The organism is Aquabacterium sp. (assembly GCF_029946005.1).
In the GTDB taxonomy this organism is placed as follows: Bacteria; Pseudomonadota; Gammaproteobacteria; order Burkholderiales; family Burkholderiaceae_C; genus Aquabacterium.
In genome coordinates, this window is the sequence record NZ_JAQSDR010000027.1 from 57254 (window position 1) to 170295 (window position 113042).

The 113042-nt window shown below is 62.4% G+C and carries 107 protein-coding genes, 3 tRNA genes and 1 pseudogene (1 of these 111 cut by a window edge); 69 read left to right on the forward strand and 42 right to left on the reverse strand.

What is annotated here, in order from left to right; translation table 11 throughout:
• From PSV38_RS13485 to PSV38_RS13575, 19 genes and pseudogenes are all read left to right on the forward strand, one after another.
• Positions 1 to 2939, forward strand: the 3' portion of a protein-coding gene (locus PSV38_RS13485; RefSeq protein WP_300548229.1) for an efflux RND transporter permease subunit. It extends 172 nt beyond the left edge of the window; 2939 of the gene's 3111 nt are visible here — the last part of the coding sequence; its start codon lies off the left edge, out of view; the stop codon is at positions 2937 to 2939.
• A gap of 107 nt (positions 2940 to 3046) precedes the next feature.
• Positions 3047 to 3844, forward strand: a complete 798-nt coding sequence (locus PSV38_RS13490) for a hypothetical protein (protein WP_300548231.1) — start codon at positions 3047 to 3049, stop codon at positions 3842 to 3844.
• 139 nt (positions 3845 to 3983) lie between these two features.
• Positions 3984 to 4556: a hypothetical protein gene (locus tag PSV38_RS13495; protein WP_300548232.1), complete on the forward strand. Its 573-nt coding sequence runs from the start codon at positions 3984 to 3986 to the stop codon at positions 4554 to 4556.
• 161 nt (positions 4557 to 4717) lie between these two features.
• On the forward strand, positions 4718 to 4990 hold the full coding sequence (locus PSV38_RS13500) for a hypothetical protein (protein ID WP_300548234.1): 273 nt from the start codon (positions 4718 to 4720) through the stop codon (positions 4988 to 4990).
• Positions 4991 to 5070: 80 nt separating this feature from the next.
• The gene (locus PSV38_RS20460; RefSeq protein WP_366526660.1) at positions 5071 to 5295 is read left to right on the forward strand and encodes a DUF2845 domain-containing protein; all 225 of its coding nucleotides are present in this window, start codon (positions 5071 to 5073) and stop codon (positions 5293 to 5295) included.
• A gap of 439 nt (positions 5296 to 5734) precedes the next feature.
• Positions 5735 to 6136 (forward strand): PaaI family thioesterase, encoded by a 402-nt coding sequence (locus tag PSV38_RS13505; RefSeq protein WP_300548235.1) that lies wholly within the window; start codon positions 5735 to 5737, stop codon positions 6134 to 6136.
• Between the two features lie 6 nt (positions 6137 to 6142).
• Positions 6143 to 6559 carry a cold shock domain-containing protein gene (locus PSV38_RS13510; protein WP_300548237.1) on the forward strand — a complete coding sequence of 139 codons (417 nt, stop codon included), beginning with the start codon at positions 6143 to 6145 and terminating at the stop codon, positions 6557 to 6559.
• A gap of 1 nt (position 6560) precedes the next feature.
• Entirely contained in the window at positions 6561 to 6725 is a 165-nt protein-coding gene (locus PSV38_RS13515; RefSeq protein ID WP_300548445.1) for an excalibur calcium-binding domain-containing protein, read from the forward strand.
• 20 nt (positions 6726 to 6745) lie between these two features.
• Positions 6746 to 7082: pseudogene (locus PSV38_RS13520) on the forward strand (tRNA-binding protein).
• A 62-nt stretch (positions 7083 to 7144) separates the two neighbouring features.
• Positions 7145 to 8272, forward strand: coding sequence for a hypothetical protein (locus tag PSV38_RS13525; protein ID WP_300548239.1), 1128 nt, complete (start codon positions 7145 to 7147; stop codon positions 8270 to 8272).
• Entirely contained in the window at positions 8230 to 8802 is a 573-nt protein-coding gene (gene lepB, locus PSV38_RS13530) for a signal peptidase I (protein WP_300548242.1), read from the forward strand. The genes PSV38_RS13525 and lepB overlap by 43 nt, the downstream gene beginning before the upstream one ends.
• Before the next feature lie 236 nt (positions 8803 to 9038).
• Positions 9039 to 9476, forward strand: coding sequence for a hypothetical protein (locus PSV38_RS13540; RefSeq protein ID WP_300548245.1), 438 nt, complete (start codon positions 9039 to 9041; stop codon positions 9474 to 9476).
• A gap of 63 nt (positions 9477 to 9539) precedes the next feature.
• Entirely contained in the window at positions 9540 to 10277 is a 738-nt protein-coding gene (locus tag PSV38_RS13545) for a hypothetical protein (protein WP_300548247.1), read from the forward strand.
• On the forward strand, positions 10274 to 11311 hold the full coding sequence (locus tag PSV38_RS13550) for a dienelactone hydrolase (RefSeq protein ID WP_300548248.1): 1038 nt from the start codon (positions 10274 to 10276) through the stop codon (positions 11309 to 11311). The genes PSV38_RS13545 and PSV38_RS13550 overlap by 4 nt, the downstream gene beginning before the upstream one ends.
• Positions 11311 to 11634, forward strand: coding sequence for a cupin domain-containing protein (locus tag PSV38_RS13555; protein WP_300548250.1), 324 nt, complete (start codon positions 11311 to 11313; stop codon positions 11632 to 11634). The genes PSV38_RS13550 and PSV38_RS13555 overlap by 1 nt, the downstream gene beginning before the upstream one ends.
• 5 nt (positions 11635 to 11639) lie before the next feature.
• Entirely contained in the window at positions 11640 to 12059 is a 420-nt protein-coding gene (locus PSV38_RS13560) for a hypothetical protein (protein WP_300548252.1), read from the forward strand.
• Positions 12060 to 12156: 97 nt separating this feature from the next.
• A complete protein-coding gene (locus PSV38_RS13565; protein ID WP_300548255.1) occupies positions 12157 to 12606 on the forward strand; it encodes an SRPBCC family protein in 450 nt (149 codons plus the stop codon).
• Positions 12607 to 12608: 2 nt separating this feature from the next.
• A complete protein-coding gene (locus PSV38_RS13570; protein ID WP_300548257.1) occupies positions 12609 to 13136 on the forward strand; it encodes a hypothetical protein in 528 nt (175 codons plus the stop codon).
• A gap of 9 nt (positions 13137 to 13145) precedes the next feature.
• The gene (locus tag PSV38_RS13575; RefSeq protein ID WP_300548260.1) at positions 13146 to 13499 is read left to right on the forward strand and encodes a TfoX/Sxy family protein; all 354 of its coding nucleotides are present in this window, start codon (positions 13146 to 13148) and stop codon (positions 13497 to 13499) included.
• 69 nt (positions 13500 to 13568) lie between these two features.
• Here the strand turns inward: PSV38_RS13575 and PSV38_RS13580 are convergent, their stop codons facing one another.
• The gene (locus PSV38_RS13580) at positions 13569 to 14753 is read right to left on the reverse strand and encodes an acetyl-CoA C-acyltransferase family protein (RefSeq protein WP_300548262.1); all 1185 of its coding nucleotides are present in this window, start codon (positions 14751 to 14753) and stop codon (positions 13569 to 13571) included.
• A 52-nt stretch (positions 14754 to 14805) separates the two neighbouring features.
• Positions 14806 to 15747, reverse strand: a complete 942-nt coding sequence (locus tag PSV38_RS13585; protein WP_300548264.1) for a LysR family transcriptional regulator — start codon at positions 15745 to 15747, stop codon at positions 14806 to 14808.
• 121 nt (positions 15748 to 15868) lie between these two features.
• On the opposite strand from PSV38_RS13585, the gene PSV38_RS13590 reads away from it, so the two are divergent.
• From PSV38_RS13590 to PSV38_RS13620, 7 genes are read left to right on the forward strand one after another with little or no spacing between them, the layout of a single operon-like run.
• Positions 15869 to 17353, forward strand: a complete 1485-nt coding sequence (locus tag PSV38_RS13590) for a form I ribulose bisphosphate carboxylase large subunit (RefSeq protein ID WP_300548267.1) — start codon at positions 15869 to 15871, stop codon at positions 17351 to 17353.
• 23 nt (positions 17354 to 17376) lie between these two features.
• Positions 17377 to 17820: a ribulose bisphosphate carboxylase small subunit gene (locus tag PSV38_RS13595; RefSeq protein WP_300548270.1), complete on the forward strand. Its 444-nt coding sequence runs from the start codon at positions 17377 to 17379 to the stop codon at positions 17818 to 17820.
• A gap of 2 nt (positions 17821 to 17822) precedes the next feature.
• A complete protein-coding gene (gene cbbX / locus PSV38_RS13600) occupies positions 17823 to 18806 on the forward strand; it encodes a CbbX protein (protein ID WP_300548272.1) in 984 nt (327 codons plus the stop codon).
• Between the two features lie 54 nt (positions 18807 to 18860).
• Entirely contained in the window at positions 18861 to 19955 is a 1095-nt protein-coding gene (locus PSV38_RS13605; protein ID WP_300548274.1) for a class 1 fructose-bisphosphatase, read from the forward strand.
• A gap of 14 nt (positions 19956 to 19969) precedes the next feature.
• Positions 19970 to 20845 carry a phosphoribulokinase gene (locus PSV38_RS13610; RefSeq protein ID WP_300548276.1) on the forward strand — a complete coding sequence of 292 codons (876 nt, stop codon included), beginning with the start codon at positions 19970 to 19972 and terminating at the stop codon, positions 20843 to 20845.
• A gap of 23 nt (positions 20846 to 20868) precedes the next feature.
• A complete protein-coding gene (gene gph, locus PSV38_RS13615; protein WP_300548277.1) occupies positions 20869 to 21558 on the forward strand; it encodes a phosphoglycolate phosphatase in 690 nt (229 codons plus the stop codon).
• A gap of 29 nt (positions 21559 to 21587) precedes the next feature.
• Positions 21588 to 22184 (forward strand): thioredoxin family protein, encoded by a 597-nt coding sequence (locus tag PSV38_RS13620; protein ID WP_300548279.1) that lies wholly within the window; start codon positions 21588 to 21590, stop codon positions 22182 to 22184.
• A 3-nt stretch (positions 22185 to 22187) separates the two neighbouring features.
• On the opposite strand, the gene PSV38_RS13625 is transcribed toward PSV38_RS13620, so the two are convergent.
• Positions 22188 to 22469, reverse strand: a complete 282-nt coding sequence (locus PSV38_RS13625) for a DUF427 domain-containing protein (RefSeq protein ID WP_300548281.1) — start codon at positions 22467 to 22469, stop codon at positions 22188 to 22190.
• A gap of 83 nt (positions 22470 to 22552) precedes the next feature.
• Between PSV38_RS13625 and PSV38_RS13630 the strand changes: the two genes are divergently transcribed.
• Together PSV38_RS13630 and egtD are read left to right on the forward strand one after the other, a co-directional pair.
• Entirely contained in the window at positions 22553 to 23890 is a 1338-nt protein-coding gene (locus tag PSV38_RS13630) for an SUMF1/EgtB/PvdO family nonheme iron enzyme (protein WP_300548283.1), read from the forward strand.
• A 27-nt stretch (positions 23891 to 23917) separates the two neighbouring features.
• Positions 23918 to 24889, forward strand: a complete 972-nt coding sequence (gene egtD, locus PSV38_RS13635) for an L-histidine N(alpha)-methyltransferase (RefSeq protein WP_300548285.1) — start codon at positions 23918 to 23920, stop codon at positions 24887 to 24889.
• Positions 24890 to 24896: 7 nt separating this feature from the next.
• Here the strand turns inward: egtD and eda are convergent, their stop codons facing one another.
• Together eda and edd are read right to left on the reverse strand one after the other, a co-directional pair.
• The gene (gene eda, locus PSV38_RS13640) at positions 24897 to 25544 is read right to left on the reverse strand and encodes a bifunctional 4-hydroxy-2-oxoglutarate aldolase/2-dehydro-3-deoxy-phosphogluconate aldolase (protein WP_300548287.1); all 648 of its coding nucleotides are present in this window, start codon (positions 25542 to 25544) and stop codon (positions 24897 to 24899) included.
• The gene (gene edd / locus PSV38_RS13645) at positions 25541 to 27397 is read right to left on the reverse strand and encodes a phosphogluconate dehydratase (RefSeq protein ID WP_300548288.1); all 1857 of its coding nucleotides are present in this window, start codon (positions 27395 to 27397) and stop codon (positions 25541 to 25543) included. The genes eda and edd overlap by 4 nt, the downstream gene beginning before the upstream one ends.
• Positions 27398 to 27477: 80 nt before the next feature.
• On the opposite strand from edd, the gene PSV38_RS13650 reads away from it, so the two are divergent.
• The 3 genes from PSV38_RS13650 to PSV38_RS13660 are packed head-to-tail and all read left to right on the forward strand — an operon-like array spanning position 27478 to position 31200.
• Positions 27478 to 27696, forward strand: a complete 219-nt coding sequence (locus tag PSV38_RS13650; RefSeq protein ID WP_300548290.1) for a hypothetical protein — start codon at positions 27478 to 27480, stop codon at positions 27694 to 27696.
• Positions 27697 to 27722: 26 nt separating this feature from the next.
• Positions 27723 to 28535, forward strand: coding sequence for a fumarylacetoacetate hydrolase family protein (locus tag PSV38_RS13655; protein WP_300548292.1), 813 nt, complete (start codon positions 27723 to 27725; stop codon positions 28533 to 28535).
• A 55-nt stretch (positions 28536 to 28590) separates the two neighbouring features.
• Positions 28591 to 31200: a DEAD/DEAH box helicase gene (locus PSV38_RS13660; RefSeq protein WP_300548446.1), complete on the forward strand. Its 2610-nt coding sequence runs from the start codon at positions 28591 to 28593 to the stop codon at positions 31198 to 31200.
• Here the strand turns inward: PSV38_RS13660 and PSV38_RS13665 are convergent.
• Entirely contained in the window at positions 31170 to 32312 is a 1143-nt protein-coding gene (locus tag PSV38_RS13665) for a hypothetical protein (protein WP_300548294.1), read from the reverse strand. The two genes, PSV38_RS13660 and PSV38_RS13665, sit on opposite strands and share 31 nt — an antisense overlap.
• 143 nt (positions 32313 to 32455) lie before the next feature.
• Between PSV38_RS13665 and PSV38_RS13670 the strand changes: the two genes are divergently transcribed.
• The 3 genes from PSV38_RS13670 to PSV38_RS13680 all read left to right on the forward strand — a co-directional run bounded on the left by PSV38_RS13670 (position 32456) and on the right by PSV38_RS13680 (position 38269).
• Positions 32456 to 36556 carry a hypothetical protein gene (locus PSV38_RS13670; protein WP_300548296.1) on the forward strand — a complete coding sequence of 1367 codons (4101 nt, stop codon included), beginning with the start codon at positions 32456 to 32458 and terminating at the stop codon, positions 36554 to 36556.
• A gap of 20 nt (positions 36557 to 36576) precedes the next feature.
• Positions 36577 to 37482 (forward strand): recombination-associated protein RdgC, encoded by a 906-nt coding sequence (locus PSV38_RS13675; RefSeq protein WP_300548297.1) that lies wholly within the window; start codon positions 36577 to 36579, stop codon positions 37480 to 37482.
• A 100-nt stretch (positions 37483 to 37582) separates the two neighbouring features.
• On the forward strand, positions 37583 to 38269 hold the full coding sequence (locus PSV38_RS13680; RefSeq protein ID WP_300548299.1) for an OmpA family protein: 687 nt from the start codon (positions 37583 to 37585) through the stop codon (positions 38267 to 38269).
• Positions 38270 to 38276: 7 nt separating this feature from the next.
• Here the strand turns inward: PSV38_RS13680 and PSV38_RS13685 are convergent, their stop codons facing one another.
• Complete coding sequence (locus PSV38_RS13685; RefSeq protein ID WP_300548300.1) at positions 38277 to 38648, reverse strand: hypothetical protein; 372 nt, start codon at positions 38646 to 38648, stop codon at positions 38277 to 38279.
• Between the two features lie 88 nt (positions 38649 to 38736).
• A complete protein-coding gene (locus PSV38_RS13690; protein WP_300548302.1) occupies positions 38737 to 39618 on the reverse strand; it encodes a metal-dependent hydrolase in 882 nt (293 codons plus the stop codon).
• Positions 39619 to 39786: 168 nt separating this feature from the next.
• Between PSV38_RS13690 and PSV38_RS13695 the strand changes: the two genes are divergently transcribed.
• Positions 39787 to 40794 (forward strand): AraC family transcriptional regulator, encoded by a 1008-nt coding sequence (locus PSV38_RS13695; RefSeq protein ID WP_300548304.1) that lies wholly within the window; start codon positions 39787 to 39789, stop codon positions 40792 to 40794.
• Positions 40795 to 40883: 89 nt separating this feature from the next.
• Positions 40884 to 42014, forward strand: a complete 1131-nt coding sequence (locus PSV38_RS13700) for an HPP family protein (protein WP_300548306.1) — start codon at positions 40884 to 40886, stop codon at positions 42012 to 42014.
• A 14-nt stretch (positions 42015 to 42028) separates the two neighbouring features.
• Here PSV38_RS13700 and PSV38_RS13705 read toward each other — a convergent pair whose 3' ends face one another.
• Complete coding sequence (locus PSV38_RS13705; protein WP_300548308.1) at positions 42029 to 42916, reverse strand: GAF domain-containing protein; 888 nt, start codon at positions 42914 to 42916, stop codon at positions 42029 to 42031.
• Between the two features lie 74 nt (positions 42917 to 42990).
• Between PSV38_RS13705 and pgl the strand changes: the two genes are divergently transcribed.
• Both pgl and PSV38_RS13715 read left to right on the forward strand, forming a co-directional pair.
• Positions 42991 to 43707 (forward strand): 6-phosphogluconolactonase, encoded by a 717-nt coding sequence (gene pgl / locus PSV38_RS13710; protein ID WP_300548309.1) that lies wholly within the window; start codon positions 42991 to 42993, stop codon positions 43705 to 43707.
• 107 nt (positions 43708 to 43814) lie between these two features.
• On the forward strand, positions 43815 to 44417 hold the full coding sequence (locus tag PSV38_RS13715; RefSeq protein WP_300548311.1) for an isoprenylcysteine carboxylmethyltransferase family protein: 603 nt from the start codon (positions 43815 to 43817) through the stop codon (positions 44415 to 44417).
• Between the two features lie 72 nt (positions 44418 to 44489).
• On the opposite strand, the gene PSV38_RS13720 is transcribed toward PSV38_RS13715, so the two are convergent.
• Positions 44490 to 46277 carry a hypothetical protein gene (locus PSV38_RS13720; RefSeq protein WP_300548314.1) on the reverse strand — a complete coding sequence of 596 codons (1788 nt, stop codon included), beginning with the start codon at positions 46275 to 46277 and terminating at the stop codon, positions 44490 to 44492.
• A 122-nt stretch (positions 46278 to 46399) separates the two neighbouring features.
• On the opposite strand from PSV38_RS13720, the gene PSV38_RS13725 reads away from it, so the two are divergent.
• Together PSV38_RS13725 and PSV38_RS13730 are read left to right on the forward strand one after the other, a co-directional pair.
• Positions 46400 to 47725, forward strand: coding sequence for an acyltransferase (locus PSV38_RS13725; RefSeq protein ID WP_300548316.1), 1326 nt, complete (start codon positions 46400 to 46402; stop codon positions 47723 to 47725).
• Positions 47726 to 47730: 5 nt separating this feature from the next.
• Positions 47731 to 49053, forward strand: coding sequence for an acyltransferase (locus PSV38_RS13730; protein ID WP_300548318.1), 1323 nt, complete (start codon positions 47731 to 47733; stop codon positions 49051 to 49053).
• Positions 49054 to 49069: 16 nt separating this feature from the next.
• Here the strand turns inward: PSV38_RS13730 and PSV38_RS13735 are convergent, their stop codons facing one another.
• The 6 genes from PSV38_RS13735 to PSV38_RS13760 all read right to left on the reverse strand — a co-directional run bounded on the left by PSV38_RS13735 (position 49070) and on the right by PSV38_RS13760 (position 55339).
• On the reverse strand, positions 49070 to 50491 hold the full coding sequence (locus PSV38_RS13735) for an alpha/beta hydrolase domain-containing protein (protein ID WP_300548320.1): 1422 nt from the start codon (positions 50489 to 50491) through the stop codon (positions 49070 to 49072).
• Positions 50488 to 51657 (reverse strand): ABC transporter permease, encoded by a 1170-nt coding sequence (locus tag PSV38_RS13740; RefSeq protein WP_300548322.1) that lies wholly within the window; start codon positions 51655 to 51657, stop codon positions 50488 to 50490. The genes PSV38_RS13735 and PSV38_RS13740 overlap by 4 nt, the downstream gene beginning before the upstream one ends.
• Before the next feature lie 13 nt (positions 51658 to 51670).
• Complete coding sequence (locus PSV38_RS13745) at positions 51671 to 52831, reverse strand: FtsX-like permease family protein (protein WP_300548324.1); 1161 nt, start codon at positions 52829 to 52831, stop codon at positions 51671 to 51673.
• Between the two features lie 22 nt (positions 52832 to 52853).
• Entirely contained in the window at positions 52854 to 53570 is a 717-nt protein-coding gene (locus PSV38_RS13750) for an ABC transporter ATP-binding protein (RefSeq protein ID WP_300548326.1), read from the reverse strand.
• Between the two features lie 19 nt (positions 53571 to 53589).
• A complete protein-coding gene (locus PSV38_RS13755) occupies positions 53590 to 54822 on the reverse strand; it encodes an efflux RND transporter periplasmic adaptor subunit (RefSeq protein WP_300548328.1) in 1233 nt (410 codons plus the stop codon).
• A gap of 130 nt (positions 54823 to 54952) precedes the next feature.
• Entirely contained in the window at positions 54953 to 55339 is a 387-nt protein-coding gene (locus PSV38_RS13760) for a hypothetical protein (RefSeq protein ID WP_300548330.1), read from the reverse strand.
• A 247-nt stretch (positions 55340 to 55586) separates the two neighbouring features.
• Between PSV38_RS13760 and PSV38_RS13765 the strand changes: the two genes are divergently transcribed.
• The 6 genes from PSV38_RS13765 to PSV38_RS13790 all read left to right on the forward strand — a co-directional run bounded on the left by PSV38_RS13765 (position 55587) and on the right by PSV38_RS13790 (position 65931).
• Entirely contained in the window at positions 55587 to 59051 is a 3465-nt protein-coding gene (locus PSV38_RS13765) for a transglutaminase family protein (protein ID WP_300548332.1), read from the forward strand.
• 10 nt (positions 59052 to 59061) lie between these two features.
• Positions 59062 to 59640: an NnrU family protein gene (locus PSV38_RS13770; RefSeq protein WP_300548333.1), complete on the forward strand. Its 579-nt coding sequence runs from the start codon at positions 59062 to 59064 to the stop codon at positions 59638 to 59640.
• Between the two features lie 76 nt (positions 59641 to 59716).
• Positions 59717 to 62323, forward strand: coding sequence for a circularly permuted type 2 ATP-grasp protein (locus tag PSV38_RS13775; RefSeq protein ID WP_300548334.1), 2607 nt, complete (start codon positions 59717 to 59719; stop codon positions 62321 to 62323).
• Entirely contained in the window at positions 62320 to 63273 is a 954-nt protein-coding gene (locus PSV38_RS13780; RefSeq protein ID WP_300548336.1) for a transglutaminase family protein, read from the forward strand. The genes PSV38_RS13775 and PSV38_RS13780 overlap by 4 nt, the downstream gene beginning before the upstream one ends.
• Positions 63274 to 63410: 137 nt before the next feature.
• Positions 63411 to 64844 carry a circularly permuted type 2 ATP-grasp protein gene (locus PSV38_RS13785; RefSeq protein WP_300548338.1) on the forward strand — a complete coding sequence of 478 codons (1434 nt, stop codon included), beginning with the start codon at positions 63411 to 63413 and terminating at the stop codon, positions 64842 to 64844.
• A gap of 130 nt (positions 64845 to 64974) precedes the next feature.
• Positions 64975 to 65931: an alpha-E domain-containing protein gene (locus PSV38_RS13790; protein ID WP_300548340.1), complete on the forward strand. Its 957-nt coding sequence runs from the start codon at positions 64975 to 64977 to the stop codon at positions 65929 to 65931.
• A 7-nt stretch (positions 65932 to 65938) separates the two neighbouring features.
• Here PSV38_RS13790 and PSV38_RS13795 read toward each other — a convergent pair whose 3' ends face one another.
• Both PSV38_RS13795 and PSV38_RS13800 read right to left on the reverse strand, forming a co-directional pair.
• The gene (locus tag PSV38_RS13795) at positions 65939 to 67108 is read right to left on the reverse strand and encodes an SGNH/GDSL hydrolase family protein (protein ID WP_300548341.1); all 1170 of its coding nucleotides are present in this window, start codon (positions 67106 to 67108) and stop codon (positions 65939 to 65941) included.
• Positions 67109 to 67202: 94 nt separating this feature from the next.
• Positions 67203 to 67475 carry an oxidative damage protection protein gene (locus tag PSV38_RS13800; RefSeq protein ID WP_290659268.1) on the reverse strand — a complete coding sequence of 91 codons (273 nt, stop codon included), beginning with the start codon at positions 67473 to 67475 and terminating at the stop codon, positions 67203 to 67205.
• 178 nt (positions 67476 to 67653) lie between these two features.
• Between PSV38_RS13800 and PSV38_RS13805 the strand changes: the two genes are divergently transcribed.
• Positions 67654 to 68370 carry a hypothetical protein gene (locus PSV38_RS13805; RefSeq protein ID WP_300548345.1) on the forward strand — a complete coding sequence of 239 codons (717 nt, stop codon included), beginning with the start codon at positions 67654 to 67656 and terminating at the stop codon, positions 68368 to 68370.
• A 21-nt stretch (positions 68371 to 68391) separates the two neighbouring features.
• On the opposite strand, the gene argA is transcribed toward PSV38_RS13805, so the two are convergent.
• Positions 68392 to 69771, reverse strand: coding sequence for an amino-acid N-acetyltransferase (gene argA, locus PSV38_RS13810; RefSeq protein ID WP_300548346.1), 1380 nt, complete (start codon positions 69769 to 69771; stop codon positions 68392 to 68394).
• Between the two features lie 54 nt (positions 69772 to 69825).
• Between argA and hrpA the strand changes: the two genes are divergently transcribed.
• The 5 genes from hrpA to PSV38_RS13835 all read left to right on the forward strand — a co-directional run bounded on the left by hrpA (position 69826) and on the right by PSV38_RS13835 (position 75792).
• Positions 69826 to 73782, forward strand: coding sequence for an ATP-dependent RNA helicase HrpA (gene hrpA / locus PSV38_RS13815; protein ID WP_300548347.1), 3957 nt, complete (start codon positions 69826 to 69828; stop codon positions 73780 to 73782).
• A gap of 19 nt (positions 73783 to 73801) precedes the next feature.
• Positions 73802 to 74548 carry a DUF3617 family protein gene (locus PSV38_RS13820; protein ID WP_300548349.1) on the forward strand — a complete coding sequence of 249 codons (747 nt, stop codon included), beginning with the start codon at positions 73802 to 73804 and terminating at the stop codon, positions 74546 to 74548.
• A gap of 25 nt (positions 74549 to 74573) precedes the next feature.
• Positions 74574 to 74650: transfer RNA gene (locus PSV38_RS13825), tRNA-Pro, on the forward strand.
• 269 nt (positions 74651 to 74919) lie between these two features.
• Positions 74920 to 74996: transfer RNA gene (locus PSV38_RS13830), tRNA-Arg, on the forward strand.
• Positions 74997 to 75117: 121 nt separating this feature from the next.
• Positions 75118 to 75792 carry a hypothetical protein gene (locus PSV38_RS13835; RefSeq protein WP_300548351.1) on the forward strand — a complete coding sequence of 225 codons (675 nt, stop codon included), beginning with the start codon at positions 75118 to 75120 and terminating at the stop codon, positions 75790 to 75792.
• Between the two features lie 13 nt (positions 75793 to 75805).
• Here PSV38_RS13835 and PSV38_RS13840 read toward each other — a convergent pair whose 3' ends face one another.
• Positions 75806 to 76573 (reverse strand): oxepin-CoA hydrolase, alternative type, encoded by a 768-nt coding sequence (locus PSV38_RS13840; RefSeq protein ID WP_300548353.1) that lies wholly within the window; start codon positions 76571 to 76573, stop codon positions 75806 to 75808.
• Between the two features lie 238 nt (positions 76574 to 76811).
• Between PSV38_RS13840 and PSV38_RS13845 the strand changes: the two genes are divergently transcribed.
• On the forward strand, positions 76812 to 78842 hold the full coding sequence (locus PSV38_RS13845) for a hypothetical protein (protein ID WP_300548355.1): 2031 nt from the start codon (positions 76812 to 76814) through the stop codon (positions 78840 to 78842).
• A 28-nt stretch (positions 78843 to 78870) separates the two neighbouring features.
• On the opposite strand, the gene PSV38_RS13850 is transcribed toward PSV38_RS13845, so the two are convergent.
• Genes PSV38_RS13850 through lptF form a run of 4 tightly spaced genes read right to left on the reverse strand, consistent with a single transcriptional unit; the run spans position 78871 to position 82500 of the window.
• Positions 78871 to 79839, reverse strand: a complete 969-nt coding sequence (locus PSV38_RS13850) for a CysB family HTH-type transcriptional regulator (protein ID WP_300548357.1) — start codon at positions 79837 to 79839, stop codon at positions 78871 to 78873.
• 17 nt (positions 79840 to 79856) lie between these two features.
• Positions 79857 to 80243: a CbiX/SirB N-terminal domain-containing protein gene (locus PSV38_RS13855; protein WP_300548358.1), complete on the reverse strand. Its 387-nt coding sequence runs from the start codon at positions 80241 to 80243 to the stop codon at positions 79857 to 79859.
• Between the two features lie 17 nt (positions 80244 to 80260).
• Entirely contained in the window at positions 80261 to 81421 is a 1161-nt protein-coding gene (gene lptG / locus PSV38_RS13860; RefSeq protein WP_300548360.1) for an LPS export ABC transporter permease LptG, read from the reverse strand.
• Positions 81418 to 82500: an LPS export ABC transporter permease LptF gene (gene lptF, locus PSV38_RS13865; protein ID WP_300548362.1), complete on the reverse strand. Its 1083-nt coding sequence runs from the start codon at positions 82498 to 82500 to the stop codon at positions 81418 to 81420. Before lptF ends, lptG begins: the two co-directional genes overlap by 4 nt.
• Positions 82501 to 82542: 42 nt before the next feature.
• Between lptF and PSV38_RS13870 the strand changes: the two genes are divergently transcribed.
• The 7 genes from PSV38_RS13870 (at position 82543) to PSV38_RS13900 (ending at position 87655) form a co-directional block, all read left to right on the forward strand.
• Positions 82543 to 84072 carry a leucyl aminopeptidase gene (locus PSV38_RS13870; RefSeq protein WP_300548364.1) on the forward strand — a complete coding sequence of 510 codons (1530 nt, stop codon included), beginning with the start codon at positions 82543 to 82545 and terminating at the stop codon, positions 84070 to 84072.
• 19 nt (positions 84073 to 84091) lie between these two features.
• Positions 84092 to 84532 (forward strand): DNA polymerase III subunit chi, encoded by a 441-nt coding sequence (locus PSV38_RS13875; protein ID WP_300548365.1) that lies wholly within the window; start codon positions 84092 to 84094, stop codon positions 84530 to 84532.
• On the forward strand, positions 84529 to 84930 hold the full coding sequence (locus PSV38_RS13880; RefSeq protein WP_300548367.1) for a hypothetical protein: 402 nt from the start codon (positions 84529 to 84531) through the stop codon (positions 84928 to 84930). The genes PSV38_RS13875 and PSV38_RS13880 overlap by 4 nt, the downstream gene beginning before the upstream one ends.
• Positions 84931 to 84995: 65 nt before the next feature.
• The gene (locus PSV38_RS13885) at positions 84996 to 86114 is read left to right on the forward strand and encodes a branched-chain amino acid ABC transporter substrate-binding protein (RefSeq protein ID WP_300548448.1); all 1119 of its coding nucleotides are present in this window, start codon (positions 84996 to 84998) and stop codon (positions 86112 to 86114) included.
• 29 nt (positions 86115 to 86143) lie between these two features.
• Positions 86144 to 86233, forward strand: a tRNA-Ser gene (locus PSV38_RS13890).
• Between the two features lie 54 nt (positions 86234 to 86287).
• On the forward strand, positions 86288 to 86764 hold the full coding sequence (locus PSV38_RS13895; RefSeq protein ID WP_300548368.1) for a MarR family transcriptional regulator: 477 nt from the start codon (positions 86288 to 86290) through the stop codon (positions 86762 to 86764).
• A gap of 117 nt (positions 86765 to 86881) precedes the next feature.
• Positions 86882 to 87655, forward strand: a complete 774-nt coding sequence (locus PSV38_RS13900) for an alpha/beta fold hydrolase (RefSeq protein ID WP_300548370.1) — start codon at positions 86882 to 86884, stop codon at positions 87653 to 87655.
• Here PSV38_RS13900 and PSV38_RS13905 read toward each other — a convergent pair.
• From PSV38_RS13905 to PSV38_RS13925, 5 genes are all read right to left on the reverse strand, one after another.
• Positions 87573 to 88961 (reverse strand): SDR family oxidoreductase, encoded by a 1389-nt coding sequence (locus PSV38_RS13905; RefSeq protein ID WP_300548371.1) that lies wholly within the window; start codon positions 88959 to 88961, stop codon positions 87573 to 87575. The genes PSV38_RS13900 and PSV38_RS13905 overlap by 83 nt on opposite strands.
• A 10-nt stretch (positions 88962 to 88971) precedes the next feature.
• Positions 88972 to 89448 (reverse strand): thiol-disulfide oxidoreductase DCC family protein, encoded by a 477-nt coding sequence (locus tag PSV38_RS13910; protein WP_300548373.1) that lies wholly within the window; start codon positions 89446 to 89448, stop codon positions 88972 to 88974.
• Positions 89449 to 89510: 62 nt separating this feature from the next.
• On the reverse strand, positions 89511 to 90056 hold the full coding sequence (locus PSV38_RS13915) for a MarR family transcriptional regulator (RefSeq protein ID WP_300548374.1): 546 nt from the start codon (positions 90054 to 90056) through the stop codon (positions 89511 to 89513).
• A gap of 76 nt (positions 90057 to 90132) precedes the next feature.
• Complete coding sequence (locus tag PSV38_RS13920) at positions 90133 to 90369, reverse strand: hypothetical protein (protein ID WP_300548376.1); 237 nt, start codon at positions 90367 to 90369, stop codon at positions 90133 to 90135.
• A gap of 143 nt (positions 90370 to 90512) precedes the next feature.
• Positions 90513 to 90866 (reverse strand): hypothetical protein, encoded by a 354-nt coding sequence (locus PSV38_RS13925; protein ID WP_300548377.1) that lies wholly within the window; start codon positions 90864 to 90866, stop codon positions 90513 to 90515.
• A 201-nt stretch (positions 90867 to 91067) separates the two neighbouring features.
• Between PSV38_RS13925 and PSV38_RS13930 the strand changes: the two genes are divergently transcribed.
• The 5 genes from PSV38_RS13930 to PSV38_RS13950 all read left to right on the forward strand — a co-directional run bounded on the left by PSV38_RS13930 (position 91068) and on the right by PSV38_RS13950 (position 95526).
• Positions 91068 to 91376, forward strand: coding sequence for a hypothetical protein (locus PSV38_RS13930; protein ID WP_300548378.1), 309 nt, complete (start codon positions 91068 to 91070; stop codon positions 91374 to 91376).
• Positions 91377 to 91382: 6 nt separating this feature from the next.
• Positions 91383 to 92390, forward strand: coding sequence for an NAD(P)H-quinone oxidoreductase (locus tag PSV38_RS13935; protein WP_300548380.1), 1008 nt, complete (start codon positions 91383 to 91385; stop codon positions 92388 to 92390).
• 4 nt (positions 92391 to 92394) lie between these two features.
• Positions 92395 to 93486 carry a DUF748 domain-containing protein gene (locus PSV38_RS13940; RefSeq protein WP_300548382.1) on the forward strand — a complete coding sequence of 364 codons (1092 nt, stop codon included), beginning with the start codon at positions 92395 to 92397 and terminating at the stop codon, positions 93484 to 93486.
• 45 nt (positions 93487 to 93531) lie between these two features.
• Positions 93532 to 94029 (forward strand): ribonuclease E activity regulator RraA, encoded by a 498-nt coding sequence (gene rraA, locus PSV38_RS13945; RefSeq protein ID WP_300548384.1) that lies wholly within the window; start codon positions 93532 to 93534, stop codon positions 94027 to 94029.
• Positions 94030 to 94125: 96 nt separating this feature from the next.
• On the forward strand, positions 94126 to 95526 hold the full coding sequence (locus tag PSV38_RS13950) for an aminotransferase class I/II-fold pyridoxal phosphate-dependent enzyme (RefSeq protein WP_300548385.1): 1401 nt from the start codon (positions 94126 to 94128) through the stop codon (positions 95524 to 95526).
• Here PSV38_RS13950 and serB read toward each other — a convergent pair.
• The 3 genes from serB to mfd all read right to left on the reverse strand — a co-directional run bounded on the left by serB (position 95512) and on the right by mfd (position 100485).
• Positions 95512 to 96219: a phosphoserine phosphatase SerB gene (gene serB / locus PSV38_RS13955; protein ID WP_300548387.1), complete on the reverse strand. Its 708-nt coding sequence runs from the start codon at positions 96217 to 96219 to the stop codon at positions 95512 to 95514. The genes PSV38_RS13950 and serB overlap by 15 nt on opposite strands.
• A gap of 86 nt (positions 96220 to 96305) precedes the next feature.
• The gene (locus tag PSV38_RS13960; RefSeq protein WP_300548389.1) at positions 96306 to 96869 is read right to left on the reverse strand and encodes a PEP-CTERM sorting domain-containing protein; all 564 of its coding nucleotides are present in this window, start codon (positions 96867 to 96869) and stop codon (positions 96306 to 96308) included.
• Between the two features lie 130 nt (positions 96870 to 96999).
• Positions 97000 to 100485, reverse strand: coding sequence for a transcription-repair coupling factor (gene mfd / locus PSV38_RS13965; RefSeq protein ID WP_300548392.1), 3486 nt, complete (start codon positions 100483 to 100485; stop codon positions 97000 to 97002).
• Positions 100486 to 100577: 92 nt separating this feature from the next.
• On the opposite strand from mfd, the gene ispD reads away from it, so the two are divergent.
• Positions 100578 to 101360 (forward strand): 2-C-methyl-D-erythritol 4-phosphate cytidylyltransferase, encoded by a 783-nt coding sequence (gene ispD, locus PSV38_RS13970; RefSeq protein ID WP_300548393.1) that lies wholly within the window; start codon positions 100578 to 100580, stop codon positions 101358 to 101360.
• Here the strand turns inward: ispD and PSV38_RS13975 are convergent.
• The 4 genes from PSV38_RS13975 to PSV38_RS13990 all read right to left on the reverse strand — a co-directional run bounded on the left by PSV38_RS13975 (position 101296) and on the right by PSV38_RS13990 (position 104681).
• Positions 101296 to 102045 carry a zeta toxin family protein gene (locus PSV38_RS13975; protein ID WP_300548395.1) on the reverse strand — a complete coding sequence of 250 codons (750 nt, stop codon included), beginning with the start codon at positions 102043 to 102045 and terminating at the stop codon, positions 101296 to 101298. The genes ispD and PSV38_RS13975 overlap by 65 nt on opposite strands.
• 76 nt (positions 102046 to 102121) lie before the next feature.
• Positions 102122 to 102475, reverse strand: a complete 354-nt coding sequence (locus PSV38_RS13980) for a type II toxin-antitoxin system Phd/YefM family antitoxin (protein ID WP_300548397.1) — start codon at positions 102473 to 102475, stop codon at positions 102122 to 102124.
• A 56-nt stretch (positions 102476 to 102531) separates the two neighbouring features.
• Positions 102532 to 103356 (reverse strand): trypsin-like serine protease, encoded by an 825-nt coding sequence (locus PSV38_RS13985; RefSeq protein WP_300548399.1) that lies wholly within the window; start codon positions 103354 to 103356, stop codon positions 102532 to 102534.
• Positions 103357 to 103478: 122 nt separating this feature from the next.
• Positions 103479 to 104681 (reverse strand): ammonium transporter, encoded by a 1203-nt coding sequence (locus PSV38_RS13990; RefSeq protein ID WP_300548400.1) that lies wholly within the window; start codon positions 104679 to 104681, stop codon positions 103479 to 103481.
• Between the two features lie 312 nt (positions 104682 to 104993).
• Between PSV38_RS13990 and ispF the strand changes: the two genes are divergently transcribed.
• The gene (gene ispF / locus PSV38_RS13995; RefSeq protein ID WP_300548401.1) at positions 104994 to 105476 is read left to right on the forward strand and encodes a 2-C-methyl-D-erythritol 2,4-cyclodiphosphate synthase; all 483 of its coding nucleotides are present in this window, start codon (positions 104994 to 104996) and stop codon (positions 105474 to 105476) included.
• 5 nt (positions 105477 to 105481) lie between these two features.
• Here the strand turns inward: ispF and PSV38_RS14000 are convergent, their stop codons facing one another.
• Positions 105482 to 106810, reverse strand: a complete 1329-nt coding sequence (locus PSV38_RS14000; protein ID WP_300548403.1) for a sensor histidine kinase — start codon at positions 106808 to 106810, stop codon at positions 105482 to 105484.
• 9 nt (positions 106811 to 106819) lie between these two features.
• A complete protein-coding gene (gene ompR / locus PSV38_RS14005; protein ID WP_230182293.1) occupies positions 106820 to 107557 on the reverse strand; it encodes a two-component system response regulator OmpR in 738 nt (245 codons plus the stop codon).
• 245 nt (positions 107558 to 107802) lie between these two features.
• Between ompR and PSV38_RS14010 the strand changes: the two genes are divergently transcribed.
• Positions 107803 to 108516, forward strand: coding sequence for an SIMPL domain-containing protein (locus PSV38_RS14010; RefSeq protein WP_300548408.1), 714 nt, complete (start codon positions 107803 to 107805; stop codon positions 108514 to 108516).
• On the opposite strand, the gene PSV38_RS14015 is transcribed toward PSV38_RS14010, so the two are convergent.
• From PSV38_RS14015 to PSV38_RS14025, 3 genes are all read right to left on the reverse strand, one after another.
• Positions 108495 to 109277, reverse strand: coding sequence for an arginyltransferase (locus tag PSV38_RS14015; protein WP_300548411.1), 783 nt, complete (start codon positions 109275 to 109277; stop codon positions 108495 to 108497). The genes PSV38_RS14010 and PSV38_RS14015 overlap by 22 nt on opposite strands.
• Positions 109274 to 110011 (reverse strand): leucyl/phenylalanyl-tRNA--protein transferase, encoded by a 738-nt coding sequence (aat, locus tag PSV38_RS14020; RefSeq protein WP_300548414.1) that lies wholly within the window; start codon positions 110009 to 110011, stop codon positions 109274 to 109276. Before aat ends, PSV38_RS14015 begins: the two co-directional genes overlap by 4 nt.
• A gap of 203 nt (positions 110012 to 110214) precedes the next feature.
• Positions 110215 to 110769, reverse strand: a complete 555-nt coding sequence (locus PSV38_RS14025) for a phasin family protein (protein ID WP_300548417.1) — start codon at positions 110767 to 110769, stop codon at positions 110215 to 110217.
• Between the two features lie 232 nt (positions 110770 to 111001).
• On the opposite strand from PSV38_RS14025, the gene ppa reads away from it, so the two are divergent.
• Entirely contained in the window at positions 111002 to 111538 is a 537-nt protein-coding gene (gene ppa / locus PSV38_RS14030; RefSeq protein WP_300548419.1) for an inorganic diphosphatase, read from the forward strand.
• A gap of 78 nt (positions 111539 to 111616) precedes the next feature.
• Here ppa and PSV38_RS14035 read toward each other — a convergent pair whose 3' ends face one another.
• A complete protein-coding gene (locus PSV38_RS14035; RefSeq protein WP_300548421.1) occupies positions 111617 to 112927 on the reverse strand; it encodes an aspartate aminotransferase family protein in 1311 nt (436 codons plus the stop codon).
• Between the last annotated feature and the right edge of the window lie 115 nt (positions 112928 to 113042).

The window sequence follows — 113042 nt, forward strand, 5'->3', positions numbered from 1 at the left end:
AGTTGGAAACCGAGGTGGCGCGCAAGCTTGAGAATTCGATTGCCACGCTGCAAGGCATCAAGCACATCTACACCAAGGTGCAGGATGGCAGCGTGATCATCACGGTCGAGTTCCGCCTTGAAAAGCCCACCCAGGAAGCCGTGGACGATGTGCGCGACGCGGTCTCGCGCGTGCGCTCCGATCTGCCCGGTGATCTGCGCGACCCGGTCATCTCCAAGATGAACCTGTCGGGCGCGCCCATCCTGACCTACACGGTGGCTTCCAAGCGGATGGACGACGAGGCCCTGTCGTGGTTCGTGGACAACGACGTGACCAAGCGCATGCTGGCCGTCAAGGGCGTGGGCGCCGTGGCGCGTGTGGGCGGGGTGACCCGCGAAGTGCGCGTTGAGCTGGACCCGGCCCGCTTGCTGGCGCTCAATGTGTCTGCCGCCGATGTGTCGCGCCAGTTGCGCAGCATCCAGCAAGAAGCCTCTGGCGGCCGCGTGGACGTGGGAGGCGCCGAGCAATCGGTGCGCACCGTGGCCACGGTGCAATCGGCGACCGAGCTGGCCGCCATGGACATCACCTTGTCCGATGGCCGCCGTGTGCGCCTGGACCAGATCGCCAAAGTGAGCGACACCACGGCCGAGCAACGCTCGGCGGCGCTGCTCAATGGCGAGCGTGTGGTGGGCTTCGAGCTCACGCGTGCGCTCAAAGCGGGCGAAGTGGACGTGGCGCAAGGCATCCGTGCGGCGCTGGAAGAAGTCAAAGCCAAGAACCCCGACATCGTCATCACCGAGGCCTTCAACTTTGTGGACCCGGTGGAAGAGAACTACCACGGCTCGATGCTGCTGCTGTATGAAGGCGCCATCCTGGCCGTGATCGTGGTGTGGCTGTTCTTGCGCGACTGGCGCGCCACGCTGGTGGCTGCGACCGCCTTGCCCCTGTCGGTGATCCCGGCCTTCGGTGTGATGAACCTGCTGGGCTTCAGCGTCAACACCGTGTCGCTGCTGTCGCTGTCGCTGGTGGTGGGCATTTTGGTGGACGATGCCATCGTTGAAATCGAAAACATCATGCGGCACCTGCGCATGGGCAAGACGCCTTTGCAGGCGGCCACCGAAGCCGCTGACGAGATCGGCATGGCCGTGATCGCCACCACCTTCACGCTGATCGCGGTGTTCCTGCCCACGGCCTTCATGGGCGGCGTGCCCGGCAAGTTCTTTGTGCAGTTTGGCTGGACTGCGGCGATTGCCGTGTTCTTCTCATTGGTGGTGGCGCGCATGCTGACCCCCATGATGGCTGCCTATTTTTTGAAGGCGCCCCAAGGAGATCACCATGAACCCAAGTGGATGGGCGTGTACCTGGGCTGGGCGCGTTGGTGTCTGAAGCACCGCATCATGACCTTGCTGGTGGTGGCCGTCTTCATGGTGGGCTCGTTCATGCTGGCAGGGCGCTTGCCCACCGGCTTCATCCCGCCCGATGACCTGTCGCAAACGCAGGTGTCGCTGTCGTTGCCACCGGGCAGCAACTTTGAGCAGACCTACAAGCTGGCCGAAGAGGCGCGCAAGATTGTGGTCAAGAACGAGCACGTCAAGCTGGTCTACACGGCCGTGGGCGGCGGCGCTTCGGGCAGCGACCCTTTCATGCCACAAGCGGCGGCCGAAGTGCGCAAGGCCACGCTCACCATCAACATGACGCGGCGGCAAGACCGGCCCGGCATCAGCAAGCAAGACATCGAGCAGCAACTGCGCGCGTCTCTGGAAGCCCTGCCCGGCGCGCGTGTGAACGTGGGCTTTGGCGGTTCGGCCGAGAAGTACGTGTTGGTGCTGGCCGGTGAAGATGGCCGGGCCTTGTCCGAGCATGCCTCGGTGGTGGAGCGCCAATTGCGCACCATCCCTGGCATCGGCAACGTCACCTCCACCTCCAGCCTGGTGCGGCCCGAGTTGATCGTGCGGCCCGATGCGGCCAAAGCCGCTGACCTGGGCGTGAGCACCAGCGCCATCGCCGACACCTTGCGCATTGCCACCCTCGGCGACTACGACCAGGGCTTGCCTAAGCTGAACTTGTCGCAACGGCAAGTGCCCGTGGTGGTGCGCCTGCCAGACGGAGCCAAGGCCGACCTGGATTTGATCTCGCGCCTGCCCGTGCCCGGCGCGCGCGGCCCCGTGCCCTTGGGCAATGTGGCCACCCTGACCATGGCCAGCGGCCCCGCTCAGATCGACCGTTACGACCGCCAGCGCAACATCAACTTCGAGATCGAGCTGAACCAGCAACCGCTGGGCGACGTCGAGAAAAAAGCCCTGGCCTTGCCCAGCCTGCAGAACCTGCCGCCTGGCATCACGCAGACCACGGTGGGCGATGCCGAAGCCATGGCCGAGCTGTTCGCCAGCTTTGGCCTGGCCATGCTGACGGGCGTGCTGTGCATCTATGTGGTGCTGGTGCTGCTGTTCAAGGACTTTGTGCAGCCGATAACCATCCTGATGGCGCTCGTGCTGTCCATCCCCGGGGCCTTTGTGGCGCTGTTCATCACGCAGACAGCGCTGTCCATGCCGTCGATGATCGGCTTGATCATGCTGATGGGCATTGCCACCAAGAACTCGATCCTGCTGGTGGACTACGTGATGATCGCGCGCAACGAGCATGGCTTGTCGCGCTGGGAGGCGGTGGTGGACGCGTGCCGCAAGCGGGCTCAGCCCATCATCATGACCACCATCGCGATGGGCGCGGGCATGTTGCCAATTGCCTTGGGCATTGGCGTGGACCCGAGCTTCCGCGCACCGATGGCCATCGTGGTGATTGGGGGGTTGATCACCTCCACCTTCTTGAGCCTGCTGGTGATCCCGGTGGTGTTCACGCTGGTGGATGGCTTGATCCGGCGGAGCAAGGAGTGGATGCATCGGCGGCGTGGGACCACGTCACCATCAGCACCGCCTTTGAAGGCGATCGAGCGCCAGGTGTGAGCCTCAGGCGCCCGGCCGCATCACTTTGTCCAGCGACTTAGAATTCCGCCTCAACGAGGACGCCGGACGTTGTTGTCAGGATGGCGCCCCGTCAGGGAGGAATTCTGATGAAGCATGGACGATGGCCTGTTCAGGCCGCATTGAAGCGAAGCTGTTGCCTGGGCATGTCCCTGGCCACGCTCATGCTTGGTGGCTGCGCAACGATGGTCAAGCCCGAGGACCTGAGCCGGCCGGCGAAACTCAGCTGCTTCGAGGTGCCCCAAATTGTCGAGGCCCACGAGGTCAGGGGCCTGCTTGATATCCCTTGGGTGACCAAGTTGGCGCAGGGCCCGTACGTTGCAGAGCGAGAGAACGCCGAAGGCACCTACTACCGGGCGCCCCCTGGCGGTATCCACATCGCGCCAGCGGCAGTCAAGGCAGATGCGCCGCCCGCGCCTTTGATGCCCAGGGTCTTCGATGGCGGCATCTGGATTCCCAAGACGCCAGGCACGCCAGCACACCTCTACACTTATTTCTCGACCCAGGAAGCCGCCGTGGTTCCACTGCCCGAAGCGGCCAGCTGTCAGACCGCGCAATTGGTCAAGGATCCTGACGCCAAGGGTGTCAGCGCCGTGGCTTTTGCCACCGGGGGGCTGATCGGTGGCACGGCGGGCGGCCTGGTCGGCCGATCTGTCTCGTCGAACAGCTCAGTGAGCTACGGGCAGGCCGCTGGTGCCGGGGCTGTCGGGGGCGCTCTCGGAGGGCTGATCGTGGCAGGCCTGATCAACATGGACGTGGGCAAGATCGTGCACCACCCCCTGTCGAAGGACGCGAAGTTCCAGAGCGCGCTGCAGGACATGTCGGCCAAGGTGGTGCTGGTGGTTCCCTCGGCCCTGCCTGACGAGGCTGCTGCCACAAAGCCCTGATCTAAAAAGGAATCTTGTGAAAAAAGCCATTCATGTTTTCTCACGTGATGGTGTGTGTCTCTGACTTCAAACGCGCCTTGGCTTTCGTTAGGCTAACAATATCCGTCCCATCACCTCCAACATCCAAAAGAACCGCTTCATGAAACGAATCCTCTTTGCTTCATCACTTGCAGCCTCGCTCCTGATCACAGGCTGCGCCTCTTCGCCAACGAGTACAGACCGCACGCAGGCGGTGGACACAGCTAATACGCCTCGGATCACGGCTGCGGTTGCTGTGCCAGCCGCCGCGAAGCGCAAGGTCGTTCTTGCGCTGACCGGGCCCAAGGCCATCATCGAGTCCAAGGACTGGGGCGAATTCAAGCGCGAGTGGCGGGAGACATTCGCTGAGCACGCCAGTGACGCTTCAGTCGCATATAGCTTTTCCGATGCTGCGCCTAGCCCGACTGGCGAAGATGGAACGATCCTCCTTGCGGACATCACCGACTACCGCATTGTTGGCATCGGTGCCCGAATCTTCTTTGGTGCCATGACAGGAAACGCGTTCATTGATGCCAAGGTGAAGTTCTCCAGTCTTCGCGATGGCGTTGCGTTTGGCGAGCAGCGGTACAACACGTCGTCTAGCGCTTGGGGCGGCATCTTCGCGAAGATGACACCTCAACAGGTCGACTCCATCGCCTCGAACATCTTCATGGACCTTGGTGGGGCGAAGTAGCACTCGCAAATGAGCGATCTTCAAAGATCCTGGACGCGAGCTTGGTTTGATTTGGGCCTGCAATCGCCATCAGGCCTGCATGGCCAGCTGGTAGCGGCATACCAAGAGCCCCAAAGGCATTACCACTCGCTCCAACACTTGATCGAGTGCGGCAACTGATCATGGCCACCAAACACGATGCAGAGGCATCAGAGCCTGACCAGCCGCTACTGGTTGACATCGACTTGGCCATTCTCGGCGCGGCCCCCGAGCGCTTCGCCGAGTACGATCGGCAGGTTCGCGCTGAGTACAGTTGGGTGCCGGGCTTTGTGTCCAACATCAAGCGCAAGGCCGTCTTGAAGTCATTTTTGGCCCGCCAGTACATCTACAGCACCAAACACTTCAGAGAGCGCTATGAAGCACAAGCGCGCCGCAACCTGGCGCCCGTTGTCTAACCCTCTCGAAAGCCAAAAAATGTACTCACCAAGTATTAGGCTGGTTGCGCTCGTCGCATGCATGGCCTCTTCCCTTGCCGTTGGCCGTCTCCAAATGCGGTGAGCCTGTGTTCAAGGGTTTTTTTTGCAAGAAACCAGATTCTCAGGTTTCAACGCCTTCAGCACGATCAACCACCATCATCAATGCGGCATGCGAGTCGGTTGATGAATGGACTTACAACCCTGGAGTTGGCCAGTTCATGACAACGCTCAGGTTTGCATCCGGTGTTCTTATTTCAATAAAATACGGAGAACGGATCAAATAAATACCGGCATTACTCCATGAGAAAACTCTCAGGCCAATGCCTCTGCGGCCGTGCGCTACGAGGTGAACGACAACTTCAAGTACTCAGGCTTCTGCCACTGCGCTGACTGCAGACGCTTCTCGGGCGGGCATCCCGGGCGATGAGTTCCGCTTCACGGTGGGGCGGCCAAGACTCAGCGCGGCATGATCCACCTCCGCCTGGGCACCTTGGATGAAGCCCCATCCCTGCGCCCGCAGTTCCACTCCTATGTTGCCTCCAAAGCGGACTGGGATACCAGCTGGCCGATGGCCTGCCGCCATACCCCGCAGGGCGCGCGTGACACCGCCGCCGCCACTGTGCTGCCTGTAGGTAAACTTCCTCTTGCACGCGCCCCGTGGTCTGCCCGCCCAAAACAAACCGCTGGCCCCATCCCATCAACGTCACCCCTGCGAGTTGGCCCATGGACATCCCCCCGGACTTCAGTCCCTTGGCCCGCACCAGCCCCGTGCTCGACCTGATCGGCCCGATCCATGCCAAAGGCCAAGGCGCCGAGCTGGTCCTCGGCCTGCGCGTTGAGGCCAAGCATTGCAACGCCCGGGGCACCATCCACGGGGGCATCCTGGCCACCCTGGCTGACGTGGCACTGGGTTATGCCACCGCCTTCTCCGCCGACCCGCCCATCCCCCTGGTCACCGCCAGCCTCACGCTCGATTTCACTGGCAGCGCCAAAATCGGCGACTGGATTGAGACCACGGTGGACATCCAGAAGAAGGGCGCACGCCTGGCCTTCGCCAATGGCTTCGTCCACGTCGGTACGGAGCGCATTGCTCGTGCAAGTGCGGTGTTCGCCGTGAGCACTTGAGAGCTCATGCAACAGACAGGCACCCTGCGCTCCTGGCACGATGACAAAGGCTTTGGCTTCATCGCCCCCACGCAGGGCGGGCGTGAGTTGTTCGTCCACATCAGCGCCTTCCCCCGCGATGGCTCACGCCCCACTATTGGTGAATCTCTGACCTATGAGTTCGACGAGGGCCGTGATGGAAGGCCCCAGGCGGTTCGGGTTGTGCGCCAAGCTATCGGCACGCAGAGGCCGTCGACCAAACCGGCTGGCTCCGGCAGGCCGCACCGCCACACCAGTCGCCTGAGTTCCGTGGTGGCGGTGGTGCTCGTGATGGTTCTGGCAGCCTTTGGGTTCAAGCGCTACCAAGGCCACGCGCATCGCCAGGAGCTAACGGCCACGCCACTGCGGCAGGCTTCGCCAGCCCACTACCGTCATCCAATCTGAAATCCCAGGCAGCTTTCATTGCGACGGCCGCACGCATTGTTCGCAGATGACGTCCTGCAAGGAAGCGACTTGGTTCATCAACCATTGTCCAGCGACGGAGATGGACGGCAACCATGACGGCGTACCGTGTGAGGAGCAATTTTGCCGACGCTCTTCCTTCAATTGACCTCCGTTGAGCACGCGCCCATGGAAGAAATCACCTGGAACGACTTCACCACGGTCAGTTGCGCGTCGGCCGCATCGTCAGTGCCGACGCATTTCCTGAAGCGCGCAAGCCTGTCTACAAGCTGTACGTCGATTTCGGCCTCGAACTGGCATCAAGAAGTCGAGCGCCCAGATCACCAGCCTCTACGCGCCCGATGAACTGGTGGGCAAGCTGGTGGTGGCGGTCGTTAACTTCCCCAAGAAGCAGATCGGCCCACTGATGTCCGAGTGCCTGGTCACCGGCTTCCACAACGAGCATGGTGAGGTGGCGCTGTGCGTGCCCGACAAGCCCGTGCCGTTGGGCACGAAGCTTCTGTGATTTTCAGAACAGGCCCTACAATTTCTAAGCGCATTCAAAAATTCAATCACAGGGGATCTCCAATGAACACCAGTTCGTATAAGGCGGCATTAATTTCTGCGGCTTCTTTGCTTTGCAGCGCGTCCGCCATGGCAGCGGGCAACTACGCCGTTTCTTTTCTCGACACCCTGGGCGGCAGTAGAAGTGCAGTGACGGGCATCAACAACCTGGGGCAGGCCGTTGGATGGATCATCACCAGTGGTGGTGAACAACATGCTGTGCTTTGGGATTTGACTACCACGTCAGACCTTGGCACCTTGGGCGGTTCCAGCAGGAGGGCCACGGCCATCAACGACCTTGGGCAGGTTTCAGGCATCTCTGACACAAGTATCGATCAGCACTCGCACGCAGTACTTTGGAACAATAAACAGCCAAGCGACCTGGGCACTATCGGGGGGGCAAAAAGCGAAGGGCTTGCGATCAACAATGCGGGTCAGGTGGCAGGCGGGGCATACACCGCCAATTTCGAGGCGTATCACGCGGTGGTCTGGAGCCAAGGCGCGGTCATCGACCTCGGAACACTGCCGGGAGGCGGCGTCAGTGAGGCCCGGGCAATCAACGCGAGCGGTCAGGCAGCCGGCTATTCGTACACCGCCGATGGCATTGGCCATGCCACTCTATGGCGCGATTCGACCGTCATTGACCTGGGCACATTGGGCGGTCAGCAAAGCTACGCCTATGGGATCAATGACGCCGGGCAAGTGGTGGGTTGGGCAGAGATGTCAGGCACCCCGGGGTTGCACGCCACTTTGTGGGACAACGGCAAAATCAAAGACCTTGGTGCGCTTGGGGCCTCGGAAAACACTAGCTGGGCCAGTGCGATCAACAACGCCGGAATCATTGTGGGCGGCAGCCAACTGGGCGGCTTGAGCCACCACGCGGTCCTCTGGGACGGCGCAACGATGTTCGACCTCAACACCCTGCTCGACGCTGGATCGCAGGCGGAGGGGTGGGAGATTCAAGGGGCGAGCGACATCAATGACGCAGGTGTCATCGTTGCCAATGCATTCAATGCAAGGACACTTCAAAGCCGAGGGGTTTTGATCACCCCGTCCGTGCCGGAACCCGGTGCGCTCTTTTTGATGTTTTTTGGCTTGACGGTATTGGGGTGCTCTGCAAAATTTCGCTGCTTTGGGCGCAGCAAAGCATAGAAAAGAAGCTGACAGGAAGGTGCCTGTGCGGCGCGGTGCGCTACGAGGTCAACGACAACTTCAAGTACTCAGGCTTTTGCCATTGCTCGGATTGCCGTCGCTTCGCGGGCTCGGCATCGTCCGCCATGGCAGGCATCCCGAGCGATGAGTTCCGCTTCACCTCGGGGCTTGACGCGGTCAAGCAGTACACCAAGACCGAGAGCACCGTGCTGGCCTTTTGCAGCCAGTGTGGCGCCAGTCTGTACGCAGCCAAGCCGCAGCGCGGCATGGTCCACCTGCGACTGGGCACCTTGGACGAAGCGCCCTCCGTCCGCCCTCAGTTCCATTCCTGCGTTGCGTCGAAGGCGGGGTGGGACACCAGCGACGTGTCTTTGCTGAAGACCGGCGACCCGCAACGGGGTGACGTGATCGTGTTCATGTCGCCGCAGGATGGCACCCGGCTCATCAAACGCCTGGTCGGGCTGCCTGGCGACACCGTGGCCATGCGGGCCAAGGTGCTGTACGTCAATGGCACCGCCTTGGCCCCGTGACAACTGCGCCGACTCGCGCTATTTCGGCTTCGTGCCCCGGCACCTGCTGGTGGGCCGTGCGCACCCCACGTGCTGGTCTCTGCCGACATCAAGGGCCGGTGGCGTCCCCGCCTGGAGCAGGGCATACTTTGACGGTCACGCCATCGCGTGAAGGAGCCCCCCATGGCAGACAGCCCCGAGAAGCGCAAAAACCTGTGGGACAAGGTTGTCGTCCATCGCGCCCCAGGTCTTGGGCAATGAACATGAGCAATGCCGATCAATCAACCGAGCTGACCGCGTCGGAAGTGGTCCAGCTCGTGACCCACTACGGGAACATGCGATTTGCCATGTTCACCGTGTTCTCGGCGATCTTGGGTGCGCTGATCAGCTTTCCATTTTCCGCAGGCGGCCAGGTTTTCTTCAGGGACTATCCGCAGTTCAGGGCACTTCTGGGCATCAGCGGCCTGGTGTTGTCGCTCATGTTCACCTTGGCCGAAGGGCGCATCGCCTGCCTGCTGTACGTCTACCAGCATGATCTCTACACCCGTTCAGAGGCGCTCAAGCCAGGGTGGAATATCTTCTGGGCCTTCTTTGCATCGATCACGATGGCCGCGCCCCTCGTGCTGTCGGCACTGTTCTGGCTCAGCTACTGGTTGTCTGATCTGCAGATTCCCTTGGCGCCTGGGGTGAAGTGATTTTTGCGCGGGTCTTGGTGAACAATGCCGAGACCATGTCGTTCATTGCAGGGAGTTAGATTGATGGTTTCAAAGACTGTTCGCGCGTTCGCGTTCTGTCTGGCATTGCTGGGTTTACATGGCGCGGCCATGTCTCAGGTGGCCAAGTCCGTGGCCGAAGGGCTGATGCGAAAGTCCGGCCTGTGCGAGCAGCTGGGCTCCATCGGACCGCAAATGGAGGTGGGTCTGGCCGCCACCGCGGAAAGGTCGGCCGCGAAGATTTCACCGGACGAGTTGAAGAGCCTCGGCCAGGCGTTCGCCGCCGCTTACTCGCCCCTGCACCTGTGCTCTGCCTGCCTGGGCGTCATGGCCGATCCCCAGGCCCGGGTGCAAGCTGGCGCGATGGTGCTTTCAAGCGCCACGGCTGACAGGCTGGCGTTGTTGAAGCGCTTCACGGTTGCCACCCGTGCGGCAGAGGCCAGCGTTGACATCATCATCAACACGGCCATCGGGATGCAAGAGGGCTTGGCCAAGGTGTCGTCGGCCGGGCAGAAACCGCAAGTCAAGGCGATGCGCGCGGCGCTGGAACAGCCGCGACCAAAGCTGCAGGAGAGCTTTGAGGGGATGATGCTGGCCTTGTCGGCGAGCACGTACGAAAGCGTCAATGACGAGACCTTTGATCGCTACGTCGACTTTCTGCAAAGCCCAGCCGGGCGCCACTACAACGACGTGGCCCTTCGCGCGATCGACCGGGTCTTTGTCAAAGCCGCACGCTATGTGGGGCACGGCATGCCTGCAATCAAGTCCAAGGCCAATCTATGAAGAAAATGCGCCGGGTCATTACAGCTTTCTTGCTCCACGCCGTTTGCCTCGCGTCGAACGCCGAGGTGGGCCTGGTGGAGTGGCCGGAATCTGAAGCGGCCGGCCCTGTCACGGTTTTCTTCCCCACCGATGCCGCAGAGCAGGATGTCAAGCGTGGTGAGGTTTCCTTGCGGGTGGCGGTCGATGCCGCGCCCATCAAAGGCAATGGGGCCTTGGTTGTCATTTCGCACGGCTCGTCGGCATCGCCCTGGGTGTACTTGGACATTGCCCGGGCATTGGTGAGGGCCGGGTTTGTCGTGGCCCTGCCCGAACACTACCAGGACAACGACAAGAATGGCTGGGAGCCTGGGCCGGCCAGTTGGAAGCGTCGGCCGCTGGAGGTGTCCAAGGCCATTGATGCCGTGTCCAAGAACCCGACATTCTCGCCGTTGCTTCAGTTCGACCGCGTGGGCATGTATGGCATGTCGGCCGGTGGGCACACGGCGCTCTCACTGGCGGGTGGACGTTGGTCTCCGGCCAGGTTCAAGCAGCATTGCCAGGCCAACATGGTCGAGGACTTCCAGACTTGCGTGGGCCTCATCACCCGATTGACCAACGGTCCGCTCGACGGGATGAAGGTGGCCGTGGCAAGTTGGGTCATCGGCTTGAGGTTCTCGGACGAGACCTGGTACGAGCACAGTGATCCGCGCATCAAGGCGGTGGTGGCCGGGGTGCCGCTTGCGGCGGACTTTGATCTGGCGTCCTTGAGCCATCCCAAGGTGAAGCTGGGCATCATCTCAGTCCAGAAGGACCGTTGGTTGATCCCGAAGTTTCACAGCGATGCCGTCTTGAAAGCCTGCAGGAGTTGCGAGTCATTGGTGCACTTGGAAAATGCAGGCCATGGCGCGCTGCTGTCGCCTTTGCCGCACAATCTGAGTGGCCTGGCGGAGGATTTGATCTCTGATCCGCCGGGCTTTAACAGGGCGCAGACCACCCGCACAGTGAATGACCTGATTGTGGGTTTTCTCATCAAGAACCTGGAAGTGGCAAGGTGATGGTCGCGCCCGTTGACAACCTTTTCGCCGACGTAAGGCCACCGGCCGATGGCGAGCGGTTTGACACCATCCTGCGCCACAAGAACCTGCACGTGGAGCGGATCGTCAGCTCCTCCAGCATCACGCCGCAAACCTATGTTCAGACGCAGGACGAGTGGGTGCTGCTGCTTCAAGGCGAGGCCATGGTGACTGTGGCTGGCGAGTCCGTGTCACTCAAGGCGGGCGATCACCTGTTCCTGCCGGCCGGCGTGTCGCACACCGTTGAGCGCACTTCGGACGGGGCCCTGTGGCTTGCTGTGCACCTTCACCCATCTACCCTTTAGGGCCCATGACAGAGAATCCCTATTCCCCACCGCTCGCCGACGTTCAACTCAAGCCCGCGGAGCCGGTGGTGCCAGACAAGGTGCTCAAGAAGATCAAGAACGCGGTGTTCGCCGGGCTCCTGTCTGCCGCCGTCACCCTGGTTTTCACGGTGATCGCCATGAATGGCACCAGCCTGGCAGGTTTCACGCCTTGGCAGATGATCGACGTTGTTCTCATCCTTGGGCTGACTTTCGGCATCCATCGCCGCAGCCGGGTCTGTGCCGTGGCCATGCTCGGGTATTTCATTGTGTCCAAGATCGTGATCGTGGCCGAGACGGGAAAATTCAGCGGCGGCTTCCTGTCGGTGGTCTTTTTGTATTACTACGCTCAGGGCGCGATCGGGACCTTCGAATACCAGAAGCTGCGCAAGGCTCAGGCGTCATGATGGTTTGGGCGCGAGCGAGTCATGTCGATTTCGAGCAAGCTTCTTCGTCGTGCTTAAGAGGGCCGTCCTCGCTTTCAGATTTCAGGAGTGATTGACCATGTCCACCACCAACACCGTCCGTCTGCACCGCGTCATTCGCGCCACGCCCGAACGCCTCTACCGCGCCTTCCTGGATGCCAATGCCATGGCCAAGTGGTTGCCTCCGCATGGCTTCACTGGCAAGGTCCACGAGATGGATGCCAAGGTGGGCGGCGGCTACAAGATGTCGTTCACCAATTTCAGCTCGGGCAACAGCCACTCATTTGGCGGCAAGTACCTGGAGCTCGTGCCCAACGAGCGCCTGCGTTACACCGCCGTGTTCGACGACCCGAACTTGCCCGGCGAGATGCAGACCACGGTCACGCTGAAGGCCGTGTCTTGCGGCACCGAGATGAGCGTGGTGCAAGAAGGCATTCCCGCCATCATCCCCGCCGAGGGTTGCTACCTGGGGTGGCAAGAATCGCTGGCCTTGCTCATCCAGTTGGTCGAGCCCGAGATCCCTGGCTGACCATGATGGGTGCCGTCAGGCCAGGCCTTCTGCCCGCGAATGCGCTGCTGGCTTCTTACCAGCAGCAAGGCGTGTACACGGACTGCTTTTGCGTGGACGTGCCGCGTGCCGTGTCTCACGCCGAGTTTGTCGAAGCGTTCTATACCACCCCCTTGTTCAAGCTTGAGCGCTTCATCCTGTCGACCCTCGTTTCAAAGCCCTCGACAGACCAACAGGCCAGGCAATTGGCGGCCGGAGACACCCAATCCTTTGCGGCCTGGAGCGTGGAGGGGCGAAGCAAGAACCAGTTGCTGCTTTGCGATTTCCTGGGACGCACCCGGTCGTGGTTGATGAGCGACGCGGATGACGTCGCCCATCCCGGGGGAACGCGCTTGTATTTTGGCTCCGCCTTCTTGCCCAAGGTGGATCGAAGCTCTGGCGAAACGCGCTACGGCCTGGAGTTCCACGCGCTCAAGGGCTTTCATCGCTACTACTCTGAAGCACTCTTGCGGTCAGCGCAATCGCGCTTGCTGCGCCCACCATCACCCTGAGGCAAGTCCATGGCTACCGACCAAAGCTTCGTCGACTACATCTGCGAGCAATCGAACCTGGGCGGCCGCCTCTCGCACAAGAAAATGTTCGGCGAGTACGCCCTCTACCTGGACGGCAAGGTCATCGCGTTCGTGTGCGACAACCACCTGTTCGTCAAACCCACGGCCGAAGGCAAGGCCGTGCTGGGCACCGTGTCCGAGCACCCACCTTATCCAGGCGCCAAAATGTACTTTCGCCTTGGCGACGAGATCGACGATCAATACCTGTTGCAGCGCGTGTTCCAGGCCACAGCCGATGCCTTGCCATTGCCCAAGCCCAAAGCCGTCAAGCGCAAAACCCCCAAAAAAGCCAAGGCCCCATGAGAAAAGCCCGAGGGGCGGGGCGCACTCGGGCTTTTCAAAGCATGACTTCAGCGAGTCAAAGCGCCGTCATCAGATGCGCTCGATGATCATCGCAATGCCTTGGCCGCCGCCAATGCACATCGTGATCAGGGCATAGCGGCCCTTGATGCGTTGCAGCTCGTACAAAGCCTTGGTCACCAGGATGGCACCGGTGGCGCCCACGGGGTGGCCCAGCGAGATGCCTGAGCCATTGGGATTGGTCTTCTCGTTGGGGAAGCCCATTTCCTTGGACACGGCGCAGGCCTGGGCGGCGAAGGCTTCATTGGACTCGATCACGTCCAGGTCGGCCACGGTCAGGCCGGCCTTGGCCAGCGCAGCCTTGGAGGCGGGCACGGGGCCGATGCCCATGTACTCGGGCTCGACACCGGCGTGGCCATAGGACACCAGGCGGGCCAGGGGCTTGAGACCCAGTTGCTTGGCCTTCTCGGCCGAGGCCATCACCACGGCACCCGCGCCGTCGTTCAAGGTGGAGGCGTTGCCGGCGGTGACCGTGCCTTCTTCCTTCTTGAAGGCGGGTTTCATTTTGCCCAGCGCGTCGACGGTGGTGTCGGCCTTGACGCCTTCGTCGGTGTCGAACAGCACCACGCCCTTGCGGGTCTTGATCTCGACGGGAACGATCTGTTCCTTGAAGTAACCGGCGGCCTGTGCGTTGGCAGCGCGTTGCTGCGACTGCACCGCATAGGCGTCTTGCTGCTCGCGGGTGATGTCGTAGCGAGCGGCCACGTTTTCCGCGGTGATGCCCATGTGGATGTGCATGCGCGGGTCCTGCAGCGCACCCAGCACGAAGTCCAGCATCTTGACGTCGCCCATGCGCGCGCCCCAGCGGTTGCTGGTGACCAGGTAAGCGCCACGGCTCATGGATTCAGCACCAGCGCCAATGGCCACGTCGCAGTCACCCAGCAAGATGGACTGGGCGGCCGACACGATGGCCTGCAGACCCGAGCCGCACAGGCGGTTCACGTTGAAAGCGGGGGTTTCTTGCGGCACGCCGGCGTTCAGCGCGGCCACGCGGCTGATGTAGGCGTCTTGCGGCACGGTGGGGATCACATGACCTAGCACCACGTGGCCCACGTCCTTGGGCTGCACGCCAGCACGTTCCATCGCGGTCTTGATGACCAGCGCGCCCAGATCGGCCGGGGGCACGTCCTTGAGCGAGCCACCAAAGGTGCCGATGGCGGTGCGGGCGGCGCCCACAAAAACGACTTCACGAGTCATGGTGTTTTCCTTCAAGAGAGGTGGGTGGGATGTGATCGAAGCGATTGTCAGATTATGCCGCGTCGGGCGCTGGCGAGGTCGAATCCTGCGCGCCCATGATTTTTTCCGCGTGTTCCAGCACGAAGTAGCGAAAGGCCTCGGCGGCGGGCGAAAGCACCTTCGACACCTCGTGCACGATGTTCCAGGTGCGCCTCAGGGGCGTGCCTTCAAAGTCCACCAAGTGCAGCAGGCCGTTTCGCAACTCTGGTGCTACCGCGTGCAGCGACAAAAAGCCGATGCCCAATCCTGCTGTGACCGCCGCCTTGATGGTTTCGTTGCTGGCGATCTCCATGCCGATGCGCGGCGCCATCTGGTGGTGCTTCAAATAGGCGTCCAGCACCTCGCGAACCTCGGAGCCCACCTCGCGCGCGATGATCGGGTGGTTCATCAGCGTATTGAGCGGCGGGTGCCCCACCCCCAGCAAGGGGTGTCCAGGCGGGCAAACGAACACCATGGCATGGCCCGCAAAAGGCTCGGCGCGCATGGCGTATTCCTTGGGTGGGCGGCCCATCACCGCCAAGTCGATTTCATTGCTGTGCATGCGCGCCATCAGCTTGGTGATGTCGCGGGTCACGTCCAGTTTGACGTCGACCCCAGGATGTTCAGCGCGAAATCGCGCCAGCAACTGCGGCAGGAAATAACCCGCCGTGCTGATCAGACCAATGGTTAACACCCCCGTCTGCACCCCCTTGAACCGGGCCATGACGTTGTCCGCATCCTTCAAAGTTGAAAGCAAACGTTTGGCGTAGACCAGGAAGTACTCGCCCCCCATGGTCAGCTGGATGTTGCGGCCCTGGCGCTCAAACAGGGGCATGCCGACATGGCCTTCCAGCTCCTTGACCTGCATGGTCACCGCAGGGGGCGAGAGGTGCAAAACCTCGGCCGCACGGCTGAAGCTGAGCTGCCTGGCGACCTCCGTGAAGACCCTTAATTGCCTAAAAGTCACGCTTCTCATTAAGCAATTCCTTAAGTGAATTCAAAGAATAACTGAATTTACCTTATTTGAGGTGGGTCATACATTGAGTTCAACCCCTTTCGTTTTTTCGCTTTTTCTCCATTCCCACAGAGGATTCAACATGAACAAACCAGTGGAAGCCGGCGTCGTGAACGCCGATCAGATCACCGACCAGAAAAAGCGCTACAGCGCTGGCGTGCTCAAGTACCGCCAGATGGGTTACTGGGATTCGGACTACCAACCCAAGGACACCGACGTTCTCTGTCTGTTCCGCATCACCCCTCAAGAAGGCGTTGACGCCATCGAGGCCGCCGCTGCCGTGGCCGGTGAGTCGTCCACCGCCACCTGGACCGTGGTGTGGACCGACCGCCTGACCGCCTGCGACAGCTACCGTGCCAAGGCCTACAAGGTCGAGCCTGTGCCCAACAACCCGGGCCAGTACTTCGCCTACGTGGCCTACGACCTGATCCTGTTCGAAGAAGGCTCCATCGCTAACCTGACCGCCAGCCTGATCGGCAACGTGTTCAGCTTCAAGCCGCTAAAGGCCGCGCGCCTGGAAGACATCCGCCTGCCCGTGGCTTACGTGAAGACCTTCAAGGGCCCACCGACCGGCCTGGTCGTCGAGCGCGAACGCCTGGACAAGTTCGGCCGCCCGCTGCTGGGCGCCACCACCAAGCCCAAGCTGGGCCTGTCGGGCCGCAACTATGGCCGTGTGGTCTATGAAGGTCTGAAGGGCGGCCTCGATTTCATGAAGGACGACGAGAACATCAACTCGCAACCCTTCATGCATTGGCGTGACCGCTTCCTCTTCGTGATGGACGCCGTGAACAAAGCCAGCGCCGCCACCGGCGAGGTCAAGGGCAGCTACCTGAACGTGACGGCCGCCACCATGGAAGACATGTACGAGCGCGCCGAGTTCGCCAAGAACCTGGGCTCGGTCATCGTCATGGTTGACCTGGTGATCGGCTACACGGCCATCCAGTCCATGTCCAACTGGTGCCGCAAGAACGACATGATCCTGCACATGCACCGTGCCGGCCATGGCACCTACACGCGCCAGAAGAACCACGGCGTCAGCTTCCGTGTGATCGCCAAGTGGCTGCGCCTGGCCGGTTGCGACCACCTGCACACCGGCACCGCCGTGGGCAAGCTGGAAGGCGATCCGATGACCGTGCAGGGCTACTACAACGTCTGCCGCGACAGCTACACCCACACCGACCTGCCGCGCGGCCTGTTCTTCGACCAGGACTGGGCCGACATGAAGAAGGTCATGCCAGTTGCTTCGGGCGGCATCCATGCCGGCCAGATGCACCAGCTGATCCACCTGTTCGGTGATGACGTGGTTTTGCAGTTCGGCGGCGGCACCATCGGCCACCCCGCAGGCATCCAGGCTGGCGCGGTTGCCAACCGCGTGGCGTTGGAATGCATCGTCAAGGCGCGCAACGAAGGCCGCGACCTTCTGGGCGAAGGTCCGGACATCCTGCGCAAGGCCGCGCAGTTCTGCACCCCCCTCAAGCAGGCGCTCGACACCTGGGGTGACATCACCTTCAACTACGCCTCGACCGACACGTCCGACTACGCCGTGACGCCTGGCGTTTCCAACTAAAGCTGGGCAAGGAGAACCACACCATGATGACCAACCCCACCGGCCGCCTCACGCAAGGCCAGTTCAGCTTCCTGCCCGATTTGACCGACGAAGAGATCGCGCTGCAGATCGAATACGGCCTGCGCAAGGGCTACGCCTGGAGCGTGGAATACACCGACGATCCACACCCCCGCAACACCTACTGGGAGATGTACGGCAACCCCATGTTCGACCTGAAGGATGCCGCTGGCGTCATGACCGAACTGAAGGCCTGCCGCGACACCTTCGGGCGTGGCCACTACATCCGGCTGATGGCCTTTGACTCCACCCGTGGCGTTGAGACCATCGCCATGAGCTTCATCGTCAACCGCCCCAAGAAGGAACCTGGCTTCCGCCTGGAGCGCCATGAAGTCGATGGCCGCTCGGTGCGCTACACCATGAGCGCCTATGCGCTTGGTGAGCCCGAAGGCGAGCGCTACAGCGACTGACCATGAACGCGCCGCTCTACACCATCCCTGGCAGCACGGCCCGTGCTGCGGCTGAAGAGACCGTGGCTGCAACACCTGTGGCGGCCGTCAGCTCTGAAGCCATCCAGGCCCCTGTGCCACGCACCGTGGCCGAGGTGCTGGCCCAAAGCCGCATCGATGATGTGATGGACGAGCTGGAGCGCGACCTCGTGGGCCTGGCCCCGGTCAAGACCCGCATCCGCGACATCGCGGCCCTGCTGGTGATCGACAAGCTGCGCGCAGGCTTCGGCCTGTCGGCGCAGAGCCCGTCGTTGCACATGTGCTTCACGGGCAACCCTGGCACGGGCAAGACCACGGTGGCCTTGCGCATGGCCGAAATCCTGCACCGCCTCGGTTATGTGCGCAAAGGCCACCTCGTGGCCGTGACGCGTGACGACCTGGTCGGCCAGTACATCGGCCACACGGCGCCCAAGACCAAGGAAGTGCTCAAGAAGGCCATGGGTGGCGTGCTCTTCATCGACGAGGCCTACTACCTCTACAAACCCGAGAACGAGCGCGACTACGGGCAGGAGGCCATCGAGATCCTGCTGCAGGTGATGGAGAACCAGCGCGACGACCTGGTCGTGATCCTGGCGGGCTACAAGGACCGCATGGACAACTTCTTCCAGAGCAACCCGGGCATGTCATCCCGCATTGCGCACCACCTGGACTTTCCCGACTACGCCACGCCCGAGCTGCTCAGCATCGCTGACAAGATGCTGGGCCAGCAACACTACACCTTTGGCGAAGGCGCGCGTGAAGCCTTCGACGACTACCTGGGCCGCCGCCTGGAACAACCCCACTTTGCCAACGCCCGCAGCGTTCGCAATGCCCTGGACCGCGCCCGCCTGCGCCAGGCCAGCCGCCTGTTCGAAGACCGCAACCGCGTGCTGACCCGCGATGACTTGACCACCATCGAAGTGGCCGACATCCGATCCAGCCGCCTGTTCGCCGTGCCCACGACTTGATCGAACGATCTTTCGTTCGAGCCCCCACATAACAACTCACAGAGAACCCCCACCATGAACACCACGCCAGTTGTGGAACTGACCGAAGCCTTGGCCTTGAACCTGTCGGGCATGCCGCCCGATGTGGCCCAGGCTTTGAGCGAAACCTTGCTGACCATCGCGCAGGCTTGCGCGGCCATCAGCGAGGTTGCGGCGCAGGGTGCTTTGGCGGGGGCCCATGGCCTGGCGTCGTCCAGCAACTCGCAAGGTGAAGACCAGAAGAAGCTGGACGTGATGGCCGACGATGTGCTGTCGGCGGCGATGGCCGCTTGCCCGCACGTGGCCGGTTGGGCCAGTGAAGAGCACGAGATGCCTTTCGTGTCCGACGAGCATGGCAACCAGGGGCGCTACCTGGTGGTGTTTGATCCGCTGGATGGTTCGTCCAACATCGAAGCCAACATCTCGGTGGGCACGATCTTCTCGGTGCTGCCGCATCCTTACCGCGGCACCACCCCAGGTGAAATGGGCTTTCTGCAACCCGGGCAACAGCAAGTGGCCGCCGGTTATGTGCTGTATGGCCCGTGCACGGTGATGGTGTTGACCTGTCGCCAGGGCGTGCAGATGTTCACCCTCGACCGCACCACCCTGCACGGCGATGGCCCGGCCCGTTGGGTGCTGACCCAGTCCGAGGTGCGCATCCCCGTGACCACGCGCGAGTTCGCCATCAACGCGTCCAACCAGCGCTTCTGGGAAAAGCCCGTGCAACGCTACGTGGCCGAATGCATCGCCGGTGAATCCGGCCCGCGCCACAAGGACTTCAACATGCGCTGGGTGGCCAGCATGGTCGCCGAGGTGCACCGCATCATGACGCGCGGTGGTGTGTTCATGTACCCGCGCGATGAGCGCGAACCGCGCAAGGCAGGCCGCTTGCGCCACATGTACGAAGCCGCCCCCATGGCCTTGCTGGTGGAGCAGGCCGGTGGTCGTGCCGTCAATGGCACGCACGATCTGCTGGAGGTTGTGCCCGACACCTTGCACCAACGCGTGCCTGTCATCCTGGGTTCGAAGGAAGAGGTCGACCGCATCGTCAGTTACCACGCCGATCCGCACGAAAACGTGTCGTGGCAGTTGTTCAAGACGCGCTCGCTGTTCGTTCAACCTCAAGCCTGATCGGGTGATTCGACATGTCTCGCAAACACCCCATCATCGTGGTGACCGGCTCCAGCGGCGCTGGCACCAGCACAGTCAAAAGCACCTTTGACACCATCTTTCGGCGCGAGGGGATCACCCCGGCCGTGATTGAAGGCGACGCGTTTCACCGCTACTCGCGCACAGAGATGAAGGTGAGGGTGGCCGAGTACGAGCGCGAAGGCGTTGCCCTGAGCCACTTTGGCCCCAAGGCCAACGAGTGGGAGATGCTGGGCAAGCAGTACCAGGCCTATGGCGAAACCGGCCGCTGCCAAACCCGCTACTACCTGCACAACGAAGCCGAAGCCGTGCCCTATCAGCAAGAACCCGGCACTTTCACGCCCTGGTCGGACACCCCTGTCGATACTGACGTGCTGTTCTACGAAGGCCTGCACGGCTGTGTCAAGACCGACGAGGTTGACCTGGTGCGCCACGTTGACCTGAAGATCGGCGTGGTGCCCATCATCAACCTGGAGTGGATCCAAAAGATCCACCGCGACACCAAATTTCGCGGCTACAGCAAAGAGGCCGTGTCCGACACCATCCTGCGCCGCATGCACGATTACGTGCACTACGTGTGCCCCCAATTTGGCGAAACCGACATCAACTTCCAGCGCGTGCCGGTGGTCGACACCTCCAACCCCTTCATTGCCCGCGATGTGCCTACCGCTGGTGAGAGCATGACGGTGATCCGCTTCCGCAACCCGCGTGGCATCGACTTCCCCTACCTGCTGTCCATGATCGGCGACTCCTTCATGTCACGCGCCAACACCATCGTGGTGCCTGGCGGCAAGATGGACCTGGCCATGCAGCTCATCCTCACCCCCATGATCCTGCGCCTGATGGAAATCCGCCGCGCGCAGATGCGTTAACCGTGCTTGTGCACGCCCCAAAAATGACCATTCAACTCATCACCTTCGACCTGGACGGCACCATGGTGGACACCGCAGCCGAGATCGCCGAGGCGGCCAACCGCACGTTGGCCGAAATCGGTTTGCCACGGCGCCCTTTGGGCGATGTCACCAAGCTGATCGGCCACGGCACGCGCGAGCTGATGAAGGGCTTGCTCAAGCAGGCCAAGCAAGCGGGTGAGTCCCTGGTGGACACCCTGGACGTCGAAGCCGTCATGCACTGTTTTGAGCGGCACTACAACGACACCACCGGCACCGACAGCCAGTTGTACCCGGGTTGCCTGGAAGGCCTGGAGCGCCTGCGCACCGCTGGGGTGCGTTTGGCCTGCGTCACCAACAAAGAAGTGCGCTTTGCTCACAAGGTGCTGGAGGTGACCGGCCTCGCCCCCTTCTTTCAGATCGTCCTGGGCGGGGACAGCCTGGCAGAAAAAAAACCCCATCCATTGGTGATTGAGTATTGCCTTGAAGCGCTGAATGTGGATAAATCACACACAGCGCATGTGGGCGACTCCTCAATTGACGTGGAGACCGCTCAGCGTGCTGGCGTGGCTGCCTGGGCCGTTCCCTACGGTTATAACGGCGGACAACCCATTGAAGATTCCCATCCTGACGGCGTGTTCACCGACATCGCCCGAATCGCTGACCATGTGCTCAATCTGCGCATGGCCGCTTAATTGTCAACCGACGAGTTAAGGAGATATTCATGGCTGTGACGACCCCCATTGCTGACCTTGGCTGGCACGCTGCACCCTTTCGCCTGAGGGGGGTGGACGGCAAGATGCACACGCTCAAGGAGTTGTCTGGCCGCCATGGCACGCTGGTCATCTTCATCTGCAACCACTGCCCCTATGTGAAGGCCGTGTTGCCGCGCATCATCCGCGATGCCCGCGAGTTGCTGCCATTGGGCGTCAACACCATCGCCATCAACTCGAACGACGAGTCCACCTACCCGGACGACAGCTTTGAGAACATGCAGCGCATCGCTGCCGATATGGATTTCCCTTTCCACTACCTTCATGACGACACGCAAGACGTGGCGCGCGCCTATGGTGCCGTTTGCACGCCTGACTTTTACGCCTTTGATGGCGGCGGCTGCCTGCACTACCGTGGACGCCTGGACGCTTCGGGCCGCGAACCCGCACCTGAAGACGCCCCTCGCGAGTTGTTCGACGCCATGCGCCTGATCGCCTACTACGGCTATGGCCCTGGCGACCAGTACCCCAGCATCGGGTGCTCGATCAAATGGCGGGAGACCGAGCCGGTCGAGGTACCTTCAGGCAAGAAGGCCCTGGCCGCCTGAGCTTCACTCTTCGATCGAGACGCCGCGCATGAAGGCCACGCGGCCCTTGATCTCTTGGGCGGCTTCCTTGGGGTCGGGGTAGAACCAGACTGCGTCCTGGTTGGCATTGCCATCCACGAATAAGGTGTAGTAGCTGGCCTCACCCTTCCACGAGCACATGGTACGTCGATTGCTGGACAGCACGTACTCGCGCTTGAGCGCGCTCTCGGGGAAGTAATGGTTGCCTTCAACCACCACGATGTCGTCACTTTCGGCGACGATCACGCCGTTCCAGATGGCTTTCATGTTTTGCTCCTGATGACCCCTGTCATCGACTGTGCAACTGTACTTCGGTTATCGTGGGCTCCATCCGAGCCTGCTGATTTGTCATGAACCGCGAAGAACCGATTGCCCTTGATCGCCCCGACGTTCGGCCACAGCTTCTGGCACGCTGGCATGAGGCCCGGGGTATCACCGATGCCTTGTTCGACAGCCTTCAACCCGGGGTGCTGTACCAACGGCCCATTGCCGAGCGGCACCGCATCATCTTCTACCTGGGGCACCTGGAAGCTTTTGACTGGAACCTGTTGACCCACAGGCGGGCGGTAGTGGCCTCGGTCAACTCAGGTTACAACCAGTTATTCGCGTTTGGGATTGACCCCGTGGGCACCGGTTTGCCGCAAGATGTGCCGACTGACTGGCCCGATTTGTTGGCCATCCATGCCTACCGCCAATCGGTTCGCGAAGCACTGGACGAACTCATCACCACCTTGCCGATGAGCTCGCCGGGCCCGTGGGCAAGCGGCGGCGAACGCCACTTTGACGCTGCCTGCTTGCTGAACGTGGCCATTGAGCACCGACTGATGCACGCCGAGACACTGGCCTACATGCTGCATCGTCTGCCGCTAGGCGCCTGGCGCGAAGAGGCGGCCATGCCCGCAGTGGCGCCTGTTTTGGCAAGGCCTCCCGCCAGCATGGTCAACATCCCCTCGGGCAGCGTGGTCTTGGGTGAATGTCGGAGCAACGAGCAGGCCTTTGGCTGGGACAACGAGTTCCCGGCGCAGGAGGTCGACGTGCCCGCTTTTGCCATCGACCAGTACATGGTCACCAATGGCCAGTACCTGGCCTTCATGGCCGATGGCGGGTATGAGCGAGCCGATTTCTGGACGCCCCGAGATTGGGTCTGGCGAGAAAACCAAGGCATCAGGCAGCCTGTGTTCTGGCGCTGCGACCGGGATGATGGCTGGTTGCTGCGCACCATGCACCATGAATTGCCTTTGCCCCTGGATTGGCCGGTGTACATCAGCCATGCCGAGGCCAGCGCGTATGCGCGTTGGGCTGGCAAAGCCTTGCCGACTGAAGCTCAGTGGATGCGGGCCGCCGTGGGTTGTCGGCCCTCGGTTGGCGCCGGACAGTGCAATGCCGATTTCCGCCGCTGGGACCCAGAGCCAGTTCAGGCCGCGCAGCAAGTCAGCGACTTTGGCGTGGCCGGGATGTTTGGCAATGGCTGGGAGTGGACATCGAGTGTGTTCGCGCCGGCCGATGGCTTCGAGGCCTTCCCCTTCTACCCAGGCTACTCCCAGGACTTCTTCGATGGGCAGCACTTCGTCCTGAAGGGCGGCTCACCCCGGACTGCCGCCTGCATGCTCAGGCCCTCGTTCCGAAACTGGTTTCAACCGCATTATCAGCATGTCTACGCGGGCCTGCGTTGCGTCAGCGCGGCCTGATCTCCACCCTACCCACGAAAGACTGGCATGGCCCATCCCACCACATCCGCTGCCGCCCAGACCGATGCGTTCGCCACCGATGTCTATGGGGGCCTGACGCAGTCGCCCCAGAAGACCTTGCCGTCCAAGTACCTGTACGACGCGGTCGGATCGGCCTTGTTCGAGGTCATCACGCATTTGCCTGAATACGGCCTGACCCGCGCCGATGAACGCTTGATCAAACAGCATGTTCCCGATGTGTTGGCGGCGCTGGGCCGGGTGGACACGGTGGTCGAGTTGGGCAGTGGCAATGGTCGAAAGACCCGCTGGGTGCTGGAAGCTTGCGCGCAGCGGCAGCCTTGCACTTACTATCCGATTGAAATTTCGGCCACGGCCCTGGCCCAATGCAGCCAGGCCTTGAGTGACATCGTCGGCGTCAAGGTTCGGGGCATTGAGCGTGAGTACCTGCCCGGGCTACAGCAAATGGTGTCCTTGCGCCAGGGCGATGCACCCATGCTCGTGCTGTTCCTGGGCAGCACCATTGGCAATTTTCCTCGGCCGGAGGCTCAGCGATTCCTGGCTGAAGTCCGCAAAGTGATGCGCCCGGGCGATGGCTTGTTACTAGGCACGGACTTGGTCAAGCCCAAGCAGGCTTTGGTCGACGCTTACGATGATCCCCTGGGGGTCACGGCAGCATTCAACCTGAATCTGCTGGTGCGCATGAACAGTGAGCTGGGGGCCAACTTCGATTTGCGGCGCTTCCAGCACGAGGCCCGCTTCAATGTCGACACCAGTGCCATCGAGATGCACATCCGTTCATGCGTGCAGCAGTCAGTCCATATCCCGGGCGCTGGTCTGACGGTTGAGTTTCAAGCGGGCGAAACCATTTGGACTGAAATCAGCCGCAAGTATCTGGCGGCCGATGTGCTGGCGATGGGCGCCTGGGCGGGGTTCACCTCGGCTGGCCAATGGCTTGACGAAGACTGGCCCTTTGCCGAGACATTGCTTGTGGCTGCTTGATGGCGGCCTAGCAGGTCAGTCGTCCCAACCCGCTGGAGGCGTGGGCCAGCACCTCGATGGCCGACCAGTCGGCAGCCGCCACCACGGAGGCTGGGGCCAGCCATGAACCGCCCACGCAAGCCACGTTGGGCAGAGCCAGGAAGCCGGGGGCTGTTTCGACCGTGATGCCGCCGGTGGGGCAAAACAGCGCGTCGGCGAATGGCCCGGCCAAGGCCTTGAGCATGGCCACGCCACCGGCCTGCTGCGCCGGGAAAAACTTGAAGCATTCGAAGCCCGCGTCCATCGCGGTCATCAACTCGCTGGCCGTGGCCACCCCTGGTAGCAGTGGAATGGCCGCCTTCTGGGCGAACTGGGCCAAGGCTGGCGTCAGCCCTGGCGAGACGGCAAATTGAGCCCCAGCGCGCGCCACGTCATCCCACTGCTTGACGGTGGTCACGGTGCCTGCGGCGATCACGGCTTCGGGCACTTCGCGGGCCAGGGTCTCGATCACTTCAAGCGCGTTGGGGGTGCGCAAGGTGATTTCAAGAACTTTCAAGCCGCCCGCGAGCAAAGCACGGGCGATGGGCACCGCATCGGCGGTGCGGTTGATCACCAGCACGGGGATCACGGGACTCAGGCGCATCACGGCCGCCAGCATGTGGTTTTTATTGCTCATGGGTGGATGGGGGCAAAACCAAAAGACATGGCGCCTTGCTCGGCGCCGGTGACGGCATGGCGGAAGCTGCTGAACAGCTCGCGGCCGCTGCCATGGGTGTTGGCGGATAGATCATGCACGGGGACTTCACGCCCTGCCCATTCTGCCTCATCGACCAAGACCGCCAAGGTGCCCGCATCGGCATCCAGCCGGATGATGTCGCCATCGCGCACCTTGCCCAAGGGGCCACCAGCCAGCACTTCGGGCGTGATGTGGATGGCCGAAGGCACCTTGCCCGAGGCACCGGACATGCGGCCGTCGGTGACCAGGGCCACATGAAAGCCCTTGTCTTGCAGGTTGGCCAGGGTGGGCGTGAGCGAATGAAGCTCGGGCATGCCATTGGCGCGCGGCCCTTGAAAGCGCACCACCGCCACGAAGCTGTGTTCCAGCTCTCCGCGCTTGTAGGCCTTGATCAGGTCTTCCTGCTGGTCAAAAACCACGGCGGGGGCTTCAATGAAGCGATGCTCTGGCTTGACGGCGGACACCTTGATCACCGATCGGCCCAGGTTGCCCGTCAGCACCTTCAGGCCCCCATCTTGAGAAAAGGGCGTTGCGAAGGGTGCCAGCACCGCTGCATTGCCGCTGTCGGGTGGCACGGCTTGCCAATGGAGCTGCCCGTTGTGCAACATGGGCGTTTGCGTGTAGTGGTGCAAGCCCCGGCCCATGGCCGTCAGCACCTGGGGGTGAAGCAAGCCGGCGTCCAGCAGCTCACGGATTAAAAAGGCCATGCCACCTGCCATGTGGAACTCGTTGACGTCGGCATACCCATTCGGGTAGACGCGGGCCAGCAGCGGCACGATGTTGGACAGGGCGTCAAAGTCATCCCAGTCGATGATGACACCGGCCGCCCTGGCAATGGCCACGAGGTGCAGGGTGTGGTTGGTGGAGCCCCCCGTGGACAGCAGGCCAACGATGCCGTTGACGATGGCTTCTTCATCGATGACCTTGCCCAGCGGGATGTGGTTGCCACCCAGGTGCGTGATGCTGGCCACGCGGCGCGCGGCTTCGCGTGTCAGGGCTTCGCGCAACGGCGTGTTGGGCGAGACAAAGGCCGAGCCCGGCAAGTGCAGGCCCATCACCTCCATCAGCATCTGGTTGCTGTTGGCCGTGCCGTAGAAGGTGCAGGTGCCCGCCGAGTGGTAGGATTTTTCTTCGGCCTCCAGCAAGGCCTCTTTGCCGATCTCGCCCGCCGCGAACTTCTGGCGCACCTTGGCTTTTTCGGTATTGGGCAAGCCCGAACCCATGGGGCCGCCGGGCACGAAGATGGTGGGCAGGTGGCCAAAGCTCAGGGCGCCAATCAACAGGCCGGGCACGATCTTGTCGCACACGCCCAGGCACAGCACGGCGTCGAACATGTTGTGGGACAAGGCCACGGCGGTGGACAGGGCGATCACATCACGCGAGAACAGGGACAGCTCCATGCCGGGCCTGCCTTGCGTCACGCCATCGCACATGGCGGGCACGCCCCCGGCAAACTGCGCGGTGGCCCCGACTTCGCGCGCGGCCTGCTTGATCCATTCAGGAAACGCTTGCAGCGGTTGGTGCGCCGACAGCATGTCGTTGTAGGACGACACGATGGCGATGTTGGGCTTGCGCTGCTCGCGCAGCCAGATCTTGTCGGCGGGTTCGGCGGCGGCATAGCCATGGGCCAGGTTCGTACAGCCCAACTGCGCCCGCCCTGATTGGTTGGACTTTCCGGCGTCTTCAATGCCTTGCAAATAACGCTGACGCGTGATCGCACTGCGCTGGCGGATTCGCTCGGTGATGGCCAGAAGCTGGGGATGGGTGTTCACGGCTTGATCAGAGGTTTTCATCGGGGTGCTGAAAGCATACGGCGTTAAGATGCCCTGTGCTGAATTCTGGCACCACATCGTCCATTGGGGGAGTTTGAAGCATGAATCCAGTCAAGGTCATTGGCATGGTGTTGATCGTGGCAGGCACGCTGGGTTTGGTCTATGGTGGCGTGAGTTACACCAAAGAGCACCAGGCGGCCAAAATCGGCCCCATTGAGTTGTCCATGAGTCAGAAGGAAACCGTGGCCATTCCCACCTGGTTGAGCGTGGTGGCCATTGTGGCGGGCGCGGCCTCGCTGCTCTTGCCCAGCAAACACTGAACCTGCGCCCGGATCGATTTGTCCTCATGACCGGCGCGTTTTCAAAAGCTTTCGATGCAGCGCGCATCCTGGCGGCTCGCCGTGCTTCAGGTGAGCAAGGCACGCGCCTGCCTCAGGCCTGCCGACCTCAATCCCTGGGCGAGGCTTTTGACATCCAGGCGGCGGTCACGCAACAACTTCAGGCCCGCATCGGTGCGTGGAAGTGCGCCTTGCCCCAGGAGGGCCGGTTGACGGCCGCCCCCATCTACGCCGACACGGTTCACACGGCCAGTCCCTGTGCGGTCTTTGCCCGTGAGGGGCAGGTGCTGGTCGAGCCCGAGTTGGCCTTCATCCTGGGCCAAGACCTGCCCGCACGGGCCACGCCCTATCGCCCAGACGAAGTGGATGCCGCCATTGCGCGCACGCACATCGCCCTTGAGTTGATCGACAGCCGCTGCACACCTGCCGAAGCGGCTCAAGCCAGCTTTGCCGAAAAACTGGCTGACGGTTTGGTCAACCAGGGCTTGTTCCTGGGGCCGCAGGTTGACGCCGGGCGGGCAGGCGGGGCCACTGAATTGGCGATCCGCGTGCGCCACGCGTCTGGCGCTGAGCACTTGCAACAGGGGCGCCACCCCAATGGTTTGCCAAGGTCGCCACTGTACTGGCTGGTGGAGTTTTTGCGCAGCCGAGGGCAGGGCCTGCACGCTGGCCAAGCGGTGATCACCGGTTCTTACATGGGCAGCTTCACTTTGCCTTTGAATGAAGCCGTGGCCCTTCAATTTGGCGATCTGGGGGCCCTGAAGGTGCATTTCACGCGCCTGACATCGGGCCCGTTCCGTGAGCCGTCCAAGCAGCAGTGAGGCCGTTCGGGCCTGGGTGGACGCACTGCGCCGCCAGGCCGACAAGGCCACCCTGATGCAACTGCCGCCCTTGCTGGGGGAAGACGCTGCCCGCGTGATGGCCTTGCTGCGGGCCAGTGCCAACGAGCCGCTTCCTGATGACTTCCTGGCGTCGGTCCAAGCAGCCAGCGATGAAGTTCAAGGGCATTTTCGGCCCCGCCTGACCTTACAGACCTTGACCCGGGGCGATGGCCTGCTGGGCATGAAGCCGTCAGGACTGTTTGGCCCACGTGGTGGCACCGTGACCGTGGCGCGCATTGACTGGACCTACGCCACGGATGATGGCTTGCGCTGGGAAACGCCCGCGCCCACGGCCTTGCTGAACAGCCGCCCCAAAGCCCTCCAACCGCTGATGCACGCGGGAGGTCTGCCCATCACGATGCGGCGCGATCTGGGCGCCGAGGCCGATGCCCTGGACACCATCCGCGCTTTGGGGTTTCACCCTTTGCCGCCCGATGCCTTGCAATGGCGCATGGCCAAGGCTGAGGGTGAACACGACCACCTCTGGTCCTTGCTGCAGGAGGAGTTCTTTGGCGACTTCTGGGCCGACCAGGCCCCCGGCCTCCAAGCCCAGGGTTGGACGGTCGTGGTGCGCCCCGGCTTCGCGCATGAAAGCGTGCCGGTCGAGGCCTGGCGCCTGATCGTCGATTCTGAAACCGGCGAGGTGCTGGGCAAGGAGGTGGCCTCGCGCCTTCGTGGCCGGGCTGCCTTGCCCGATGGTCTGGGCCTGGCCCGGCGCGAAGGCTCCTGGCTCTTGTCCCTGGGCGTCGAGATTGACGGCCAAACCTTGGACTTGTCGCCCCTGCTGGCCAACTTGTTGCGGCGCGATGCGCGCTGGCTGGATGCCGACAAGGTGGCCGCCATCGATGATCTGGCCCTGATCTCTCTGCGCGCGCCCGGTGGCAAGCGCATCCATGCTTTGGCGGCGCCACTTAAGGTCATCGTGGGGGCCATGCTGGATCTGCTGACCGACCCTCGCCGGGTCGAAGGGCCGCTTCGCCTGTCTCCCTGGGATGCCCACCGCATCGACGATCTGCGATTGAGCCTGCTCGACACCCAGGCCGAGCGCGCAGGCGTGCATGGCGCCTGGCAACTGCAAGGCGCTGCTGGATTGCACGCTTTGGCAAGGCGCCTGGAAGGGGCGGGCGAGCCCCGACCGGTGGAGGCGCCATCTGGCTTGACCATCACCCTGCGGCCTTACCAATTGCATGGCGTGGCGTGGCTGCAATACCTGCGCGAACACCACCTGGCAGGCATCCTGGCCGACGACATGGGCCTGGGCAAGACCGCGCAGGCCTTGGCCCACATCCTCATCGAGCAGCAGGCCGGGCGGCTTGATCGGCCGGTGCTGGTGGTGTTGCCAACGTCCCTGGTGTTCAACTGGCAGGCCGAAGCCCAACGCATGGCGCCCGGCTTGCGCGTGCTGACCTTGCAAGGCCCCCGCCGTGCCGATGACTTTGCCCTGATGGCCGAGCACGACATTGTGCTGACGACCTACCCGCTGTTGTGGCGCGACATCCGCGTGCTGGAAGCCCAGCCCTTCCACCTGGTGATCCTGGACGAGGCGCAAACGGTGAAGAACGCCTCCAGCCACAGCGCGCGGGCCGTGCGGCGCCTGCACACCCGCCATCGTCTGTGCATGACTGGCACGCCGCTTGAAAACCACCTGGGCGAGTTGTGGGCACAGTTCGATTTCTTGATGCCGGGCTTTTTGGGTGATTCGCGCAGCTTTCACCGGCTGTGGCGCAAGCCCATCGAAGTCGGCGGCGAAACCTTGCGGGCTGAATTGCTGGCCAAGCGCGTGCGGCCTTTCATCCTGCGCCGCCGCAAGCAGGACGTGGCCACCGAGCTGCCGCCCAAGACCGAGGTGATCAAGCGCTTGCAGTTGCAAGGCCGCCAACGCGATCTTTACGAAAGCGTGCGCTTGGCGGCCGACGAGCAAGTGCGCCGGGTCATGCAGCGAAAAGGGTTCGCGGGCGCACAGATTACCATCCTCGATGCCTTGCTCAAGTTGCGGCAGGTGTGTTGCGATCCCTACCTGCTCAAGGGTGAACAGACGCCCAAGACGATGGAGCGCGCCAAGCTGGAAGTCTTGCTGGACATGCTGCCCGAGCTGGTCGACGAAGGCCGGCGCGTGCTGGTGTTTTCGCAGTTCACCGAGATGCTGGGCCTGATCGAGCAAAAGCTGGATGCCCTGCACTTGCCCTGGTTGGCCCTGACCGGGCAGACGCCGCCCTCCAAGCGCGGCGAGGTGGTGGCGCGCTTTCAAAACAAGGAGGTGCCCATCCTGCTGATCAGCCTGAAGGCCGGTGGCGTGGGACTGAACCTCACCGCCGCCGACACCGTGATCCACGTCGACCCCTGGTGGAACCCGGCGGTGGAAGAGCAGGCCACGGCCCGAGCCCACCGCATCGGGCAGGACCAGCCGGTGTTTGTCTACAAGCTGGTGGTGGAGGGCAGCATCGAGGAGCGCATCCTCGAGCTGCAATCACGCAAGGCCGCTTTGGCCGAGGGGGTGCTGGGCAGCGATGGTGCCGCCACGCCCAAGTTCAGCGCGGCGGACCTGGACGCCTTGTTGGCGCCCTTGGGCGATGGTCAGGGCAGCAGCGGCGTCAGCAAGACCTGACGTTCGGCGCCAGTGCCCTTCTTGACCGCGGCCAGCAATTGGCCTTGGTCATTCAGGTCGTGCACGCGGACCACGGCATCGCCACTGTTCACTCGCAAGCCGGCTGGCAAAACGGTGACCGAGCCCGTGGCCGTCCAGATCTCTTGCCTGGACCCTGTGGCTGAGTTCAGATCTGCCAGAACCGTGCCTTGGTCGGTCACCGCCAGGATGTTGGCGTAGAAGCCCGCCGTGATCCGTGGCAAGAAGGTGAACACGCCATCGCGCCAGAGGAAAGGGCGATCAGGCATGTTGAGGGCGCTGACATCACCCGCCAGTGCCATGGTCCCGGCGATGATGCCGTTGCGGCTGACCGCGTTGACCAGGACGCCGGTGGCGCCGGGATAGGTCAACTCCTGGAAGACGCCGTTGTTCCACAGGTGGGTGTGCCAGACCTGTCCGTCAAGGCCCACCGAGATCAGGGTTCGGCAGGCGACGGTGCCTGCGTCAGTCAAGCCCACGCAGTTCGTGCTGTTCTGGGGCGCGCCAAGTGGCAGGCCGAGGTTTTCAATGCGGTTGTTGCGCCACACGAAGGCTTGGTTGCTGTAGGTGGTCAGTGGCCGCACGCCCAGCACCCAGCCTTGCGAGTTGACCCGTTGGGCCACGGAACCCAGACCCGCGCCCAGGTCGGTGACGACCCCGTTGCGCCACACCGTGGCATAGCCCTTGGCGGCTGTGCTGGACTTGAATGAGTCGCCCACGATCCAGCCGCTGTCGTTGATGTCGCCGATGGAGGTGGCCGAATTGGTGGCCAGTGGCTTGAGCAGCGCGGCTTGGCCATTGATCCAGCTCACTGCCATGGACCGTTCCACCGCCGTGGTCACCAGCCTTGGCCAGCCGTTGATGAACACCAACCGCGTGACGGTGCCCTGCCTGTAAACGCCACTGCCTGCCGCCTGGCCTGCGTTGTTCAGGCGGTATGCCACGGCATCGGGCAAGGTCGAGGGGGCCGGCATCTCGGTGGTGATGCTGTACTGCGTGGGCAACGATTGCGCCATGACCGCGCCGCTGGCCAGCAGCGTTAAGGCGCAGGAAGCGGGGCGAACCCATGAAAAAATGGAAGAAATTGGGTGCATGCCCGGCCCTGAATGAGTTGGATGAATCCCGCCAGTGTCCCATATTTATGGTGGTCGATAAACGCCTTTCGTTTTGACAATCGCTCTAAGTCGGCGCGGTGATTTCATGGCAGAGTCCGCTGCAAATCAACACAAGGGTTGGCATGAACTTCATTCCCAGGTCAGCGATCGGCGTGGTGGCTGCTTTTTTGAGCGGCATGGCCATCGCGGCGCCTTTGGCCAAAAGCGAGGTGCCGACGGCATTGAAGGACTGGCTGCCTTGGGCCATGCATGGCCATGAAGCCTTGCTGTGCCCACCGCCTTACAACGGCGACCAGGCCCAGGCCTGTGTCTGGCCCTCGTGGTTGGAGTTGCGTGCAGGCACGCAGGCCGCCAGCTTCCGTTTTGAGGTCCAGGTGTTTGGCGCGACCTCGCGGGTGGTTTTGCCTGGCGAGGCCACGCGTTGGCCGCAGGACGTCAAGGCGAACGGGCACGCCATGCCGGTGGCCGAGAACGACGGCCGCCCAGTGGCTTTGCTGGAGCCTGGCCGCCATGTGCTCGAAGGCAGCATCCCCTGGAAAGACATGCCGCAAGACCTGCAGCTGCCCAAGGGCGTGGGCAGCGTGGCCTTGTGGGTGGATGGCACGCAGGTCAGCCGTGCCCCAGATGCTGAAGGTCGCGTGTGGTTGAAGCAAGCCCCACAAGCGGCCCAAGACACGGATGCTCACACGGTGCACACCACGCGCCTGGTGGATGACCAAGTGCCCTTGCGCGTCACCACGCATTACGACATCGCCATCTCAGGCAAGGCGCGCGAGATCGAGCTGCCTCTGGCCATGCTGCCGGGCCTCGTCGCCGAATCCATCGACAGCCCCTTGCCGGTGCGCTTGCAAGACAGCGGCAAGCTGGTGGTGCAGGGACGACCGGGCAACTGGTCGATCGAACTGCGGGCGCGGCTCATGTCTCCGGTGCAGGCCTTGACCTTGCCCAAGGGTGGTGCCTCGCCTGAAGAGATCTGGTCATTTGCGGCGCACAACGACGTCCGGCTGGTGAGCGTGGAAGGCGCCGTGTCGGTGGACCCCAAGCAGGTGGCCATGCCTGAGCCCTGGCGCGCCTATCCTGCCTACCGACTGCGGCCAGGCGACACACTGAAGCTGGTGCAGACGCGCCGCGGCAACCCCGTGCCCAACCCCGACCGCCTGAGCATCGCGCGCGAGTTCTGGCTGGATTTTGATGGACAGGGCTACACCGTCCACGATGAGATCAGCGGCACCGTGTCGCGTTCCTCTCGCCTTGAGTTGGCCGCGCCGGGCGTGTTGGGTCGGGCCTCCTTGAACGACGATGATCAATCTATCACGCGCTTGAAAACCCCTGGGCCCGATGGCCTGGAAGTGCGCACTGGCGCGGCCCGCTTGAGCGCCGACAGCCGGGTGGTGGGCGATGTGCGCACTTTGCCCGCATCGGGTTGGGCGGTTGATTTCAACAAGGCCTCGGCGGTGCTGAACCTGCCGCCCGGCTGGCGCTTGCTGCACGCGGGTGGTGTGGACAGCGCCGACGGGTCCTGGGTGTCGCGCTGGACCTTGTGGGATTTCTTCTTTGTGCTCCTGAGCGCCTTGGCGGCTGGCAAATTGTGGGGCTGGAAGCGCGGTGTTTTGCTGGGCGCTGCCCTGGTGGTGTCCTGGCACATGCCTGGCGCGCCACAATCGCTGTGGCTGCTCTTGCTGGCCTGTCAGGCCTTGGCCAAGGTCTTGCCTTCAGGCAGGTTCCTGGTCTTGTCCACGTGGGCTGAAAAAGCCTGTGTCGGTGTGATCGCATTGGTGCTACTGCCGTATGCCGTGCAGCAGGTTCGCTTGTCCATGTACCCCGCGCTGGAGCGCCCTTGGCAGACCATGGGCGAGGCGCAGCGAGAGCGCCCTGAGGTTGCCGCCGAGGCGGTAGACCAGGTCATGGCGCAGTCGCCTTCACCCGACGCCGACGCCGATGGCGTGCCGTCGTCGTCCGTGAGCAGCCGCGAGTACAGCATGAGCAAGTCGCTGGCAGTGCCCGCTCCGGCGCCCAAGCTGGCGCGTCGGATGGACGAGCAAGATCCCGGCGCCAAAGTGCAGACGGGACCGGGCTTGCCCAGTTGGCAATGGAATGCTCACAGGCTGGGTTGGCAAGGGCCGGTGCAGCAAGCGCAGTCTTTGCAGCTGGTGCTGTTGCCGCCCGCTGGCACCGTCGTGTTGCGCCTGGCGAGCCTGGCACTGCTGGTGGCAGCTCTCTGGAGCATGGTGGGCAAGACGCCCTGGTGGCCCACGCGGCGCAACCCGCCGGTTCCCGCAGAGGGTGCTGCCCTGGCGACCGTGCTGGCCTGCGTGTGCGCCGCACTGCTGATGGGCGTGCAGGGCGATGCCCAAGCGGCCGAGCCCGCGACCGCCGAGCCCGTGACCCCGCCTGCCAGCGCCTTGCTGGACGAGTTGCGCGGCAAGCTGACGGCCCCGCCCGCCTGCATGCCACGTTGCGCCGATGTGCCACGCCTGTGGCTGACGGCGACCGGCTCGCGCATCCAGTTGCGCATCGAGGCCCATGCCTTGGCCGATGTCACCATGCCTTTGCCGGGCCAGGGCGTGAATTGGCGGCCCGCTTCCGTCACCCTGGATGGCAAACCGGCGGTCATTCGCCGTGACGACGCCGGTGCGTTGTGGATCGCTCTGAGCAAAGGGGTGAGCCAGGTCGTGCTGGAAGCCGACGTGGGCAATGCCGCGGCGGTGGACATCTCCTTGCCCATGCCGGTGCGCGAGGTCAAGTCGCAAACCCAAGGCTGGACGCTGGCTGGCCTGGACGCCCGAGGTCTGGCCTCAGGCGCGCTGAGCTTGTCGCGTGAGCAGTCCTCGGTGCCCGCTGAAGACCGGGGCACGCAGCGGGATGCCCTGCCACCGTTTGTCCGCGTGGAGCGCACCTTCCACCTGGGCTTGCGCTGGACGGTCGAGACCCGCATTCAACGCATCACGCCCAGCCTGGCACCGCTGCGGGTCAAGGTTCAGTTGGTGATTGGTGAATCGGTCAACGATGACGCTGTGCAAGTGCACGATGGCGTGGCCACGGTGCAGTTGGGCGCGAATGAATCGGTGGCGTTTGTCAGCTCCCTGAGAGAGTCCCCCAAGCTGTCATTGAGCAGCACCAAAGAGCCGAATCAGATCGAGGTCTGGAAGCTGGACACCTCCACGCAATGGCACGTGACCTTGTCGGGCATCGCGCCCGTGGTGCACCAGGAGGCCGGACGCTGGATGCCGACGTGGCAGCCTTGGCCAGGCGAGCAGGTGGCCATTGAGGTGACCAGACCAAGTGGTGTGGCGGGCCAGACCTTCACGGTTGACCGGGTCGATACCGGCGTCAGCCCGGGCGCGCGCGCCACGGATGTCTCCGCGCAAACCACCTTGCGTTCAAGCCAGGGCGGCAACCACCGCTTTCAGTTGCCTGCCGGGGCCGAGCTCCTGGCAGTGTCCGTGGATGGGCAGGTGCTGCCCGTGCAGCAGCAAGCCGGTGTCGTCATGGTGCCCATCACCCCCGGCGCCCATGTGGTCAAGTTGGATTGGCGCGAGCCGCGCGGCATGTCGTGGTGGTTCCAATCTCAGGCCTTGAATGTGGGCGCGGCAGGCGTCAACGACCGCACGTCGATCAACGTGCCCGCCGACCGCGTGGTGCTGGCCCTGGGCGGGCCCACCGTCGGCCCTGCCGTTCTTTTCTGGGGCGTGTTGATCGTCATCATCGCCGTGGCCTGGGGCTTGGGGCGCTCGCGCGTCACCCCGCTCAGCGCGGTGTCCTGGGTGCTGCTGGGGCTGGGCATCGCCCAGATGTCGCTGATCGGCATCGCGGTGGTGGTGGCTTGGTTCCTGGTGATGGAGGCGCGGCGCCGATTCGGGGCCTCCCTGAGCAGGCGCTGGTTCATCGCGGCACAGATCACCGTGGCCCTCTGGGGGCTGCTGGCGGCGGGCGTCTTGCTGGAAACCATCCGCGTGGGCTTGCTGGGTTATCCGGACTTGATGGTGCTGGGCAATGGTTCGGACGCCGCGCACCTGCATTGGTACTCGGACCGCTTTGCCTCGGCCACGGCCCAGGCCTGGGTGCTGTCCGCGCCGGTGTATGTTTACCGCGTACTCATGCTGTTGTGGGCACTTTGGCTGTCTGCTTCGCTGTTGCGGTGGGTGAAATGGGCGTGGGAGTGTTTCAGCGCGGGCGGCCATTGGCGGGATAATCCAAGACCCACGCAAGCTCCCCCTGTTTGACATCAACCACAAGGACCCCAGTGTTCAAGAATTTGACGGTGTATCGCATCGGGCCGGATTGGTCCGCCTCAGTGGCAGAGATGGAAGAACGTTTGCACAAGGTACGGTTCGTGCCTTGCGGCCTGACCCAGCAGCAATCCTCTGGCTGGGTGGAGCCGCGCGGCATCAAGCACGCGCCCCTGGTCGAGAGGATTGGCGGCCAGTTGCTGCTCAAGCTGATGGTCGAGCAGCGCGTGCTGCCGGGCGCGGTGATCAAACGCCGCGTGGACGAGATCACCGCGAAGATTGAGCTGGACACCGGCCGCAAGCCCGGCAAGAAGCAAACCAAGGAGATCAAGGAGCAGGCCATGCTGGAGCTGCTGCCCATGGCCTTCACCAAGCAGGCGTCCATCAACGTCTGGATCGACCCTGAGCAGCGCTTCCTGCTGGTCGATTCCAGCAGCCAGGGCAAGGCCGATGAAGTGGTCGGCTTCCTGGTCAAGACGCTGGAGAGCATGCCTGTCAGCCAGTTGCACACCAAGCAGTCGGCGGCCGTGGGCATGGCCGAGTGGTTGGTGAGTGGTGAGCCGCCCGCCACCTTCACGGTGGACCGCGATTGCGAGCTGAAATCGGCCGACGAGATGAAGTCCGTGGTGCGCTACGCCCGGCATCTGCTCGACATCGACGAAGTGCGCCAGCACATCACCAGCGGCAAGGTGCCCACCAAGCTGGGCATGAGCTGGGAGGGACGTGTCTCCTTCATGCTCACCGACACCCTTCAGATCAAGAAGTTGACTTTCCTGGACGTGGTGTTCGAAGGCCAGAAAGCGGCCAGCAAAGACGAAGCTTTTGACGCCGATGCCGCCATTGCCACCGGCGAACTGAGTCATCTGATCCCGGACCTGGTGGATGCCCTGGGCGGCGAGCAGGTCATGGGCGGTGGCTGAGCGACGGTTTGTCGGTGCTGTCTTACAAGTTGGCGCGACATGCGCTGATGCCGTCCGGGCGGGGCGGCGCTCAAAATCGGTTCAAAACGGAGACCAACTCATGAATGCATCAACTCAATCCCCCGCCCGTGGCCGCTTTGCTCAGCGTGCCATCGCGATTGTCTCTTTGACCGTCTTGCTGGGCGCTTGCGCCGACATGAGCGACACCCAGCGTCGCACTGGCACGGGTGCCGCCATTGGCGCGGCCACTGGCGCGGTGATCGGCTCCACCACGGGTGGCAAGGCCGGCACCGGGGCCTTGATTGGTGGCGCTTTGGGCGCCATTGCTGGCAATGTGTGGTCGCGCCACATGGACTCGCAGCAGCGCGCCATGGAGCAAGCCACCCAAGGCACGGGCGTCGAAGTGACCCGCACCAACGACAACCAGCTCAAGCTGAACGTGCCGGCCGATGTGTCCTTCGACGTGGGTCGCGCGGATATCAAGCCCGAGCTGCGCAACGTGCTTGAGCAATTTGCAAGCGGCCTGAAGACTCAGCCCAACACCCTGGTCAACATCGTGGGGCACACGGACAGCACGGGTTCTGATTCGGTGAACGAACCCTTGTCGCGTGAGCGCGCCCAAAGCGTCAAGGCTTTCCTGGTGGACCGTGGGGTGAGCAGCGGCCGGGTTGACACGCAAGGCCGTGGTGCACGCGAACCCATTGCCGACAATGGCAGTGCCGATGGCCGCTCGCGGAACCGCCGCGTGGAGATCTTCCTGCGCGAACCTGCCAGCGGCGCCAGCTGATCTTTGATCAGTTGGTGACCCGCATCAGCCAGGCCTGGGCCTCGTCGATGTCGACGAACGCCTTTATCTGAACGCCCCGGTCCACCGAGAATTTCTCGAACGCCGGGGTCGATTCAAACACGGCAGGGCGGACCACCACGGCCACCACAATGTGCAATGGCATGTACAGCGCTTGGGTGGATGCAAAGCGATGATGTTCGGTCACCGTTGGATCGCGATTCACCGCCCTCGTATCGACGAGCAGTCGGCTGAAGCCGTGCTCGGTCAAGGCTGCGACGCCCTGTGCGCGGCCAGATTCCATGCCAGTCAGGTCCAAGATTCCTTCATGGATCACACACACGGTGCGGGTCTGCGCCCAGATCTGTATTTGATGACTCATGGCCAGAATGTGCTTTCACAAGGCTTCCAGCATGAGGCTTGCGATGCACATTCAAGTCATTTGAAGAAACCAAAAAACGCTGTATTTTTCACGCCAGGCCTGCCTTGAACAAGGCGTCGCCTGCCAGCATGGGGTCGTTTGTCTCTTCATAAGCCTTGATCCACACGGGGTAGCTGTGGATGACGGCGTGCTGCCAAGGGTGGAAACCGGGCTTGAAGTACGCCAGCAGCTTGAGCATGTTCTTGGAGAACAGGCCGTTGATGCCGTACAGAAAGTTCAGCCCCTTGAGCGTCATGAAAAAGCGTTCCGTTCGCGTGAAACCGTCGTCGCGCAGAAAGCGGTTGGTCAGGCGCAGGCTGTCTTTCACCACCTTGTACATGGCGTGGACCAGCGCCGTGCAACGCAAGACGTAACCCACCTTGGCCACCTTGGTCATCACGTCGTAGGCGACGGCCTTGTGCTCCATCTCCTCGATGGCATGCCAGGCCCACATGGCGCGCACCTTCTCGTGCGCGGGCGCCATCACGTCCCGTTCCGAAAACAGTGATTCAGCCATCATCGCGGTGAAGTGCTCGAAGGCCGCCGTCAAGGCCAAGTTGTACTCGGGCGAGTACTTCTTGGTGTAGTCGTCGAACAGCTTCTTGACTTCAACGACCAAGCCGTCTACCGACAAGCCCTGCTTGCGCAACACAGCGTTGTACTGAGTGTGGGCGATGCCATGCTGTCCTTCCTGGCGGGTGAAATCTCTCACATCCTGAGCCAGTTTGGGATCGGTGATGAGGTGGCGGAAGGCGCGCACGCTGGTGATGAAATAGCGTTCACCATCCGGAAAAGCGGCCTGCATGCCGTCGAACACGCGGGTCTTGAACGGGTCGCCGCCGAACCAGAATCGGGGCAGGTCTCCGTCCAACTGGAAGTCCAGTTTTTCGCGGGGCACGATGTGTTCGGGCTTGCTGGGGTGTGGCGTCATGGTGTCGTCCTCTTGGGTGCTGCTACTGCTGGCTTCAGTCTAAAAATGACGCGAGCACGCAGCCATGACATTCGGCGACAGCGAGGAACCGACAGCGACATGCCATGATGTACCTGTCGTAGTACGTTCGGGTTGGGTAAGGGTTAACTTTGAGATGAGCATGCAGCCATGAGTGGGGATGACTTCCTCAACTTCTACGTGATGTCCACCTTGTCCAAGGCCGGGGCGCGCTGCGGCTTCAACATGCAAGAGGCGGTCGGCCTCGCGCAAATCAATGTCGAGGTGTTCGACAGCCATTTGTCCAAGCTGAGCCTGGCCGCCTTGCGCCGCCTGTTCGAGGTCTGCGAGGCCGCCACCGAAACAGCCTACTTCCCCTTGGTGCTGGGCGACACCTACGGCTTTGACGCCATTCCCGAGGTCGACACCTTCATCGCCACGTGCGCCACTTTGCGGGCTGGAATGATGGCCTTGGACTGGATGCCGCACATCGTGCACCCGGCCCTGCGCATTTCAACGTCGGAAAACGCGACTTCGTTCAACGTGACCCTGCGGGTAGAAGGCGACGAAGCTGTGCACCCCGGCGTGGTGGAAGCGGCGCTCACCTGCATCGTCAAGTTCGCCCGGATGATCTCGCCGCGCGAGGATCCCCTGCGCGAGGTCTGGTTCCAGCACGGGCCCCAGGTCGATCCGCGCGTGTATGGGTCGTACTTCGGCGTGCCAGTGCGCTTCCATCAAAGCGAGAACCGTTTGATCAACGCGTCCAGCAGCCTCGACAAGCCGCTCAAGGGTGGTTTCCCATCGCTCAATGCACAGGCGCAGTTGATGGTCGAGCAGCGCCTGAAGAAGCTGAGCGAGCAGGGCACCTTGACCACGCGCATCGAGCAACTGCTGTCGCTGCGCACCGATCTGCTGAGCGCCAAGGTGGACGAGGTCGCGGTGCTGCTAGACCTGCACCCGCGGACCCTGCAACGCCGGCTGAAAGACGAGGGCGAAGGCTTTGCCGAGGTGCAGACCCGCGTGCGCCACGAGCGGGCGCGCAAGCTGCTGCAAGAGACCGACTTGGACATTGAGGCCATCAGCATCAAGCTGGGCTTTCAGGACAGGCACAGCTTCACGCGGGCCTTCACGCGATGGGAAGGGGTCTCACCCGGGGTGTTTCGTCGGCCGCAGGGTTGATGGCCTTGCGCTTATGCTGTGTGCCCGCCCAGTCCTCAGCGCTTGTGCCCATGACCACACCGTCCCCATCCGAACTTTCGCCACCTTTGATGGCCAGGCTCTCCCACTGGTTGGCGGCTTTCTGGCCGGCACCCGTCGCGGTCAATGCGCAAGAGCGTTTGCGCGCGGTGATCGGGGCGGTGATCGGGGTCTTGTTCGCCGCCGCGCTCAGTCGCTTCATCGGGGGCACCACATCGGGCATGCCCTGGCTGCTGGCGCCCATTGGCGCCAGCGCGGTGCTGGTGTTCGGAGTGCCTGCGAGCCCTTTGGCCCAGCCCTGGGCCGTGGTGGGCGGCAACACCGTATCGGCCTTGGTGGGCATTGCCTGCGCCAACTGGTTTGGTGACGCGGCGGTTGCGGGCGCTGTCGCGGTCAGCCTGGCCATCGCGCTCATGTTCAGCCTGCGCTGCCTTCATCCACCCGGCGGGGCCATGGCCTTGATCGCGGTGCTCACGCATGCCACAGCTTTCCACTGGGCGGTGTTTCCGGCATTGACCAATTCGGTGCTGCTGGTCGTGGCGGGCATCGCCTACAACTCGGCCACGGGGCGGCGCTATCCCCATGTGCAAGTGGCGCCTCGAACACCCAGCAACGGAACCGCAGGATCCCGCTTCAGCTCTGCCGACATCGACGTGGTGCTGAGTCGCTACAACCAGGTGCTCGACATCAGCCGCAACGACCTGGAAAACCTGTTGGAGGAGGCCGAGATGGAGGCCTACCGCCGCCAGTTGGGCGAAATCCGCTGTGCCGACATCATGTCGCGTGAACTCATTGAGGTGGAATTTGGCACCTCCTTGCAAGAGGCTTGGTCCCTGCTGCGCAGGCATGGTGTCAAGGCCCTGCCCGTGGTGGACAAGCTGCACCGCATCGTGGGCATCATCACCTTGGCCGACTTCATGCGCCATGCCAAGGTTGATGTGCATGAAAACTTTGGCGAGAGGCTGCGCGAATTTGTCAAACGCAGCACCACCATGCACTCGGACAAGCCCGAGGTGGTGGGCCAGATCATGACGCGACAGGTGCGCGTGGCCAGCGCAGACCGCCACGTGGTCGAACTGATGCCCCTGTTCTCAGAAGGCGGGCATCACCACATCCCCATCATTGGCGAGAAGAACAGGCTGGTGGGTATCATCACCCAGTCGGACTTCGTCAAGGCCTTGCACCGCAGGGTTCAGCCTTGACGGCGGGGCCAGCGTCAAAGGTACAAGGCCAGCACTTCATTGACCTCGCCCTCGGCCACCACCGGGATGGCGATCATGGACTCACCAAGCGCAGGCACACCCGTCAAGAAGGCGCTGGCCAGGGGGTGTTGGGCAGAGTCCAGGGCAATTGGGTCCACCGTTGATGACAGGCTGCCTTGCGTCTCGCAAAACCCGAAGCTGCGTTCGAGTTGCTGACGCGTGACGTTGGGCGCCCAGCTTTCCAGCTTTTGCGCGATGGGAGTGCCCAGGGCCGACAGCAAGGTCATCACGTAGACCTCGTCGGTCTTGGTGGGGCAGGGCAGCCCCAAGCCGCGTGTGATGCCGGCTTCAGCGGCAGTGGCGCCACGCAAAAAGCGGGGCGAAGCGCCCAGGTCTTCCATGAACACGGCGGCGCCTCGTTGCCAGGCCAGGCCGGGCAGGCCGGTGCCCCGTGGCAGGAAGGTGTCCTTGGACAGGATCTCGAACGAGTCCGAGGCCGTGCCGTAGTAGCCGTCGACCAAGGTCATGTCGGTGGTGACGCGGGGACTGTTGTGCCACAACTCGATGGCCCCGGCGCGTGCGTCGGCGCTGCCGCCAAACAGCACCACCACGGCCTTCAAGGTGCTGCCCACGAAAAGGGGCAGCGCGATGGCGCAACTCAGTCCGGCCTCCTGGGCGGCGGCCGTGCGGCGAAAGTGCAGGCTGTCGAAGTCTTTCAGCAAGATGGGACGGCCTTCTTCCCAGGCCTGGCCGGGCAGTCCTTCGCCCATGCCAAAGCAGAGGGGGCGAGTGGCGGCGGCAAAGCCCGTGGCGGGGCCGAACAGCCCGCCTCCAAACTCCAGCAGGGTGTGGTCCTGGTCGGGCAACCAGATTTCGGCGATGCGGATGAATGATGCTTTCATGCCGTTGGGTCGAGCAAGTTTCACGCCAAGCAAGGTGTTCAGGCAGCCTTTGGCGGCTTTGCTAAAGTCGGTTCATGCCCGATACCCCTAGCCATTTTCATGAAGCCCCTGACGCCCTGACCCTGGCGCAGGACCTCGCCCGTTTCGTGGCCTCGCGTTTGCAGGAAGGCCTGAGCCAACGCGGGCAGGCCTTGCTGGTCGTGTCGGGCGGCAGCACGCCGATCCCGTTCTTCCAGGCCCTGGCACAGGCGGCCCTGGATTGGCCTCGGGTGAGCATCACGCTGGCCGACGAACGCTGGGTGCCGCCGGACCATGCCGACAGCAATGAGCGCCTGGTGAGGGCACACCTGCTTCAGGGTTGGGTCAGCCAGGCTCGTTTTGTGCCCTTCAAATCGGCCGACGCCCTCGCGGCGCAAGGCGTGCCCAAGCTGGAGGCCGCCTTGCAGGCCTTGCCTTGGCCGGCCGATGTGGTGGTGCTGGGCATGGGGGCCGATGCCCACACAGCTTCGCTGTTCCCTGGCTCAGCGCAACTGGCCGAAGCCCTGGATGACGGTCGGACGGCGCGTTGCCTCGCCATCAGTGCCCCGCCCCTGCCCAATGTGTCGGTGGACCGCGTGAGTTTGAGCAAGCGGGCCTTGCAGGACACGCGCCACACCGTGGTTCACATCACCGGTTCGGCCAAACGCCTGTTGCTGGAGCAGGCGAGGCGGCCGGGTCCCGACGACCGCATGCCGATCCGATTGGCATGGGGTCGGGCGAATATCCCATGCCATGTGTTTTATTCAAATTGATATTACCTTGACTGAAATATTATTGCGGGAAACTACTCTTTCAAATCAAAATTGTATATGCGATAATGCGTTTGACGTTCTGTATTAGGGTATTCAAGATGTTTTCGATGGATAATTATTTCGCGCTCCCCTTTGTGTCGCCATATGCCTTTGCTTTCTGGGGCGTGCTCATCTGGGCTTATTACCTGGAGGGGGTTCAGCACAAGCGCAGCCAGCAAAGAATGGCCAAGCACGCCGGTGCCGACAAGTACTCGGGTTTGGTGATTTCCATCGGTTCCACCGTCTTGCAATTGGCGGCGTTTGGCCTGACCTTCTACGCCCCCTGGCGCGTCAGCGAGCCGCTGATCTACGTGTACTTCTGGGCAGGTCTGGCCCTGGTGGTGACGGGCATGTTGTTGCGCATGCACTGCTGGCGCGTGCTGGGCGAGTTCTTCACTCCCACGGTCACCATTGCCAAAGAGCACAAGGTGGTCGACAAGGGCGCCTACAAATGGGTGCGTCACCCCTCCTATTCCGGCGCCATCATGACCTCGATCGGCCTGGGCCTGGCATTGGGCAACTACGGCAGCATCGCGGTCATGGTGGTCGGCACCATCGCCGTCTACATCTACCGCATCGAAGCTGAAGAAACCGCGCTGGAAGGTGCTTTGGGCGAGGCCTACGCCAAGTTCAAAAGCAACCGTCGGCGCCTGATTCCATTCGTGTATTGATCATGGGCTTGGCCCCGCCGGGGGCCAAGTTTCAAGCGCGGTGCAAGGCGGGCTCCATTCTTGGAGTCCGCCTTATTTTTTGGCCTGTTCCATGGCGTGAAGCGCTGCCTTGCCCACGTCGTAGGCCGCAATTTCTACTGACTGGCCAATGGCGGGCGGCTGCAGTTGGACCACGCCGTCTTCCTTCCAGGCCAGGAAACGCCACGTGGCGTCCTGAACGGAGGTGGGGAAGCGGAACACGACGGTTTTTGGGGCCTGGTCTTCGGTGATCTCTTCAACCAGCACCGAGATGTCGCCCATCTTGACGGTGTCGCCCACTGTGAAGGGCTGCTTTTGGAGGTCGCGCGTGATGGTGCCCCGAAAGCCCGTGGGCACCGACAACTTCAGCGAGTTTTCATCCAGGCGCGTGAGGGTCATGGCCTGGTTGTTGGGCCCCAGGGCCCGCATCGTGGCCGGGTTGCGCAGGCCGTGGTATTGGCGAATCAAGGGAATGTAGTAAATGCTTTCGGCCGAGGGCAGATTCAGCAGCAGGAAGTGTTCCGCTTGAGCCGCACTGGCATTGGGCATGGCCAGCGGGGCTTGCGCCTCGCCCGCCTCGCCCAGCGTTTTCATCACGGCCGACGTGCCCACTTTGATCACCGGGAAGATGATCAGGTGGATGAAACCCACCAGAAAAATCAGGTTCTTGGCCGAGCCCAGGCCCCAACCGATCAACTGCTTGCGATGGCGCCAGGCCATCAGCAAGACGATGGACAGCAAGCCGCTGGCACCGATGTCGGAGTTGATGGTGAGCCGGTCAAATGGGTAGCCCGCGCAGGCTGGCGCCAAGGCCAGGAGGGCACCGACGGCATAGAAGCGGGCCAGGGCCGAGCGGAACCCGCCCAGCGCGTGAATGGCCCAGGCCAATGCCAGCAGGGCCAGGGTGGCGGCGCCGGAGTAAAGGTATTGCGTGCTGCGACTGAGCTGTTCGAACATCACCGACGAGACGCCGAACCACTGGGCCACCATCAAAGCGGGCAGGCGCAAAGCCAGGCTCACTGCAAAGCCGCTGGCGTTAGAGGCCGGGTCGACATAACCTGGCGACCCGAAGCTGCCGTAACCCAGGTGGCTGTGCATGGCCTTCCAGGCCAGCGCGATCACGATGAAGGGCAGCAGGGCCTTGAACCGCACCCAAGGTGATTTGCCTGGCTCCAGGAACAAGGCGTAGGCCATCAAATAACCGGCAGTCTGGATCGAGGCCTCGGCACTGAACAAACCCAGCACGAAGCAAGCGGCCGCCAGCCAGCCATGAAGGGCCGCCCCGCCTTGGCGCCAATGGTGGTAGCCCAGCAAGGTCAGCACCATGAACAAGCCCGACAGCATTTGATTGCGGCTGGCCAGCCAAGCCACGGCGAAGACATGCAGCATGTTGCCAGCGAACAGCCAGGTGGCCAGCCCGGCCTGTGCCCTGTCGGGGTCGAGGTCGCGGAACAATTTGCCAATCAGCAGGATCATCACGCCATACATGAGCAGGCTGTGCACATGCATCAAAAGTGGCGAATCAGGCCACCACCGGTAATCCAGCTGCTGGCTCAACTCCGCCAAGGGCCGCCAAAATGCAATGCGCAAATGATCATTGGCCCACCAGACCAGCTTGCCAGAATCAATCATGGCCTGGTTGGCCAGCGCGTTGCCATCGGCAAACGTGAACAGGCCGAAAAAGGAGCCGGGTTGGGCATTGACCGAGCGGCCCGTCAGCAGGGACCAGTGAAGGTAGTCATCACCCAGAAGCCCCATGTTCATCGCGGGAGCGATCAGGAGCATCCCCACCAGGGCGGCCACAGGCACGCACCAGCGGCCAGAGAGAAATCTTTCCCACATGACCAAAATCCTTGGCAAATATTCCATTTTACCTTGATGATCCCCTGGGAAAGTCCCCCTCGGGGGCGGGTTTGTATTCTGGAAAAATCTCCTCCTTTGTTTGATTGATTTTCGGAAGTTTCATGGGCAAGCCGCGTCGTACCCTGGTTTTTGGCAAACGTCTTCATTCTGGCGGGACGGCGCCTAGGCAATATCTCACCGGCATCGATATCCTCCACGGGCATGTGTGTGTCCCGCTGATATTCGTTTACAAAAAGGGCTTTGACCTTGCCCTGGCCGAGCGTGGCTTGCTGGAAACCTTGAAGCACTATCCCTTGGTTTCGGGGCGCTACCGAAAGGATGAGCAAGGGCAGGTTTACAGCGACGGACAGGATCACGGTATCGACTTTCGGGTCTACCGTTGCGAGGGCAAGATGTCCTATGGCGATCACAAGCCGCTGGGCAAGGACATCAAGCATTTCTACAAGTCGTTCATGCCCTGGCAGGTGATTGACAAAGACTTGCCCTTGCTTCAAGCCGACATTCACCAGTACGAGGATGGCGGCATCGTGATGTGCGTGTACATGGTGCACTCCACATTCGACGGGACCAGTTTTTTTGGCTTCATGCTGAATTGGTCGAGGGCGTGCCGTGGTTTGGCGATCGAGGTGCCTTCATTCGACCGCAGCGTGATGATCGACGCGGGCCGGACCGGCATCGACACCACGGGTTTCGATCTGGTCTACCAACCGCGCATCCTGGATGGCATCGCCCTCATGTCGCGCTTGGGTTGGCGAGCCGTCGTCGATGTCAGGAAAGAGATTTTCCGGATTCCCGCGCACGCCATCCAGGCCTGGAAGGACCAGGCCCAAACTGAGCTGGGCGATGCCAGCAGCGTGAACACCGGCAAGCTGGTCACCGCGTATGTGCTGCGGGCGCTGTCGCCGCTGATGCCAACCGGCGTGCCGCGCAGTGTGGGCATGGCGCTGGACATGCGCTATGTGCGGGGAATGACCTTGCCGCGCGACTACTTCGGCAACGGCCTGTGCTATGCCCAGGTTCACTACAGCGAGCAGGACCTGGCTCAACAAAGCCTGCCCGCGCTGGCCGAGAAGTGCAAGCCTGCGGCCGACCAGGTCAGTGCCGCGAACGTGACCAAGCTGCTGACGGTGGCCGAACAGGCCCGCCAGAAGAAATCCATCTGGCGACTGATCTTCAAGCCCGCGGTGGACACCTTGCGTGGCGGCATCATCCAGAACAACCTGTCTTTGCTGCCGATCTACGAGGTCGACCTGGGCCGCGGTACGCCGGACTGGTATGAAACATTCGCCATGACCATCCGCATGATGGCCTTGGTGTCCACGCCGCAGAAGGATGGTGGCATCGACCTGCACATGGCAGCCAGCAAAGCCGAACTGAACGCGCTGCGGGCCCAGTTGGTGGCCGACGGCATGTCAGGCAAGGCTTGACGATCATGGCCAAGTTGCGCACCACCCTGATCCTGGACAAACGCCTTCATGCCGGGGTGACCGCGCCTCGGCAATACCTGTCGGGCCTGGACATCTTCCATGCGCATGCCGGCATCCCGGTGGTCCTGGTCTACAAAAAAGGCTTTGATTTGGCGGTGGCCGAGCAAGCCTTGCTTGAGACCCTGAAGCATTACCCGATCATGACCGGGCGCTACAAGAAGGACGAGCAGGGCCAGGTCTACGTGGACAGCAACGACGCCGGCATCGATTTCCGCGTGAGCCGCTGCGATGGCGCGATGCCTTATGGCCCTGAGAACCCGGCGGGCAAGGACGACATCAAGCAGTTCTTCAAGCTGGTGCTGCCCTGGCAGGTGGTCGACAAAGACACGCCGCTGCTGCAGGTCAACATCTTTCAATACGATGATGGCGGCATCCTGATGTGCTGCTACGCGCCGCACTCGCTGCTGGATGGCTCCAGCTACTGGGGCTTCATGCAGAACTGGTCGAATGCCTGCCGTGGCCTGGCCATCAAGCCACCGTCCTTCGACCGGCAAGTCATGATCGACGCGGGCCAGACCGAGGTCGAGGCCGACAGCTACGACCTGATGGTCGCGCCGGGCTGGCTTGACTACATCGGCATCATGCTGGGCCTGGGCTGGCGCGCCGTGACCGGCTTGAAGAGCGAAGTGATGCGGGTACCCGCCCAAACCATCCAGCAATGGAAGTTGCAGGCCAAGGCCGAGATGCCCGAGTCGGCTGGCGTGAGCACGGTCGAGTTGGTCACCGCCTATGTGATGAAAGCGTTCTCGCCCTTCATGCCTCGGGGTATGGAACGCAGCGTGGGCCTGGTGCTGGACCTGCGCTACAAGCGGCGCCTCAAGCTGCCACGCGACTTCTTTGGCAATGCCCTGTGCTATGCCGAAGCGCGCTACAGCGAACGCGACCTGGCGCAGCAAAGCGTGCCCATGCTGGCCGAACGCTGCCGCCCGGACAATGACCAGGTCAGCACCGCCAGCCTGTTCAAAATGCTGGCGCTGACGGAAACGTACCGGCAAAAGAAGGCGGTCTGGAAGCTGATCTTCAAGCCCACGATCGAGACCTTGCGCGCCGGGCTCATCCTGAACAATGTGATCCAGTTGCCGATCTATGACATCGACCTGGGTCGCGGTACGCCCGACTGGTACGACATCTGCCCCATGACCATCCGCATGCTGATGGTGGTGAACACGCCGCAAAAAGATGGGGGGGTGGACCTCCACGTGACGGCCCGAAAGGCCGAGTTGAAGGCGCTGCGGGCCAGCCTGAAGGCCGACGGCATTTCTGGCTGAGGCTGAGGCAGGCCGCTCAGTGCGGCAGTTTCACCGACTTGGCTTTTTCAAGGAGCAGGGCGTGGCCCGATGGGCGCAAAAAGCCGTCGCTCAAGAGCTTGTCCGCATGCTGCTTGTAGGCTTGGAAGTAGGCCGCATCGCTTGGATAACGTGAGCGCAACACTTCGGCATCCAGGGGCTTGGCAGTGCCGCCCGCGATGCAGGCAAAGCCCACCCAGAAACCCAGCGAGTTGGTCGGGCCGTTGTTGAACATGCCATAGCTCGCGGTCGGCACATCCAGCTCGGGCAGGCGCAAGCCGCCCATGGCATTGCCCAGGGCATCGTCTTTCACAAACCCCACGCCGGTGCGTTGCAGGCGAGGCGCTTTGGGCGGTGGTGTACCGGCGAGGACCCAGTGGCGCAAGGCGTGCAGGGCCGCGTGGTCGAACACTTGGGTCGGCAGCTTGCTCGAGGGGTTGAAACACTGGGGCGTGGTCAATTGGGCATCGGCCTGGCTGGCGGTCAGCGATTCTTCGCGCATGTGCACGTCATAGTGGGTGCCGCCTGCCAGCTCCCAATACCGCAGCTTGTCGGAGTCCGGCGTCTTGGAGAGGGGCCAGCTCACGGCCACCTCCATCTCGGTCTGCACCTGCATCAAGGGCACTTTCGAGTCGGTGCGCACCTTGGGCATCACGATGTTGATGTGCCAGCCGTTCACCTGGATGGCGGCCGGGGTGGCCCCCCGCATGTAGAAGCCGTCGTAGGCGTTGCTGCGCGGTTGAAAGGCGTTGATGAAGGTGAAGAGGAACGAGGCCGATTTGGAATAGCCCATGCCCAGCAGCTTGACAGGGGTGTCAGGGCGGCCCCACTGTGGGGCGGCCTGGCGGATGGCCACCGCAGCGTGGTCATAGATGTCGAAGGAATAATCGCTGTCGCTGACCACGGCTTGCGCATAGCGCTCGGGGTTGGCTTTTTTAAGTGATTTGACACTGGCCGCTTCGGCACTCACGCCGACCCAGGCATAGCCCTCGCGCTCGATCTCGTCGCGCGTGACCATCCAGCCGCCATCGACGTCAAAGCCCAGGGATGTGTTCAGCCACTCGACCAGCACGATGCCGTTGAAGCGGGCCGGATCCTGGGGGCGGCGCACCAGCACACGGGTCTCATAGGCTTGGGGTTCACCGCGTGTCTTGAGTTTCCAGTGGCCATCGTCGTTCCAGTCGCCATCGGTGGAATAGGCCTGGGATTGGCCGCGCAGGCGGAACTCTTCTTCCGTGTAGCCTGCGGAGGCCAGTTGCGCCCGTCGGCTCGAGGTCGGCCTGCCGGGGGCCGAGGGCAGCAGGGTGTGTGCCGTGAAGCTGGCTTCAGCCTTGCCGGAGGTGGGTGCCTGCGCCAATGCCGTGCAGGCGGCTTGGGCGAGGGCCACGCACAGCAGCAAGCCGCGCAGCAAGTGGATCAAGCCTGGCGCAAGCACTCGATGATGCTCAACTGGCCAGCCCGCCAGGCTGGCACGAAGCCACCCAAAAAGCCCATCAACAAGGAGAAGGACATGGTTTGAACCGCCACGTTCCAGGTGAACTTGAAGCGGAAAGCCATCTCGGCAAAGGTTTGGTAGTTCAGGGTGGAGATGTTGACGGTCTGCATCAGCGAGGCCGCCATCAAGCCCACGATGCCGCCCACCATCGCCAGGCCCAGCGACTCGCCGAGGAAGGCCATCAGCACGGCTTCGCGGCGGAAGCCCAGCGCGCGCAGGGTGCCGATCTCGCCAATGCGCGAGGCCACGGCCGCGAACATCGTGATCATGGCGCCGACGATGGCGCCGATCGAAAAAATCACCGACAGCGACAAACCCAGCAGCTTGATGAACTTGGTCATGCCTTCGGACTGCTCGGCGTAGAAGCGGGCCTCCAGCTTGGCGTCGAGCTGCAACTGCGGGTCGTCGGCAATGGCCTGGCGGATGCCGTTGAAGGCTTCGATGCTGGCCAGCTTGAAGACGATGCTGGCATAGACCGCGCGGCGGAAGGCCTGCATGACTTGATCGACGTCTCCCCAGATTTCGGAGTCGAAGCCGCTGCGTTCGGCGTCGAAGATGCCGACCACGGTCCATTCGCGGCCCGCCATGGTGACGGTGTGGCCGAGGCTCATGTTGGCGAAGCCACGGGCCACGGCGCGACCGGCCACGATCTCGGAGGTGCCTGGGCGGAACATGCGGCCTTGAACGATCTTCACCTGCGGGCGGATGGCCAGGCCAATCTCCGAGGTGCCTCGCAGGGTCACGTTGGCCATTTCAAGCGTCTCACGCTTGGGCAGGTTGTTGAGCACGGCCACTTCGCGCGACACCAGCCGGCGGCCTTGGCTGTCGGTGGCGATGCCTGGCATGGCGTCCAGGTTGCTGGCCTGCGACCGGGTGATGGCGGAGTTGATCTCGGCCCCGGCGCCTTTGCGCAGGATCAGCACGTTGTCGGGCTGGCCGGTGGCCACCATGGTCTCGTTGATGCCCTCGCTCATCATGAGCACGGTGGCAAACACGAAGACCACCAGGGCCATGCCGCCGGCCGTCAGGATGGTGGTGACGCGGCGCACCCAGAGGTTGCGCAGCACGTAGGAAAGGGGGATGGCTCTCATGTCAGGCGCACCATCAAGCCACGTGGCGAAGGCCTTGAACGATGTCGATGTTCGACATCTTCCAGGCCGGCCAGGCGGCCGAGATCAGCCCCACGACCAGGGCCGCGATGCCTTGGTAGATCATGGTGGTTTGGGACACCTCAAACACCTTGAACAGGTTGTTCGTCTGGTGCAAAAACCCAATCGCCAGTGGGAAGGTCATGGCAATGCCGATGGCGCCACCGATGGCCGCGATCATCAGGCTTTCACCGAACAGCAGCTTCACCACGAAGGATGGCGAAAAGCCCAGCGCCTTGAGCGTGGCGTATTCGGCCAGGCGCTCGCGCGCGGTCATGGTCATGGTGTTGGCCATCACGGCCATGATGATCAGGATCACCACGAAGCTCACGGCGCGCACGGCCATCAGTATGGCTTCGCTCATCGAGACGATGCCCAGCTGGAAAGCCTTTTCGGTTTCGGTGCGCGTTTCGGCCACCGAGTTTTTGAACATCGTGTCGATCTCTTGCGAGATGGCCGAGGCGCGGCCCGGATCCTTGATGTTGACCATGTAGATGCCGACCTGGTTGGCGGCGGCCGAGCCCAGGCGCTGGCGCACGCTTTCAGCCAGCAAGCCCCAGTGCATCATCATCAGGCTTTCGTCGGTGCGCGCATCGGTGGCGTGGTAAATGCCCCGGATGTTGAAGTTCCAGTTGCCGGGGTAGACGGTGCCGCTCAAGGGGATGGTGTCGCCAACCTTCCAGCCAAAGCGCTGGGCCAGCTTGCGGCCAACGATCGCGCCCTGGCGGTCGGCCATGAAGGCGGACTTTTCCTCTTCGCTGATGATGTACTCGGGGTACATGGCGAAGTAGCTGTTGCCATCGACCGCAAAGCGGGCAAAGAAGTTGCGCCGGTCGATGTAGATGCCGCCGAACCAATTGACCCAGGTCACGCCGGTGACGCCTTCAATTTTCTTGATGCGGTCCGCGTAATACAGGGGCAGGGGGTAGCCCACCGAGATGGCGCTGCGCGTGATCAGGCGCGTGTTGGAGGTGCCGTCCACGCCGGCGTACCAGGCATCGACCACGGTGCGCAACAGGCCGAAAGCGCTGATCGCCACGATCAGACCGACCATGGTCAGCAGCGTGCGCAGCTTGTGCCGGAAGGCATTTTTCAGCAGCAACTTGAAGAGGAACATGTACTACCTGGCCTCTTGTGACTCAATGCCCGCTGGCACCGGGGTCGGTCACCAGCACACCCTTTTCAAGGTGGATCATGCGGCTGGCTCGCGAGGCGGCTTTGGGGTCGTGGGTCACCATGACGATGGTCTTGCCCAGGTCGCGGTGCAACTCGTCCATCAGCTTGAGAACTTCTTCGCCGGTGGCGCGGTCCAGGTCACCAGTGGGTTCATCGGCCACGATCAGGGTTGGGTCGGTCACCAGGGCCCGTGCAATGGCCACGCGCTGCTGTTGGCCACCAGACAACTCGTTGGGGTAGTGGTCCATGCGGTCGGACAGCTTCACCATGGCCAGGCAGGCCTCGACATGGTGCTTGCGCTCGCGCCGACTCAGGTTGGTCAGCAGCAGGGGCAACTCGACGTTCTCATAAGCGGTGAGCACCGGCATGAGGTTGTAGAACTGGAAGATGAAACCCACATTGGCGGCGCGCCAGTCGGCCAGTTCGCTTTCGTCCAGCGTGGCAATGTCCACGCCATTGATCTTGATGGTGCCCGAACTGGGCTGGTCGATGCCGGCGATCAGGTTGAGCAAGGTGCTCTTGCCCGAACCGCTGGGGCCCATCAGTGACACGAACTCGGCGCGTTCCACTTCCAGGTTGATGTCCATCAGGACGGGGATGGGCTGACCGCCACGCGTGTAGGTCTTGGTCAGGTGGTCGATGCGGATGACGGGATCGCGCTTGCCTGCGGTATCACTCATGATGGGCTGTGGCTGCAGTTCAAGGTGTGCCGACGCTGACGCGCGAGCCGTTTTTCAGGCGGGCGGGCGGGGTGGTCACCAGCTTGTCGCCAGATTTGACGCCACCGGCGATCTCGCGCAGGTCACCCAGCTTGCGGCCGGGGCGAACGCTCAACTCTTCCACGGTCGATGCCCCGCCTTCGCCCGCCTTGACGCGGTAGACGACGCTGGCGCCATCCTTGCCAGCGATGGCCGCGTTGGCCACGGCCAGCACAGGTTGCTGGTCGGCATCGGTGATGGCCTGCGACAGGAAACTCACCTTGGCGCTCATCTCGGGCAGGATGCGGGCATCCAGCTTGTCAAAGCGTATCTTGGTCATGACGGTGGCTTTGGCGCGGTCCACCGTGGGGACGATGCCGGACACGTGGCCACGGAAGCGCACGGAGGGCAGGGCGTCCAGGGTGATCTCGACGGGCTGGCCCACCTTGGTCTTGGACAGGTTGCCCTCGGACACGTCGGCTTCGACTTCCAGGGTGCTCATGTCGGCCATGGTCACCACGGCGCCTTGGGCGCCAGCGGCGCTGGACATGGGGGTGATGATGTCGCCCACGTTGGCGTTCTTGACCAGCACGACGCCGTCAAACGGGGCGCGGATCTCGGTGTAGTCCAGGCCGACCGTCTGCACCTTGACCTGGGCCCGGGCCTGTTCCAGCGCGGCCTTGGCGGCGGACACCGCGGCAAAGGCGGCCTTGTTGCGGCTCACGGTGGTTTCAACCGACTGGGGGGAGAGGAAACCTTGGGCCTCCAGGCCTCGGGCGCGGGCGGTCTCGGCGCGTGCATTGATCAACTGCACGTTGGATTGCTCCAGGTTGGCTTCAGCCTGGTGAACAGCGGCTTCGGCACCCAGGATGGCGGCCTTGATGTCGCTGCCGTCCAGGCGGGCGAGCAGGTCGCCCTTCTTGACGTGCGAGCCTTCACGCACATTGAGCTCAATCAGGCGGCCGGAAGCCTTGGAGGCCACGGCGGAGCGGCGTTGGGCGACCACATAGCCCGATGCAGTGAGTTGCACGTATTGCTGGGAGGGCGTGCTCATCACCACGGTGGTGGTGGTGACCTCGGCCGTGCGGGGCACCAGGAAGTAAGCGGCGGCGCCGATGGCGGCCGCCCCCAACAGAACCCAGGGCAGGATGCTCTTTTTCTTTTTCACCGAAGCTTGAACACCTCTGTCGATCTTGAGTTTGGACAGGGCCGAAGGGACGGGTACATCAGTCATGGTGTTGCAAGGGGTAAAGAAGGCGATTTTGCACTGTCCTGTGATCCATAACGCTAATCGTTGTGCCGACCCTTGAATCGATGGGTCCGCGGGTTTTCTGGATGGACAAATGCTTCGGTGTGTGCTTGTTCTACTGCGCGTGCGCTGGTTCTGCGGTGGGGTTTTTGATTCGTTGAGCAACAAAGGACGGGGTTTCGTCCGATGGCAGGTGGCGCGGCAAACTCAGGCCAAGGTGTGCTTCGGCGTCGGCGATGCACCCTTCTTCGGTGCCTCTGGCCAGGAATCCGGCGGCGATCAGGGATCGGACGTACAGCTTGTTGTAAAAAAAGCCCAGCACCACGTTGCTGACGCTGAACGTGAGCGCGCCACCCACGACGACCAGCAAGCACAGCTTCCATTCGCGCTGGTACATCGGAAGCAGGGCGCCGAACTGCAGCACGCGCCAACTGAACCCAATGGGCGCCGTGCGCGTGATGCCTGTTCGGGGGTGTTCAAAGGTGATGAAATTTTGCGTCATCGCTGAGTGCCGAAACCGTGTGGCTGGTCCCTTTCAAAGCCTGTTGCGAGTCTACGGCACAGGGGACGAGCCCACCCTAGGGGATTGCGTGGTCGCTTGTTCAAGGGATGGGCGTTCGGGCAGACTTCACGGGTGCGAAGGGCGGCGAGGCGAAGAGCGCAAAATGTGCACCATCGTGGCCCATAACTTGCTGGTGTCACACAGACGCCTGCACACTGGTGCAGGCCAGTCCTTTCCGGAGATCAGTGTGTCCATTCACGTCGCCCTTAATCACGTCACACATTACACCTACGACCGCCTGGTCAATTTGTCTCCTCAAGTGGTGCGTTTGCGCCCAGCGCCTCATTGCAGAACCAGGATCTTGTCCTACTCATTGAAGGTCGAGCCGGCCAACCATTTCGTCAACTGGATGCAGGATCCGTTCGCCAACCATTTGGCCAGGTTGGTGTTTCCTGAACAGACGCAGGAGTTCAAGATCACGGTGGACCTGGTCGCCGAAATGGCGGTCTACAACCCCTTCGATTTTTTCCTGGAGCCCGAGGCCGAGAACTACCCCTTCTCGTATGAAGCGGGCCTCAAGCACGACCTGGCGCCTTATTTGGTCAAAGATCCCGCCACACCCCTGTTCCAGAAATTCGTGGACAGCATCGACCTCAAGAAGGTCCGCACCATCGATTTCCTGGTGGGCTTGAACCAGCGTCTGCAGGGCGACATCAGCTACACCATCCGCATGGAGCCCGGTGTGCAGACGCCCGAGCAAACGCTGACCCTCAAATCCGGTTCATGCCGTGACACGGGCTGGCTGCTGGTTCAGGCCTTGCGACACCTGGGCTTGGCTGCGCGGTTTGTGTCCGGATACCTGATCCAGCTCAAGGCCGATGTGGCGGCGCTGGATGGCCCTTCTGGCACCGAGGTCGACTTCACCGACCTGCACGCCTGGTGTGAGGTTTTCCTCCCTGGTGCAGGGTGGATCGGACTGGACCCGACTTCGGGCTTGATGGCGGGCGAAGGGCATATCCCGGTGGCTTGCACCCCCGAACCCACCACCGCAGCGCCCGTCAGCGGTGCGGTGGACGAGTCCGAAGTGAGCTTCAGCCACGAGATGAGCGTCACGCGCATTCACGAGTCGCCGCGCGTCACCAAGCCCTACACGGCGGAGCAATGGCAAGCCATCGACGCCTTGGGCCACGATGTGGATCAGCACCTCAAGAACAGCGATGTGCGCCTGACCATGGGCGGCGAGCCCACTTTCGTTTCGGTGGCTGACCGCGAGGGCGAAGAGTGGAACACCACCGCGATGGGCCCCACCAAGCGGGGGCTGGCCACGACCCTGGTACACAAGCTGCGCGAGCGCTATGGCAAGGGCGGTTTCCTGCACTTTGGCCAGGGCAAGTGGTACCCGGGCGAGCAGTTGCCGCGCTGGGCCCTGTCCATCTTCTGGCGCACTGATGGTGAGCCTTGCTGGCACGACCCCAGCCTGTTCGCCGACGAGCAGAACGGTGTCAGCTACAACAGCGACGATGCCAAGCAGTTTGTCGAGACCTTGGCCGCCAAATTGGGCGTGGGCACCAAGCACATCCTGCCGGGCTATGAAGACGCTTGGTACTACATGTGGCGCGAGCGTCGCTTGCCCATCAATGTCGACCCGTTCGACACGCGCCTGGAAGACGAGATGGAACGCCTGCGCTTGCGCCGCGTCTTCGACTATGGCCTGGACAAGACGGTGGGCTATGTGCTGCCGCTCAAGCGCGAGTCGGCCCCGATGATCGATGCGCCGCGCTGGATCAGCGGCCCGTGGTTCTTCCGCGATGGGCGCATGTACCTCGTCCCGGGTGATTCGCCCATGGGCTATCGCCTGCCGTTGGATTCGCTGCCTTGGGTGTCCGCCGAGCAATACCCATATACGCACGAGCACGATCCCTTTGCGCCTCAGCCCGCTTTGGCGCCTGCGGCGCAACTGAAGGCCCAGTACGCGCGCCATCAGATGCAGGTGGATGCGGGCTTGCCGACCAAGGGCGAACTGGGCCTGGGTGCAGGCGCCGCCTCGGGGGCCGATGGGCATGGCTTGACCATCACAGGTGATCCGGGGCGCGCGCCCAACCGTTTCGAGTCCGCCCACTGGGTCACACGCACGGCCTTGTGCGTCGAGGTGCGCAACCCCGACCGCAGCAATGGCCCCAAGGTGGAGGAGCAGGGCAAGGGGGGGGGCGTGATGTACGTCTTCATGCCGCCTTTGACCGTGCTGGACGACTACCTCGACCTGCTGGGTGCGGTGGAAGCCACGGCCACCGACCTGGGCGTCCAGATCGTGCTGGAAGGCTACCCGCCGCCACGCGATGGCCGATTGAAGCTGCTGCAGGTGACGCCCGATCCTGGTGTGATTGAGGTCAACATCCACCCCGCCTCCAGCTGGGCGCAACTGGTGGACCACACCGAGTTCCTGTACCAGGCTGCGCACGAAACGCGCTTGTCGACCGAGAAGTTCATGGTCGATGGCCGCCACACCGGCACCGGCGGCGGCAACCACTTCGTGTTGGGCGGCGCCACGCCATCCGACAGCCCCTTCTTGCGTCGGCCCGACCTGATCCCCAGCCTGCTGACCTTCTGGCACAACCACCCCTCGCTGTCGTACATGTTCTCGGGCATGTTCATCGGGCCGACCAGCCAAGCACCCCGGGTGGACGAGGCGCGCACCGACCAGGTCTATGAGCTCGAAATCGCCATGCGCGAGATCGAGCGCCAAGTCGAGGTCTGGGGCCATTGCCCGCCGTGGCTGATTGACCGCGCGCTGCGCAACTTGTTGGTTGATGCTACCGGCAACACGCACCGCAGCGAGTTCAGCATCGACAAGCTTTACTCACCCGATGGTCCGACCGGCCGCCTGGGTCTGCTGGAGTTGCGCGCGTTTGAAATGCCGCCGCACCCCCACATGAGCCTGGTCCAACAGCTGTTGTTGCGTGCCCTGTTGGCCTGGTTCTGGCGTGAGCCCTACAAGGGCCATGGCGCACAGCGCCTGACGCGTTGGGGCACGGGCTTGCACGACCGTTTCCTGCTGCCCAGCTTCGTCGAGCAAGACTTTGACGATGTGTTGACCGAGTTGTCGCAGGCAGGCTTCAACTTCGATCCGGCCTGGTTTGCGCCGCACTTCGAGTTCCGCTTCCCCTTCGTGGGTGAAGTGGCCACTGGCGGCACACGCTTGACGGTGCGCACGGCCCTTGAGCCCTGGCACGTGATGGGTGAAGAAGGCTCGCCAGGGGGCACGGTGCGTTATGTCGACTCATCGCTGGAGCGCCTGGAAGTGCGTGTCACGGGCCTGAATGGCAACCGCCATGTGGTCACCGTCAACGGCCACATGCTGCCTTTGCACCCCACGGGTCGCGTTGGCGAATACGTGGCGGGTGTGCGTTACCGCGCCTGGCAGCCGCCATCGTGCTTGCACCCCACCATTGGTGCCGACGCGCCGCTGACCATCGACTTGGTCGACAGCTGGCAGAAGCGATCACTGGGTGGGTGTCAGTACCATGTGGCACATCCGGGCGGGCGCAACTACGACACCTTCCCAGTCAATGCCTATGAGGCGGAAAGTCGGCGTTTGTCGCGCTTCTTCCGCATGGGGCACACGCCGGGCGTGATGTCGGTCAAGCCGCTCAAGCCTGGCATTGAGCACCCGCTGACGCTCGACCTGCGCACCGCCAAAATTGGTGGGGTTTGAGGAGCGAGCCATGACTGGCCTTGTCGTCGGCTTGCTGCTCTTCCTGGGCCTGCATTCCATCCGCATCTATGCCGAAGGCTGGCGCACTCGGCAATTGGCGCGAATGGGTGAAGTCCGCTGGAAGGGCCTCTACACCCTGGTGTCCTTGCTGGGCTTCGGGTTGATCGTTTGGGGATACGGCCAGGCGCGCATGGCCCCCGTGGTGTTGTGGCCCACGCCGGTCTGGACCCGGCACCTGGCGGCGCCACTCACCTTGGTCGCTTTCGTCATGCTGGCCGCGGCCAATGTGCCCGCGAATCACCTGAAAGAGAAACTGGGGCACCCCATGTTGGCAGGCACCAAGGTTTGGGCCCTGGCGCATTTGCTGGCCAACGGCACCTTGGCCGATGCCGTGCTGTTTGGCAGTTTTTTGGTGTGGGCGGTGCTGTGCTTTCGGTCCTCGCGCAGGCGGGATCGGGTTAATGCCGTTCGTTATCCAAAGGGTGCCTTGCGCGGTGATGTCATCACGGTGGTGGTGGGCTTGGTGATCTGGCTGGTCTTTGCTTTCTGGGCCCATGGCTGGCTGATCGGTGTGCGTCCTTTTGGCTAACCCTTGGTCAAAATCTTGCGTGCCTCTTTGACAATACGGGCAGTTCGAGCGAAGCTGCATTTTTCCATTGCCCCCGATGCCATCCTCCCTGCAGTTGTTTGACGATGACCCTGATCAGCCAACTGCCGCTGAGGCCTTGTTGCGCCGAGCGCGGCCTGTGGATGCAGGGCACTACGACGACCTCCGTGATGCCGAGGGCCACCTTCGTCCGGGCTGGGAGGCCTTTGCCGAGCACCTGGGGGGCCCCCTCGACGACTTGGGGCAGCGGCAGGCTTTGCTGGCTCGCCAGATCCAGGAAGACGGCGTCACTTACAACATTTACAGCGCGCAGGGTGGGGCTTCCCGCCCGTGGTCGCTGGAGGTGTTGCCCCGACTGATCGAGCCGCAAGACTGGCGGCTGATCGAGCAAGGGGCGGCCCAACGCGCCAGCCTGCTCAACCAGATCGCTGCCGACGTATACGGCGAGCAAAAACTGCTCAAGGACGCCTACCTGCCTGCGGCCCTGGTGCTGGGCCACCCCGGATACCTGCGCGGCCTGCATGGCGTCAAGCCATTGGGCGGCGTCTACCTGCACGTGGTGGCCTTTGACATGGTCCGCGCGCCCGATGGTGCCTGGTGGGTGGTGTCTCAGCGCACCGAGGCGCCATCGGGCCTGGGCTATGTCATGCAAAACCGACTGATCGTGTCGCGGCTGTTCCCCGATGCGTTCAGGGCCATGAGCGTGCAGCATCTGGCCAGTGGTTTTCGCCGCCTGCTGGAGACCTTGCAGACCTTGGCCGAACCCTGCGCCAATGGCCAATCCCCACGTCTGGCCTTGCTGACGCCCGGACCATACAACGAAACCTATTTCGAGCATGCCTACCTGGCACGCTACCTGGGCTTGCCCTTGGTGGAAGGCGGCGACCTGACCGTGCGTGACGAGCGCCTGTACCTGAAAACGGTGCAGGGCCTGGAGCCCATCCACGGCCTGCTGCGCCGCCTCGACGACGACTACTGCGACCCGCTGGAGCTTCGCAGCGACTCCACCCTGGGTGTCCCCGGCCTGATGCAGGCTGTGCGGGCGGGCAATGTGGTCATGGCCAACGCCTTGGGCACGGGCTTCCTGGAGTCGCCCGCCGTGCATGGCTTCCTGCCAGCCTTGTCCCGGCACCTGCTGGGCAAGGAGTTGATGCTGCCCTCATTGCCGACCTGGTGGTGCGGTGAAAACGCGGCATGGCAGGACGTCAAGGCCGACCTGGGCGAGCAGGTCATCCGGCCGACGTATCCCTTTGGCAGCGTGCCGTTCGAAGCGGTGGTCGGGCCCAGCCTGGATGCCGCGGCGCTCAAGACCTGGAGCGCCCGCATTGAGCGCGACCGCGCCGCCCACACCTTGCAGAACTTCGTGCCCTATGCGCAACTGCCGGTGTGGTCTCAAGGTCAGTGCAGCATGCGCGGCGCTTCATTGCGGGTCTATGCCCTGGCCGATGGCAAGGGCGGCTGGCAGGTGCTGCCGGGTGGCATGACCCGCATCGCCACGCGCGACTCCGGGCCCGTGTCCATGCAGCTGGGGGGCAGCAGCCTGGACACCTGGGTCATCACGGATGGCGCGGTGGACACCTTCTCCATGCTGCACCAGTCACTGCGTGTCGAAGACCTGGTCCAGCGTCAGCGTCCCGTGGCCAGTCGCATGGGCGAAAGCATGTTCTGGATGGGCCGCTACACCGAGCGCACCGAGTTTCAGCTTCGCCTGGTGCAAGGCTTGTCCAGTGTGCTGGCCGATGACGACGAGACTGATCCCGCCGTGCTGGAGGCCTTGTCCGACCTGGCCCGGACCAATGGCCTGGTGCCCGATGGCACGCCCAGCCTGACCAAGTCACCGCGCGTTTTCGAGCGCGCCACCGTCGAGGCCCTGGGCGATGTGCGCGCCGAGCAAGGCGCCTACAGCCTGGCCTACAACCTGGGGGCGCTGGAGCGCTCGGCACAGGCGCTGCGCGAACGGCTTTCACCCGAGCATTGGCGATTGCTGCGCGGATTGGGCGACAACTTCCGCCAACGTTTGCTGGGTCCCGACGGTGGCGATCAGCCCGACCTGGAGGATCCCGAGGACGATGCCGACAACCTGCCCGACCTGGTGAATGTGCGCGAGGCGCTCGACCACCTGGCCATGCAGTTGGCGGCGGTCACCGGCTCACAAACTGACCGCATGACGCGTGACGCGGGCTGGCGCCTGCTGACGGTGGGCCGCTTGCTGGAGCGCCTGGTCAGCTATGCGGGCATCTTGCAGGCCTTCTGGCAACGCGAGGCCATGCACACGCCGCAGGGCTTTGATTTGCTCCTGATGCTGTTTGACAGCGCCATCACTTTCCGCGCGCGCTTCCAGCGTCGCCTGGAGTTGCCAGCCTTGCTGGCCATGTTGGTGATTGACGAAACCAACCCGCGGTCGATGGCCTGCGTGTTGCGCCGCTTGCGCACCGAGCTGGGCAAGCTGCCCGACCGGGCCGGCCCCAAGGAGGACCTCTTGGCGCTGCTGCCGCAAGAAGGCGTGGGCATCACGCTGGAAGAGTTGTGCGAGCCCGAGCTGGGCAATGCCGCCTTGCAGGTGTTGGCGCAACGCCTGATGCAGGCGGGCTGGCTTTTGTCCGACGAGTTGGGACGTCGCTACTTTGCCCACTCCGAACCCACTGAACAGATGGTGAGCGCGTGACGACCGATTTGACCGCTTCTGCACAACGCCTGACCGTCGAGCACGAGACCCTTTACCGATACGCCCGTGCGGTGGACATGGCCCAGCACATCGCCTGTTTGCGCCCCTTGTCGGACGAAGGCCAGGTGCTGGAGCAATTCGAGATGAGCGTCAGCCCCTTGCCTGCGCAGCACAGCACCCGCCGGGATGCGTTTGGCAACAGCCGCGCGTATTTCGCCCTCAATGCGGCGCACAAGGAACTCAAGGTGGTTGCCCGGAGCCAGGTGCAGGTCAAAGCCCGCTACCACGGCCTGGACCCGGCTCTGGGCGCCACCTGCGGTGAGGTGCGCGAGCTGCTGACCTACCGGGCGGAGGCGCCGTTCGAGAGTGCGAGCGAGTTCGCCTATGCATCTCCTTACGTGCCCATGCACGATGAGTTGCGCGACTACGGGGCCCAGTCCCTGAAGGACGACCGCCCCTTGGCCGAAGCCGTCATCGAGCTGATGACCCGCATCCATGAGGACTTCACCTACGCGCCTGCATCCACCGACATCTCCACCCCCATCCTGGCGGTTTTCAAGCAACGCAAAGGGGTGTGTCAGGACTTCGCTCACCTCATGCTGGGCTGCTTGCGGGCTTGCGGTCTGGCGGGGCGCTATGTCAGCGGCTATTTGTTGACCCTGCCACCAGAAGGGCAGGCCCCGTTGGTGGGCGCCGATGCCTCGCATGCCTGGATCAGCGTGTGGTGCCCCGGCTTGGGGCTGCCTGCCGGTGATTGGCTGGATCTGGACCCCACCAATGATTGCGTGCCCGACACGCACCATGTCCGGGTGGCCCATGGCCGTGATTTCGGCGACGTGACGCCCTTGCGCGGCGTCATCCGGGGTGGCGGAAAGCACACCTTGTTGGTGCGAGTCACCACGCGCCTGCTCAAAGAAAGCGTCAAAGAGTTGACGCAAGCACCAAAATAGACTGATATTGCACTGCGATGTGGCGCATTGCCCGAAAGGTGTGCCATGCCTGAGCCATGCTTTCAAGGGCTGGCACACTCCATGCATTGCTTTGTCAGACCGCTGTTTTCAAGGGACTCCCTGACGGGACGAAGTCAATGAGATTCTTCGACGAAATGCACGTCAACAGCGCCAAAGTGCGCGACCACTACCAGGTCTATGACCGCTGGTTGGCCAAGCAGCCCCGCGACGTGATGCGTTCACGCCGCGAAGAGGCTGAGATGATTTTTCGCCGTGTCGGCATCACCTTTGCGGTGTATGGCGACAAGGACGAAACGGGGGCCGGCAGTGAACGCCTGATCCCTTTCGACCTGATCCCTCGCATCATCCCGGCTGATGAGTGGCGTGAAATGGAAAAGGGCCTGCGCCAACGCGTGACGGCCCTGAATCGTTTCCTGCACGACATCTACCACGACCAGGAAATCCTCAAGGCTGGCATCATCCCGTCCGAACCGGTGCTCAACAACGCTCAGTTCCGCAAGGAAATGATGGGCTTGAAAGTGCCGGGCGACATCTATTCCGTCATCGCAGGCATCGACATCGTGCGGGCCTGCAACCCGGATGGCTCGGGCACCTACTACGTGTTGGAAGACAACCTGCGCGTGCCCAGCGGTGTGAGCTACATGCTCGAGAACCGCAAGATGACCATGCGCCTGTTCCCCGAGCTGTTCTCGGAGCACCGCATTGCGCCGGTCGCGCATTACCCGGATTTGCTGCTCGACACCCTTCGCGCCGTGGCGCCTGCCTCGGTCAACGAGCCCACGGCCGTGGTCCTCACGCCGGGCATGCACAACTCGGCCTACTTCGAGCACGCCTTCCTGGCGCAGCAGATGGGCATCGAGCTGGTTGAAGGCGCCGACATGTTCGTCAAGGACGACTTTGTCTACATGCGCACCACACGTGGCCCGCAGCGTGTCGACGTCATCTACCGCCGCGTTGATGATGACTTCATGGACCCGGAAGTTTTCCGCAAGGATTCGACCCTGGGCGTGGCCGGTTTGCTGCGCGCCTACCGCGCCGGCAACGTGACCCTCGCCAATGCCATTGGCACCGGCATCGCTGATGACAAGTCGATCTACCCTTACGTGCCCAAGATGATTGAGTTCTACCTGGGCGAGAAACCGATTCTGCAAAACGTACCGACCTTTTTGGGCCGCGACAAGAACGACCTCAAGTACGTGCTCGACAACCTGAAGGACCTGGTTGTCAAGGAAGTGCACGGCGCGGGTGGTTACGGCATGTTGGTGGGCCCGGCGTCCACCACGGCCGAGATCGAAGATTTCCGCAAGCAGCTGCTGGCCAACCCCAGCAACTACATCGCGCAACCCACCTTGTCGCTGTCCACCTGCCCCACGTTTGTGGAGTCGGGCATCGCGCCTCGCCACATCGACCTGCGGCCCTTCGTGCTGTCAGGCAAAACCGTTCAGATGGTGCCGGGCGGGCTCACCCGCGTGGCCCTGAAAGAAGGCTCCTTGGTTGTCAACAGCTCACAAGGCGGTGGCACCAAGGACACTTGGGTTCTGGAAGCATGAGGAGGATCCCACCATGCGTTACGACGGCTCTCGCGCTCAAAGTCAGCCCCCCGAACCACCAGACGACAGTACCCCGGCCGACCGGCTGGAACCACGTCTGAATCTCCACACTCCACACACGGAGTCCCGAATGCTTTCTCGCACCGCCGACCACCTCTTCTGGATGGCCCGCTACATGGAGCGGGCTGAAAACACAGCCCGCCTGCTTGATGTCAATTACCAGACGTCCTTGCTGCCGCAGTCCGACGCCTCAGCGATGCAGGGCTGGAAGGGCTTGCTCGGCATCAGTGAGTTGAGCGAGGAATACCAGAAGCGTTTTGACAAGATCACCGCGCGTGACGTCATGAGCTTCATGGTCAGCGATGCCAACAACCCGTCCAGCATCCTCAGCTGTCTGCGGGCCGCGCGCGAGAACGCCCGTGCCGTGCGTGGCGCCTTGACCACCGAAGTCTGGGAGACCACCAACCAGACTTGGCTGGAGTTCAACCGCCTGCTGAGCACCGGCGCCTTGAAGAAGGACCCAGCCGAACTGTTTGAATGGGTGAAGTTCCGCTCACACCTGTCGCGCGGCGTGACCTTGGGCACCATGCTGCAGGATGAGTCATTTCACTTCCAGCGCATCGGCACCTTCCTGGAACGCTCCGACAACACGGCGCGCCTGCTGGACGTCAAATTCCACAGTCTGGACACCGAGTTTTTCGGGTCTGGTGCCGGTAACGAAGCCAAGGAAGTCGATTTCTACCACTGGTCTGCGGTGCTGCGAAGCGTCTCGGCTTTCGAGGTCTACCGCAAGGTCTACCGCAATGTGATCCGGCCCGAGAAGGTGGCCGAGTTGCTGATCTTGCGCCCCGACATGCCGCGCTCCTTGCTGGCCAGCATGAACGAAGTGGTCAGCAATTTGCGCGCGGTCGCCAACGACCAGAGCGATGACACCTTGCGCCGTGCGGGACGCCTGCGCGCCGACCTGCAGTATGGCCGGATCGACGAGATCCTGGCCACCGGCCTGCACGCCTACCTCACCCAGTTCCTGGACCGGGTGGGTGACTTGGGCTACGGCATCAGCCGCGATTTCCTGATGCCGGCTTGAGGCGAGCTCAGCGCGAAGGCAGTGGTGCGGTGTTCACCACGGCCTTGGCGAAGTCCGTGCCGATGACGGTTGAACCTGCCGAGGTGGGGTGGTTTGCATCCCAGAACAGGTACTTGTCGGGTCTGGCACACACGGGGCCAGGCACGCCCGGGAACACGGGGTTGTAGCAGGGCTCCGTCACGTTGTTGCCCTCGGCCGCAGCCTGAACCATGCGCAACTGGGAATAGGTGTAGGTTTCAAAGCTGCGCACCTGGGCCTGTGGATATTGCTTGGCAAAGGTTTTGAGCGTGTTGGTGAGCACGATGGCGAACTCGGCGCTGCGTGCCTTGGCGTTGACCAGGTAGTTGCTCAAGGTCTTGTTGTGGTCGTGCGCGGAAGGAGTGATGCTCAGGTCGGGCATTTGCGGCACGAAGAAGTGGCGTGCACCTCGCTGGTACAGCTTGCTCATGCCCTTGTTGATGTTGTTGGCGATCTGGTAAGTCGTCAACTTGTTGAAGATGTTGCCGTCGGCGTAGTAGTCATCAGGACCGGTCCACAACACATACAAGGCGTTGGCATCCACGGGTGTGGTGGTGCTGGGCTGATTGTCCAGAAAGTCCTGGATCTGCTTGAGCATGCCTTGTTGCATGCCATAAACAGGCATCAGATTGTTGGTGCCCGAGCGAGCCCCGGCAAAGGCGTAGTTCACCAAGGGAATGTTCAGCGCATTGGTCATGGCCTCGATCACCACGACGCCATCGGAGAAGCGCCCGCGTTTGCTGGGCGCGTCAGGCATGGCACGGCCTCCGAAATGTTCCAGGCTGTCGGCCAGGTTGCCGGTGTCGCTCATGCTGTCACCGAACGAAATGGCCTGGCTGTAGCTGTTGGCGAAGATCTCTGTCGGCGGCGTGGGTGCCAGGGGCACGGGTCGCAACCGGATGGCTTGCTTGATGGTCAGCATGCGCAGCCCTTCGGAGTAAGGCTTCACTGCAGGGCCAAATGCTCCGAGGATGGTGTTCCACACCAGGGGACTTGAGCCAATGACATAGGCGGTCTCCGGCTTGAGAACAACGCTGCTGAGCTGGCCGGTGAGCGCCAGCGCCAGAGGCGGCAGTTGCTGAGCCATTGCACCGGGCGATGCCATCAAGGTGGCGGCCGGGAACACCCAGGCTGCCAATGTGCGGGTATTGAGTTCCATGTTTCCCTTTGGTTTGTAACGTGCGTTAATGTTACCCTGCAGAACAAAAAAGCCGAGCGATCAAGCTCGGCTTTTTGCAGCATGTGGTGGGGGCTTATTGAGCGGGTGGCACGTAGCCTTGCACCTGGTCACCACCGCCACCAAAGAAGAACTGCTCCATCTGACGTGCGAGGTATTGGCGCGCACGTGCGTCGGCCAGGTTCAGCCGGTTTTCATTGACCAGCATGGTCTGATGCTTGAGCCACATCTGCCAGGCTTCCTTGCTGACCTCGTTGTAAATGCGCTTGCCCAACTCACCGGGGTAGGGCGCGTAGTCCATGCCTTCGGCTTCTTTTTTGAGGTGGGTGCATTGAATGGTGCGTGCCATGAGTGGGGATGTCCAGGAAAAGTCAGTGGGTGGGGCTGGGGCGTTTTTCGCGCACCCTCCAATGGTACGAGGATTGGACGGGTCTGTTCAACCATGGGGTTGTTGGTAAAGCTCATGGGCGCCATCAGGTCATGGTGGTTTTCATGGAACGATACGAGGTTCCATCAGGAGACTTTGGATGAAATGTGATTCATGGACCGCCATCGGCGTTCTGGGCGTGTGCCTCACCGTGGCGGGTTGTTCTTCGGCACCCAAATCCGCGCCAAGCCAGGCGCTGCTCGCACCGGTCAATCCAACTTGTGGTTTGACCACGGCGTCCAGTGGCGAATTGGGCCTGAGTTGCCTGCTCACCGGGCCCCTTGCGGACACCCAGGTGGATGCTGAGCGCCCGGGCAACACAGCCTGCAGCAGCGACAGTTTCTTGGTCTTCAAGCAAAACATCAGCGCGCCGATCTGGCTGGTGCATGGCCAGAAAGGGGATGAGGGGCCCTTGCACGTGCGCGTCGGAGGCCGGGTGGGGCCAGGCACGCATGCCGGCAAAATTGGCAAGTCCGCTGGCAACGATTGCGATGCCATCGTCGGCCCGGTGGCCAATTTGGTGACCCAATATGGTGGAACCTATGTGGCCATGGTCGATAAAACCCAACGGCCTGTTTGCGTGTCCCATTCCCGGTTGATCCTGAGCACGTTCACCCAGAAGCTGTCCGTGGGCTTGTCGAAGGACATCAGCGACGTCACCCGCGAAAGCACCACTGATACCCTGCAGAAGCGACTTGATCTTGAGGTGGCCACGCAGGTCAACCAGTATCTGCACCCTGGCAAGGCCTTGCCCGAGGCCGCGATCAGCCGCCACGGCCGCTGTCCCGATGGTTTCAGAACCTTTGTCGGCAACTGAGGCAGCCCAGACGCGCGAACCTTACTTGAGTGGCTTGACCAGCACCTGCGAGCGCCGGTCCCATTTGTAGTGCCGCTTGCGTGCTTCGGGCAACCAGGCCGGGTCGACCGGTGCAAAGCCGCGTTTGATGAACCAGTGCATGGTCCGCGTGGTCAGCACGAACAATGAGGATGCGCCCATCGCGCGGGCGCGTTGTTCGATGCGCTTTAGGATGCGCTCGCCGTCGCCTTGGCCCTGCACATTGGGCGAGACGGTCAATGCGGCCATCTCCGCCGTGCCAGATTCAGGGTAGGCGTGCAGCGCGGCGCAGCCAAAGATCACGCCATCGTGCTCAATCACGGTGTACTGGGCCACGTCGCGCTCGATCTCGGTTCGGTCACGCTTGACCAGGGTGCCGTCTTTCTCGAACGGTTCGATCAGTTGCAGGATGCCGCCGACGTCGTCGGGCGTGGCCTCGCGCAGGCTTTCCAGCTTCTCGTCCACGATCATGGTGCCCACACCATCGTGGGTGAACACCTCCATCAGCAGGGCGCCATCCACCTTGAAAGGAATGATGTGCACGCGCTCGACTCCGCCTTCGCTGGCCTTGACGGCGTGCTGCAGGTAGAAGGCCGTGTCGGTGGGCTGCATGGGGTTGGGCAGGGTGGCCACCAAGCGTTTGGCATCGGCCAGCGCCAGTTCCTGGTCGATCTCATCGTCGTTGTTCTGGGTGGCTTCCAGCTCCACCGCTTTGTCGGGGGACTGCACCACGCTTTGCAAGATGCCTCGCACCTCGGTCACGAAGATCAGCTTGTCGGCCTGCAAGGCGATGGCGGCGCTGGTGGCCACGTCTTCCATGCTCAGATTGAAGGCCTCGCCCGTGTGCGAGAAACCAAAGGGCGACAGCATGACCATGGCGCCGGTGTCGATGGCGCGGCGCACCGGCATGGCGTCGATCTTGCGCACCAGGCCGGTGTGCATGAAGTCCACACCATCCACGATGCCCACGGGGCGTGCAGTGACGAAGTTGCCGGAGATGACGCTGACCGAGGCCCCGGCCATCGGCGTGTTGGGCAGTCCCAGCGAGAAAGCGGCTTCGATTTCGTAGCGCAACTGGCCCGCGGCCTCTTGGGCGCAGTCCAGCGCCACCGAGTCGGTGATGCGCATGCCGTGGCTGAATTTCGACTCCTGGCCTTTGGCCCGCAGCTGTTCTTCCAGCTGCGGCCGGAAACCGTGGGCCAGCACGATCTTGATTCCCATGGCCTGCATCAGGGCCAGGTCTTGCACGAAGCTTTCCAGCTTGCCGGCGGCGATCAACTCGCCCGAAAGCCCCACGACGAAGGTTTTGCCGCGGTGCGCATGGATGTGGGGTGCCACGGAGCGAAACCAGGGCACAAAGGTGTGGGGAAAAACCAGGTCCATGAAGGCGAGCAGCGGTTGAGCGCTTTTTTCTAGAGGGAAGGAACGTTAGCCGCAATGGTACGGGCATTGGACGGCGCTCGGGCGACAGATAATCCCGTTCCTGTCCCGACCAGAGCGCCCAATCCCTTGTTGCCTCCCATCACTTTCCCAGAATCGCTGCCCGTCAGCGGCAAACGCGCTGACATTGAAGCGGCCCTGCGCGAGCACCAGGTCATCATCGTGTGTGGTGAAACGGGCTCGGGCAAGACCACGCAACTGCCTAAGATCGCGCTCAGCATGGGCCGGGGCGGCTGGGGACAGGCGCGCGTGCCGGGCCAGCGCGCCCAGCAGATCGGCCACACGCAGCCGCGCCGGATTGCCGCGTCCAGCGTGGCCAAGCGCATTGCCGAAGAACTGAACACGCCGCTGGGCGAGGTGGTCGGCTACAAGGTTCGCTTCCAGGACCGCCTGCAACCTGGCGCCTCCGTCAAGCTGATGACCGACGGCATCTTGCTGGCCGAAACGCAGTCTGATCCATTGCTGCGCGCCTACGACACGATCATCATCGACGAGGCCCACGAGCGCAGCCTGAACATCGACTTCCTGCTGGGCTACTTGCGCCAACTGCTGCCGCGTCGGCCCGACCTGAAAATCATCGTCACCTCGGCCACCATTGATGCCGACCGCTTTGCCCAGCATTTCGCATCCAGCAAAGGGCCTGCGCCGGTCATCATGGTCTCTGGCCGCTTGTTCCCGGTCGAGCAGCGCTGGCGCCCTTTTGAAGACAGCCGCGACTACGGCCTGAACGAGGCCATCACCGACGCGGTCGATGAACTCTGGCGCGAAGGCAGCGGCGACATCCTCGTGTTTTTGCCTGGCGAACGCGAGATCCGCGAAGCTGCCGACCAGTTGCGCAAGCACATGGCCAACCAGCGGATGGTGGCCAACATCCTGCCGCTGTTCGCGCGCCTGAGCCAGCAGGAGCAGGACGAAGTCTTCCGCACCGGGGGGGCGCGTCGTGTGGTGCTGGCCACCAACGTGGCCGAAACCTCGCTCACCGTGCCCGGCATCCGCTATGTGATCGATGCCGGCCTGGCGCGCATCAAGCGCTACAGCTTCCGCAACAAGGTCGAGCAGTTGCAGGTCGAGCCGATCAGCCAGTCGTCGGCCAACCAGCGGGCAGGGCGCTGCGGCCGCGTGGCCAATGGCATCTGCATTCGCCTGTACGACGAGAAAGACTTCAACGGTCGCCCCAAATTCACCGACCCCGAGATCCTGCGCAGCTCTCTCGCCGGCGTGATTCTGCGGATGAAGTCGTTGCACCTGGGCCTGGTCGATGACTTCCCCTTCATTGAACCACCCTTGCGCAAAGCGATTGCCGATGGCTACCAGCTGCTCAACGAACTGGGCGCGGTCGACGAAGCCAACGAGATCACCCCCTTGGGCCAGACCCTGGCGCGCCTGCCGCTGGACCCACGCGTGGGCCGCATGATCCTGGAAGCCAAGGACCGCCAGGCCCTGGCCGAGATGCTGGTCATCGCTTCAAGTTTGAGCGTGCAGGACGTGCGCGACCGCCCCATCGAGCACCAGCAGGCGGCCGACGAAAAGCACAAAAAGTTCGACGACGAGAAGTCCGAGTTCATGGGCACGCTCAAGCTGTGGAAATGGCTGGACGAAGGGCGGGGCGGCCACGGTCACCACGCGCCCGGGGCGCCTGAACAGCACAAGCTCAGTCACCGCAAGTACGAGCAACTGCTGCGCGAAAACTTCATCAACCCGCGCCGCGTGCGCGAGTGGAAAGACGTCTACGCTCAACTGAACACCGTGGTGGCCGAGCACAGCTGGCGCCTCAACGGCAGCCCCGCCACGTACGAGCAAGTGCATTGCTCACTGTTGGCTGGCCTGCTGGGCAACCTGGGTTGCAAGGGTGAAGACGAAGAGTGGTATCTGGGCGCCCGCGGCATCAAGTTCTGGAAGCACCCCGGCGCCAACCTCTCGAAAAAGCCCGGACGCTGGATCCTGGCCGCCGAACTGGTCGAGACCACCAAGCTGTATGGCCGGGGCATCGCCAACATCGAGTTGCCCTGGGTCACGCAACTGGGCGCCCACCTGCTGAAAAAGCAGATGCTGGAGCCCCATTGGGAAAAGAAAGCCGCCGAGGTCGTCGCGCTTGAGCGCGCCACGCTCTATGGCTTGGTCATCTACAGCAACAAGCGCATCAACTATGGCCTGGTCGACCCCGCCATGGCGCGCGAGATCTTCATCCGCGAAGCTTTGGTCAACGGCGAGTGGGAAACGCGCCTGCCTTTCCAGACGCACAACCACAAGCTGATCGCCCAGGTTGAGGCGTTGGAGCACAAGTCGCGCCGACAAGACGTGCTGGTCGATGACGAGCTGATCGCCGCCTTCTACGAGGCGCAGATCCCGCCTGAAGTGGTGTCCGGGGCGACCTTTGAGCGCTGGTACCGCCACGCCAGCCGCGAGCACCCCAAGCTCTTGCACCTGACCCGCGAAGAACTGATGCGCCACGAGGCGGCTGGCATCACCAGCAGTGCCTTCCCAAAAACCGTTCGACTGGGTGGCATCGACTGCACCACCACTTATCTGCACGAACCCGGCGACGCTCGCGACGGCGTGACGGTGACCGTGCCCATCTTTGCCCTCAACCAGGTGGGGGAGGACCGGGGTGAATGGCTGGTGCCCGGCATGCTCAAGGACAAGGTGCTGGCCTTGCTGAAGAGCCTGCATCAAAAGCCGCGCGCCCGCTTGGTCCCCTTGCCCGATTCCGCCGAAGCCTTCGTGCAGGCCGCCACCTTCGCACAGGGCGGCATGCTCGATGCCTTGATCAAGGCCGTTCGCGACAAGACCCAGCTGGACATCAAGCGCGCCGACTTCAAGCTGGAGCTGCTGTCACCCCACCTGTTCATGAACTACCTCGTGGTGGACGAACATGGCCGCCAGTTGGGCATGGGCCGCAACTTGGCCGCGCTCAAGGCCGATCTGGGTCACGAAGCGCGCGGGGCCTTCCAGGCCTTGGCTGCGCTCAAGGCGCAAGCCGTGGTGTCGGGTGTGGACGAGTCCGTGCCGGCCGCGCAAACCGTGGCCCCGAATGCCCGTTTCAGCAAAGCCTCCGTTGGGTCTTCACCGTCAACGGCCTCCGGCGCCGTGGCGAAGGCCAAGCCGCCGCAGCCCCTGACTGACTGGTCCTTCGGCGAGCTGCCCGAACTGATGGAAATCCATCGTGGCGGGCACACCCTGATCGGTTTTCCCGCCCTGATCGACAAGGGCGCGCACGTCGAAATCGAAGTGTTCGACGAGCCGGATGTCGCTGCATCCAAGCACCGCGCAGGCTTGCGCCGACTGGTCGCCCTGCAGATCAGGGAGCCGCTCAAATACCTTGAAAAGAACATCCCCGATTTGCCGAAGATGGCCATGGCTTACATGAGCCTGGGGACGTCCGACGAGTTGCGCGAGCAAATCATTGACCTGGCCCTGGACCGTGCCTTCCTCCTCGACCCCTTGCCCACCAACGCGGCCAGTTTCAAGGCTCGGGTCGAAGAAGGCCGCACACGCCTGAACCTGATCGCCCAGGAAGTGGCGCGCCTGGCGGGCACGGTGCTGGTGGATTACGCGGCGGCGGTGCGCAAGCTCAAGGACGTTAAGCCGCCCAAGGAGGTGCATGACGACATCGCCGCGCAGCTTCAGCGCCTCATGCCCAAGCGTTTTTTGGTCATGACGCCGTATTCGCAATTGCAACATGTGTCTCGTTACCTGAGGGGCACCACGCTCAGATTGGACAAGTTGCGTGGTGACCCAGCGCGTGACGCCCAGCGCCTGCTTGAAATGCGCCCGCTGGAACAGCGCTACACGCGCCGCCTGGCCGATCTCAAGGGCGTCGTCGATGCGCGGACTGATGAATTTCGCTGGCTGCTTGAAGAGTTGCGCGTCAGTCTTTTTGCGCAAGAGTTGCGAACGCCGCAGCCCGTGAGCATCAAGCGGCTTGAGAAAACATGGTCACAAATCACGAATTGAGAGGGCGGAATTCGGTGCTATGTGTAACCGCAATACGGATGAACGTTACGCCTCGTCACGTTCAAAACGGCGTCAGAATTTCACCGCCCCAGAATTCGCATGTCGGGTGCTGTGCCCATTTTTTTTTGGTTTGGAGTTCGTTGTGGATAGAAGTGTGCAAAAGCGTCGTTGGGTCTGGGCCATGTCGGGCCTGGTGTTTGTGCTGGCTGGAAGTGCTGTTCAGGCACAGGCTATTTCGTCGACCGGCCTTTGGGCGACTGATGCCAGAGTCATGTTGAACGGTGTTGATTCGGTTGATCTGATGACCAAATATCAGATTCAAGTCGCGAACACCTTGCCTGCGCCCTTGAAGGCTCAGGCACTGATCTCTTTGAACCAGGCGAAGACCCGTGGCACTACCACCGTCTGCATTACCCCGCAGAACGTGGCCTCTGTCAGCACGCCGACTGCCATTTTCACCACCTTTTCGAGGATGAATGCCCGTTGCACCCTGGTTAAGGGAACAGCCACAGCCTTGACCCAGAACTTCACCGGTCGCTGCGATGATCCTGCCAGTTTCACAGGCAATGTGCGTGGCACCATCACCCTGCGAGATAACTTGAGGTCGTGGGTGTCGGAAACCGTTGGCTTTGGCTTGGTGCCTGATGTCGCGTTGGCCGCCTTGAAGCTTCCGTCCAAGACATTGGTGCGCATGCAGTCGTTCACGGCCAGTTATTTGTCGTCCCCCACCTGCCCGGTCGCCACTGTTGCATCGGTAACGCCCTGAATCCAGGTTATACTAGCAATCTAGTCGGGGCGTAGCGCAGCCTGGTAGCGCATCTGCTTTGGGAGCAGAGGGTCGTGAGTTCGAATCCCACCGCCCCGACCAAAAATTGAACAAGCCAGCAGATTGAATGATCTGCTGGCTTTTTTCATGGGCCATCGCCATCAAGCCCAGGTGAGCATGCTGCGCATTGGATGTGCGATATTCACGCACCGACATGTCGTCATGCAAAATGAGCCACCAGCGCTTGGTAAGTTATGTAACTTCGGCAAAGTCCCATTGGTTCGATCGCCACACCTTGATCAAGCTTCCTTGATCAATCGACATGCGCCTTCAGGCCAGCCGCCTCGCCAGGCCGTAAAATTGCACCTTCACTGTCCGTAGCTCAACTGGATAGAGCAATTGCCTTCTAAGCAATAGGTCGGGGGTTCGAGTCCCTCCGGACAGGCCAAAATTTGTTGGCGAGACGTGTTGGGTGGTGAAAACATGGTCATCCATGCGAGGCGAACCCATGCAGAATGGACGCAGTACTTTGTGACCTTTCCAATTCATCCGGCGTTTCGCTGACCAGCATGTTTGCATCCATCAAGCGCATGATCTCTCCCGGCTCATCCAACAAGGGCGACGAGGGGCAGGTGTTGTCCACCTGGGCCAAGGCCGAGGGCTATGCCTATAAAACGGTGCGTGACAAGGACGGCGGTGGCCATGTGGTCCAGGCCGAGGATGAAGATTGGCGCGTGGAATGGGGGGCGTCGCAACGCTCCTATATCCGTGGCAAGGAACTTCGGTTTCGCAGCGAAACCAAGCTCCCCCCCGATGTGCAGATCCTGGTAACCAGCCGGGTTTTGGCTCATGCGCTCGAGACCGAGGTGTTCAGCAGTTTCACCAACGCCATGCAAACCCAGGTTGACAACACCTTGCCTGATGAAATGCGTTGGTTGCCCATGCATCCGCGCGTGACATTGAGTGAGCCCGTGGTCTTGTCCAAGCGCTTTGTGGTGTTGTCGAACGCTGAAACCGTGGCCCGTCGCTGGTTGGACGACAGCCTGCTGGCCGTGCTTGAAGACGCAGCCACCAGTTGGTGGACCGATGCCTTGGTCATGGTGATCACCGTGAACCGTGGTCGCTTGACCATCCGCATGCCGGGGCAGCCCCTTGAGGAAGCCCAGCTTCATGCCGTGGGGCGTTTGTGCTCTCAGGCAACTCGCAGCTTGAGGGCGGCGGCCCTCAGTTCATCGGCCGGTTGAGTTTTGCTGTGTCTCAACCCTTGCGGTTGAGGAAATTCTCAATCGCTTGGCCCGCCTCAGGGCGAAGCAAGTTGACCATGAAATGTTGTTTTTCAGCGTCCAGTTGCTGGCGCAGTGTTTGGGTCGGCGCCTCATTCACCAGTTCCTTGATGCTTGCCAGTGCACCTGAAGGGGCCTGTGCCAGTTGCTCCGCCCAGATCAAGGCTTGTTCCAGTGCGGTGCCCGCAGGGGTGACCTGATGCACCACGCCCCAATGCGCCATCTCTTGCGCCGAGATGGGGGTGCTTTGCCACAGCAGTTGCAGGGCGGGGCCACGTCCCAACGCGCGGGCAAGGTGCCAGCTCGCACCACCGTCGGGCGACAGACCCACTTGGCTGTAGGCAGACACAAATCGCGCATTTTCGGCCGCCACCACCAGATCACACGCCAGTACCAATGACAGGCCGCCGCCCGCGGCCACGCCTTCCACGGCCGCAATCACCGGTTTGGGAAAACTGCGCAGCGCCTCGATCCATTGGTGAAAGGCATCGATGTGCTCCGCCACTTTGGGCAGATCGTGTTGGCGGTTGTGGGTTAAACGCTGCAAATCGCCGCCGCCACAAAAATGATCTCCCGCCCCGGTCAGAATCACCGCACGCACCTCATCATTGGACTCGGCCATATTGAGTGTTTCGATTCCAGCCGCATAAACCTGTGGCGACAAGGCGTTTCGCGTGGCAGGGCCAACCAAGGTCATGATTTGCGTGGCGCCGACGCGTTCGGTTTGCAGTTCAGTGGTCATTCAATTTTGGTAATCGGTAACGAATAGCCGGGAAGTTCAGGTGCTTCCCAAGGCATGGAAGCGTTGGGCTTCATGCTAGAGTGAAATCTTGGGCCTCGCATGCACCGATATGAATAAATTCAACAGAATATCGGCCGCGGTTCTAGCCGGTATGGCGCTTTATGGAGCGTCTGGGGCATCCCACGGTTTGGGCTTCGGCCGGCCCACCAGTCGCGCCATTTTGGGCGAAACGCTCAATGTGACCGTTCCCATTCACGTGGAAGCGGCCAATGACATCGCCAACGAGTGCGTCGCGGCCGATGTCTATTTTGGTGACGATAAATTGGCCGCCTCCGAGGTCACCACCGTGCTGCTGCCGGGTGCTGGCAACGAGCGCGTGATCAAGGTGAGCACCCGCAAGTTCGTCAATGAGCCGGTGGTCACGGTCTACTTGGCCGCTGGATGCTCCGCCAAGGTCAGCCGCAAATTCGTGGCCTTCGCTGATCCGCCCAGCGCGGTTTTGCCTTCTGCCAGTTTCAGCGAGACTGAAGCGCCTCCCGTGGCCTATGCCGCTAAACCCGGCAAGGTGACCGTGGGTGGCCTGACCGTCGAAACCGGTGGCGCCACCATCGCTGCTGCACCATCGGGTGATGGCGAGGCTACCCCCAAGGCGACCCAACGTGCCAGGAAGTCATCTGCGGTGGCGGCAAAGGCGGGTGCAACCGGGGCCGATGTGTTGCAAGGCGCCCCGAGCATGGCGCTGTCGCCACGCGCTCAGGCCCAGACTGCCAAGGTGGCGGACGAGGCCACGTTGAACCGTTACCAACAAACCGGCGGTGCGGGCAAATTGGCCGCAGCACAGACCCCGCGCTCGTCGGGCGAACGGCTGATGCTGGATCCTGTGGACGCTGATGCCTTGATTCAGCCCAATTTGACGATGACTGCCGCCCTTCAAGGCAGGTTTGAAGGCGATGAGCCTTCCGCAGAGGTGCGGGAGCGGCGTGTGGCCGCGGCTGCTTTGTGGCTTGCCATGAACGCCACGCCCGAGCAATTGGCCCGAGATCAGCAACGCGTGCAAGAGCTCGAAAAGCGTTTGGCCAGTTTGAAGCAAGAGTCAGTTCAGTCTCAACAGCAACTGGCCCAACTGCAAGCGCGTGTCAACGAGGCAGAGTCCGTTCGGGCCAATCCCACTGTGGTGTACGCACTGGGCGGCTTGGCTGCCCTGCTGGCCGCTGCTGTGGCGGTGCTGTTTTTGAAGGATCGGCGCCAAGGCGCGGGATCTGATTGGTGGAAGTCGGACGCGGGGCCGACTGGTGACGACAGTGCCAACACCTCGCCCTTGGAGCGCACTTTGGCGCAGTTCAAGCCAGGGCATGCTGGGGTGGATGATGGCTTGCGTGACACCCCTCCTGCCGGGGCGATACCAGTGGTCCCCGTGCCCACGCCAGTTGTCCTTGCTCCCGCGAGGGAGCCTGCACCCACGTTCAACATTCCGCCAGTCGTCAATTTGCCGACATCGCCGCTCATGGCAGCTGCGACCACGCGTGCGCCGCGCGCAGCGCTGCATGACGCGCCGCGCGAGGTATCGGTCGAGGAGTTGATTGATCTGGAGCAGCAAGCCGAGTTTTTCATTGTGCTGGGGCAAGATGACGCGGCCCTTGATCTGCTGGAAAGCCATGTTCTGAGCACCACGGGCGCTAGCCCACTGCCTTTCCTGAAGCTGCTGGAGATCTACCAACGACTGGGCAAGCGCCAGGACTACGAGCGCATCCAGGCTGAGTTCAATCAACGCTTCAATGGTTATGCGCCGGCTTGGGAGTCAGACCTGTTGCAAGGGCACAGTCTGTCGGAATACCCAGGCATCGTCGAGCGCTTGCAGGCCCTGTGGGCGGTGCCCGCCAAGGCGATGGACGTGCTCGAGCGCTCGCTCACCCGACCTGATGCCGAGGTTGAAACCTTCGACCTGCCAGCTTACCGCGAATTGCTGTTCCTCTATGCCGTGGCCCGGGATCTGTCTGAGCGGGAGCCAGAGACCCGTGAGGCGGTGGATCTGAGCCTGCCTTTCACCGACCCCACCATGGTGACGGTGTCCTCCGAGCCTGAGACCATCGAACCCTTGATGGCGACACGCCCGGTCAAGGCCCAACCCCATGCTCAGCCCGTGATCAGCCTTGATTTGTCATTGGATGATCTGGAGCCAGTGGATGCCCCCCTGACTTCCCCTCCACTTCGCAATGAGATTGAGTTCGAGCACGTGGACTTGAATCCTGGCCTGCCGGACAAGACTTGAGCCGTGCTTGACTGAGACTTGTGTGGCCTTACAGCCCGTGGTCGCTGCCGATGGTGGTGCTCGATCCAGGCTGCATGGCTTGCAGAATCAGCTGTCGGGTGAGGCGGTCTGAAATCAGCTCGGCAAACGCCAGCACGAACTGACGCAGGTAGGCTCCCCGCTTGAACGCCAACCTGGCCATGTTGGGGCCGAACAGGTGCCCAACGGGCCGCCAAACCAGATCACCTTGCGGGGTCATGGTCGGGTCGTCCTTCACGGCCATTTCGGCCACCAAGCCAATGCCTAGACCTAGGCGCGTGTAGGTCTTGATGACGTCGGCGTCGATGGCTTCCAGCACCACGTTGGTGGTCAGGCCACGTTGTGCAAAAGCCAGGTCAATCCGTTTACGGCCCGTGAAGGAGGGGTGGTACGAGATCAATGGCTCGGCGGCCAATTGCTCCAGGGTCAAGCGCGGCACTTGGGCCAGTGGGTGGTTTGCGGGCATGACGACCACGTGCTGCCACTCATAGCATGGCAGGGTCACCAGTTCGGGGAAATCGCTGAGCGATTCGGTGGCCAGGCCGATGTCGGCGGTTTCGTCCAGCACCATCTGGGCCACTTGTTCGGGCGTGCCCTGATGCAAGCTGATGGCGACCTTGGGGTATTTTTTGCGCAAGGCGGCCACGGGCTCCGGCAGCACATAGCGGGCTTGCGTGTGCGTGGTGGCAATCGACAGGGTGCCGGTGTCTTGCAGGGCGTATTCGTCGCCAATGCGTTTGAGGTTGCCCACCTCTCGCAAGATCAGGTCGATGGACTTGAGCACATGCTGCCCAGGCTCGGTGATCCGCTTCAGGCGTTTGCCATGGCGCACAAAAATGTCGACGCCCAACTCTTCTTCCAGCTCCAGGATGGCTTTTGAGATGCCCGGCTGCGAGGTGTGCAGTGCTTTGGCCGTCTCGGTCAGGTTGAGGTTGCGGCGGGCCGCTTCGTGAACAAACCGGAACTGGTGCAGGTTCATGGGTGCTTGCTCATGGGTCAGTCAGGTTGGGCCAGGGACCAAGCGCTGTCAGCCAGGGCCTGGATCAGCAGATCGGTTTCGCCCACAGCGCGGCTGAGTTTCCACTGCACCTGGGGGTGCTGCTCCCCCAACTCGGTCATCAGCAGTGGCAGGTCTTTGCGCACGTGGCCACCTGCCCCCAGGAACAAGGGCACCACGGTAACCTGCTGGCAACCGGCGTCCGCCAAGGCGGCACCAGCTTCGCGCAGGTTGGGAGACATGAATTCCAGGAAGGCCAGGCGAACATCGGTGCCTGCGGTGTCGGCCAAGCGCTCTCGCAGCCGATCGGCCGCGGCTTCGAAGGGGCGCGCCCAGTTGGGGTCGCGGGCGCCATGCGCGAATAAGAGGATGCCACGTGAACTCATGTGTGCTGCCCAGGTTTTTAACGGTTGCGGACCAGCCAGACAAACGCGCTCATCGACAGGCCGAGGTAGACCAGGCTGGGCAGCGCCGCCGCGATCCAGGGTGTCCATTGGTGCAGGAGGCCCAGGTGGCTGGAGATGTGGTTGACGAGCACAAAGCTGATGCCCAGCATGACGCCGCCAAAGATCTTCAGGCTCATGCCGCCACTGCGCGCGTGAAGGTAGGCGAAAGGCAGCGCCAGCGCCAGCATCACCATGCAGACCAGTGGTGCAGTGGCTCGTTTCCAGAACTGGATTTCATAGCGTTGGGCGGCTTGGGCATTGCTGGCCAGGTGCTGGGTGTAGCGCCACAGTGACAGGGTGGACATGGTGTCGGGCGGGAGCACGGAGGCGGCCACCACCATGGGCGTCAAACTGCTTTGCCAGTCCATGGTGGGCAGTCGGCGTTCGTCGATGCCAGCGATGTCCAGGTTGGTGGACTCGCCGGGCATGGTGAATTGGCCTGGCCAGCGTGTGTCGGTCACGCCTTGCAAATGCCACATCGAGCCCGCCTTGCCCTTGCCGATGGGTTCGACCCGGGCTTGCTGGGCCGAGACACGCCGCACCAATCTACCCAGGTGGTCAAACTCGAACACCCGCACCTGTCGGAAGTGGTCCTGGCCTTCCGCCGCGCCCACATTGACGGTCACGGTGTGGACCTGGCCGTTGGTTTGCGGCGCGCGTTCTCGCAACCAGGCGCCACTTTGGCCCAACTGGATGCCTTGGCCCTCTCGGAACTGGGCGTGGTGCAGCGTGGCCTGACGTTCTGCCAAAGGCATGAGCCAGTCGCCCACGCCGATCATCAGGAGGGCGCTGGCCAGGCCGATGCCGCCGAGCAGCCACAAGGCCCGCGCCGGGCCCAGCCCGCCAGTGCGCAGGATGGTGAACTCGGAGGTCTGCGCCAGCCGGGCCAGTGCCAAGGTGGTGCCAATCAGCAAGGCAATCGGGAACACATCGTAGAAGTGACCGGGCAGCTCCAGCACGCAGTCCCAGATGGCATCCAGCAAGGTGTAGCCGTGGCGACCCACATCGCGCAAGGCATCGACGAAATCGGTGAAGAAGCTCAGGGCCAGGAAGGCTGCAGCCACGAAGATCACCGCAGCGATGATCTGGCTGTACAGCAGGCGTCGGACTGTTTTCATGAGCGCCCCTTGATGAGGGTCACCAGGCCGCCGTCGCGCCACCAGATGCGAGCCAGGGCCAGCAAGGTCAACAGGCCGTGCACGCCCAACAGGCTGGTCCAGATACTCAATTGCTGGTTGGTCACCCAGGTTTGGGTCATCGACAGCAGGTTGAAATAGATCACGAACACCAGCAGCGCAAACACCAGGCTCCAGTTGCTGGAGCGCCGTGCGTTGCCCGAGGCCAGGCCCAGGCCCACCAGCATCATGTTCAGGGCCGCCCAGACCATGCCGATGCGCCAGACCAACTCGCCCTGCATGTCGGAGGCAGATGCTGTCAGCAGGTCCAGTGTGGAGGCGCTGCGCACGGCGGGGCGACCGCCTTCGCTTTGTTCCGCTTCGCCCACCAGGATGCGTGCCGAGTTAAAGCGCGACAGCACCTTCTCGCCCGTCTTCAAGTCGGTTTGCGTTCTTTCGCCGCGCATGAGGTTCAGGTAACGCTGCCCTTTGACGGTCTCCAGCTGACCTTCTTGCGCGGTGATGACCGCCTCTTGGCCATTTTGCGTGAGCACCATGAAGACGTTTTTACCGACGCTTTCGCCATCGCTGTGGCTGTCAATGAAAAACACCCGGCTGCCGTCCGATGAGCTTTGGAATTGCCCTGGCTGCACCCGTGCGATGTCGGATCGCTTTTCGTAGCGTTCCTTGAGCAATTGCGTTTGAGACTGTGCCCACGGCCGGGCGACCAACACCAGCAGGGCCACGCTCAGCAGCACAGGCCAGCCCATTTGCCCCAGTGGGCGTAAAAAACTGAACTGGCGGGCACCGCTGACTTGCCAGACCACCATTTCGCTTTCGCGCCAGAAACGGCTGAGCACCGCAACCACCGACACGAACAGGGCCAGGCTGACCAGCATGGGTGCCTGTCCAATGAGGGTGTAGCCCAGCATCAGGCTCACGTCGCTGGCCGCGAACGCGCCTTTGGTGGCCTGGCTCAGCATGCGGATCAGCAGCATGGTCAGGACCACGGTCAACAGCACCACCAGCGTGCCGACAAAGCTTCGCCAGAGTTCTCGGCGCACAGAGGAATCGAATAACATTGCTCAGCTCAAATCAATCCGTCCATTATGGACGCGCACCGCATGGACTATCGCTACACCGTGGCCCAAGGGCCCGCCTTGTCCCAAATCAACGCCGACGCCTTGTTGGTGATCCTGACCGGCGACCACGCTACCACGGGTGATCCGGCCCTGGATGCCCTGGCGGAGCAAGCCCTCAAAGGCAACGATTGGGCACTCAAGGCGGGCAAGGTGCTTTATGTGCACCGGCCTGTCGGCGTCAAGGCGGCGCGCCTGGTGCTGGTGGCGGCGGCTGATGCATCCGGCAAGGCCTTCAAGGCGGCCGTGGGCAAGGGCGTGGCCGAGGTCAAGGACCGTGGCGTGGCTCACCTGGCCGTCGCGGTGGGCGCGGGTTGGCTCCTGGAAGCCGGACATGCGCAAAGCCTGGTGCTGGCGGTGGCTGATGCCACTTATGTCTACCGCCACACCAAGCCCAGCGCCCCCAAGGCCTCTGGCTTGAACAAAGTGACCTTGCTGGGTTCGACCTCGGGATCGGCCGCCTTGAAGGCTGGTTTGACCCAAGGTGAGGCCGTGGCCGAGGGCGTGACCCTGGCGCGTGAGTGCGGCAACCGCCCTGGCAACTACTGCACGCCCAGCTACCTGGCTTCCGAGGCCAAGCGCCTGGGCAAGGAGTTCAAGCACCTCAAGGTGCAGGTCCTGGATCGCCCCGCTTTGCAAAAATTGGGCATGGGTTCCTTCCTGTCGGTGGCCAATGGGTCCGACGAGCCGCCCAAATTCATCATCCTGCGCTACGAAGGTGCGGCCAAGTCGCAGGCGCCCATCGTGCTGGTGGGCAAGGGCATCACTTTTGACTCTGGCGGCATTTCGATCAAGCCCGGCGCGGGCATGGACGAGATGAAGTTCGACATGGGCGGTGCCGCCAGCGTGCTCGGCACCTTCCGCGCCGTGGCCGAACTCAAGCCCAAGGTCAACCTGATTGGCCTGATCCCTACGTGCGAGAACATGCCCAGCGGCACCGCCACCCGGCCGGGTGATGTGGTCACCAGCATGTCTGGCCAGACCATCGAGGTGCTCAACACCGATGCCGAAGGCCGCCTGATCCTGTGCGACGCCTTGACCTATGCCGAGCGCTTCAAGCCCGCAGTCGTGGTCGACATCGCCACCTTGACGGGCGCCTGCGTGGTGGCCCTGGGACACATCCACAGCGGCCTGTTCAGCGCCGATGAAGAACTGGCCCAGTTGCTGCTGTCAGCGGGCCAACAGGCCCAGGACACCGCCTGGCGCTTGCCGCTGGACGATGAGTATGGCGACTCGCTCAAAAGCAACTTTGCCGACCTGGGCAATGTGGGTGGCCGCGAAGGCGGTGCCATCACGGCCGCCGTGTTCCTGAGCAAGTTCACCAAGGCCTACCGCTGGGCCCACCTCGACATCGCCGGCTCGGCCTGGAAGTCGGGCGGGGCCAAGGGTGGCACGGGCCGCCCCGTCGGTTTGCTGACCCAATTCGTGTTGTCGCAAGCAGGTGAGGGTGCCCTCAAGCCGCGAGCGCCTTTGGCTGCCAAGAAAACCACCAAGGTGGCGGGCAAAGCCGCTTGATGACCCTGATGGCTGATTGATGAACACCGTTGAGTTTCACCATGGCATGACCGACAAGCTGTCTTACGCTTGTCGGCTGCTGCGCAAGGCCTACAAAAGCGGTGCGGGTGTGTTGGTCACAGGCGATGCCAACACGCTCAAGGCCCTTGACCGCCAGCTTTGGGTGTTTGACGAGCAAGAGTTTTTGCCGCATGTGCTGGCCATGCCTGGGCAAGACATGCCCGCGCGTTTGCACGACACGCCGGTGTGGCTGGCGCCGCATGGTGTGAACACGCAGGCGCCCGGCCAGCGCAGCATCCTGGTCAACCTGGGCCCAGACATGCCCGATCAACCCGAGCGTTTTGAGCGCTTGTTCGAGATCGTGTCCCTGGAGCCGCACGACCGCCAGCTTGGCCGCCAGCGCTGGAAGCAATACGAGGCCCTGGGCCTGCAGATTCAGCCGCATGAGGTGAAGGAATGAATTTCCCCACCCGGCCCCATCCTGCCAATGTGCCCACGCTCACCGAGGTCATCGAACTTGATCCCGAGGGCGGTCAGCTCTTGCCGACGTTCGAGGTCGCTTCATCAACGTCCATGGTGCCCTTGGCCTCGATTCCGCATGTCGTTCCAGCCATGCCGGTCGAGGTCATTGAGCCTGAGGTGTCTGAAGCCCAGTTGTCTCAACGCATCCTGACCGATGTGCAGCGACAGATCGACTCGATGCTGGAGTTCCGCTTGCGTGAATCCATGCAGCCCTTGCTGGCCCAGTTCACCGAAACCCTGATGCAAGACCTGCGCGATGAACTGTCCCGAACCATGCGCGATGTGGTGACGCGCGCCGTGGCCCAGGAAGTGGCCAAGCTGCGCAACAACCGCTGATTCTTTATCTGTAACGCCATTCAATGATTGAGGTGGATATGACCCAACGCTTTGCTTTGTTCCCGATGGCCGCGGCCGCTGCGATGTTGTCCTCGCTGTGCATGGTCACTGCCGCGCAAGCCCAGACCATGGTTCGCATTGGTCACGTGGCCCCGGTGTCGGGTGCGCAGGCCCACTACGGCCGAGACAATGAAAACGGTGCCCGCATGGCCATCGAGGAACTCAATGCCCAGGGCGTCGAGATCGGAGGCAAGAAGGTGAAGTTCGAGCTTGTGGCTGAAGACGATGCGGCCGACCCCAAGCAAGGCACAGCCGCAGCCCAGAAACTGTGCGACGCCAAGGTCAATGGCGTGGTGGGGCATTTGAATTCCGGCACCACGATCCCGGCGGCCAAGATCTACAGCCAATGCGGCTTGCCCATGGTCACGCCCTCGGCTACCAATCCAGACCTGACCACCCTGGGCTACAAGAATGTGTATCGCTTGCTGGCCAATGACAATGCCCTGGGCGCCGGTTTGGCGCAATACGCGGCCAAGACCTTGAAGCTCAAGAAGGTGGCCATCATTGATGACCGCACGGCCTACGGACAGGGTGTGGCCGGGGTGTTCCGCCTTCGGGCCAAGGAGCTGGGCCTGGAAGTGGTGAGCGAGCAGTACACCAACGACAAGGCGGTGGATTTCATGTCCATCCTGACCTCGATCAAAAGCAAGAAGCCCGATGGCATTTTCTTTGGCGGCATGGACCCTCAAGCCGGCCCCATGTTGCGCCAGATGCAGCAACTGGGCTTGACCAAGGCTTACCTGTTTGGCGGCGATGGCATTTGCACCGACAAGCTGATCGAGCTGTCCAGCGGCGCGAAGACCTTGGGCAACGTGGTGTGCGCCGTGGGCGCAGCCTCGCTGGACAAGTTGCCTGGCGGCAAGGCTTGGCGTGCCAAATACGATGCCAAGTTCCCCAAGCAATATCAGGTTTATTCACCGTACACCTACGACGCGACGATGTTGCTGGTAGACGCGATGAAGCGCGCGGGCTCGGTTGATCCCAAAGTGTATGCGCCCAAGCTGGCCGCCACCGACTACACCGGCATCACGGCCCGCGTGCAATTTGAGCCCAATGGCGAGCGCAAAACCCCGTCCATGACGCTGTTCGCCTACAAAGATGGCAAGAAGGTGGAGCTGAACTGAGCGAAAGCCTTGCTATAATTGCGGGCTTCGGAGAGGTGGATGAGTGGTTTAAGTCGCACGCCTGGAAAGCGTGTGTAGGTTTATCCCTACCGCGGGTTCGAATCCCGCCCTCTCCGCCAAGACACTAATGAAAACGGGCCTTCGGGCCCGTTTTGCTTTGCTTGGAAGGTCCTATGACGCGTCAGATTCCCTCTTCTGAAGGCTCCTTCAACCCGCATGTGCCCGGCATTGATTACGGCATGCTCGATTCACTGGTCGGATATGGCGTGCGCCGCGCGCAGATCGCGATCTACAACGATTTCCTGCCCGCGCTGGATGCCTGGAACATCACCCCCCCGCGCTTCTCCGCCCTGGTGATCATCAGCCGCAACAAGGGCCTGAAGTTGACCGAGCTGGCGCAAGTGCTGGGCATTGCCCGCTCGGGCGTGGTGGCACTGATCGATACCTTGTCCGAGATGGGCTACGTCGATCGCCTGGCGGTGCCGGGCGACCGCCGTGCCTATGGCCTGGCCCTGACGGCCTTGGGTAAAAAGGATCTGCGTCAGATTGAGCAGGCGGTGCTCAAGCAAGACCAACGGGCCGCTCACCGCTTGACGGTGGAAGAGCGCCAGCAGTTGTTGACTCTGCTCGACAAGCTGGCCTGTCCCTGATCAAAAGGCCCCTTCACCGCAATAAGCGCATGCGCATTGATTGTTATGATGAAGAACTATTCAACTCGGCTGAGTAGTCACATCCGAGTCACTCGAACGCAGTAAAGGATGCCCCCAATGTGGCACTGTGAAGAGAAAGGGCAGGGGCGCCCGCTGGTGCTGCTGCACGGCATCGGCATGTCTGGCTTTGCCTGGTCGCCGGTGATGGACTTGCTGGCCAAGGATCGCCGCGTGCTGGCCTTCGACACAGCAGGTTTTGGCAAGACGCCGATGCTGCCACCGGGTGTGCCACCCAGCGTGCCCAACCTGGTTCGGTCTCTGCTGGACACCCTGGACGCCATGGGCATCCACGAGCCCGTTGACGTGGTCGGCAACTCAATGGGGGGCTGGATGGCGCTGGAGGTGGCTCGCCGAGGCCGGGCACGTTCGGTGGTGGCCATCTCGCCCGCAGGCTTGTGGAAGGGGCACCCGGCATCCTGGGTCAAGCACTTCTTTGGCTTCATGCGCGCGTCCACCAAGTTGTCGCCTGGCATGGTGAAGCTGCTCATGAAGTCGGGGCTGATGCGTGAGTTGCTGCTGTCCATCCCCATTTCTTTTGGCAGTCGCCGCATGTCCGCGAGCGATGCCTCCCGCGCGGCCATTGAGTTCGCCTTTGCGCCTGGCTTTGATGCCGCGCTGGCCAACGCTGGTGCCTTCGAAGGCGGGCAATCCATCACCTGCCCGCTGACGGTCGCGTTTGGCCAGCGTGATTGGCTATTGACCGGCAGCGCCCAGCAGCGCGATCAGCTGCCACCTGGCACCCGTTGGTTCAAGCCCGCCAAGTGGGGGCATGTGCCCATGTGGGTTGATCCGCATGGGGTGTCTCGTTTGATCCTGGATGGCACGGTGTAACCGCAGGGTTCAAGGCAGGCACGCTCAGCCATAACAGCATCACCGAGGCCAGCACGGGCACGTTCTTGACCAAGGGGCCGCAGTGGTCGATGGTCAACTCGGGCATGTTCCACGCCGCCGTGGCGGTGTAGCCCACGATGGCCCCGGCCTGCAAGGCATAGGTCCAGGCGCCTGGGTGGCGGCGCAGCAAGGTCAGGCCCATGGCCGTGTTGATCGTGCAGGACAGCGCCATCATGCGCCAACCCCACTCGCCACTGAAGCCGCAGCGGGCCAGCAGATCCAGCACATGCGAAGCCTGTGGCCAAGCCACGGTGATCAGGGCCGTGTAGATCCACATGAAGGCCAGCGTGGCTTGCAGGCCATGGCGCATCCAGGTCGGCAGCGCGACCCAGGTGGGCAAGACCAGCGCCTGTTCCATCGCGGTGGGCTCGCGGCCCAGCCAGGCATGTGCGGCGTTGACGGCGGTGGTGTTGCCATGTTCCAGCATGGTCAGCGTGTCAGGGCTGAAGGCTTGTTGGTCAAACCATTGGGCCATGTGCGCGCCCAGGCGCATGAAGGGCATGGGCACAGGCATCCACAACGGCTCGCCCAGCCCTTGCGCACGCCGATAGTGTTGAAGCATGTCGCGGTAGCTGAGCACCTGCGGGCCGGCCAGTTCATGCACGGCGCCGTCGACCGAAGCGATGGGCGACGCGTGCCCGGCCATGCGCGCCACGGCCTCGGCCAGCTCCAGCACATGGATGGGTTGCACCCTTTGGCGGCCCAGCCCAGGCAGGCCGACGACCGGCATGCGCGCCAGCTGCTGAAACAAGGCGGCACTTTGGCTACCGGGGCCGTAGACCAGCGAGGGCCGCACCACTACACCGTCCAGCAAGCCTTGGCGCACCAGGCCCAGCAAGGCTTCGTCGGCTTGCAGCTTGGTCAGCGCGTAAGGTGTTTGCAGGTGGTGCGGCTGTGAACCCACGCCCAGCGCAGAGATCTGGATGACGCGCTGCACGCCAGCCAGGGCGGCCCCTCGGAACAGGGCTGCTGGCCCTTGCGCGTGGATGCGCTCGAAGCGGTTGCGCGAGTCCTGCATCAGGATGCCGACCGCGTTGATCACCACGTCAAAGCCGCCAGCCAGTGTCAGGCGCTCGGCCCAGGCTTGAGGGCTGACGTCTTCGGCGAAGTCGCAGTGCACGTAGTCGCTGCCCGCTGCAGCGGTTCGGCGGCCTTCGACCACGGTGTGGCCATGCGCCCGCAGGGTTGACGCGATCGCCCCGCCAATGCAACCCGATGCGCCTAGGATCAAGATTCTTCTGCTCATGATGGTGCTCTCACATCTCGCAATGGTCGTCATGGCAGCGCTGCATTCGTCTTTGACGGGCCTGTGCGCGTCGCTGTGCGATCACGTTGACCAATGGCGCCAGGCGCTCAGAGATGCCATAGCGGTGGCGCGCAAACCAGCGGTAGCCCATGTCGGTGATGGGCCGAAGCACAGGCCAGCGGGTGGGGGCCCACAGCCAGCCAAGGCCAACCGCGGCGTAGGCCAGGCGGATGGTCTCTACACCCGTGTAGACCTCGCCATCAGCGCCGATGCCATGCAAGGCCGCGTTCATGTCCAGCATGGTGGGCGGATGCGCGCCTGACGAAGCGGGCCAATGGTCGGCCAGGTTGAAGTCGGGTGCACTGATGTTCACGAAGAGCAGCTGACCTGCCACGCTTCGGTGGCGCAGCTCGTCCATTTCCAGGCGGCAGACGGGGCAGGAAGCGTCGTACAGCAGGGTGAGTGGGTAAACGCTGGTGGTGGCCATGGCAATCTCCGGTCAGTTGTCTTTAATTTCTGTCTATAGAGAAATAATCAGTCAAAAAAATGTCAGGGTTTGGTTTTGGTTTCGGATTCGCGGCCCAGCAGTTTCTTGATGCGGGCACCCAGTTTGAGCACTTTGGTCAGGGTGGCCACATCCAGGCGCAGCATTTCGTCGCTCCAGGCGGTCAGGATTTCCAGGAACTCGAGGGTGGCGCGGATGCGCAAGCGAACCTCGGCCGACTCCTTGCTCAAGGCCGGGTCAGCGAGGATGTCGCGCAGCACGGCCATGGTGGGGGCGAGTTCGCGCTCTTCACGCTCGCGCACGATGGTGCGGAACAGTTCCCAGATGTCGGTGGAGGTTTCGAAGTGATCGCGTCGGTCACCGGGCACGTGCACCAGCCGAGCCAACTTCCAGCTTTGCAACTCGCGAAGGCTGTTGCTGACGTTGGACCGGGCCACACCCAAGGTGTCCACGATCTCTTCGGCATGCAATGGGCGGCCGCTGATGTAGAGCAGCGCGTGGATTTGCGAGACCGTGCGGTTCACGCCCCAGCGGGTGCCCATTTCGCCCCAATGCAGGACGAATCGAGAAAGGGTGGGTGACAGGTTCATGGCTGCATTGTCGGATACTTCTTTAATTTCTGTCAATGCAGAAATAACCTATCCGGGCGCAGTCGGCAAAAATCCATTACTTGTTCATCAAGGCGCTTCTCACTGGCGCCGGGTTCGCCTCAAGAACCTGCCGCACGATGAAGGTTTGCTCAACGCGGTCAAGGGCTTTGCTGAGGTGCTGCATCGCGGCTTGATACCGGGTAGGGCATGCCGGGCCGTTGGTGCGGTCCAGACGCTCCAGGATGCGGCCGAGCAGGTGCACGGCAGTCAGGTGGGTCAATGGCGCGGTTGGGGCTTTGCGCAAGGCATTCATGGTTTCCTTTCCACAGCTTGGGACACATTCATCCGGGGGCTGTCAAAGATGGGTCCAACACAATTTCAATGTAGACCTTGCCCTTGTCGCTTGTTGTCAGATCACAGTCAAACAAAGTGTCGGATAGAACTGACACATCGGGCCTAAATGCCTGATTCGTTCTGGCCAAGCGCGGGGTGGTTGTCCAGCCATTTCGCCAAGTCAACCCGGCGGCCGCTGCGAATGTCGATGGCCTCCACGATCCGGCTGATGCGCAAGATGATGTCTTGCTCATCGGCCTCCCGACGCACAGTGACACTGCGCAAACCGGGATGAACCGAGATGACACGCACCGTGGTGTTCTGCAAAACGCCGTTGGTGTCTATGTGCATGACGGCCCAATACTGGTCGCCAGCCTGCAGCAAGGCCTGGTCTTGATGGTGAAAGATGGCGCGGCGGATGCCTGCCAGGTAGGCCAGCATGCCTGTGCTTTGGGACGCCGGTTTGTGAGGCTTCATGTCGCGCTGCTGGCTGTCTTGGTGAGTTTCAAGATAGTGGGTGGGGCGCCATGCCAAACCAGTCGGCTGGGACACCATTTCTTTGTGGGGCGTCTCCTACAAATGGCTTTGCGGGATCAGCCCTCGCGCTGGGGGCCGCAGTGACGTCGACCGCCTGAGTTCATGCCTTGCTTGAAGACTGCCTGGCCCGCGGCGACCGCGATGACGAAGAGCTTCAACAGATGGATGACTGCGGCGGCGTTGGAAGTCCTCACCACCAGCCCCGAGCTTGAAAGTGTGGCTATCTTATCGATGGCCATTGGATTTGACACTCCCGCTGAAGGGGGTGCCTGGCATGCGCATTGCCATCAAAAAATACTGTCATCCCTCATGTCCAAAGGTTCAACCATGGAAACGATGCAAACTCAGTTCGTCAAGCCTGCCGCCAGGTCTTTGCTGGAGCGGGCGCTTGAGTGGTTGTTGTTGACCGCGCAATTCCTACTGAAAAATGAGCCAGACCTTCGCAGGTAGATCGCCATGCCCATCCCGAGTCAGATGAACCACATTGCCTTTTCTGCGCCCGGCGGGCCAGATGTGCTGCACATGGCCACGGCCCGGGTGCCGGAGCCGAGCCCCGGCGAGTTGCTCATCCATGTCGAGGCGGCAGGAGTCAACCGGCCCGACGTCCTGCAGCGCAGTGGGCACTACCCGGTGCCGGCTGGCGCCAACCAACACCTGGGACTGGAGGTGGCGGGTGAGGTGCTGGCCGTGGGGAGCGCCCACACAGGTTTCAAGGTGGGCGACAAGGTGTGCGCCTTGACCAATGGCGGGGGCTATGCCACGCACGTCAGGGTGCCCGCCACGCAGGCATTGCCCTGGCCCAAAGGCTATGACGCCATCCGGGCGGCGGCCCTGCCAGAGGCCTTTTTCACCGTTTGGGCCAATTTGTTCCAAATGGGGCATTTGAAGGCGGGGGAGACTGTGTTGTTGCACGGCGGCGGGAGCGGCATTGGCACCACGGCGACGCAGTTGGCCCGCGAATTTGGTGCGCACCCTTTTGTGACGGTGGGGAGCGAGTCGAAGCGCGAGGCTTGTCTGAAGTTGGGGGCCGAGTTGGTCATCAACCACCGTGAACAAGACTTTCAACAAGTCATTGCGGAGCACACCCAGGGACGGGGCGTGGATGTGATCCTCGACATCATGGGTGCCGTCTATTTCTCCCGTAACCTGGCATCCTTGGCCAAGGATGGGCGCTTGCTGCTGCTGGCCTTTCTGGGCGGCACGACGGTCAAGGAGTTCAACCTGGCGCACATCATGGCCAGGCGCTTGACCATCACGGGATCGGCCATGCGTCCACGGACAACGGATGAAAAGGCAGTGATCGCGGCCGAGCTGCAAGCCAAGGTCTGGCCGGTGCTGGAGGCGGGTCGCTGCGCGCCGCTTGTTCATGCCGTGTTCCCCTTGGCGAAGGCTGCAGACGCGCACCGCTTGATGGAAAGCAGCGACCACATCGGCAAAATCGTGCTGCAAGTCGGCTCTGCGTGAACGCATGAAACATGGATTCTGGACAAAGGCTGGCGTGATGCTGGCCGGGGTCGCATTGCTCGGGCTGGTGGCGTTCCAGCTCACCGTGCACCGCCTGCATGCCAACATTGAGAAAGCGCTGGGCCCCGGTGCCACCGTTGGGGCTCTGAGGGTTGGCTGGGCCAGTGTGGAGTTGCAAAACCTGCGTGTTCGGGCCAGCGGCAAAGGCTGGCCGGCCGAGGATGAAATGCGCGCCAGCAAGGTCACCGTGGTGCCCGACATGTTCAGCTTGTTTGGCAATGCCTGGCGAGTGCGCAGCGTGAGCGTGGAGGGCGCCTACCTGTCTGTGTTGCGCACGGCCGATGGCAAGCTGCGGGTGCTTCCGGCCTTGTTCGAGCATGCGGGCTCACCCAGCGCACAGCCGCCCACCGACCATCCTGGCAAAGAGGGGCCTGCACCTCAGATTGACATTGGCCAAGTGTCCATGGCGGGCGCTCAGGTGGCCTTCTATGACGCCAGTGTCAGGCAACCGGCTCACCTGGTCCGCATTGACCAACTGGCCATTGAGTTGGCCCACTTGTCGGTGCCTGCCTTGGACCAGGCCATGCACATTGACCTGCAAGGCGTGGTCAAAGGTCCGCAGCGCGATGGCCGCATCAAGGTGGCAGGCGAGTTCACGCCGGCCACGCACGATGCTCACCTCAAAGGGCAGTTGGCCGGGGTCGATTTGATCGCCTTGCAGCCTTACCTGGTGAAGCTGAACGAAGGGGGCGTGCGCGCCGGCACCTTGGACCTGAGCTTTGATGCCCAGGTGGTGAGTAACCATTTGCGTGCGCCCGGAGTCATCACCTTGACAGGCTTGGAGCTGAACAGCGGCGGCGGCTTGTTCAGCACTTTTGCGGGGGTGCCTCGCCGAGCGGTCATTGCCGCCATGAGCGAGCAGGGCCGCATCGAATTGAAATTTTCGCTGGATGGTCGGCTGGACGACCCGCGCTTCTCGCTCAACGAGCAGCTGGCCGTGCGGGTTGCTGCAGGTTTGGCCGAATCATTGGGCGTCAGCCTGACTGGCATGGTTGAAGGCGTGGGCAGCGTGATCAAAGGCCTGTTTGGTCGTTGACAATCGGGTTTCCATTGACCTGAGCTGTTGACCCAAGGAGAAGCCATGACGACGAACTTTGCCACCTGCGACCTTTGCGACGACCACAAGAACGACACCGATGGCGCCTTCCGCGTCTTGCCCCCCGTGTTCAAGGACTATGGCAAGCGCCTGAAGTTCAGCGGCCCCGTCAGCACGGTCAAGTGCTTCGAGGACAACACCCTGGTCAAGGCGGCGGTTGATTCGCCCGGCCTGGGCCGCGTGCTGGTGGTGGATGGCGGTGCATCGCTGCGCCGCGCGTTGGTGGGCGGCAACCTGGGCAAGGCGGCGGCCAAAAACGGTTGGGTCGGCGTGATCGTTGATGGTTGCGTTCGTGATTCGGCAGAACTCGCTGAATGCGACGTGGGCATCCGTGCGTTGGCATTGATGCCGTGGCCCACCGAGAAGCGCAAGGAGGGCCAAGCTGATGTGCCCGTGCAGATTCAAGGCGTGTGGGTGCGGCCCGGTGATTGGCTCTATGCCGATGAAGATGGCATTGTGGTGATGCCCCAAGCCAAGGCTTGATGAACCTGGATGCAAGGCGTTATCCGTTTTCGATACCCCTCATCTAGGGTATGCCGCATGGTGATAAATTTCCGCAAATGCTAATAGATTAGGGGGATGGACAAACTGAATCTGGCATTGCAGGGAACGCTGGCTGACTACATCAGCTTCATGGACAAGACGGTCGCCAACCGTCAAACGGCGGTAGCACCAGAGTCTCTGCTGGGCCGCTTGAGCATCTTGCCCATGGGCTGGGACATCCTCGACGAATACGGCCTGGACACCTTCTCCAAACAAATCGTGGGCGCGGTGTTGCCCTGGGCCCAAGCCAAGGATCGCCGGGGCCGCCCCTTGGCCGAAGGCGTGAACTTTGGCAGTCAAGACTACCTGTCGCTGTCCAGCCATCCTTTGATCCGCGAAGCTGCCGTGCAGGCCATTGAGCAGTTGGGCGTGCACGTGGGGGGCAGTGCGGCCTTGATGGGCAACAGCGAAGCCTCGGTGCAACTGGAATGCGAGCTGGCAGACTGGCTGCACCTGAAGGACTGCTCGCTGTTCCCGACCGGTTGGGCGGCGGGCTATGGCGGCATACGCGCCTTGGTGCGCGATCGCGATCATGTGGTGATCGATCGACTGGCGCATGCTTGCCTTCAAGAAGGCGCGCGTGGGGCCACCCGCCATGTCCACACCTTTGACCATTTGTCCGTCCATGCGCTGGAGCGGCAATTGATGGCGGTGCGCGAGAACCACCCGTCCGCGGGGATCCTGGTGGTGACCGAGTCACTGTTCTCGATGGACTCAGATGTGCCCGACCTGAAAGCGCATCAGGAATTGGCGCACCGCTATCAGGCCACCTTGCTGGTTGATGTGGCTCACGACCTGGGCAGCATGGGCCCCGAAGGTCTGGGCGCCATCCAAGAGCAAGGGATGTTGGGAAAAATCGACGTGGTGGTCGGGACGTTCTCCAAAACCTTCGCGTCCAACGGGGGCTTTGTGGCCAGCAATGAGCCGGGCCTGAAGCTGGCGATCCGCTTTGGTTGCGGGCCGCACACGTTTTCGAATGCGATGTCACCGGTTCAGGCGCGGGTGGTGCTCAAGGCGCTGGAGATCGTCCGCTCGGAAGAGGGCGCCGAGCGTCGCCGTCGATTGCATGCCAATACCTTGGCATTGCGGGCCAAGCTGAGCACCTTGGGGTGCACGGTGATGGGGGTGCCCAGCGCCGTGGTGCCGGTGCTGATGGGCGGCACTTCGCAATGCCGCATGGTGTCCAGGTTCTTGCTGGCGGGTGGTGCCATTGCCAATGCGGTGGAATACCCGGCGGTGCCGCGCGATGCTGCGCGCTTGAGGCTGCAGGTCATGGCTGACCACTCACCGGCCGACATAGAGACCTTTGTGTCCGTGCTTTCGCTGGCCATGCAGGAAGCCGACGCCATGTTGGTCAAGCTGCATTCGGAGAACGACGGTGTGCTGCCTGCAGCGCCGCCGCCTGAGGCCTCGCCGTTTGCCTCAAGCCAGGGTTAGCACTTCCAGCACGCGGTCCAGGCCGCCCGTGTTGATGGCAATCATGGCCTGCTCGCGAACCTTGGGCTTGGCGTGGTAAGCCACGCTCAGCCCTGACACGCCCATCATCGGCAAGTCATTGGCGCCATCGCCCACGGCGATGGACAGCTTGGGATCACATTGCAGGCGGGCGCACAGGGCCAGCAGGTGCTGCTTCTTGGCTTCGCCATCCACGATGTCGCCCAGCACGCGGCCAGTGAGCAAGCCGCCTTCGATCTCGAGAAGGTTGGAGTGGGCTTCGTGAATGCCCAGGCGCGCTTTGACGCGGTCGGCAAAGAAAGTGAAACCGCCAGACACCAGCAGCGTTTGCAGCCCGGCTGCCTTGGCGGCATTGATCAACTCAGGCGCACCGGGGTTGATTTTCAAGCGCTGGTCATAGACTTCTTGCAAGGCTTCGGCGGGCACGCCTTTCAGCAAAGCAACGCGACGAGTCAGGCTGTCCTTGAAGTCGGTGATTTCGCCGCGCATCGCGGCCTCGGTGATGGCGGCCACTTCGGCTTTTTTGCCCACGGCGTCGGCGATCTCATCAATGCACTCGATGCTGATCAGCGTGGAGTCCATGTCAAAGGCGATGGCCTTGAAGGCGCTGAGCTTCAACGGTGGGGTGAAGCGTTGGAGGACGAGGCCAGGGGCGTGTTCAGGGGCAAGGCTCATGGATTTGGCGGTTGGGGTGCGGCTGGCAGGATTATCAGGCCTGTCTGCCGCACCTCATCCGGGTCAAATCGGCTACTGCCTCATTGTCATGGACGACGTCGTGCCACGGTGACCGCCACGCCCAATCCCGCCAGCATCAGCAGATAGGCCTGGGGTTCGGGAACCGCCGCTGCGAAGCTCAAGGTCACGTCGAGCGAGGAATCGCGCACGCCGGTGCCGGTGGCCACGAGCTTGTACGTCCCCGGCCCGATCGCACCGGCCAGCGTTGAGTGGGCAAAGCCGCCCAAAACTCCGGCAAAGGCGTCGCTGGCGACGAGCGTGTTGCTGGAGTCGAACAGATCCAGGTTCACGCCAATCAGGCGCGGGGCGGTTCCGACTGCGGTGGAGATTTCCCAGGCGGCTTCGCCCGTGAAGCTGCCAATGCCAGCGCCCACGGTGAAGGTGATCGACTGGTTGAGCGGGCCAACCTCATCGGTCACCAGGGTGTTGAGCCGAAGGTTGTCACCGGCTGCGAAGGGCGTGGGCAGCGTGGCGGCCACATTCAGCACGTTGAAGTTCACCGGCTTGGTGACAGCGTGCGCGGTGGAGACCAGCGCGCTGCCCATGAGCAGCGCGGCTGGCAACAGCTTGGACAAGGTCAGTTGATTCACATTCACCTCCTGTTTGAAGAAGCTAACGGACAAACCCAGGCCACACCTTCCGCCTGAGCAAGGTACAACTTTTTGATCTTAGCGAGTCAAAGCATGCGACACCAGTATTTAAACTAGGGATGAGGGATCCCTATTTGATGGGTTGACCCAGCGATTTCAACAAATCGCGCACGTACTGAGCGCGGTCCTTGGGGTCGCTCAATGACTTTTCGACACGTAATTTGTCATTGCCCGCCAGCTTGATGTGCCGGTTCTTCTGCACCAGTTCGATGATGCGCATGGGCTCGACCGGGGCATTGGCGCGGAAGGTGATGTTGATCAGGCCGGGCGTGGCATCGACCTTCTGCACGCCGTAGGGCTTGGCCTGCACGCGCAAGCGGTGCGTGTCGAACAGCGTTTGCGCCTGCGCGGGCAGCTTGCCGAAGCGGTCGATGATCTCTTCCATCATGGCTTCGATCTTGTCGATGGAATCGGCCGTGGCCACGCGCTTGTAAAGGCTCAATCGCACATGCACGTCGCCGCAATAGCTGTCGGGCAACAGGGCGGGCGCGTGCAGGTTGATGTCCGTGCCGCCGCCAAACAGGCCCAGGGGCGACAGCAGATCAGGCTCCTTGCCCGCCTTGAGTGAACGCACGGCCTCGCCCAGCATCTCGTTGTAGAGCTGGAAGCCCACTTCCATCATGTTGCCGCTCTGGTTGTCGCCCAGCACTTCGCCGGCGCCTCGGATCTCCAGATCGTGCATGGCCAGGTAGAAGCCGGAGCCCAGCTCTTCCATGCTCTGGATCGCCTCCAGGCGCTGCGAGGCCTGCTTGGTCAGCCCCTCCACATCCGGCACCAACAAGTAGGCATAGGCCTGGTGGTGAGAGCGCCCCACGCGGCCGCGCAACTGGTGCAACTGCGCCAAGCCGAACTTGTCGGCGCGGCTCATGATGATGGTGTTGGCCGTGGGTACGTCGATGCCGGTTTCGATGATGGTCGAGCACAGCAGCACGTTGTAGCGCTGCGCCACAAAGTCGCGCATCACGTGTTCCAGCTCGCGCTCGGGCATCTGGCCGTGGGCGATGGCGATGCGGGCCTCGGGGATCAGCTCGCTCAGTTTGTCGCGACGGTTCTCAATGGTGTCGACTTCGTTGTGCAGGAAGTAGACCTGGCCGCCGCGCTTCAGCTCACGCAGCACGGCCTCGCGGATCACGCCGCTCGACTCTGATCGCACGAAGGTCTTGATGGCCAGGCGGCGTTGTGGCGCCGTGGCGATCACGCTCAAATCACGCAGGCCTTCCATGGCCATGCCCAGGGTGCGCGGGATGGGCGTGGCGGTGAGTGTGAGCACGTCAATGTCGGCGCGCATGGCCTTGATGGCCTCCTTGTGGCGCACACCGAAGCGGTGTTCCTCGTCGATCACCAGCAGGCCCAGACGCTTGAATTTGACCGACTCGCTGAGCAGCTTGTGCGTGCCGATGACGATGTCGATGGTGCCGTCTTCCAGGCCTTGCATCGCGGCCTTGATCTCCTTGGCGGAGCGGAAGCGCGACATCTCGGCCACCTTCACCGGCCACTGCGAGAAACGGTCGGAGATGTTGTGATAGTGCTGCTCGGCCAGCAAGGTGGTGGGCGCGAGGATGGCCACTTGCTTGCCGCCGGTGACGGCCACGAAGGCGGCGCGCAGGGCCACTTCGGTCTTGCCAAAGCCCACGTCGCCACAGACCAGGCGGTCCATGGGGCGGGGGCTGATCATGTCCTGGATGACCGCGTGGATGGCGGCGCGCTGGTCGGCGGTTTCTTCGAAACCGAAACTGGCGGCAAAGGCCTCGTAGTCTTGCGCGCTGAAGCGGAAGGCAAAGCCTTCGCGGGCCGCGCGGCGGGCGTACAGGTTGAGCAGCTCGGCGGCGGTGTCGCGCACCTGCTCGGCGGCCTTGCGCTTGGCCTTTTCCCATTGGCCCGAACCCAGGCGGTGCAGTGGGGCTTCGTCGGCGCTGACGCCGGTGTAGCGGCTGATCAACTGCAGTTGCGACACGGGCACGTACAGCGTGGCGGCGTCAGCGTAGGTCAGGTGCAAGAACTCGGAGGGGCCACTGCCCAGGTCCAGGTTGATCAAGCCCTGGTAGCGGCCGATGCCATGGTTGGCGTGCACGACCGGATCGCCCACATTCAGCTCGGACAGATCCTTGATCAGCGAGTCGACGTCGGTGGTTTGCTCCTGTTTGCGACGGCGGCGTGTGGTGGGCGCGGCGTCGAACAGCTCGGTCTCGGTGATGAACTGCAGGCCGACGCCTGCCTGTGTGCCATTGCCACTCAGGTCTTGCCAGATGAAGCCGCCAGCGAACGGCGCCACGGCCATGGCCATGCGGTGGTCGCTGGCCTCGAACGCTTTCAAGGAGTCAACACTGGGCAGGTCGATTTGGTGGTCGCGGAGCAACTCCAGCAGGCTCTCACGGCGGCCATTGCTTTCGGCGATGACCAGCACGCGCTGCGTGGCGCTTTTAAGGTGCGCTTGCAGCTTGCGCAAAGGCTCTTGCGCATTGCGTTCGGTGGACAGGTCGGGCAGGGGGCGGGCCCAGTCAACGGCCTCGTTGCCACGGATGGACAACTGCGCATGGGCGCCTGCCAGGGTGAAGAAGTCCTCTGTCTTGAGGTACAGCTCTTCGGGCGGCAGCAAGGGTCGCTCGGGGTCGTGCTGCAAAAAGCGATGGCGCTCGCGGGTCTCGACCCAGAACTTGCGCAAGGTCTCGTCCAGCTCGCCATGCAAAACCAGCACGGCCTTTTCACCCAGGTGCTCGAAAATGCTGGCGGTCTGGTCGAAGAACAAGGGCAGGTAGAACTCGATGCCGCCCGGCACCATGCCGTTGCCGATGTCCTTGTACAGGCGGGCCCGCGTGGGATCGCCTTCGATCTTCTCGCGCCAGCGTTTGCGGAAGGCCGCGCGCGCATCCTCGTCCATCGGGAACTCGCGACCCGGCAGCAGGCGCACTTCGGGCACGGGGTAGAGGCTGCGCTGGGTGTCGGGGTCGAAGGTGCGGATCGAGTCGATCTCGTCGCCGAACAAGTCGACCCGGTAGGGCACCAGCGAGCCCATGGGGAACAGGTCGATCAGGCCACCGCGCACCGCGTACTCGCCTGGCGAGACAACCTGGCTGACGTGGGTGTAGCCCGCCAGGGTCAATTGCGACTTGAGCGCGGCTTCGTTGAGCTTTTGCTTTTGTTTGAAATGGAAGGTGTAGGCGGCCAGGAAGGAAGGCGGCGCCAGGCGTGTTAGCGCGGTGGTGGCTGGCAGCAGCACCACGTCCACACCGGTGTCGGCTGCGACCCCTTGTTGCACGCGCCACAGGGTGGCCAGCCGCTCCGAGATCAAATCCTGGTGGGGCGAGAACGTGTCGTAAGGCAGCGTTTCCCAGTCGGGAAAGATGGCGCAACGTAAATCAGGGGCAAAAAATGCCATCTCGTCCATCAAGCGCTGCGTGTCGGCCGGGTCGGCGGCGATCAGCGCAGTCACGTGGCCTTCGGCTTTGCGGGCCTGGGCAAATTGGGCGATCAACAGCGCATCGGCGGAGCCCAGAGGGCGGGGCACGGTGTAGCGTTTGCCAATGGCGATGGAGGGGAGCTTGAGCGAGGGCAACATGGGCGGCGCAGAAATGACAAAGCGCCCGGCGGCGGGCTGCGGCCGGGCGTTGATCTGAACAAGGCTTCATTGTAGGTGGGCGACAATCACGCATGCCCAGCGCCACGCCTTTGACCCCTTTGATGTTCTCTGCCCATGGCTTTCAGCCGCGCTGCTTTGCCTTGGTGCCCTGCGCGGGCGTGGGCGAGCGCGCCGGGGTAGGCGGTCCCAAGCAATACCACCCCGTGGCGGGGCAATCGGTGGTGGCGCACACGTTGGCCGCTTTGACCGCAGTGCCACGCCTGGATGCCACCTTGGTGGTGCTGTCGCCCCACGATGCGGTGTTTGAGCAGCATGTGCCTGGATTCACGGGTGAGCGCGCCTGGGTGGCCCGCGTGGGTGGTGCCTCGCGCGCTGAAAGCGTGGCCAATGGCCTGGAAGAACTGGTGGCCCGTGGGGCCCAGCCTCACGACTGGGTGCTGGTTCACGACGCGGCCCGCTGTCTGGTCCAGCCCGACTGGGTCAACCGTTTGATCGACGAGTGCCAGGATGATGAAGTGGGCGGCTTGTTGGCCTTGCCAGTGGCCGACACGCTGAAGGCTTCGCAAATGGGATCAAGCGGTGAACCGCGCGCCCAAGGCACGGTGGACCGCGCCGCCAAGTGGTCGGCCCAAACCCCTCAGATGTTCCGCCTGGGGCTGCTGCGTCCCGCCTTGGTCGCGGCCTTGAGCGATCCTCAAACCGCAGCGGCCATCACTGACGAGGCGAGTGCCATTGAGGCTTTGGGTCACTCGCCGCGCCTGGTGCTGGGCGCGTTCGAGAACCTCAAGCTCACTTGGCCGGGCGATTTCGCGCTGGCCGAACGCCTTTTGGCGACACGGCCGACACCTCGGTGACCGAAGGGTTGGCGGCTTCCTTGAAGGCCGCGGCCACGATGGGCTTGGCCCAATCGGGCGTGCTGGCCAGGGCCGTCGCCTGCAAAGGGGCGGCCACGCGCCCAGGTTCGCCCAAACCTCGCTGAGCCCCTTGCCAATGCAGTACCAACCGGGGCTGTGGCGCCAAACCAGCCTGGGGATCGGCCTCAACCGTGTTGTCGTACACACGAAGTTCGGTCAGGTGAGGTAACAGTTGGATCAACTGCAGGCGGCTTTGGTCAAAGCGGCGGCGGATGTCCACCTCGGGGATGTCGTGTCCGCCCTTGGCCACCCGGGCCTTGACCCGGGCAATGTGGTGGTCGGCACTGAGCAGGCCCACGTACCAAAGGCGCACCTCAAAGCCTTGCAAGGCGGCCTCTTCCAGCAAACGCGTGAAGCTGCGCCCGCCCAGGGTGGTTTCGAAGTTGTAGTCCAGTTTTTGCGCGATGGCCTGCTGCAGCAGGCGCTTGCCCTCGTGCCACGCGGCGCTGTTGGCTTGCGTGGCGCTCAGGTGCGGCTGCGCGCGGCGAATGGCCGCGGCAGCTTCGTCCGGATTGAAGTAATGGCCCCCACGGCGGCGAATGTTGGCACCACCAATGCTGCTCTTGCCGGCACCGTTGGTGCCCGCCAAGACAAAAATTCGGGGGACGTGGGCAGTTGATGCCACGGCAGGATCTCTCTGATTTTTTATAAAGCAGCAGCACGGCATGTCCGTGTGGCTGGGTTGGATCAACCTGGGCGCATCAAGCGCTTGTCGATGTAGCGTAAGCCACCGCAGCCTGGCCCAGTTCATCGGGGGGCGCATCAAAGGCGTCCATCAAGGCATCGCGCGACGTTGCCGTTTGCATGCGCTGCAAAAGGTGATCGAATTCTTGCGTCAGGCTGTCCAGTGGCTGGTGTTGGCCATCCAGCAAGGCCTGGTAGGCGTCCATGGAAAGCACGATGGCGGTGGGCCGGTCACGCTTGGTGATGGCCACCATGCCTTGGCTGGACGCCGTGTCGAGCACCAGTCCAAAGCTGTTTTTAGCCTCGGTGGCTGAAAACTCGGGGACTTCCACCTGTTCGCCACGGTGGTTGCGCAAGGTCAGTGCGGTCATGTTGGACGCCTTCATGCAAACATGCTTTGATCGTTTTCAGCGATCGATTGGCCATTCTAGCCATTTCGTCCAAAATGTCCAGGCCTGAAGGCCAGAATGGCCAATCCGGCCAGGGCATACAGTGCCAATGTTGAGGGCTCGGGCACATTCGAGGCCCAAATGACCTGCTGGCCCGAGCTGGCCATGGTGGCGTTGATCCAGTTCTTGTAGTTGGCCACTTGGACAAAAGCCGAGCCCTCCGAGGCCCCGGTGGTGTCATTGACCAGGGCGGCCGACGCAATGCCCAGGAGCAAGGATCCAGCGCTGTCGCTCACAGTCCCTTTGAAGAGCGCGCTGCCGCTGTCCCCACTTTGCAAGTAAGCCTGGCCATTGGTGATGATCCAGTTCACCGTGGATGTGGTGTTGTTCTCCGTGTTGGTGATGATGGTGCCCGAGGCCAGCGTGGTGGAGAAGCCATTGGGCTGCTGGTTCTGTGCCGTGACCATGGTCAGCGTGCCCAGCGAGGCGGCCTGGTTGTTCTTGATCACCTGGTCATTGAGGATGGGCGTGGCCGTGTCCAACGAGGTGGACAGGTGTACCAAGGCGATGTCGTTGCTGGGGAACGCTGCGCTGGAGAAGGTGTAAATCGCATCGATCAGGGAAGCTCCGCCCAGCGAGTCAAAACTGCTCGCACCCACGGACAGCCCGTTGGCCACGTGGGCGGCGGTCAGTACCCAGTTGTCGGCAATGAGCACACCAGAGGCGCTGCCCAACTCGCCCACCGCGCTGAAACTGCTGGTGTTGCTCCCGTTGACGATGGCGTGCGCAGGTAAGGCGCACCAGAGCGCTGCGACCGTGAGGACGCTGGATAACAGGCGCAGGGATTTCTGGCGGTGCTTCATCTTGTCTTTCCAAGGCTTGATTGAGGTGTATTTTCTTCAAGCCAAGCTTGTGGTTGAAGCGCGTTATCCCGAGGCTCAGCGACCTTTACCCTTCTTCATGAGGTCACTGTGGGCTCTCAGGGCTACCAGGAAACCTCTTGCTCCGGGCTGGCCTTGATGCGGTGGATCGACAAGTCGGCGCCGTCGAATTCTTCTTCCTGCGACAGCCTCAAGCCCAACACTTTGTTCAGAACGCCGTAGACCATCAGGCTGGACACCAAGGCAAAGCCCACCACCAGCACCGTTCCAAGTACTTGGGCACCAAAGTGAACACCACCCATGCCGCCCAGCGCTTTCTGACCGAAGATGCCGGCCGCGATGCCACCCCACGCGCCGCACAGGCCGTGTAGCGGCCACACGCCCAGCACGTCGTCGATCTTCCATTTGTTCTGCGTCAGCGTGAACATGAAGACGAAGATGGCGCCAGCAATCGCACCCACGGCCAAAGCGCCCGCAGGGTGCATGACGTCTGATCCTGCGCACACGGCCACCAGCCCGGCCAAGGGGCCGTTGTAGACGAAGCCAGGATCGTTTTTGCCCAGCAAGGCCGCCACCAGCGTGCCGCCCACCAGGGCCATCAGCGAGTTCACCGCCACCAGGCCCGAGATCTTGTCGATGGTCTGCGCACTCATCACGTTGAAGCCGAACCAGCCCACCGCCAGGATCCACGAGCCCAGGGCCAGGAAGGGGATGCTGGAAGGCGGGTGGGCCGATATGCCGCCGTCCTTGCGGTAGCGGTTGCGCCGCGCGCCCAGGATCAGCACGGCGGGCAGTGCAATCCAGCCGCCAAAGGCGTGTACCACCAAGGAGCCTGCAAAGTCGTGCAGGGGGCCGCCGGTGACGCTTTCAATCCACGTCTGAAACCCGAATTTGTTGGCCCATACCGCGCCTTCACACAAGGGATAAAACACACCCACAATCACGGCCGTGGCCAGCATTTGCGGGTGGAACTTTGCCCGCTCGGCGATGCCGCCAGAGATGATGGCGGGAATGGCCGCGGCAAAGGTCAGCAGGAAGAAAAATTTGACCAGTTCGTAGCCATTCTTCTGGGCCAGCACTTCGGCACCACTGAAGAAGTCAACGCCATAGGCCACGGTGTAGCCCACAAAAAAATACGCGATGGTGGACACGCAAAAATCCACCAGGATCTTGACCAGGGCATTGACCTGGTTCTTGCCGCGCACCGTGCCCAACTCCAGAAACGCAAATCCGGCGTGCATGGCCAACACCATGACCGCCCCCAGCAGGATGAACAGCGTATCCGTGCCTTGTTTCAATGACTCCATGAGATGCCCAAAAATCCAAATGAATTGAAGAAGAAAAACCGCACCGATTTGGGGTCGAATGCGTACCGATGCCCATATATGCACCAATAAAAGCAAAAAATGGGCCTGTTTGGTGTGCCGATGTTTGGATGTTGTGCATCAGGCTTGCCCGCATTTGGGGCATTGGCCGTGGTCAGCAGCCTGGTGTCACCCCTTGCTGAACCAATTTGGTGCGTTGATTTGATCGTCCGGCTTGTTCAACGCCGACCATGGGTGATCATGCTGGGTTCAAAATGGAGCCCGCCTGACGAACAGGCCTGCAAGAGGACTGACATGACGATTCGAGTTGGAGAAGGTTGGGACACACACGCGCTGGTCACAGGGCGGGCGCTGATCCTGGGTGGTGTCACCATTGAGCACACCCATGGATTGCTGGGGCATTCCGATGCCGATGCGTTGCTGCACGCCATCACCGACGCCCTGTTGGGCGCGGCGGGTCTGGGCGACATTGGCCGCCACTTTCCCGACACGGACCCCACCTTCAAGGGCGCTGATTCTGTGGTCTTGTTGCAGGAGGCCGTTCGACAGGTGGCGCAGGCCGGTTGGATGGTGGGCAATGTGGACAGCACCATCGTGGCCCAGGCGCCCAAGATGGCGCCTCACATCCCAGCCATGCGGGAGCGAATTGCCAGCGCCCTGGGTGTGAGCGTTGACGCGGTCAACGTCAAGGCCAAAACTGCTGAAAAAATGGGCCCCGTGGGTGAAGGCCGGGCCATCGAGGCCCGCGCCGTTTGCCTACTTTTGAAGAAGGCCTGATTGAATCAAGGCGCCCGCTTCAGCCTGATTTGAGCGACCAAGCCACCGCCTGGGGCATTGCCCAGGTCCAGTTGTCCGCCCATGCGCTGAAGCGCTTTCTCCACGATCGCCAGGCCCAGCCCGGCCCCCGTAGCCGCTGTGCGTGCGGCATCGCCCCGGAAAAACGGGGTCGTCAGCTGAGCCAGCTTTTCTGCGGCAACACCCGGACCATGGTCGCGCACCGTCAACAACACCCACGATCCTGAGCGCGTGTAGCTGACCTCGACATTGGCCACACCCGTGTAGGTATTGCGGCCATAGCGGCGGGCATTCTCGAACAAGTTGGTCAGCACGCGGCCCAGCTCGGTCTCGTCGGCCATCACCTTGGTGTCAATGGGCAGCTTGGCTCCGATGCGGATGCGCTTGGTGTCGCGGAACTGGCTGATGGCCTTGTCGACCACGGAAGACACGTGCACTGGCACCAGCGTGACATCGCCGGGTCGCGCGTAGTCCATGAACTTGTCGATGATGGCGTCCAGCTGATCGATGTCGGCCGCGATGTTGCGCTTGGCTTCTTCATCGACCACGCTCATCTCGGCTTCCAGGCGGATGCGGGCCAGCGGCGTGCGCAGGTCGTGCGAGATGCCGGCCAGCATCACCGCGCGGTCTTCGTCCACCTTGGCCAGCTCGCGCGCCATGCGGTTGAAGCCCTGGTTCACCTCGCGGATCTCGCGTGTGATCATGGACTCATCAAGCACCGAGTCGTATTCACCCTCGCGGATGCGGCTGGCGGCGAACGACAGCTCTTTCAAAGGCTGGTTGATCAGCCGGGCAATCGTGGCCGACCCCAGGATCGTGGCGATGAAGGCGATGCCCACCCAGATGAACCAGGTGCGCCCGGTCATAGGCTCGATGCGCGAGGTGTCGGCTTGCAACCAGTAGTTATCCCGCTCAATCTGGAAACCGACCCACAAGCCTGGCACGCGGTTCACGCTGCTGGCCACCACCGTGGTGGGCCCCAGTCGTGAGCGCAACTCCTTGCCGATCGCATTGGTGAAACGGTTGACTTCAAACGGCTCGAACTGATCCGACGGTTCCCGCGCCTTGAGCGCGATCGACTCTTGCTCGGACATGGTCTTGATCAGCGTGACCCGGTTGATGCTGTCGGCGTAGCGCAAGGCTGCGCGAGACAAGTTGACCAGACTGGCCACTTGCTGTGCGGCTTGCACCGTGCGCGGCTCGAACTCCAGGGCCTTGAAGGTTTGAACCCAGGCCACGATGCCCAAAGTCAGCAACAGGGCCAGAAGGATGAAGGTCCGCCAGAACAGACTGAGGGCGAAACGATTTCTACGCATGCGCCACCATCAAGCCCCACCGTCCGGCACGAACACATAACCCACGCCCCAGACCGTCTGGATGTAGCGGGGCTGTGAGGGATCGGGCTCGATCATCTTGCGCAGGCGCGAGATCTGCACGTCCAGGCTGCGGTCAAAGGGCTCGAACTCGCGGCCACGGGCCAGCTGCGCCAGCTTGTCGCGCGACAGGGGTTGGCGGGGATGGCGCACCAACGCCTTGAGCATCGAGAACTCGCCGGTGGTCAGCGCCAGGGGCTCGCCTTCCTTGCTCAAGCGGCGCAAGGCCAGGTCGAACTCAAATGGGCCGAACTGAACGGTTTGCGCTTCCTTGGCCGGGGCGCCGGGCGCCTCGGGGGCAGGGCGCCGGCGCAGCACGGCGTGGATGCGGGCCAGCAACTCGCGCGGGTTGAAAGGCTTGGGCATGTAGTCGTCGGCGCCCACTTCCAGGCCCACGATGCGGTCCACGTCCTCGACCTTGGCGGTCAGCATGATGATGGGCGTGCTGTCGTTGGCAGCACGCAGGCGGCGGCAGATGGACAGGCCATCTTCGCCGGGCAGCATCAGGTCCAGCACGATCAGGTCGACGGTTTCGCGGGTCAGCAGTCGATTAAGGGCTTTGGCATCTTCGGCCAGAAGGACTTCGAAGCCTTCCTGGCTAAGGTAGCGGCGCAACAAATCCCGGATGCGGGCGTCGTCGTCCACCACCAGAATGCGATCTGGGCGCTGGGTATTGGCTGTGGTGGTCATCCGTCTCTCCTCGGAATTTGTAACAAGCCGGGATTGTGCGCACTTTGCACACGCAAAAACCGGTGCTCTGACCCCTTGTTACAAATCTTGCGCTCTTGGAGTTAGGGCGTCAAGGGGGTCTTGACATGCCGCTGAATGCCCTGAGTGTCAGCGGGGGCGGGGCTTGGCGCGTTAGATTGCAGCACCGCTAGGCCGGACCTCGGTCCGTTTGCCTGATTCAAAAACCCCTGTTGCTAGGAGCCTTCATGCCTCGTTATTCGGTCCCCATGTTGTTGAGTTCGGCCTTGTTGGCCATGAGTGCGTCGGTGGCTCAAGCCGCAGAGCCCCTGCGCGCGAATGTGGTCAGCTTCCAAACCACGGCCACCCAGGAGGTCACACAAGACCTGTTGGCCGTCACTTTGCAGGCCAACCGAGAAGGCGCCCAGGCTGCGGAAGTTCAAAGCGGGCTCAAGCAGGCCTTGGACGCGGCCCTGACCGAAGCCAAGCGCTCTGCCCAGGCTGGCGCCATGGAGGTGCGCACCGGCTATTTCGCGATCAATCCGCGCTACGGCAACAACGGCCGCATCAATGGTTGGCAGGGCACGGCACAACTGGTGCTGGAAGGCACGGACACCACGCGCATTTCGCAGACCGCGGGCAAACTGAATCAACTCAATGTGGTGAACGTGAGTTACGGCCTGTCACGGGGTCTGCGTGAGCAGCACGAGTCGGCGCTCACCGCTGATGCCATCACCCGTTTCCGCAACCGTGCGGGCGAGTTGGCTAAGAACTTTGGTTTCACCGGCTACTCGCTGGGCGAAGTCAATGTCCAAACCGGCGAACCCGGGTTTCAAGGCCGTCCGATGATGATGGCGATGCGCGCCAAAGCGGCCGATGTGGCCGAAGCAGCCTTGCCCGTCGAGCCGGGCAAAGGCGTGCTCACCGTGACCGTGTCGGGTCAGGTGGTTTTGAGCAAGTGAGGTGCAGGGGTGGCCTCGAGGGCGGGCTGATCGCGCCACAGGCCACCCTTGAGCGTCTGGTGTGGCCGAAAGTGCGTCTTGTAGGCCATCTTGCGGCTCTGCTCGATCCAGTAGCCCAGGTAAACGTGTGGCAGGTTCAACTGCTGCGCCTGGTCGATTTGCCAAAGCACGCTGTAGGTCCCATAGCTTTTATTGGCTTCGGGCTCGTAGAAGGTGTAGACCGCTGACAGACCGTCGTTGAGGATGTCGAGGATCGACACCATCTTCAGGACGCCTTGGGTCTGGCCGGCCAACGGCGGTTCGCGGAACTCCACCAGCCGCGAGTTGACCCGGCTTTGCAGCAGGAACTGGGTGTACTGATCGACCGAGTCGTGGTCCATGCCGCCGCCTTTGTGGCGACCAGCCTGGTAGCGAAGGTAGAGCTGGTAGTGCTCGGGCGTGAAGCACAGGCGCAACACGCGCGCTTCCAGGCCTTGATGGGACTTCCAGGCTCGCAATTGGCTGCGGCTGGCCACAAAGCGCTCTACGGGGATCCGCAAAGGCACGCAGGCCTGGCAGCCATCGCAATACGGGCGGTAGGTGAACATGCCACTGCGCCTGAAACCGCTGGCCACCAAACCTGAGTACACGTCGGCGTTGATCAGGTGACTGGGCGTGGCGACCTGTGAGCGTGCCACCTTGCCATCCAGGTAGCTGCATGGGTAGGGCGCCGTGGCATAGAACTGCAAGGAAGCCAGGGGGAGGTCTTTGAGGTGCGTCACGCTGCCAAATCCAGGTGGGACCAGAATGAATCATCATAGGCCCAAACCGCAGGTCCCTTGAGGTAGGCGCCCCCCCTCAAATGGGCCTCGAATTCAGCGCGGGGCCAGGTGCGCCCGCCCAGTGAGGCCAGGTGGCTGGTGCGCTGCTGGCAATCGATGACGGTGATGCCATGCGCACGGCAAAAGCACACCAACGCGGCAAGCGCAATCTTGGACGCATCAGCCTGCCGGGCGAACATCGACTCGCCGTAAAACATCTGTCCCAGACCGATGCCGTACAGGCCGCCTACCAGGTCGCCATCCACCCAAGTTTCGAAGGAGTGCACTTGGCCGACGGCATGCCAGTGCTTGTAAGCGGCCTGCATGGCCGGCACGATCCAGGTGCCATTCTGGCCGTGGCGCGGCGCGTTGGCGCAGGCCTCGATGACTTGGTCAAACGCCGTGTCGATGCGGATTTCGCAGCCCGGTGTGCGCAAAAACTTGCCGATGGTTTTGCGCAAGGACCGGGTCAATTTGAATTCGTCCACCGGCAGCACCATGCGCGGGTCAGGGGTCCACCATAGGATGGGTTGTCCTTCGCTGAACCATGGAAAGATGCCATGACGGTAAGCGTCGGTCAGGCGAGCCACGCTCAAATCGCCGCCAGCGGCCAGCAGGCCGGGTGCGTCGGTGTCGGCACCCCAGGCGTGCACGGTATCGGGGAAGGGGTCGAGCGCGTTAAGCCAAGTGATCATGGTCCCCGAGCATACGCAAGCCATCAACAGACGAAAAAAAGCCCGATGGCGAACCACCGGGCTTAAGGGTACCTTGAACGAATTTCAGGAGGTACCGAGGAGACAACCTTTCGATGAGTGCCGTTGTGGTGCAACTGCATCTCTCGGATCGGGTGCCGAAAGCCAAAGTCAAGGCATTGGCTTTCGGGCCGCACCTTGGCTGATCAGGCAGCCTTGCGGGGCTTGACCGTGGCAGCTTGGGTGGCCTTGACGGCGGTGTTGGAGATGGCCTGGAAGTTGGCTTCGGCCACGTCGGCGGCTTGCTTGGCAGCCTTGTGCACCGAGTCAAACGCGTTGTTGGCGGCGGCGACAGCCGACTTCACCAACACCACGGCGTTTTCAGTGCCGGCGGGTGCGTTCTTCACGGCGTTGTCCACCACGGACATGAATTTTTTCTGGGCTTCGGACATTTGGCCTTCGGCGACCTTGCTGACTTCAGCGCTCGTGCTGGAGGCGATGTCGTACAGGTGACGGCTGTAAGCGGCGGCCTTTTCAGCGGACGGTTGCAGCAGGCTGGTGTTCAGGGCCAGAAACTCTTGAGCGTCTTTCACGGACAGGACAGCCTTGGTGTGCTCGGACACTTCATCCAGCGTGGCCTTGGCCACTTGCAAATTCAGTTCCACCAGCTTTTCTACGCCTTCAAAAGCCTTTTGGCCCAGATCCATCAGGGTGGCGATGTTGGCTTTGTGGTTGGCCATGAGTTGTTCAGCGGTCAGCATGTCATATCTCCGTAAGATTGATGGGTTAAGTCGCTGCGCTCTGTGCTCAAACTGCTTTGTTGCGCTGCAACATGCCCCCAAGTATATGGATCTGCAAATACTTTGCAAGTTTTTTTTGTGCAGTGCAGCAAAAGGTGGGTGAAAGCTTGGTTTTTTCCACTTTTGTCGGGGTGGGGCTCGGCTTGACCTACACTTGGCGTCCTCGAATCCACACACTCCTGATCGATTAATCATGAGCCTGCTGCTAGTCTCTCCCGGTGCCAAAGCACCCGATGCGTTCAACGTCATCATCGAAATCTCGGCCAACGCCGACCCTGTCAAGTACGAAGTCGACCATGAAACCGGTGCGGTTTTTGTGGACCGCTTCATGGGCACGGCCATGCACTATCCGTGCAACTATGGCTACGTGCCACAAACCCTCGCCGACGATGGCGATCCGGTCGATGTGCTGGTCGTGACGCCTTTCCCCCTGCCTCCTGGCGTGGTGGTGGCCTGTCGTCCCCTGGGCATCCTGAAGATGGACGACGAAGCCGGTGGTGACTCCAAACTGGTGGCCGTGCCGACTGAAAAGCTGTGCCCCATGTACAAGAAGGTCCAGACCCTGGAAGACCTGCCCGAGCTGTTGCTGGCGCAGATCAAGCATTTCTTCGAGCACTACAAGGACCTGGAGCCCGGCAAGTGGGTGAAGGTCATTGGCTGGGCTGGCATGGAAGACGCCAAGGCCGAAGTGACGACCGGCATCGCCAACTTCAACAAGAAGCACGCCTGATTTTTTGATCGAGCCTGCATGAAAAAACCGCCGGGCCCGTGAGGGCTTTGGCGGTTTTTTTCTGTCGGAACGCAAGGTTCATTCCAGGCGTTTGATCACCTTGGCCAGTGTTGATGCAATCTGGTCGATCTGGCTGTCGTTGATGATCAGTGGCGGCGAAATGGCGATGTTGTCGCCCGCAGCGCGCACCAGCACACCTTCTTCCCAGCAGCCCAAGAAGGCCTCAAAGGCCCGGCGACCAGGGGCAGCGCCAGCCCGCGGTGCGAACTCGACCGCCACCACGGCGCCCGTGTTGCGGATGTCCACCACGTTGGGCAGGCCCTTGAGGGCGTGGAAGGCCGACTCGAACTTGGACTCCAGTTGCGCACCGCGCGTCAGCAGGCCCTCTTCTTCGTAAGTGTCCAGGGTGCCGTGGGCGGCGGCGCAGGCCATGGGGTGGGCCGAATAGGTGTAGCCGTGGGGCAGCTCGATGGCGGTGGGCGGACCCTGCATGAACGTGTCGTGGATGCCTTGTTTGGCGAACACGGCGCCCATGGGGATGACGCCATTGGTGATGCCTTTGGCGGCGGTCAGCAGGTCGGGTGTCACGCCATAGTGCTGTGCCGCGAAGGTCGAGCCCAGTCGGCCGAACCCGGAAATCACCTCGTCAAAAATCAGCAGGATGCCGTGCTTGTCGCAGATGTCGCGCAGGCGCTGCAGGTAGCCTTTGGGGGGCAGCAGCACGCCCGTTGATCCGGCCATGGGCTCGACAATGACGGCGGCGATGGTGGAAGCATCGTGCAGCGTCACCAGGCGTTCGAGGTCATCGGCCAACTCCGCACCGTGCTCAGGCTGACCTTTGGTGAAGGCATTGCGAGCCAGGTCATGGGTGTGGCGCAGGTGGTCCACGCCGGTGACCAGGTTGCCAAACAGCTTGCGGTTGGGGCCCAGTCCACCCACGGCGGTGCCCGCGAAATTGACGCCGTGGTAGCCCCGCTCTCGCCCGATCAAGCGGGTGCGGTGGCCTTCGCCCCGCAGGCGGTGGTAGGCGATGGCGATCTTCAAGGCCGTGTCCACGGCTTCAGAGCCCGAATTGGTGAAAAACACCTTGTTCAGGCCTTCCGGCGTCAGTTTGACCAGCCGTTCTGCCAGCGAAAACGCCAGGGGGTGGCCCATTTGAAAGGGCGGCGCATAGTCCATCTCCGCCACTTGACGGGCAATCGCCTCGACGATACGTGGTCGGGCATGACCCGCATTGACGCACCACAGACCCGACGTGCCATCCAGGATCTCGCGCCCCTCGGGCGTCCAGTAATGCATGCCATTGGCCTTGGCCAGCATGCGCGGTGACTGCTTGAATTCCCGGTTTGCCGTGAATGGCATCCAGAAGGCGTCCATGTTTGGGTTCACGTTGTGCTCCATGTGTTTTCAAGCCACCCTACAGCATTGGGCCAGTGCTGGCATTTTTACGCCCAAAAATGGGGAAGATGGAGTCTTGGCTGAAAAATTGAGTCTTATATAAGAC

Coding starts and splice junctions, on each gene's coding strand:
- PSV38_RS13490 (WP_300548231.1), top strand. CDS start 3,047: ATGAAGCATGGACGATGGCCTGTTCAGGCCGCATTGAAGCGAAGCTGT.
- PSV38_RS13495 (WP_300548232.1), top strand. CDS start 3,984: ATGAAACGAATCCTCTTTGCTTCATCACTTGCAGCCTCGCTCCTGATC.
- PSV38_RS13500 (WP_300548234.1), top strand. CDS start 4,718: ATGGCCACCAAACACGATGCAGAGGCATCAGAGCCTGACCAGCCGCTA.
- PSV38_RS13505 (WP_300548235.1), top strand. CDS start 5,735: ATGGACATCCCCCCGGACTTCAGTCCCTTGGCCCGCACCAGCCCCGTG.
- PSV38_RS13510 (WP_300548237.1), top strand. CDS start 6,143: ATGCAACAGACAGGCACCCTGCGCTCCTGGCACGATGACAAAGGCTTT.
- PSV38_RS13525 (WP_300548239.1), top strand. CDS start 7,145: ATGAACACCAGTTCGTATAAGGCGGCATTAATTTCTGCGGCTTCTTTG.
- PSV38_RS13540 (WP_300548245.1), top strand. CDS start 9,039: ATGAACATGAGCAATGCCGATCAATCAACCGAGCTGACCGCGTCGGAA.
- PSV38_RS13545 (WP_300548247.1), top strand. CDS start 9,540: ATGGTTTCAAAGACTGTTCGCGCGTTCGCGTTCTGTCTGGCATTGCTG.
- PSV38_RS13550 (WP_300548248.1), top strand. CDS start 10,274: ATGAAGAAAATGCGCCGGGTCATTACAGCTTTCTTGCTCCACGCCGTT.
- PSV38_RS13555 (WP_300548250.1), top strand. CDS start 11,311: ATGGTCGCGCCCGTTGACAACCTTTTCGCCGACGTAAGGCCACCGGCC.
- PSV38_RS13560 (WP_300548252.1), top strand. CDS start 11,640: ATGACAGAGAATCCCTATTCCCCACCGCTCGCCGACGTTCAACTCAAG.
- PSV38_RS13565 (WP_300548255.1), top strand. CDS start 12,157: ATGTCCACCACCAACACCGTCCGTCTGCACCGCGTCATTCGCGCCACG.
- PSV38_RS13570 (WP_300548257.1), top strand. CDS start 12,609: ATGATGGGTGCCGTCAGGCCAGGCCTTCTGCCCGCGAATGCGCTGCTG.
- PSV38_RS13575 (WP_300548260.1), top strand. CDS start 13,146: ATGGCTACCGACCAAAGCTTCGTCGACTACATCTGCGAGCAATCGAAC.
- PSV38_RS13580 (WP_300548262.1), bottom strand. CDS start 14,753: ATGACTCGTGAAGTCGTTTTTGTGGGCGCCGCCCGCACCGCCATCGGC.
- PSV38_RS13585 (WP_300548264.1), bottom strand. CDS start 15,747: ATGAGAAGCGTGACTTTTAGGCAATTAAGGGTCTTCACGGAGGTCGCC.
- PSV38_RS13590 (WP_300548267.1), top strand. CDS start 15,869: ATGAACAAACCAGTGGAAGCCGGCGTCGTGAACGCCGATCAGATCACC.
- PSV38_RS13595 (WP_300548270.1), top strand. CDS start 17,377: ATGATGACCAACCCCACCGGCCGCCTCACGCAAGGCCAGTTCAGCTTC.
- cbbX (WP_300548272.1), top strand. CDS start 17,823: ATGAACGCGCCGCTCTACACCATCCCTGGCAGCACGGCCCGTGCTGCG.
- PSV38_RS13605 (WP_300548274.1), top strand. CDS start 18,861: ATGAACACCACGCCAGTTGTGGAACTGACCGAAGCCTTGGCCTTGAAC.
- PSV38_RS13610 (WP_300548276.1), top strand. CDS start 19,970: ATGTCTCGCAAACACCCCATCATCGTGGTGACCGGCTCCAGCGGCGCT.
- gph (WP_300548277.1), top strand. CDS start 20,869: ATGACCATTCAACTCATCACCTTCGACCTGGACGGCACCATGGTGGAC.
- PSV38_RS13620 (WP_300548279.1), top strand. CDS start 21,588: ATGGCTGTGACGACCCCCATTGCTGACCTTGGCTGGCACGCTGCACCC.
- PSV38_RS13625 (WP_300548281.1), bottom strand. CDS start 22,469: ATGAAAGCCATCTGGAACGGCGTGATCGTCGCCGAAAGTGACGACATC.
- PSV38_RS13630 (WP_300548283.1), top strand. CDS start 22,553: ATGAACCGCGAAGAACCGATTGCCCTTGATCGCCCCGACGTTCGGCCA.
- egtD (WP_300548285.1), top strand. CDS start 23,918: ATGGCCCATCCCACCACATCCGCTGCCGCCCAGACCGATGCGTTCGCC.
- eda (WP_300548287.1), bottom strand. CDS start 25,544: ATGAGCAATAAAAACCACATGCTGGCGGCCGTGATGCGCCTGAGTCCC.
- edd (WP_300548288.1), bottom strand. CDS start 27,397: ATGAAAACCTCTGATCAAGCCGTGAACACCCATCCCCAGCTTCTGGCC.
- PSV38_RS13650 (WP_300548290.1), top strand. CDS start 27,478: ATGAATCCAGTCAAGGTCATTGGCATGGTGTTGATCGTGGCAGGCACG.
- PSV38_RS13655 (WP_300548292.1), top strand. CDS start 27,723: ATGACCGGCGCGTTTTCAAAAGCTTTCGATGCAGCGCGCATCCTGGCG.
- PSV38_RS13660 (WP_300548446.1), top strand. CDS start 28,591: ATGCAACTGCCGCCCTTGCTGGGGGAAGACGCTGCCCGCGTGATGGCC.
- PSV38_RS13665 (WP_300548294.1), bottom strand. CDS start 32,312: ATGCACCCAATTTCTTCCATTTTTTCATGGGTTCGCCCCGCTTCCTGC.
- PSV38_RS13670 (WP_300548296.1), top strand. CDS start 32,456: ATGAACTTCATTCCCAGGTCAGCGATCGGCGTGGTGGCTGCTTTTTTG.
- PSV38_RS13680 (WP_300548299.1), top strand. CDS start 37,583: ATGAATGCATCAACTCAATCCCCCGCCCGTGGCCGCTTTGCTCAGCGT.
- PSV38_RS13685 (WP_300548300.1), bottom strand. CDS start 38,648: ATGAGTCATCAAATACAGATCTGGGCGCAGACCCGCACCGTGTGTGTG.
- PSV38_RS13690 (WP_300548302.1), bottom strand. CDS start 39,618: ATGACGCCACACCCCAGCAAGCCCGAACACATCGTGCCCCGCGAAAAA.
- PSV38_RS13695 (WP_300548304.1), top strand. CDS start 39,787: ATGAGTGGGGATGACTTCCTCAACTTCTACGTGATGTCCACCTTGTCC.
- PSV38_RS13700 (WP_300548306.1), top strand. CDS start 40,884: ATGGCCAGGCTCTCCCACTGGTTGGCGGCTTTCTGGCCGGCACCCGTC.
- PSV38_RS13705 (WP_300548308.1), bottom strand. CDS start 42,916: ATGAAAGCATCATTCATCCGCATCGCCGAAATCTGGTTGCCCGACCAG.
- pgl (WP_300548309.1), top strand. CDS start 42,991: ATGCCCGATACCCCTAGCCATTTTCATGAAGCCCCTGACGCCCTGACC.
- PSV38_RS13715 (WP_300548311.1), top strand. CDS start 43,815: ATGGATAATTATTTCGCGCTCCCCTTTGTGTCGCCATATGCCTTTGCT.
- PSV38_RS13720 (WP_300548314.1), bottom strand. CDS start 46,277: ATGTGGGAAAGATTTCTCTCTGGCCGCTGGTGCGTGCCTGTGGCCGCC.
- PSV38_RS13725 (WP_300548316.1), top strand. CDS start 46,400: ATGGGCAAGCCGCGTCGTACCCTGGTTTTTGGCAAACGTCTTCATTCT.
- PSV38_RS13730 (WP_300548318.1), top strand. CDS start 47,731: ATGGCCAAGTTGCGCACCACCCTGATCCTGGACAAACGCCTTCATGCC.
- PSV38_RS13740 (WP_300548322.1), bottom strand. CDS start 51,657: ATGAGAGCCATCCCCCTTTCCTACGTGCTGCGCAACCTCTGGGTGCGC.
- PSV38_RS13745 (WP_300548324.1), bottom strand. CDS start 52,831: ATGTTCCTCTTCAAGTTGCTGCTGAAAAATGCCTTCCGGCACAAGCTG.
- PSV38_RS13750 (WP_300548326.1), bottom strand. CDS start 53,570: ATGAGTGATACCGCAGGCAAGCGCGATCCCGTCATCCGCATCGACCAC.
- PSV38_RS13755 (WP_300548328.1), bottom strand. CDS start 54,822: ATGACTGATGTACCCGTCCCTTCGGCCCTGTCCAAACTCAAGATCGAC.
- PSV38_RS13760 (WP_300548330.1), bottom strand. CDS start 55,339: ATGACGCAAAATTTCATCACCTTTGAACACCCCCGAACAGGCATCACG.
- PSV38_RS13770 (WP_300548333.1), top strand. CDS start 59,062: ATGACTGGCCTTGTCGTCGGCTTGCTGCTCTTCCTGGGCCTGCATTCC.
- PSV38_RS13775 (WP_300548334.1), top strand. CDS start 59,717: ATGCCATCCTCCCTGCAGTTGTTTGACGATGACCCTGATCAGCCAACT.
- PSV38_RS13785 (WP_300548338.1), top strand. CDS start 63,411: ATGAGATTCTTCGACGAAATGCACGTCAACAGCGCCAAAGTGCGCGAC.
- PSV38_RS13790 (WP_300548340.1), top strand. CDS start 64,975: ATGCTTTCTCGCACCGCCGACCACCTCTTCTGGATGGCCCGCTACATG.
- PSV38_RS13795 (WP_300548341.1), bottom strand. CDS start 67,108: ATGGAACTCAATACCCGCACATTGGCAGCCTGGGTGTTCCCGGCCGCC.
- PSV38_RS13800 (WP_290659268.1), bottom strand. CDS start 67,475: ATGGCACGCACCATTCAATGCACCCACCTCAAAAAAGAAGCCGAAGGC.
- PSV38_RS13805 (WP_300548345.1), top strand. CDS start 67,654: ATGAAATGTGATTCATGGACCGCCATCGGCGTTCTGGGCGTGTGCCTC.
- argA (WP_300548346.1), bottom strand. CDS start 69,771: ATGGACCTGGTTTTTCCCCACACCTTTGTGCCCTGGTTTCGCTCCGTG.
- hrpA (WP_300548347.1), top strand. CDS start 69,826: ATGGTACGGGCATTGGACGGCGCTCGGGCGACAGATAATCCCGTTCCT.
- PSV38_RS13820 (WP_300548349.1), top strand. CDS start 73,802: ATGTGTAACCGCAATACGGATGAACGTTACGCCTCGTCACGTTCAAAA.
- PSV38_RS13835 (WP_300548351.1), top strand. CDS start 75,118: ATGTTTGCATCCATCAAGCGCATGATCTCTCCCGGCTCATCCAACAAG.
- PSV38_RS13840 (WP_300548353.1), bottom strand. CDS start 76,573: ATGACCACTGAACTGCAAACCGAACGCGTCGGCGCCACGCAAATCATG.
- PSV38_RS13850 (WP_300548357.1), bottom strand. CDS start 79,839: ATGAACCTGCACCAGTTCCGGTTTGTTCACGAAGCGGCCCGCCGCAAC.
- PSV38_RS13855 (WP_300548358.1), bottom strand. CDS start 80,243: ATGAGTTCACGTGGCATCCTCTTATTCGCGCATGGCGCCCGCGACCCC.
- lptG (WP_300548360.1), bottom strand. CDS start 81,421: ATGAAAACAGTCCGACGCCTGCTGTACAGCCAGATCATCGCTGCGGTG.
- lptF (WP_300548362.1), bottom strand. CDS start 82,500: ATGTTATTCGATTCCTCTGTGCGCCGAGAACTCTGGCGAAGCTTTGTC.
- PSV38_RS13870 (WP_300548364.1), top strand. CDS start 82,543: ATGGACTATCGCTACACCGTGGCCCAAGGGCCCGCCTTGTCCCAAATC.
- PSV38_RS13875 (WP_300548365.1), top strand. CDS start 84,092: ATGAACACCGTTGAGTTTCACCATGGCATGACCGACAAGCTGTCTTAC.
- PSV38_RS13880 (WP_300548367.1), top strand. CDS start 84,529: ATGAATTTCCCCACCCGGCCCCATCCTGCCAATGTGCCCACGCTCACC.
- PSV38_RS13885 (WP_300548448.1), top strand. CDS start 84,996: ATGGCCGCGGCCGCTGCGATGTTGTCCTCGCTGTGCATGGTCACTGCC.
- PSV38_RS13895 (WP_300548368.1), top strand. CDS start 86,288: ATGACGCGTCAGATTCCCTCTTCTGAAGGCTCCTTCAACCCGCATGTG.
- PSV38_RS13900 (WP_300548370.1), top strand. CDS start 86,882: ATGTGGCACTGTGAAGAGAAAGGGCAGGGGCGCCCGCTGGTGCTGCTG.
- PSV38_RS13905 (WP_300548371.1), bottom strand. CDS start 88,961: ATGAGCAGAAGAATCTTGATCCTAGGCGCATCGGGTTGCATTGGCGGG.
- PSV38_RS13910 (WP_300548373.1), bottom strand. CDS start 89,448: ATGGCCACCACCAGCGTTTACCCACTCACCCTGCTGTACGACGCTTCC.
- PSV38_RS13915 (WP_300548374.1), bottom strand. CDS start 90,056: ATGAACCTGTCACCCACCCTTTCTCGATTCGTCCTGCATTGGGGCGAA.
- PSV38_RS13920 (WP_300548376.1), bottom strand. CDS start 90,369: ATGAATGCCTTGCGCAAAGCCCCAACCGCGCCATTGACCCACCTGACT.
- PSV38_RS13925 (WP_300548377.1), bottom strand. CDS start 90,866: ATGAAGCCTCACAAACCGGCGTCCCAAAGCACAGGCATGCTGGCCTAC.
- PSV38_RS13930 (WP_300548378.1), top strand. CDS start 91,068: ATGACGAAGAGCTTCAACAGATGGATGACTGCGGCGGCGTTGGAAGTC.
- PSV38_RS13935 (WP_300548380.1), top strand. CDS start 91,383: ATGCCCATCCCGAGTCAGATGAACCACATTGCCTTTTCTGCGCCCGGC.
- PSV38_RS13940 (WP_300548382.1), top strand. CDS start 92,395: ATGAAACATGGATTCTGGACAAAGGCTGGCGTGATGCTGGCCGGGGTC.
- rraA (WP_300548384.1), top strand. CDS start 93,532: ATGACGACGAACTTTGCCACCTGCGACCTTTGCGACGACCACAAGAAC.
- PSV38_RS13950 (WP_300548385.1), top strand. CDS start 94,126: ATGGACAAACTGAATCTGGCATTGCAGGGAACGCTGGCTGACTACATC.
- serB (WP_300548387.1), bottom strand. CDS start 96,219: ATGAGCCTTGCCCCTGAACACGCCCCTGGCCTCGTCCTCCAACGCTTC.
- mfd (WP_300548392.1), bottom strand. CDS start 100,485: ATGTTGCCCTCGCTCAAGCTCCCCTCCATCGCCATTGGCAAACGCTAC.
- ispD (WP_300548393.1), top strand. CDS start 100,578: ATGCCCAGCGCCACGCCTTTGACCCCTTTGATGTTCTCTGCCCATGGC.
- PSV38_RS13980 (WP_300548397.1), bottom strand. CDS start 102,475: ATGACCGCACTGACCTTGCGCAACCACCGTGGCGAACAGGTGGAAGTC.
- PSV38_RS13985 (WP_300548399.1), bottom strand. CDS start 103,356: ATGAAGCACCGCCAGAAATCCCTGCGCCTGTTATCCAGCGTCCTCACG.
- PSV38_RS13990 (WP_300548400.1), bottom strand. CDS start 104,681: ATGGAGTCATTGAAACAAGGCACGGATACGCTGTTCATCCTGCTGGGG.
- ispF (WP_300548401.1), top strand. CDS start 104,994: ATGACGATTCGAGTTGGAGAAGGTTGGGACACACACGCGCTGGTCACA.
- PSV38_RS14000 (WP_300548403.1), bottom strand. CDS start 106,810: ATGCGTAGAAATCGTTTCGCCCTCAGTCTGTTCTGGCGGACCTTCATC.
- ompR (WP_230182293.1), bottom strand. CDS start 107,557: ATGACCACCACAGCCAATACCCAGCGCCCAGATCGCATTCTGGTGGTG.
- PSV38_RS14010 (WP_300548408.1), top strand. CDS start 107,803: ATGCCTCGTTATTCGGTCCCCATGTTGTTGAGTTCGGCCTTGTTGGCC.
- aat (WP_300548414.1), bottom strand. CDS start 110,011: ATGATCACTTGGCTTAACGCGCTCGACCCCTTCCCCGATACCGTGCAC.
- PSV38_RS14025 (WP_300548417.1), bottom strand. CDS start 110,769: ATGCTGACCGCTGAACAACTCATGGCCAACCACAAAGCCAACATCGCC.
- ppa (WP_300548419.1), top strand. CDS start 111,002: ATGAGCCTGCTGCTAGTCTCTCCCGGTGCCAAAGCACCCGATGCGTTC.